The organism is Halobacillus sp. ABA4_118 (assembly GCF_056160205.1).
On record NZ_JBSWWS010000001.1, the window covers coordinates 1,947,672 to 2,063,014 of the forward strand.

Genomic DNA, 115,343 nt, shown 5'->3' on the forward strand with positions numbered 1-115,343 from the left:
CCCATCTTTTCCATCACCGATCATCTCATAGGGGGCCAGGTCCTTTTTAGTGATTTTCCCATTAAATAGATTCTCCATAGGATCATTCCTTATTATTATAGACTTTGATGCTTCTATTAGTTTATGGAGGTTGTTTTCGTCTCGTAACCGGACCAAGTGCTGAAATTTGGGATGATATAGAAGAGAACTGGCGGGGGGTTCATGACATTTGCCAAATGGCTGATCTTATGATTTAATAGGATTACACAATTTAAAACGTAATCGTTACGTTTTGGTTTTGGGCATCCTTTTTAAAGGAGAGATTTCCAAAAAAATTTACTTTAAATTAAATAGTAATGATTACATTTTTGGAAAGGCGAGCATTTCTATAAAAGATTGGAGATATAAACTATGGCGAAAGCATCAAAGATAGCAAAAGAGAAAAAGAGACAGGCGATGGTAGCGAAATACGCAGACTTGCGGAAAGAGTTGAAAGAGAAGGGCGATTATGAAGCCCTTCGAAAACTGCCGCGTGATTCTTCCCCGACACGTTTGAAAGGCCGCTGCGAAATAACCGGCCGGCCCCGGGGGTATATGAGAAAGTTCCATATGTCCCGTATTGCTTTCAGAGACTACGCCCACAAAGGCCAGATCCCTGGTGTGAAAAAAGCCAGCTGGTAATGGAAGATGCATGGTTTTCTCCCGTTTTATTGAAGCGGAAGAAACCATGCGTTTTTTTATGTCCGAATAAAGTATGGACGCATCATTTCGTAGTCCTCATGCTCTAAAATATGGCAGTGCCACACAAACAAACCAGGGTAGGGGCCAAAGCGCATGATCATCCTTGTTACTTCTCCGGGACGGGAACGAACGGTATCCTTCCAGCCTCTTTCATTCAAATCCGGAGCGACACGCGGTCCTGTAAGGATGACCTTTCCTTCCTGTTTAAAAACATCCACATCGAAAGGCTGGCGGTCAAGGATTTGGAAACGGACCAAGTGAAGGTGGATCGGGTGGATCGCTTCTGTTTCATTGACGATGCTCCACACTTCCGTCTGTCCGAGCTTTGGAACTTCAGTAACGGGATCTGACCATAAGTGGTCATCCAACAAGTGAATATTACGTCCGTAGGAATCTTTCCGCATGTTCAGTTTCAGTGTCCGGGTTCTGTCCACATATGTATATCTTGGAACAGGAGCGAGCCACGCAGGAATAGAGCTGTGATCGATGTAGGAAAGACGCTGATTGACTCGGAACTGCATGATCGTTCCTGTCGTTTCTGGATCCGCTTTTTCACCCTTGGTTTCGAAATCATTCTCCAAGATAATGGTTTTTCCATAACAAGTGGAGAAATCAATGATCACATCCGCTCTTTCGGCAGGTGCTAATACGAGAGCAGGTACGCGGACCGGGGTCTCAAGTAGTCCCTGATCGGTGCCGATTTGGATGAAAGGAGCTCCGTTGGAAAGGGATAAGCGGTAGATCCGGGCATTGGATCCGTTCAGAATCCGGAATCTGTATCTTCTAGGTTCGACATTTAAATGGGGCCAGACTTTCCCATTCACTAAAATGGTGTCTCCGTAAAAATCAGGGATGACCGAAGGAGTGGGTGCCGTTTGAGGCTGGGCTGGCCTCGATGGATAGAAAAGGCTGCCATCCTCCCGGAACGAACGGTCCTGGATGATCAATGGGAGATCGAAGGGACCGCAGGGAAGGTTCAATCGGGCTTCATTTTCATCATGGACGATGTACATGCCTGAAAGACCAGCGTAAATGTTGAGACGGGTAATCCCCATGGCATGGTCATGGTACCAAAGGCTGGCAGCGTCTTGATGATTGGGGTAAGTGTACATTCGATGAGAAAAGTAAGGGCCTACTTTGTTAAAGTGACGGGTGAACCACGCTTCTGGGTAGCCATCACTGGTATCCGGCGTCACTCCTCCATGCAGGTGTACGACCGTCCGTACTTCCGGCTGACTTTTTTCTGCTCCATGAACCGTCGTATCAATGGGGAGAAAATGACGTTCAGGAAGTTCATTTTTCCATAAGACGTGGATCGGCTGATGCTTCCAGACGTGGAATGTAGGTCCGGGATACTGCCCGTTATAGCCCCACACTTTTGTAGGTGGGAGGTCTCGGTGCAGCCTCTGGAATGTTTCCTTCATTGTGACTTCAAAATAGGGGTCACCGTGGAGACAGCCTGCCGGACGCATGGTTTTCATGATGGGAAGGGGATCGACGAACTTTTTTAACATACGAATCGCTCCTAAACGTTGCTTGGTTATTCTAGTTTATTGAACGGGGAAGAGAATTACGCCTCTTGTTCAGACAGCGCCTTTCCATTCATCCCTGTATCCCAAATTGATAAAATGTATGACTACTGATAACATTATGGGAAAATGAACAAAAATGAGGGGACGTATATGCCAAGAGTATCAAAACGGCAGAAACTGCTGGAAGCAGCGGCATTGATTGTGAAGGAGCAGGGAAGCGATACATTGACATTGGATGCCGTTGCAAAAAAAGCAGAAGTCAGCAAGGGCGGGCTGTTGTATCACTTTTCAACAAAGGAAGCTCTAGTGAAAGCGCTTGTCCAGCACATGAATGACATCTACAAAGAGAACGTGGAAAGCTTTGTGGACGAAGAAGAGGATGAAGTCGGAAAGTGGGCACGGGCATTTATTAAAGTGCTCCACGATAAAAGTATAGAAAACCAGACGATCAGTGGGGGAATGCTGGCCGCTCAAGGCATCAATCCTCAACTCATGAAGCCTTTACAGGAGACCTATGCTGACTGGCAGTATCATATGGAACATGATGGACTCGATCCTGTCGATGCCACCATTCTGCGTCTTGCTGTAGACGGATTATGGCTGTCTGAAATTTTCGGCCTCGGCGTTCTGCCTCAGACGCTTCGAGAGCAGGTGCTGGAGCGGTTGGAAGAACAAAGCCGGCCTAAATAAAAATCACCAGATCCCAACAAGGGACTGGTGATTTTTTTATGCGTGCGTTTTTTGTTTGTTTTTGCGTTCCTTGAACACCTGTTGAGCCTGCGTCAGCGCATTGATTACAGAGGGGAATCCGACATAAGGAATCAACTGCATCATCGCTTCTACGATTTCTTTTTCAGACAGCCCCGCATTGAGAGCCGTATTGATATGAAGTTCGAGCTGGGGGAGGCTGCCGCTGCCCTGAGTGACAAGACTGGATAAGACTGTAAGTGCACGCCCTTTCTTATCCAGGTGATCCCGGTTGTAAATATCCCCGTAAGCAAACTCAATGATATATTTCCCGAGATCCGGGGAAATATCTTCCAATGCTTTCATCAGTTCAAAGTGATTGGTTCCTTTTTCTTCGTCTGTATATCCTCTTAAAATCTCTAATCCTTGTTCATAACGTGATTTCATCGTATTCCTCCGTTAAGATGCCTTCTTGTTTTCTTTTTCTTCCGCTGCCTGGTCTTCATTAACCATTTTGATAAAGGACCATCCAAGAATCGGCAGGATGACAAGCAGTGGGAAGCCTCCGACAATGCTGATGGTCTGTAGTGTCGTCAATCCACCCATATTCATGAAGATCATTGGAAGGATGGACAATGCCAGAGCCCAGAACAGGCGGTTCCATTTAAGTGGTTCTCCTTCGACCCGTTTTTGGACGACGGAAGCAATGACATACGAACCGGAATCATAGGTTGTCGATAAAAAGATCGTCGCGAGTAAAATAAACACAACGATTGCAAATGTGTCTAATGGCAGCTCGGTTAATGTGCCGATGATGGCTGCAGGTGCCCCTTCATTATTTAACGTTTCAATAACAGGGTACTGCCCGCTCAGCTCCAGGTACATCGAGTAGTTTCCTAGAATCCCGAAAAAGAGAATCGTTCCAAGGCTTCCGAATAAGACCGTTCCAAAAGCGACCTGACGGATGGTCCGTCCTTTGGAAATCCGGGCGATGAATAAGCCGACGAATGGGGCATAAACGATCCACCAGGCCCAATAGAATACGGTCCAGCCTTCCGGGAAACCGGTCCGTGTAAAGGAGCCAAGGTCATTAAAGGGTTCCGACCACATGCTCATGAGGAAGAAGTTATCCATCATGCGGCCGAGGGCGGTGCCGGTCGTTTCTGTGATGAAGGTGGTCGGTCCAACGATGAAAATGAATAGAAGAAGTAGAAAGGCCAGCCATAAGTTGATGTCACTTAATACCCGGATTCCTTTCTGCAGTCCGGAATAGGCGCTGAGTCCGAAGATCAGTGTACAAATCACCAGCACAACGGATTTCGTCATCATCGTATCCGGCAGGCCGACAAGATGGTTGAGTCCGGATGAAATGATTGGAGCAGACAGAGCGAGACCGGTTCCCCCTCCGCCAAGCAGTCCGAACATGAAGAGAATATCCACGAGTCGGCCGACCCATGTGTCTGTATACTTACCTAAAACGGGACGGCAAGCTTCACTGATTTTGAATACATCGGTTTTTTTGACATAAAACATGTAGCCGATAGGAAGGGCGGGTATGGCAAACATTGCCCATGCGATCGGTCCCCAGTGGAAAAAACCATAGGTCGATGCCCACTGGATCGCTTCGCTGGATCCCGCTTCAATTCCGAATGGGGGTCCCTGATAGTAGTAGGCCCACTCAATGACACCCCAGTAGAGAATCCCTGTTCCAATCCCACTCGTGAACAGCATCGCTGCCCAGGAGCCGGTTTTGAATTCTGTTTTGGTATCCGCATCTCCCAGCTTGATATCTCCATAGCGGCTCACCCCTATAAATAAGAGGAAAAGCAGCATGACTAAGCCTACGGATAAGAATAGGAAACCGAGCCGCTGGGTAACAATTTCGTTGGCAGCTAGGACGATTTCCTTTCCTTGTTCCGGAAAGATCAGAAGAGGCAGTGAAACGAACAACAGGAGTGCCAGGGCCCCTCCGAATGTTTTCCAATCCATGATTTGTTTTTTCATATAGAAATCCCCCTTAAGAAAAAGTCCGTTATGAATTTGATAATCCGATGTAAACTTTACAATCCAGACGGTTTTGTTTCAATGGATGGATAGGGCCGTATAAAGGAGAATGTCCGTACATATTCAAGGAATGACGATCTGGGTCCGTTTATTTGATGTTTTTTATTTAGCATATGCTTTGATAATAGTTTTAAAAGTTTATAAAGAAATTTTTGTACGATTGAATCATTGATGCTGAAGGGATGGAAGGGGATTTTTGATTCCTGATGGATAAGGGAATTCTTGAAAGGGATTTGAAACTAAACAGTCCAGATGGTATAGTTTCAACTGGATGATCAAACAAACCAATTCAAAGGAGGACCTTTGGAATGAAAAATAAAGTATTGTTAACCTCTGCGGTCACAGGGGCGGGAGATACGATGAAGAAAAACCCCCACGTCCCTGTGACACCGAAGGAAATTGCAGCATCTGCGATTGAATCAGCTAAAGCGGGAGCTACGGTTGCCCACGTGCATGCACGGGATCCGCAAACGGGAGGCATCAGTCATGATGTGGACCACTATCGTGAAATCGTCGACCGGATTCGTGAATCGGAAACGGATGTCATCATTAATATTACGTCCGGTGGAGGCGGGGATTTCATCCCGAGCTTGAGCACACCTGCCGCGGGCGGAGCCGGTACAGATATCCAGACGCCGACCGAGCGTCATGCGCCTGTCGGTGAACTGCTTCCTGAAATGTGTACGCTCGACTGCGGCAGCACGAATTTCGGAGACATGATCTATATGAGTCCGACAGATTGGCTTCGAGATCAGGCCGAAATGATCCAGAAGAGTGGTGTGAAGCCGGAACTGGAATGTTTTGATACCGGTCATATTCGTTTTGCCAATCAATTGGTGCAAGAAGGGTTGATCGACGGCGATCCGATGTACCAATTCTGTCTTGGAATTCCGTGGGGAGCGGCGGCTGATGCAGAAACGATGATGTATATGAAGAACCGTATTCCGGAGAATGGGCACTGGTCAGCGTTTGGAATCGGGCGCATGCAGATGCCGATGGCTTCTCAATCAGCGATGCTCGGTGGAAACGTCCGTGTCGGCCTGGAAGATAATATTTATCTTTCCAAAGGTGTTCCTGCAACGAATGAACAGCTGGTCGACAAGGCTGTAGGTATGCTCCGCGGCCTGGATCTTGAACCGATGAGCCCGCAGGAAGCGCGTGAATATCTCAATCTAAGAAACCCACATGGAGGGAAATAATGTTGTCTATTAAACAAGCGGCCATTGTCGGAACAGGAGTTATCGGAAACGGCTGGATCGTTCGTATGCTTGCTCAAGGATATGATGTGATCGCAGCAGATCCAGCAGAAGGAGCAGAAGAACGGATGCGCTGGGCTGTTGAGCAGTCCTGGCCTTATGTGGAAGCGCTCGGCCTTGCTGAGGGGGCTTCCAAAGATCGTTTAACATTCGTAAAAGATACAGAGGATGCGGTGAAAAACGCAGACTTCATTCAAGAAAATGTGCCTGAAGTGGAGGAATTGAAGCAGTCTGTGCTGCAGACGATTGACAAACACGCCAAACCGGAGGCGATTATTGGTTCAAGTACGTCGGGCATTATGCCTTCTGAACTTCAAGAGAATCTACAGCATCCGGAACGATTTGTCGTGGCACACCCGTTCCATCCTGTGTATATCCTGCCTCTTGTAGAAGTCGTAGCAGGAAAACAGACAACAGACGAGAATGTAGATAAAGCGAAAGCTTTTTATGAAAGCTTGAATATGAGTGTCCTGCTCGTCCGCCATGAAATTGAAGGTCATATTGCAGACCGCCTGATTGAAGCGATTTGGAGAGAGTCTCTTCATATCGTTAATGAAGGGATTGCGACAACGGAAGAAGTAGACAAAGCCTTCACCCACGGTGCGGGCATGCGCTATGCCCAGTACGGTCCATTCCTGACGTTCCACCTGGCGGGAGGCGAAGGTGGTATGCGTCACATGCTGAAGCAGTTCGGCCCGGCCTTGAAAAAGCCGTGGACGAAGCTTGAGGCACCGGAACTTACGGACGAATTGTATGACAAAGTCGTATCCGGGTGTGAGCATCAGTCCAATGGCATGTCGATGGCTGAACTCGATCAGAACCGCAACGAATTTTTAGTGAAGCTGTATGATCTTGTACAGGAATACTGGCCGGAAGAACAGACCGCTGTCAAACGGTAAAGGAGGGGGATTCATGGAACAATCCTTTCATTATAAAGACCGCGTGCTGCCGGAGTGGGTGGACTATAACGGGCATATGAACGATGCTGAATACAACCGCGCCTTCAGCTTAGCGACAGATGCGTTTATCGATTATATCGGACTGGACGAAACAGCGAGGGGCCACTACGCGTATACGATCTTCACATTGGAAACGCACATCTGCTATCTGAAGGAAATGCATGAGGACGAGCCATTTGAAATCACCGCCCGCGTTCTGGATTATGATGCCAAACGTATTCATTTGTTTCTAACGATGAAGAATCAACATGGTGAAATAACTGCCACGCTTGAAGAAATGCTGATGGGTATGGATCAAAATACAGGCCGCCCATCTGTTTTTCCTGATGAAGTGGAGCAGAGGATTCGTTCCGTGTATCAGATGCATGCGGATCAGGAGCATCCGAAGCAGGCCGGTCGTACGATCGGTATTCGGAGGAAATGAAAAAAGACCCGGTTATTTTTATAACCGGGTCTTTTTGTATGTACTGATTACGAGTAGGGAGCACCCAACCTTCATTTTCTTCTTGCCAACGTTTTGAACCTGTGATTTAATATCAGTACGCCATTAAATAGTAACGGTTACTATTTAATCAGTGGACGGTTTAAGCATAAATGCGAAACAAAGAGTAGCTTAAAAAAATTTACTCTTCAATATATAGTAATCATTACGTTTTGTTCGTAATGCTATTTATATATAGAGGAGAGTTTTAATTTTGGCAAATTAAAGTCAGAAGATGGGCAGCTGTTGTTATTCAACATCAACATCAGCCGTCATGGGGATGAAAAAATCCAGCTGGTAAGCTAAAGGAGATCGATGTTGATGTACAAATGGATCATTATTGGTGGTGGTGTTCAGGGCTGCTGTGTGGCCCGGCGGCTCCTTGAAGAAAAAGCAGGGAATGAGGAATTGTTAATGATTGATCCATTTCCCGGGCCTATGCACGTGTGGCAGACGTTAACGAAAAAGATTGGGATGTCTCATTTAAGATCCCCTTCTGTCCACCACCTGGACACAGATCCATATAGTCTGAGCAAATACTCCAAAGGCCATGACTTTGCCCAGCCTTTCAGAGGGAAGTATGCGCGACCTCAATTGGACCTGTTTAATCAGCACAGCATGGATGTATTTGATGATGTACGCCTTAAAGAATGCTGGAAGCAGGGGATGGTCAATGGTATTTCCAAAGAACACCAACATTGGAATGTGTCTCTGGAAGATGGTTCTCTCGTCCAAGGGGAGAAGGTGGTACTGGCTGTGGGCGTCAATCACTCCCCGCATTATCCTGAATGGGCTCATGAAGACGGGATTTCTGTCAGTCACGTGTTTGATATGCAGACGCCTGTGCCTGACGAAGGCCGCGTTGTCGTTGTTGGAGGAGGGATGACGGCGGCTCACCTGGCTAATGCATTGTCGAACAAAACCTCGATAGCATCTGTTTCTCTAGTGAAGCGTCACCCCTTCCGGGTAGAGGACTTTGACAGCGACCCTGGGTGGCTTGGTCCGAAGTTTTTAAACGACTATGAGAAACTGACCTGCTATGACCAACGCCGGAGGTTCATTCAACAGGCAAGACATAAAGGTTCTATTACAAGAGATCTCCATGTTCAGTTGAAACGGCAGGGGAGTGCCTCCAGATTAAAGATATATACCGGGGAAGTAGAAAAAGCTGTGAAAGGGGAGCATGGTTTCAATCTTCAATTGACAGGTGGGCAGCTTGTGTCAGGTGACTCTATCATTCTGGCTACAGGAGCGGAAGCATGTCTCCCTGGGAAGGAATGGCTGGAGCCTCTCATTGAACAGGTCGGTCTGCCGTGCGCGCCCTGCGGATTCCCTATAGTGTCGACGTCATTGGAATGGAAGGAAGGGTTATATGTTGCAGGGGCTCTTGCGGAACTGGAAATCGGACCGGCCGCGAGGAATATAGCTGGTGCGAGAAAGTCAGCGGAGCGGATTGTAACGTCTGCCTGATATAAAAAGTCACAGCCGTCAGGGGCTGTGACTTTTTGTTATCCGCCAAATTCTAAGTCTTCATAGACGTACGGTTCCGGAGGTGTCTCGATCGGTTTGATCGCTTCCGGTTGAATGAGAGGAAGCTCCCATCCGTTCATCTGTACTTTTTCAAGTGTTCCTGTCACTTCCACCCATGTATCATTTTTGTACTGACCAAGGTTCTCCCCTTGAACAAGAATGCCGTAAATTCCTGCATCAGCTACACAGCAGCTGATTCCGAACCGCCCTACGACGATCTGATCATCCGGAAAGTTGTCATCCCGGAATACGAATCCATGGGTCGTCAGTTTTTTTCCCGCGTAAGGGTCCATATCGTCTTCCATTAATGTAATTGAACCAATGTAGTTGTCGGCAGTCATCTGGAGATGTTCTGTCTCCTGCAGCTCTTTAAATAACTCGGGATATCTTTTCTCAGGCGTCAGAACGGCCGTGTTTTCAGCCTCTCCGCTTGCATCTTCCTGGTTTAAACCCTCTCCTTCGCCAGTATCATTCATAGAAGAAGGATCATTCAGATTGGACTGATCAGAGGCTGCGCGCATTTCATATTTGAATCCTTTATTGGAAGCTGCTGAACTTCCGATCACATGGTCGGAAAACATCATTCCTGTCATCACAGGGATAATGAATAATAAGTAAATAACAGTGGAGCGGAGTCTGGATTTGGAGTAATCATGGTCGTGCCCGCATCCGCAGTCATGATCCTGCTCTTCAAACCCACTTTTAAAGAATTGAATACTCCCAAGAACCCCCAGCACGATTAAGGTGAAATACATGTAAGGCATCATACGGGGCGCAATAAACTTTTGGATATCTCCGGAAATCATAAGCTTCACAAGAAATAATACAAATCCGTATAAAATAATGCTTCTCAGAAATTGATGGGAAGGTCGGTTCATGATCCTCCTCCTTTATATAAAGAATGCGTCATACCACAGGCTCACGGCGTATACGACAACCGTTACGATCACTAAAAAGGCAAGGACAAACCTTTTCTTGAAATAAGCCATCATTAAAATGGTGTTTTTCAAGTCCGTCATTGGTCCATAAACGAGAAAAGCAAGAATAGAGGTCGAAGAAAAGAGTCCTTTAAAAGAAGAAGCCACAAAAGCATCAGCTTCTGAACACAAGGATAGAATGTAGGCCAGTCCCATCATCACCGCTGGTCCGGCCAGTACTCCATTCCCAATATCCATCAATGTTTCCCGTGCAACATAAGTTTGAACGATCCCGGCGAATAAGGCTCCAATAATGAGGAATTTCCCCATATCGAAAAATTCATCACTGGCATGCTGGAATGTTTCGGCAATTTTACCTGATCGATCGTTGTCATGGGTATGCTGGTGCTTCGCAGCTTCTGTTGTTTTTTTATTCAGCTGCCAGCGATTGCCGAAAAATTGATAAATGACAGCTCCCACAAACAAGGAAACGACGAAGGCCAGTCCCATTCTTGCCCAGGCAATACTGAGGTCCGTCTGGAAAGCATAAAACGTCGACAAAAAGACGATGGGATTAAGGACAGGGGCGGAGACAAGGATGACAATCCCTACATGAAGCGGCATCCCTTTTTGAATCAGTCTTCGTACAATCGGAACAATCGCGCATTCACATACCGGAAAGACAGCGCCAATGGCAACAGCAGGGAACAGGGCCAGATAAGGGTTGGCGGGTATGAATTTTTTAAGCGTTTCTTCTTTTAGAAATGTTTGGATTACTGCAGATATAAATACACCAAGAAGTACGAAGGGGATGGCTTCCAACACAATGCTGATGAACATCGTATTTAAATCTAATAAAGAGGCCGGGATGGAAAACATGTTTTCAAAAGGGATGGTATCCCCAAATAAAAAAAGAGCGAAAAAAATCACTAATAAAAAATAAATCATACTGGATGGTGGAGAATGATCCTGATACAAATAAAGTCCTCCTTTACACTCCGCAAATAAATCGTAATGGTTTCGATTATATACCTATATTATTAACCGGAATTTCATAGACTTTGTCAATACTAGATACAAGAAATGTATATGATAGAAACGTGAGGTTCATTCGTATTGATTACAATTTAAGAGGGTGAATGAAGTGTGAAACAAGAAGATTAAGAAGGGGAAACTTTGTTTAGAGCCGTGAAAAGAAACGTCTGCCTGACATCAATATCAATCATAGAATGGAAAACAACTAATTACAGGGGTTGCTGAGCATGATGGAGAGCTTTGGTTACTGTCCTCATAAGTTATTGAGCTGATTTACTTCACTATTGTAAATTAGAAAATCTTAAGAACCACTCAAGAAACCTGAAGAGTACTTGAACACTTCAGGTACCTTATATTGATCTCCAAAAAAGCTGAAGAGAGAGAAGAATGACAATTACCCAGCACAGGGAAGCAGGGAGGCCAGCTTTAAGCAGATCCCGATCGGTGAAGTATCCATAGGAGTAGCTGATCAAATGGACGGGGGATTGAGTGATTAAGAAAAAACCAGGAATCCCTGTTAAGAATGCGGTCATACCTACAGCTAAAGGAGAAAATCCCTCTAAGTTGTAACCAATTTGAACGGCTAGTGGAATGATAATGGTTAAGAATCCCAGAACATTAACAAAAACGATCCGGATGAGCAGGGTGCCTGCCATCAACAGGAAGATAACAGAAAGTCCTGATTGAGAAGACAGGGAGCTGACAATGAAGGAGGCTGTCCATTTCACAGTCCCTGTTTGAATAAGCATTCCTGAGACCATCAGTGTGCTTGCGAAAAAGAGCATCATTTCCCAGTTGATTGATTTCTTTGCCTGGTCCCATTCCCACACACCTATATAAGGGAGGAGGGTGAGAACAGCACCTAAAAGGCCGACGAGTGGAATGGAGAAGCTGTGGTAGCTTGATGATGCCCATAAGACAAGAGTGAGGCTCATGATAAGAATGACCTTTTTCTCGGACATCTTTACCGGTCCCAATTCTGCTAATCTTTCCTCTATCAACTGTCTTAAATGATGTCTCTGTATATTTTCGGGTGGAAACATACAGATCATGATTCCCCATAAGGTCAGCAGAAACAAAAGAATGGGGAAAGAGAAGTAGACGACCCAGGACATATAGTTGATAGAACTCGAAATATCAGTGAACAAACCAAACGTGTAAAGGGTTGAACTGGCACCTGTAGCGACCATGGCACCAGCAATAGCCGTCAAATAGCTGACGCCTATGAATAGTGATTTTCCGAGGTTCTCTATATTATTGATGCCCTTAATGCTCTTTAATAATCGATCAAGCACGGAAGTGATGAGATTTGCTTTTCCTATATTGGAAGGGATGAGAATGGATAGAACCAGCATGAGCCCATAACAAATAAGAATAAGTCCTCTCCCGGATCCTCTGGAAGCAGACATCAGCTTGAGAGAAAGCCGGCTGGCAAGGCCGGTTTCAATAAAGGCATGGGAAATAATAAACGTAGCAAAAAGGAGCCATACAATTTCAGAACTGATATAGGACAGCGTTTCTTCAAAGCTGAAGAAGTGAAAGGATAGGAGCAGGATAAAGAGGAGAGAACTGAATGCTAAAGGGAAGACCCGGCCAATCCACAGCATCTGGATAATGACCAGGGCAGCAACGGCTTGAACTTTTACATCCCAGTCTATGAAAGGCTGGAAAAAAAGAAGGTATATAATGAATGTGGATAGCAGGATGCCTGTTTGTTTTTTCATACCGATACTCCTTACATAGACTGAAAAAGCCACCGTTGGAATAGGTGGCTTTTTCATGAATAGATCCGAAAAATTCAAGAAGATTTATAGACGTTTTCAGGTTCTTCGTTCTGCTTTTCGCTTCTCTTCTTAATCAGCTTCATAATCAAAGGGTAGAAAAGGGACAATATAGTCAGGATGACGAGTGCAACACTTACCCCTGAGGAGAAGAATATACCCAGGCTTCCGTTCGAGGAAAGAACAGCCATACGGAAATTCTGTTCCATATCGGTTCCAACGATGAGGGCAAGAACTAATGGTGCAATGGGAATGTCCATAATTTTCATCATCAGACCGAGCAGTCCGAAAATAAGCAGCAGGAAGAAATCCATGGTTGAGTAACTTAACGTATACGTTCCGATAAACGCCAGCAGGACAATTATGGGGTAAAGGACTTTCGCCGGTGTGTCCAACACTTTGACTAACAATCCTACTAATAAAATGTTAATGACAACCAGGGCGATGTTTCCAAGAAACATGCTGTTGATCAAGGCCCACGCCGTTTCAGGCTGCTGTTCGAATAACAGTGGTCCGGGGCGTAATCCGAGCATGATTAAGGCACCAAGCATGACAGCGGTTGTTCCTGATCCTGGGATTCCCATTGTAAGTAAAGGAATCATCGCGCCGACAGAAGCGGCGTTGTTGGAAGATTCGGGTGCAGCCAATCCCTCGGGAGCTCCCTCGCCGAATTCTTCAGACCGCTTGGAAATCTGTTTTTCTGTTGTATAACTGATCATGGAAGCAATTGAACCTCCAGCACCGGGAAGAACACCAATTAGGAATCCGAGCGGTCCGCTTCGTAAAATCGGCCATTTGGATCGTTTCCACTGGTCTTTGGTGAACCAGACTTTCCCGACTTTTTTCTTATCTTTCTTTTGTTTATCGATATTCAAAAAGTTGTAGAGCACTTCTCCAATGGCATATACTCCGATGATTACAATGAGGAAATCGATGCCTTCACTGAGGTGTGGAACCCCCATAGTAAAGCGATAGACACCTGTCTGAGTATCGATTCCGAAAGTACTGAGACTGAGGCCGATCATCATAGCAAGAAAACCTTTGACCATTTTTCCAATAGATAAAGCTACAATCGCAGATAACGCGAGCAGCATTAATAAGAAGTATTCGGCCGGGCCGAATTCCAAGGCGAAATTCGCTAAAGGCTCTGCAAGGAAAATGAATCCCACTACGGCAATCAGCCCGCCAATGAACGAGGCTACAGCAGATATGGCGAGGGCTTCTCCGGCCTGTCCTTTCTTCGCCATCGGATACCCGTCGAAGGTGGCGGCAATCGCTGATCCATCCCCCGGGGTATTCAGCAGGATCGAACTTCTGGAGCCTCCGTACATGGCTCCGTAATAAATGGAAGCCATTAAAATAATGGCGCTTACCGGGTTCATTCCGAATGTAATAGGGATCAATACGGCTACTGCTGTCGCTGGACCTAAGCCTGGCAGCATACCAACTATAGTCCCTAGTAAACCGCCAATAAGGATCCATAAAAGGTTGGCGGGCTCTACAGCAATAGACAATCCATCTAGAAAACTTCCAACATCCATAGGTACACCTCCTAAGGTAGACTGACTCCGAGTAATTCACTGAATGCATACCAGCTTATAAAAGAAAAGCTTACGGCGACAATTGAGTTCACGAGCCACTTTCTCCAGCCATTGATAAAGAACAGCAGGGCACCTAAAAAGAGGATCGTGGAAGGTAGAAAGCCAAGGGGTATAAACAGCAGGGAGTAGATGATCCCGAGTCCAATCGTTATGCCGATGAGTTTTGGCGTTCTTCCTGACAGCATTTGTATAAGATCGGGATTTTCCTTATGGATATTTTTAAGTTCCTGTATGAGATAAATGATGCTGAAAATGAACATGAGTATACTTATCCCTGCTGGGAAATAGATGGGTCCGTATGGGTTACCCAGGGTGGCTTTCTCTAAGTTGAAGGATGAAATTAATAAAACTATACTAAAAATGGTTGTGAGAATAGGAAGACTGAGTTTCATGATTTTCATTGATGATTCACCTCGCATTAGGGAATACCTGCTGCCAGGATAGGCAGCAGGAAAGGTTTTATTTCATCATGCCGGATTCGTTGACAAGTTCCTGATAAAGTTCATTCTGTTCTTCCATGAAGACTTTTGATTCTTCACTATTCTTATAAAAATCTTCCCAGTCATTGTTCTCGAGGATCTTTTTCCATTGATCGGTTTCGACCATTTCACTTATTTTTTCGTCCCAATAAGCAATTTCTTCTTCTGTCATATCCGGTGGTCCCATAATTCCTCTCCAGTGAGGAAATACCATGTCCACGCCTTCATCCTGCCATGTTGGTACATCTTCAATTCCTTCGACCGGCTTGTCGGAGGATACAGCGAGAATCTTCAATTTACCAGCGATGTGCTGATCTTTCACATCGGACAAGGATGTAGTTACAGCATCTACATGACCGCCAAGCAGGGCGGTTACAATATCACCGCCGCCCTCATAAACAAGGAAATTCAACTCTGAAGGATTGATGCCGTATTCACCTGCCGCCTGTACTAAAGATAAGTGGTCATCGTTCCCTAGTCCCGGACCAACACCGATTTTCACTGAGGTAGAATCTTTTTTCACAGCTTCCAATAATTCTGTAGCTGTTTCATACTTTGAATCCGCTGGAACAGCGAGTACCTGCCACTCGGTGGCAAGGGTAGCAATCGGTGTAAAATCTTTGTAGGACTGTTCACTTTGTCCAAGAAGATTGTTTGTTAAGACAAGGCTGGAGTTTACCGATAACGTATGAGCATCTTTTGACTGTAAATACTTCCAGCCTACTTCACCACCACCCCCGGGCTTGTTGACGACTGTAATATTCTGTTCTACGAGACTTTCATCACTAAGGACTTTTTCAATCGAACGCGCAGTCATATCCCATCCGCCCCCTGGAGAGGCAGGGGCTACAATCTCCATATTCTTGCTGGGAAAACCACCGTTTCCTGAAGCATTACTGGAGCATGCGGCCAGAAGCACTGTAAGGATGAGAATCGAAATTAATCCGAGTTTTCGCATGAAACATACACTCCTTTTGATTTGGGTTATTCACTGAGTTCAACTAAGTGTTATTTAACAGCCTACTCGTGGAGGTGCATTTTTGTAAACGTTTACAAAATATTGTGTTTTTAATACTTAAAAAACATTTTGTTCATTAAATTCACGAAGAAGTTTTAGAATAATATCTACGTTCCGGGCGTCCTACAATTCCATAAACCTGCTCCACCGCCGCTTCTTCCGTTCCTACAAGATATTCCAGGTACCTTCGGGCTGTTGTCCTGGAGGCGCCGATTCTATCACCGGCCTTCTCAGATGTGATTCCAGCCTGTTCCTCTTCTAAAATCGCTTTAATTTTACTTAATGTTCTTCCATCAATACCTGTGGGGAGGGAAGTGGTTTCGGATTTTTTATGTTCTGTTCGAAAGACTTGATGAAGAAGGTTTTCATCCACTTCGTCTATTTCCTTCAACATCTGTTTTTTCTTTTGATATCTGTTCATGGATGTTGTGAATTGCTCAAGCGTGACCGGTTTAATTAGGTAGTCCTGAACCCCATAGTGAATAGCTCTTTCTAGAAAACTTTTCTGCGTAGCAGCTGTAATCATGATGATATCGACAGAAGGCTGGATTTCACGAATCTTATGTAAGAGATCTGTGCCTAGTACATCCGGCATATATACGTCTAATAGAATGAGGTCGACATGGGTTTGATTCAGCAGGGTCAGTGTCTCTTCAGCATTTAAAGCCTTTCCGATCAAAGACATTTCCTCTATTTTATCTATGAAATTCTCGTGGATCTGGGCTACTCGAAAGTCATCTTCAGCAATTAGTACATGTATCATGTGGATGCTCCTTTCATGGTTTTAGGTAAAATGATCGAGATAACGGTCCCTTTATAAGGTTCACTGGTGAGCTCAATAGATCCGCGGAGTTTTTCAAGTTCTTCTTTAACGCTGGCTAAGCCAAGGCCTCGATTCCCCCCTTTAGAGGAGTAGCCTTTTTCAAAGATATGCTCTACTTTTTCTTCAGGTATCCCGCTTCCAGTGTCCTCGATTTCAAAAACAATATCCTTCCCCAAATCTGTAACAAAAAAAGTGACCTGCTTTTCAGGCTCATTGGCTACAGCTTCAAATGCATTGTTTATGATGTTCCCAAGAATCGTAATCATTGGGGACAAAGGGATGTGGGGAGGGAGTACATCCAGGGAGCTTCCTTCTTCAATTTGGAAGTTTATTTTTTTCTCTGATGCCTTCGCAAATTTCCCAAGAAGGATAGCCTGTATCTTTTCGTCTAGAATGTCTTTAAAAAATACGTCGGAGACTTGTTTTTGATCATTAGCTTCTTCTTTAATGAGCTTGATCGCATCTTCGTATTTTTCAAGCTGGATCAGACCCATAATAACGTACAGTCTGCTCGTATATTCATGAGCCTGTGCTCTCAAATCTTCTGAGTATTGACGTACATCAGAGAGGGCATCAACCATTTCCTTAATTTCTGTTTTATCTCTTAAGCTCACCACCGTACCAGTCCGGCGTCCCTCTTCAATGATTGGACTGCTGTTAACGATGACTGTTTTGTTTTTATATTCCAATTCCTCATTGATGAGTCCCTTCTCAGAGCTCAACAGGCGCAGGAGTTCCGGAGACTGAATCATATGCTTGATTGATCGTCCTTTCATTTCCCCCTGTACATTCAGTAAGTTTTTAGCAGATACATTGATCAACGTAATTTTTCCTGCATGGTCAAAGGCAATCAATCCTTCCTTCACCGACTGCACAATTGCATTGCGTTCCCTGAATAACGCAGATATTTCGAACGGTTCGAGGCCGAGAGTGTCTTTACGGATACTTCTGGCCAGTAAAAAACTACCTGCGATTCCTAGTAAAAATACAGAGGCAGAAAGGGATACCATGTTCTTCATATCTGTCTTGATCTCGTTGTAGATGGAATTCATTTGGAACTCTACAGCAACAGCGCCTTCTACTTTTTTGTAGTCCTCATAATCCACCACAATAGGTGCGAAGGCTTTTAGTGTCTGAGTGTCGCCTTGACTAGTAGTTAATAAGTAGCGGCTGCCAAACACGACAGTCTTATAATAGTCTTCCTGTACCACTGTCCTCGTTTCCGTGTTCCCGGCATAGCTGTAAAGACGGCCGTCTCGATCCACGAGTTTAACCGCATCTGCACCTATCTCGTCTTTCATTTGTTCGACTATGTTATTGAGGTTTTCTGACGTTCGATTACGCTTAAATGCTTCTTGAACGACAGGGATAAGAGAAAGCGTCCTGGCTGACTGAAGAGCAAGATCTTCTGCATTCTCCACATCCTCCCGGGATTCCATCGATGTGAATAGGAAAGTGGTTAAACTTAATACCAGGAGAATGAGAACGATAACCAAGCCGAGAATTTTCACTTGCAGGGAAACTCGAAAAAGCTTTTTCATATGTAATCCTCCATATAAAGGGAATATAAGGTCTATTGTAGCAACAATTCAGTGTATTTTAACGAAAGTTTTGAAAATTAAACGGCAACAGTTTTTGTCCATGAAAAAGAATTTTGTGGTAATATCTTACTGTATTAGGAAATGAGGTGTAGCTTTGACCAAACAAAAATGGGGAATCCTATTTGTCGTGGCAAGTGCAGCCACAATGGTAATCAACTTGATCTACTTCAGGTCAGGGAACTATTATGACGTTATCCGTATCCTTTCCTATGCGGTGTTCATCACAGGGACCCTTATGATTCCTACTTATTCGAGAGCTGAAAAAAAGACGGATTCCTAAACAAAAGGGATTCGTTTTTTTGTTATATGTAAACGATCACAACCGTGCGTTCTCCGTAAAGAACTAAACTTTTTATAAATGTTATAAATTTATTATAAATTCTAAAATAGCAACCAATAGTAAAATTTTTCTAAGTATTATATATCCCAGGCGTGCGGGCACATCCAGCGTATAAAAGATTCTATTGTAAACCCTTTCATTTTGCGGGGGATGTTTTAAAAGTTGTGATTCAGAGAAATGTACAGCTAAGATTTCACATTTACCTAATTATAGAAGTTATCAGACTGAAGGAGGGAATAGGAGTATTCGATAGATAATCCATATGGAATGGATTTCATTTTATTCAGGTTCAGACTGTTAGATTAATCGAAATTTTAAGAGAGGATGTTCCAAGCAGATGAAACGAAGTCGGACGTACATTATATTCTTATCTGTGATTGCAGCGTTGGGAGGGCTGCTGTTCGGCTATGATACAGCTGTTATCTCTGGTGCAGAACAGTCTCTGGAAGTCTACTTCATAGATAGTTTAGGATTGAGTAAATTATTTCAAGGGTTGACGGTTTCCAGTGCTTTGATTGGTTGTATTGCTGGTGGATTGATGAGCGGGATGATTTCCGATCGGATTGGACGGAGGAATTCACTGATCGTTGCGGCTGTCCTGTTTTTCTTTTCCGCACTCCTTTCCAGTTCACCGGAGTTTTTATTCTTTACTAAAGGTGAACCGACCATGGGTCTTTTCATTATGTTCAATATTTATAGAATCATTGGTGGTATCGGCGTAGGGCTTGCATCCGGACTGGGGCCGTTGTATATCAGTGAAACGGCACCGGCGAAAATCCGAGGGAAGCTGGTCACTCTGTATAACCTCGCGATTATTTTCGGGATGCTGGTTGTATACATTATTAACTGGAGAATCGTTGCAGGACAAAGTATGAGCTGGATCAATGATATTGGTTGGAGGTATATGTTTGCTTCAGAAGCTATACCGGCTCTGTTGTTCTTCGGATTATTGTTCCTCGTACCGGAGACGCCGCGTTATCTGGTTATGAAAAATAAGGATAAAAAAGCGATGAATATTCTTAAGAAAGTGAACGGCTCTGAAGAAGCGGCTCGGGAGATTTATAAAAATATCAGACAGGCCGTTGACAAGCTTGATAAGACGAAAACGAGCATCTTCTCTTATGGTAAATTGGTCGTCTCTGTAGGACTGCTGCTGGCAATCGCTCAACAATTCGTCGGAATCAACGTTATCCTTTATTACGCGCCGCGTATTTTCGCCAACATGGGTGCATCTTCAGACAGCTCCATGCTGCAGACGATCATGATTGGTGTTGTAAACTTCATCTTCGTCCTGATTGCTCTTATGTTCGTTGAAAAAGTTGGTCGTAAGCGACTGCTTCTTATCGGTTCTGTCGGAATGGCAGTGGGGATGTTCGGCATTGCTGCCCTGTCATTCGCCGGATCGATGGGCATTGGCGCACTGATTTCCATCCTGGTGTTTGTGGCATTTTACAACTTATCTTTCGGTCCGTTGACATGGGTGCTCGCATCAGAACTATTCCCGAACAAAATCCGTGGGCAGGTCATGGCTTTGACCGTTGCGGTGAACTGGGGAAGTAACCTGCTCGTGTCAACGACGTTCCCGACTCTTCTTGAATTGGGTGCAGGCTTCACGTATGGTCTCTACGGCCTGATGTGTGTTCTATCCTTTGCTTTCGTCTGGAAGCTCGTTCCGGAAACGAAAGGGAAGACACTCGAAGAAATCGAGCAGTACTGGCTCAGTAAACAGCAGAAGAAAAAGCAAACCAAAGGAATCGGTGTGAAGAAGCTGAGCGGGAAAAAGGTATCCTGGTAATTTCATAGAAAAAGGACGCTGAACAAACACCTCGGAGGGGCGGTTCAGCGTCCTTTCTTTTGTGGAAAATATCTTGATTCTTCTATTATTGATACTGCGGAACGTGGAGTGAATGACGAACGGATGCCTGAGCTGCTGCCAGCCGGGCGGAAGGGACCCGGAAAGGGGAGCAGCTGACATAATCCATCCCAAGGTTAAAGCAGAACTGGATGGATGTCTTTTCGCCACCGTGTTCTCCGCAGATGCCGGTTTTTAAAGATGGTTTCGTCTGACGGCCCAGCTTCACGCCGCTTTCTACCAATTTCCCGACGCCATCCTGATCCAGTGATACGAATGGATTTTGCGGAAGGACATCGTTTTCGACGTAATGGTGGAGGAATTTCCCTTCTGCGTCATCCCGGCTGAACCCGAATGTGGTCTGGGTCAAGTCGTTCGTTCCAAAGGAGAAAAAGTCGGCTTCCTGTGCGACCTGGTCGGCCGTTAACGCGGCTCTCGGCGTTTCAATCATCGTTCCGATCGAGTATTGAAACGCCTCTCCTTCCTGCTCTTCCACCTGCCGGCTGATGTTCAGGACGAGTCGGCGCATGTCTTTCAGTTCGTTGACATGGGTTACTAAAGGAATCATGATTTCGGGGATGACCGTGATTCCTTTTTTCATAACATTGGCCGCGGCCTGGAAGACAGCTCTGACCTGCATTTCATAGATTTCAGGGTGGATCATGCCAAGACGACAGCCGCGGTGGCCGAGCATTGGATTGGATTCCTCCAGAAGCCGCACTTTACGCAGCATGTTTTTCTTCGTCTGCAGTTCCTCCGCGTCAGGGTTCGTGCAGGAAAGTCTTGTGACATCTACGAGCAGCTCTTCCTTATCAGGGAGGAATTCGTGTAGCGGTGGATCCAACAAGCGGATCGTAATTGGATGTCCCTGCATCACTTCAAAGATTTTCTCGTAATCTTCCTGCTGCATCGGCAGCAGCTTATCCAATGCTTCATTCCGTTCCATGTTCGTTTCAGACAAAATCATATCCTGCACCGTCGGCAGCCGGGAGGCGTCCATGAACATGTGCTCGGTCCGGCACAACCCGATTCCGTCGGCCCCGAACTCCAAGGCTTTGGCAGCATCGACGGGATTGTCGGCGTTGGCCCGCACCCCCATCTGAGCTTCCTCGTCCGCCCATTGGAGGAGAAGCTGGAATTCATCGGATAGTTCCGGCTCAATCATTGGGATATTTCCTGCGAAAATCTCACCAGTGGCTCCGTCGATGGTCATCAGGTCGCCATAATGGATTGTGACAGATCCTGCTGTAAATTGTCCGGCTTCCAAGTCAATTTTGATGGAGTCGCACCCACAGATACAGGCTTTTCCCATCCCTCTGGCGACAACGGCCGCATGACTTGTCATACCGCCGCGGCTCGTTACGACGGCCTGGGCTGCTACGATGCCGTGAATATCATCTGGTGTCGTGTCCGGACGGACGAGGATGACCTTCTTTCCGTTTCCGGCCAGTTCTTCGGCTTCATCGGCATCAAAAACGACCTGTCCGGAGGCAGCGCCCGGGGAAGCCGGCAGTCCTTTGGCAATCTGTGTCTTCCCATGCCCCGGGTCAATCCGGTGGTGGAGAAGCTGGTGGAGCTGATCGGGGTCGACACGTAACAGCGCCTCACGCTTATTCATAATCTTTTCCTCTACCATTTCAACAGCCATTCTAATGGCCGCCTGAGCCGTCCGCTTACCTGTCCGGGTCTGAAGGATGAACAGGTTTCCGCGTTCCACCGTGAATTCGATATCCTGCATATCTTTATAATGATTTTCTAACAGATTACACGTGTCCACCAGCTGTTGATAGACTTCCGGCATGTCGTTGTGCAGACTTGCGATGGGCTGAGGGGTGCGGATGCCGGCGACCACATCCTCGCCCTGAGCGTTGATCAAGTATTCTCCATACAACTCAGATTCTCCGGTGGACGGATTGCGGGTGAACGCTACACCTGTACCGGAATCTTCGCCCGTGTTTCCGAACACCATACTCTGCACATTCACGGCTGTGCCCAGGTGACCTGGAATCTGATGGAGGCGGCGGTATAAAATGGCGCGTTGATTGTTCCAGGAGTCGAAGACAGCACGGATGGTGAGAAACAACTGTTCTTTCGGGTCCTCCGGAAAGAACCGGTCCGTCTGCGTGCGTACGATGGTTTTGAATTCTTCGATCATTCCTTTCCAATCTTCAGCGGTGATTTGTGTATCGGATGTGTATCCTTTTGTAGAACGAACGTTTTCAAGACGCTGCTCAAAATGGTAGTGGTCCACTTTTAACACAACATTACTGAACATTTGAATGAAGCGGCGGTAGGAGTCATAGGCGAAACGAGGGTTGCCGGTCAGTTCGGCCATGCCTTTGACCGTGTCATCATTCATTCCCAGGTTCAAAACAGTGTCCATCATCCCGGGCATTGAATGGACTGCGCCGGAACGGACAGAGACGAGGAGGGGATTCGATGGACTGCCCAACTCCTTACCCGTGGTCTCCTCCAGTTTTTTCAGTGCATCCAGAACCTGATCCTCAACTTCTTCTGGAAGCTGCTGTCCGGAGTCGTAGTAGGAGCGGCATGTATCCGTCGTAATCGTAAACCCGTAGGGCACCGGCAGACCGATCTTCGTCATTTCGGCCAGATTGGCTCCTTTTCCACCCAATAATTCTTTCCCTGCATGTTTAAGCTGATCGAACATGAAAACAAACGTCTTATCCATCACGCAAAACTCCCCCTCTTGTTATAGAGATCTAAAATAATATCAGCGGTTTCTTCGATGGCTTTGTTGGACACATCGATAATGGGACAGCCGATACGTTTCATAATATTTTGAGCGTATTCCAGTTCAGTCAGGATCCGGTTCAGAGACGCATAATTAGCAGGACCGGTAAGGCCGAGGTTTTTCAAGCGTTCTTTACGGATGTCGTTCAACTTCTCAGGAGTAATGATCAGGCCGATGCATTTGATTCCCGGAATTGAAAAAAGTTCCGGTGGTGGCGGAATCTCCGGAATCAGCGGGACATTGGCCGTTTTAATTTTCTTATTGGCTAAATACATCGATAGAGGAGTCTTGGATGTCCGGGAAACACCGACGAGAACAAGGTCTGCCTGGTTCAGGCCTCTGGCTTCCTGCCCGTCATCGTATTTCACAGCGAATTCAATTGCTTCAATTCTTTTGAAATAGTCTTCGTCCAGTTTTCTGATCTGTCCAGGTTCACAGGTGGGTTCCATTTGAAACTTTTGAGAAAACACATCCATGAGCGGATTCATCAAATCGACAACTGTAAGGCCTTCTTCTTCCCCTCGTTGATCCAAGTACTGCTTGAGAGCAGGGGTCACGATCGTGTAGGCGATGATGGAAGGGTTGTATTTGGCTAATGTGATGACATTATTCATTTCCTGATGATCCTGTACATAGGAAAAATGCTTGATGATGATGTCCTGTCCGGTGAATTGGCTCATAATTGTCTTGATCATAAGATCAGCGGATTCACCTGCGGAGTCCGATACGATGTACACAGTCATTTGTTTAGTCACAAGACCTCTCCCTGTTTGTTTTTGTGATGGCCGCAAAACCCGTGGGTGTACGAGTGATTTCGCCGTTCTTTTCGAGAATGCGACTTATTATGACACACTAATTAAGTATTTAGTGTTAATGTGACATACTATTTATGACTAGTATATTATCACCATTCCTACGGAGTTACAATAGGAAGATTCATAAAACGGTCAGACTCCAATAGGATTGAAAGTCATGACAGATGTGTTTTATTTAGTCTTATTCGACTATGTGACTCCAGTCAGCCCTCCGTTTTGATAAAAGGATTTCGTTCTAAACCAACCCCTTCGGCACATAGTGAATGTCGAAGGGGTTTTTCTATAGAAGTTCCTTCTTAACTCAATATTTACTTTCTATATATATTGAGTTAACATATTCTCATTAACTTATAAGTATATACTTATATAACTATTTTAAGGAGGCTGTATATGGTAACTCAAAAACCTTGTGAGGGATATGGGGTGGAATTACAGCAGAGAAGAAAAGGAATGGGCATGAGTGTAGAAGAGTTGGCCTGGGTTCTTGGTACAGATGCTGCTTCTGTTGAACGCCTCGAAAAAGAGGTGCTTTATCCATCATCATCCTTTATCCGGAGAATCGCTGATGGATTGAACATGGATGTCACTGAAGCTGAAGAGCGTATTTGGTGCGATCATCCCGGACAGTGCGGGATGGAAAGATCATGACGATTCCTGTTTATTCCCTCCTGTTTTTATGGTCTGTTCTGATAGTCAGCTATTTGCTGCTGCGCTTTGCCGGCAGGCCCGTCCGGTCGAAATATATGGAGGACATGTGGCACCCATGGAAGCATAATGAAAAGGAGAGGGGTTAATTTTATGTTGCAAATATAAGCATATACTTATACACTGATGGTTGAGGTGATGGTATGGAGAAAACGATAATGACGTTGGAAGAAGCCGCAAAAACGTTGAAGCTTCTTGGAGATAAAACCCGGTTGACGATCGTTGGACTGTTGAAAGATGGCGAATGCTGTGTCTGCGAATTTGTAGATGTACTCGATATGAGCCAGCCCTCTGTCAGTCAGCATCTAAGGAAACTCCGGGACGCGGGCTTGGTGAAGGAACAGCGGAAAGGTCAGTGGATCTTTTATTCCTTGAACACCAGTCATGAGACCTACCCGATTATTGAGGAAGTTTTGAATCAAATACCTGATCAAAAAGAAAAGTTAATCGCATTGGAAAAAGCGGGCAGACGCATCCAGTGTGACTAGTAGGAGGATTGTTCGGATTTGGCATGGATAGCAACGATTATATTTATACTTACCCTGATCTTTGTCATCTGGCAGCCTAAAAATCTGGGGATTGGATGGTCCGCCTGTGCGGGTGCCATACTTGCTCTGATTTTTGGTGTCGTTGATTTTCAGGATGTTCTCGCTGTGACGGATATCGTCTGGAACGCCACCCTTGCGTTCGTGGCAATTATCATCATATCGTTGATTTTGGATGAGATCGGCTTTTTCGAATGGGCGGCGCTCCATATGGCGCGTGCTGCTAAAGGAAATGGCCGGCGCATGTTTATTTATGTCACCCTGCTTGGTGCAGTTGTGGCTGCTTTGTTTGCCAACGACGGGGCGGCGTTGATTTTGACGCCGATTGTCCTGGCAATGGTACGAAATTTGAACTTCAAGGAAGCGATGGTTCTTCCGTTTATTATGGCAAGTGGATTTATTGCAGATACGACTTCACTGCCGCTGATTGTCAGTAACCTCGTCAACATTGTTTCTGCGGACTTTTTCGACATTGGTTTTATTGAATACGCCTCCCGTATGGTTGTACCGAACTTGTTTTCCTTAGCGGCCAGTATCCTCGTTTTATTCTTGTTTTTCCGTAAGAGTATTCCGGGGCAGTATGATCTGGCTCAGCTGAAGAAGCCTGTGGATGCGATCCAGGATCATAAAATGTTCCGCTTATCGTGGGCCGTTCTGGTGGTTCTGTTAGTTGGATACTTCGCGAGTGAGCCGCTCGGTATTCCAGTATCGATTATTGCTGGCATTGTGGCCATTTTCTTCTTGTTAATGGCGCGCAGAAGTGCCGCTGTAAAAACAGGAGAAGTCATCAAAGGAGCCCCATGGGCCATCGTTTTCTTCTCGGTTGGGATGTATGTCGTTGTCTACGGCCTGCGTAACGCCGGCTTGACGGACGTCCTGGCTGATGTGATTCAGGCCACAGCGGACCAAGGCTTGTTTGTCGGTACTGTATCAATGGGATTCATTGCGGCAATCCTGTCATCCATTATGAATAACATGCCGACAGTGATGATTGATGCCCTGGCGATTGCTGAGACGAATACAACGGGAACGATGAGAGAAGCCTTGATCTATGCCAACGTCATCGGTTCCGACCTTGGACCGAAGATAACCCCGATCGGCTCCCTGGCCACCTTATTATGGCTTCACGTCCTTTCAACAAAAGGTGTGAAAATCTCATGGGGCTATTACTTTAAGATCGGAATCATCCTTACCGTTCCCACCTTATTCATTACATTAGCCGGTCTCTATGTATGGCTGCTCATCTTATAACGACCATTTAAAAAAGGAGAAATGCTTTATGTCTAACAAACCAGTCATTTACTTTCTATGCACAGGAAATTCCTGCCGCAGTCAAATGGCGGAAGGATTCGGAAAAGAATACCTGGGAGAGGAATTTGATGTCCGCTCAGCTGGTATCGAAGCTCATGGCTTGAACCCGAATGCTGTGAAAGCGATGAATGAAGTGGATATTGATATCAGTGGCCAAGAGTCTGAAATCATTGATAACGATGTCCTTACTAACGCAGCTTATGCAATCACCCTCTGTGGTGATGCCAATGATAAATGTCCGATGACACCTCCTCACGTCACACGTTTCCACTGGGGCTTCGATGACCCGGCGAAAGCGGAAGGGACAGAGGAAGAAAAATGGGCGGTATTCCAGCGTGTCCGTGATGAGATTGCTGACCGCATCAAGACATTTGCCGAAGAGAAAAAATAAGAACGAGAAAAGCCGGGACTTCTTTTGAGTCCCGGCTTTTTTATATCCTTTGTTCCAGGTATCGATCGATTACGGCGAGAGCTTCCTGCGGGCCGCCGCAGTGATCAAAACTTTCCTTAATCTTCCGGATGCCTTCCTGGTAGGTTCCATCATTCACGACTTGATCCACTCCTTGGTGCAGGGTTTCTTCCGATACGTCTCCAGGGAAAATCGGATAACCGGCATGCAGCTCCGCAAGCCTCGCTGCCACCATGGGCTGATCTTTATCACGAGGAAGAACAACCATCGGAACTTCCTTATCAATGGCTTCATTCACGCTGTTCATCCCACCATGGGTTAAAAAGACATCCGTGTGTTCCAGCACGTCAAGCTGAGGAACGTAGGACCGGATGATAAAATTTTCCGGAGCCGCATTGATTTTATTAAAATCTGCAAAAGATCCGGCCGCAATGACTACTTTTCCATCAAAGTCGGCAAAAGCGTCGATGCATTGGTTGAAAAACTCTTCCACTTGATCGAGAACGGTCCCCATCGAGATGTACAGCACTTTTTCATTTTTTAAATCTTGTAGAGGGAAGTCATGGGTGCCCTTCCGTTCAGGAAAACTTGGCCCGATAAAGTGGTTTTCCTTACCAAATTCGTCTAATTGAGGCTGAAAGTAAGCACTGGTGTAGACCATCGTCCGCTCTCCTTGATTATGCATGAATTGAAGCATGGGCGATGGCGCTACTCCGAATTCCTGTTTCATTGTTTCCATCAGCTGCCTGTTTTTATCGCTGTACTCCATTGTACCGGTGTTCTCCGGATGAAGAGGAAGACGTTTGCGGTAATCTTCAGGAATCAGGAATGAGGCGGATGATGAGAAGCCTGGAATGTGCAGGTAGTCTCTGACGAGTTCGCCCGCTCCGAAAGAATCATAGTAAACAAAATCGAAGGAGATCTCTTCCGCAAGCTGCTTCGTTATCGATAAAATATCGAGAGACGTCTGCAGCATGATGTTCATGAAAAATTGGATCCCTTCTTCTGAAGTAGGATCAACACCGCCGATGAGCAGGTGGTCCTCATGTAGATAGACGTTAGCCCCTACACCTTCAAGCCGGGATTTATATTTTTCAGTAGTTATGTAGTGGACGTTGTCCCCACGGTCGGCAAAGGCCTTCGCAACACCTAGGCTCGGGTTTACGTGCCCCTCTGCGGGAACATTGATCATCAGGATATCAGCCATTGTTCGTCACCTCTTTATGAATTGTGAGTCAACACTCACGTTTCATGATAAAGGGATGTGAAGCTTTGGGGAACCATCTTGTTTATAAATGGGAGGAAAGTGGGAGAGGGATCCGTGGAGTGAAAATGATTCTTTTTATCAGTAGGGTGGAAAAAAAGAGCAGCCGTGAAGGCCACTGGGAATGGAGAGACCGTTACGCTTCTTTTGCTTCAAATGTCCGGCAGTCGGTTTCTTCCTGAGAGGAAGCGGTACGTCCGGATTCGCTGACGATGGAGATGGCAGGAGCTCCGCATTTTTCCCCACCTTCATTATGGATGCAGTTGTTCACTTCACAAAGGACTTCCAAAGCCATTCGTTTTCACCTCCCTGTAAGTTATAAATCTATACCCTCATTTCTTAACGAGTACACAACATCTTGTCCATAATAGATTTATATGATAGAAAACGACCTCTATGACACAGGAGGCCGCTTTTGATAAACCATAAAGGTTTTTTGTCACGTTTGTTTATGGAGGAAGGCTTCCAGGAGCGTATTGAATCTTCCCGGGTGTTCCCAGAACATCAGGTGACCTCCGAGTACATCAATCCCTGCTTCCGGAGCCAGCTTGTTTAAGTAAGGGCGGGCCGTGGCGCTCCAGTGTTCAGCAATGACATACAAGGTCGGAATCTGTTGACTTCCTGAAGCAGCTTCCTCCCGATAGTCTGAAAACAGGCCGGATGAAAACAGGTTGGCTGCGATGTAATAGGGGGTGGTGAGGGACTGCTCCACCAGCCACGACAGCTCCTCCTCTGTTAAATCTCTCTGGACCATCACCCCGTTCGCATAGGCGGAAATGAAATCCCGCTGTCCCTTAGGGTTATGGAGATAGTTGGTATAGGCAGCCGCCATATCATCAAGTTTTCCTTCCACCCAGTCCTGATTTTCATGGAGAGATAAGGATTTTGGCGGCATATCAATAAAAACCTGCCCTTTTATTCCTTCTGCGCCGAACTGGCGGATGTATTCCCATACGGTGAGACATCCGAACGACCAGCCGATCAACGTGGGGTTCTCGATTTTTAACGCTTGTAAGACTTTCTTCAGGTCGGTTCCATGCGTGACGTAGTCGTTGCCATGAACCGTCATTGTCGAGCGCCCATGACTTCTCGGATCGATGACAATCGTCCGGTGCGTTTTTGAAAAATGATCCACCTGCCTGGAGAAAACCTCTGTCGTAAAAGTAAATCCCGGTATAAAAACGAGGACGTCTCCCGCTCCGTGATCTTCAACATACAACTCGACACCCGGCTCCACTTCAATATACGTTTTCATGCTCCACCTCCGAAGGTTGTTAACTTATTCTATTCATATCAACCGATTCCCATTTCTTTGAACCGTCCTACTAAAAAACGACAGGCTGAACGCCTGTCGTCGGATTTTAGAGTAAAAGTGTTTCTCATCTAATGGAGCTGCGATGGTCACGTTTCGCTAATCGGTGAATGCTTGCCGCGGGCACGGCCGCAGCTCCTGAAGGCACTGGGAAAACATCGGGTTTCCCTGCCGCATGAGAACCAGTGGAAGGGCTTATTATAGGAAGAAGAAAACAACAAGCTGTAGATACAGCTGAACCATTAAATAAAAGACAATGGCGTATTTGTAGTTGAACATCAGTCCGTTTTTGACAATGCTTAATTTATTCACAGAGCTTAAGATAATCGACGGGAGGATCAGTGGTGACACCATGATGGAAATCACGCTTCCTGAGGTGATGCCGAGCACGACGATTTCCGGTGGATATGGAAGTTCCACTCCTTGAAGAATCCCGGATACAAGAACAATCACGGTCAGTGGTCCCAAACCGATGAATCCGAGGATGATGACGACGAACGGCAGCACCCATAGGAAATTCAGGAACGGTACAGCGTCTGTAATATAAAACAGTCCATCGATAATGTATTCTCCATATCCTGACTGGTTGACCGCATTGATTAAAAAGCCGGCCGCCAATAGAATGGAAAACTGCTGGGCTTTATTAGGAATGCTTTCCTTCAGATAAACTTTTCCGTTCTCTACAATTGCCCCTGTTCGACCGCGGACGATGAAGTAAAGGATGACCCAGGCGGTAATGACGATCGGAATAATCAACAGCAGGTCGACAGCCCATACAGCGTTCAGGATGAAAATCGATCCAAACAACGTCACAAATAATACAGCAAACTCGACAGCATCTTTATTGCCGCGGGTGTCCTGTTTTTTCTGCTCGGCAATTTCAGCAAGCTGCTCCTGTATGCCTGCGGTCAAATCCACTCCGTAGTGCCGCTCCTGATATTTGGAAAAGAGAACAGACAGAAGGATGCCGGCAAAGGATATAAAAAATCCCTGCAGAATTGATAGACCGAGTGATGCTCCTAGCGCATCGACGGCGAAAATGAAACTTGGAATGCTGACGACCCACATCGTCGTTAAACTGAAAGCACGAAGGAGGGCGGTCCCTTTATAGTTTTCCCATGCTTCGCCTTTCTGTTTGTTGAGAAAATCGTTGATCATCCCGTATACCATCGGAATCGATCCGAACAACAGGAAATAGGAGATGATCTGGGTGATGACCATCATTCCGAAATAAAATTTCCGGCTCGTATTCAAAAGCCTCTGTGCAAAGTTAATGACCGATTCGATGTACGGTTTTTCCTCAAGCACCCAGCTGATCGCAGGGACGATCAGCAGGAGCGCAATCAAACCATTCATTACGGTGAAGCCCTCCACCACGCCCTGAGTGAGGGATGTGCCCGCAATGAGGTGGACAAAGAGGGCAATGATTAACAGGAGTAATGAAATCCATGCCTGTTTTACCGGAAGCAGAACATATCCGATGATGAAGGCGGCCAGACCAAACAACGACATAGCGGTGGACAAGGTCTCTCCGCCTGCAAAGGAAACGATAAAATAAATAAGGACATAAAGGCTGATCAATAAAGTGTAGCCCCGTTTAGCCATTGCTTTCATGTTGAATGCTCCAATCTCTTGCTTTGTATTGACTCACATATCGTATCATAAGGCGCCTCAATTATCTTAGGATGTGCACAGAAGCATAGGTTCTACCATTTTTTTTAGTATGATAATGAAGAAGGAATACTTATACATAAAGGGGGAACGTAAGATGAGACGCGTCATTATCGATACAGATACAGCCGGTGACGATACAATCGCCCTGTTAACGACGCTTCATCATTTCAAGGTGGAGGGGGTTACCATTACCGGGGGAAATGTGGCTTTCGATCAGGAAGTTGAAAACGCGCTTTATACGATTCAGGTCGCAGCCCCGGAGGAGAAAGTGCCGGTATACAAAGGGGTGGAGCGTCCGTTGAATGCAGTGGGGATGACGGCTCACCGTACCGTTGAAGACGTTCATGGAAAGGATGGCATGGGCGGTGCCTTTTTTGATCCAGCCACCCAGCGTCCGGAAACGACACATGCGGTAGACTTTATGATTGATACGATCAGGAATAATCCTGGGGAAATTGAACTGCTGGCTATCGCTCCGCTGACCAACATTGCGATGGCTTTCCAAAAGGACCCGGGTATTATTCCGCTGATTCCGCATGTGTATGTCATGGGAGGAACGAATAACTCGCTTGGCAATATTACAGCCGCGGCTGAGTACAATTTCTGGGTCGATCCGGAGGCTGCCAATATCGTCCTCCAGTCAGGCGTTCCTGTCACAATGGTCGGATGGGAGATGTGCGTCGCTTATTCGGTGATGGATGAGGAGGACCACCGGGAAATCGAAGGCCTGAATACCACCGGCTCCCGATTTTTCACAGCGGTCAACAAGGTGGTAAGGCAGTTCAATAAAGAAGTACACCGTCTGCCCGGAACCACCCATCCGGACACACTGCTTGCTGCGATAGCCGCGGATGCATCCATCATGACTGCATCTCATTCCTATTACGTCGAAGTCGAGACCCAGGGGAGACTGACCCGCGGGTACAGTATGGTGGACATCAATAACCGGAGTGGGTGTAAAGCCAATGTCCGCGTCTGTGAAGCGGTCGACCGTGAAAAATTCAAGCAGACGCTCATCCGTGTTTTATCTTCTATTGAATAGGTGGATGCTAATTTTCATGAAAAAGACGAGTAAGAACGATCCATCATGGTAATGGAACATAGAGAAGGAACTTATAGGTCCGGTTTCATTTGGTAGGTCTTCATTCTGGATGTATAGTAGATGTATAGAGAATCGTAAAGGAGTGATGGATATGAAAACCATCGGCATTGATCTGGGCGGCACCAACCTGCGCGCAGGTGTCGTAGATGAAAAGGGAAGCATTCTTGTTGAGAAAAGCATCCGCACCGAAACGGATAAAGAGCCGGCTTATGTGATTCAGCAGATGAACGACATAATCAAGGAACTGATGGACAGCCATGACATTGCATCCATCGGAATTGGATCTCCAGGTCCTCTCAATCCTCACCAAGGAAGAATTCTCAGCCCTCCAAATTTACCGGGTTGGGATGACATTCCACTTGTTGATGAGGTGCAGGCAGCCGTCGATATTCCGGTGTACCTCGACAACGACGCTAACGCAGCTGCACTCGCTGAAGCGAAATTCGGCGCAGGGCGTGGTCATAGCTCCAGTTACTACATAACGATCAGCACCGGAATCGGCGGTGGTTACGTCCTTGACGGAAAAATCGTTCAAGGGGCCCAGGGGTATGCCGGGGAAATCGGTAATATGATTTTAAAACCGGACGGCCCGAGCTGGTCCAATCTGAATGCTGGTTCCTTCGAATCCCTGGCTTCTGGTACGTCTATCGGGAGAGAAGGAAAAGCGCGCCTTGGTGTAGACGGCGGTGCGGAAGAGGTTTTCCGGAAGGTGAAGGAAGGGCACGAAGCAGCAGCCCTCATCATTGATGATACGATTACCTATTTAGCCATGGGCATTGCCAACCTTACTCACATTGTAAATCCGTCTGTGTTTGTGCTTGGAGGAGGAGTGATGCAGTCGGAGGATCTGCTGCTTGTCCCTCTGCGGGAACGGTTGAATAATTATTTGTATCCGCAATTGAGGAATCAGGTGAAACTTGAGCCGGCGGAGCTGGGCACGAAAGCTGGATTGATTGGTGCAGCACTGCTTGGTCGGACAGAAGCGCTCTGATAGGGGCATCTGTGTTAGGCCCTTCTCCTTTTATGACGTAGATTTCTGGTGAAATACTCTTCCATTTCCCCTTGCTTTCCAAACCGTCTCATAGTACTCTTGTGGTCTATTGAAGGGAGTGGAAGACCATGGAAAAGGTGGTCATCTTAGCCGAAAAACCCTCGCAGGCAAAAGCCTATGCCGAGGCCTTTACCGCTCAAAATAAAACGAAAACCTATATACAATTGAAACCTGACCATACGTTCCCGGACGGAGCAGTCATTACGTGGGGTGTCGGCCATTTAGTGGAGCTGAAGGAACCACACGATTATAAACCCGAATGGAAAAAGTGGAAGCTGGATCAACTGCCGATCGTTCCGGACCGGTACCTTGAAAAAGTGTCCAAAGGCAAGTGGGAACAGTTTCAAGCTGTTAAAAAACTGTTCCAAAGTGCTGATGTCATCATCAATGCTGCGGACGTCGACCGGGAAGGCTCCAACATTTTCTACAGCATCCTCCGCCTGACTGGTGTAAAAAACAAGCCTGTCAAAAGGCTTTGGATCAACTCCCTCGAGCGGGATGAAGTGCGCAAAGGATTTCAGAACCTGCAGGCCAATGATAAAGACCTGCGTATGTTCGAGGAAGCCAAAGCCCGCCAGATCAGCGACTGGCTTGTCGGTATCAACGCCAGTCGTCTGTTTACTCTGCTGCTGCAGAAAAAAGGGTTTGGCAGCTACTTATCGATTGGACGCGTCCAGTCGCCCACGGTGTATTTAATCTATCAGCGTCATAAAGAAATCGAAACCTTCGTCTCTGAACCTTTTTATCAGATCGAAGGACAGTTCCAAGCAGAGAAAGGGTCTTACAAAGGCCTGGCCAAAATCAAGGAAAAGGATAAGGCAAAAGTACAAGCCTTGATGGATGAATACGGTTTAAAAGAAAATGAACCGCTGGCCGGTATTGTGGGGAACGTCGATAAGAAGACAAAGTACATCAAATCACCGAAGCTTCATTCGCTTTCCACACTACAGAGTGTCGCAAACAGGCGTTGGAAGTACACGCCGTCCCAAGTGTTGAGAACGATGCAGAAGCTGTATGAGAAAAAACTCGTTACCTATCCACGGACGGACTGTAACTTTATAACGGAAAGTGAATTTTCCTACCTTGTGAAAAATCTGGATGGGTACCAGAAAACGCTGAACGTGTCGTTTACACCGGTTTCCACGAAGCCGAAGAAGCGCTACGTGGACAGCAGCAAAGTGCAGGAGCACTATGCCATCATACCGACAAAATCCGTACCGACAGAGAAAAAGCTGAGCGGGCTGAGCCGTGATGAGCAGAACATTTATAATGAAGTACTCGCTACGACGCTTGCGATGTTCCATACCGACTACATTTATGAAGAAACGACCCTGCACACCCATGTCAAGGAGCTGCCGTTTAAGACAACCGGTAAGCGCGACGTCAGTCAAGGGTGGAAGGAGCTGTTTCCGAAGCCCGCTAAAGCGAAGGAAAAGGAACCTCTGCTTCCTGAAGTCCATCAGGGAGAGGAAGTGGGCGCGAAGCTTCATATTAAAGAAAGCATGACGCAGCCTCCGAAGCCGTACACCGAAGGCCAGCTGATCAACATGATGAAGACGTGCGGGAAATGGATGGATGATGAAGAAGACGTTGAGATTCTGAAAGAAGTTGAAGGTCTTGGTACGGAAGCGACGCGCTCAAGCATCATTGAAACCATCAAAGCACAGAATTATATTGAAGTGAAGAAGAATAACGTCTATGTGACGGAAAAAGGGATGATGCTCTGCGAAGCCATCGAAGGCACGCTGCTGTCGAGTCCATCCCTCACGGCTAAGTGGGAGACGTATTTGAAGAAGATCGGCAGCGGAGAAGGATCCCGTCAGGTGTTTCTGAAGCAGACCGGACAGTTTATCGAAAAGCTCATTCAGGAAACGCCGGGCGCTCTGCAGCAGGTGGAAGTCCGGAGCACCGGAGAAAAGACATCATGGGGAAGCAGCAAAGAACCGATTGCCACATGTCCCTCCTGTCAGACAGGGGAGATCATGGATCGTTATAAGTTTTACGGCTGCTCCAATTATAAGGAAGGCTGTAAGGTGACTTTTCCGAAGAAGCTTGCCGGCAAGACTCTGACAAGAAATATGATCAAGACGCTTTGTGAGAAAAAGAAGACGAGAGTCCTCAAAGGCTTTAAGGGCAAGAAGCCGTTCAGCACCGCCTTGAAGCTGGATGAGAACTACAGCATCAAGTTTGATTTTGAAAGTAGAAATAAGCAGACCACATAAAAAAAGAGTCCTGCGCCAGGACTCTTTTTTTATGGTATTGTGGAAACTCAACCCTCAAATGTCCCTCCTGCATAGGTTTTCGTTTCAATGGTTGTGGTCATGATTTACGTATACCTTTGAGCTGGAGTATATTTGTTGAACTTTTGTAAAATAAACAGGAGAATGATGAGTAGGGATTTCTCGATGCAGTGATGGGGAAGAAAGAGAATCGGGAAGCTTAAGGACGAAACAGCGAAGCATCACACCGGCATTTCCAAGTGCCGGGGACGGATTCCTAGTGGAAAGTGAGTGGTCATGATGAAAAGATTCGGTGTATTAACAAGTGGAGCAGATGCTCCGGGAATGAATGCAGCCATCCGGGCTGTTGTCCGTTCCGGTATTTACTACGATGTGGAAATGATAGGAATACAATATGGTTTCCAGGGCCTTATAGATGGAAAAATGGATCAGATGGATGCTGCATCTGTCGGATCGATCATGCAGCGGGGCGGAACGATTTTACAGTCCTCCCCTTCCGATGTAATTCTTACTGAAGAAGGTAAAGGAAAGGCTCTTCAAAGGATCAAGGAGCATGGAATCGATTCCCTTATCGTCATCGGCGGGAAAGAATCGCTGCAGGCGGCGGCTGTCCTGGAAGAAGCGGGCGTACCCACTGCTGCGATTCCGGCGACGATTGATTCTGATATCCCTGGTGTTTCTGAAGTCATTGGTTTTGATACGGCTCTGAATACGGTAATGGACTACATTGACCGGATCCGGGATACGGCTTCCTCCCATGAAAAGTCTTCCATTATTGAAGTGATGGGCCGGGACACCGGTAATCTTGCTCTTTGGTCCGGACTCGCCGGCGGTGCGGAAAACATTTTGATCCCTGAGAAAAAAGAGGACCTGGACTCCATTGTTGAGCAGATCAAGCAGGGGCCGTCGCGCAGCAAACGCTACAGTATCGTTGTTGTTGCAGAGGGAACCGTGAGTGGGATCGATCTCAACGAACGACTGAAGCAGGAGGCAGGCATCGAGTCACGTGTGACGGTTCTCGGCCATACCCAGCGCGGAGGTGCCCCGACAGCGGCAGACCGGATTCTCGCCAGCCGCCTTGGTGCCTATGCGGTCGATCTGTTGATCAAGGATCAATCAGGTGTGATCGTCACGATAAAGGATCATCAGCCTGAAGCCCTTACCTATGGATTTGTCCATACGAAAACAGTACAAGTGGACGAAGACGTGTACAACCTATCCTCTCGTTTATCCATATAAAAAACTTCCCATCTTCAGGGTGGGACGTTTCAGCTTGTAGAGAAACCTCTGTTTCTTTACAAGCTTTTTTCTTTCTTACCGCCAGGAGCGAAAGGGGCACCGCTCCTTGGGAGTTTTTTAACATCGACAATGACTCTCCTTCACCCCGCTCACCCTTGCTGGATGACAATCTTTTTCATATTCCGGCAGGCAGCGGTCATCAGCGCCAGTTCTTTCCCTATTTTTCCACGCAAACGGCAATAACGCAGCCCATGCCGTTCTTTTGAATCTGCGAACCTGCTTCGTACACATTCTCTCTCCTCTATATTCTAACGTCGGAATGAGGAGCGTTCGGTGGTGATGCCCGCGGATTCCATCCACCGATAAGAGGAATGTGACCCTTCCCACGACAAATGGCTAACTCTACCTGGTTTACACAGGCTTTTTCGTAGATGGAGAAGTCCTCGGTTTCCATATGAAATAATGGAAACGGGAGGGGCGGAAGGGATACAATAGGAATAACCGGACTTCTATACAGGTATGATAATCGGTTCAATTTACTTTTTAAGGAGTTAATGATGAAACAAGTTGTGAAGGTTCTGCTGATCATTGTCGGAAGCGTTTCGCTTGGTCTGGGTATTCTGGGCATCATCCTGCCGTTGATTCCGACGACTCCGTTTCTACTATTAACAGCCGCTTGCTACGTACGGAGTTCTGATCGTCTGTACAACTGGCTGATGACGAATAAATGGTTTGGCAGTTATATACAAAATTATAAATCAGGCCGGGGGCTCCCCCTGAAAGCGAAAATATCGATCCTTGTAATGATTTGGTCTTCATTTTTATTCTCGGCTTTTTATATTGCACCAAATCTTCTTATGAAAGCCGGATTCATCTTCGGCGGGTGCTTTTTCACAGTGGTCATCTATCTGACGAAAACGTACAGGCCGGAAGAAGATCATTCCTGATTTTTTCTATTCAGCCTTATAGAATACGGAGAAACGTGGTAGGATGAGGACTGGTGTGAAAAAGCGGGAAAAGAACGTACAACAGGAGGTTGTGTAATGGATAATAACGATATATTGATTCGTCTGCGTTATGCTCTTGATTTGAGGGACAGCGAAATGAAGGAAATCTTTGAGCTCGGCGGCGAGGATCTGGCTGTGGAAGAGGTCAAGCTGGTGCTGACGAAAATAGAGGAAGACGATGAGGAAGCCGTAGACGGCATGGATTATATCAAGTGTACGAACAGTATGCTGGAATCTTTCCTGAATGGATTCATCATTTATAAGCGCGGTCCTCAGAAAACGAAGGACGGCGAGCCCGTCAAGCCTGACCGCTCCATCAAAAACCGTTCCAGTGTGAACAATGTTATGATGAAGAAGGTGAAAATCGCCCTGCAGCTGAAAAATGAGGATGTGATTGATATCCTTGATGAAGCGGGCGTAGCTATCAGCAAAGGCGAACTTAGTGCGATCCTAAGAAAAGAAGGGCATAAAAACTATAAGCCCTGCCTGGATAAGTTTGCCCGGAACTTCCTGAAAGGTCTGGCCATTAAGTATCGTACTTGAATTGAAAAAAAGCGTCCGGATCAAACGAGGCCACTGAAACCTCCTTCCTATCAAGAGAAGGGGGTAAAGGTGGTTGTTGCTTTTCACGAATCGCTTGTCGATGGATGCTTGCTGCGGGCACGGCCTCAGCTGACTTGGTCAAGAAAATCATTGGACCAAGTCGATCTTCGGCTCGCGCTGTTCCCGCAGGCGTCACCATCGAACGCTCATCGTGGAATCAACGGTAAGAACATCACTCTTTTTTTGTACAATGAAAAGAATACATAAAGACACGGATATGGGGCTGCCTCATCTTCGGTCTCGAAGGCATGCGCCTTCAAGGTGCCATCGCGCTCTTTACAGCGAATGTGAAACGAATCGGGACATGAATGAAGGAATAGAAAGGATAAGCCCCCCTGAAAATAGAAAAAAGCGGATGGCATGAAATATTTCATGCCATCCGCTTTTTTTAACTTGATCCTTCATTCAGTGGCCTCGATCAAACCGGATGTTTTTTTATATGGAAGACACGTGGACGGGGTCAATAGTGCTTGTGAGCGGATATTTCACCCGGAATTTACGATTGACAGCATGGATCAGCGCTTGTTTAGCTTCCTCAGATTTTATGGCACCTTCCTCAATATCCTCATGTTCCATCCTCACCTCAAAATCAATCTGATGATGTTTGTATTGGATTTTCCCTGAAACGATCATAGGAAAGAACCCCTCCTTATGCAGATCTTTTTAAGGAGAAGTTCCCTCCAGGCCTATTGGTAAAACTTTCTTATCAAAAGCCTAAAAATCGTTTAAGGGGAATCTGGCTCATCAGGTTGACGTTCGCTTCTTTGCTTTCTGTTTTCACTTTTTTCACGAACGATTTCATGAATTCTTCCCAGATATCTAAATACATCTGCTTATCCTGCTCATTTTCTTTTACGCCTTCAACAGATAAGGAAAGGGCGGTGTTTAAGTGCTGCATGGACTGCTTCAATTCCTGGACGACTTCCTTCTGTTTATCTGAAATATCAAGGTTGGAGGCTTTCGATTCTTCAGTCAATCTTCATACACCTCGCATTCAATTGTGTCCATGTTGTCCATCGCTCGTTTCATCCGCTCAAATTTCACATCATCGACCATGTCCTGCATACGCTCACCTGAACTGACGAGCAGAAACTTCATTTCATGCGATACTTCCCTCATGATCGGTCTGATGGTTCGTTTGATCACTGGAAAGACAGCGGATCCGGCAATGAGAACGACAGATCCTACTGCTGCTGTCTGAATTAATCGTAAGAACATCGGTTGCACCTCCGTAATGATCGGTCTTGTCTTAAGGTTTGCCCCTGGGTGTCAGCTTTATACCAGGGGATTATCCGGCAAAGGCCTGTACTGCGGCTTTTCGTGCTGGGCTGGAGCCGGGGGCACGATGGAATAAGGCATACACAGGTCCCGCAGCTAGCGCGGACCCGCAGGCCGCTGCAAGGACGAGCGCCCAGCTGCTGAAGGATAAGGGGGCTGTATGGAACATCCCGGCAAGCGGTGGAACATAAATAGCTGCCAGAAGGGCCAGTGTGGACCCTCCGATAGCTCCGAGCAGGAACTTATCCTGTTTCCAGTTGATGGATCGTTCTTTTGCGTGCTGTTTACTCCAAGTGAACGTCTGGATGAGCTGTCCGGCTACAAGCGTAGCAAAAGCGGTCGTCTGTGCCTGCACGAGAGAAGCTCCAGCTCCCAGGCTTATTCCAAACAGGGCAAGGGTTCCGGCTCCAAGGAGGATGCCGCGGGTGATCACCTGGGTGTATAACGGCTTATCGGCAATCCGCTCCCGGTAAGGCTCCTCTTTCTGCTCTCCTGGATTAATGGCGAATACCATAGCCGGAAGCGCATCGGTCAATAGATTCATCAATAGGATTTGAATCGGTACAATCGGAAGCGGCATACCCGCCAGAACAGCGGTGGATGTGACTAAGATTTCTGCAATGTTCCCGGATAATAAACAACCGAGGGCCCTGCGGATGTTGCCGATGATGGAACGGCCTTCTTTCACGGCATCAAGAATCGTCTGGAAACCATCTTCTGTGAGGACGATATCGGCCGATTCTTTCGTGACAGCCGTGCCTGTCTGTCCCATGGCAATGCCGACGTCTGCCTTCTTAATGGCAGGAGAGTCATTGACACCGTCACCGGACATGGCAACGACGTGACCCAGTCGTTGATAAGCTTCGACAATGCGAAGCTTATGATCAGGGGTGACGCGTGCAAAAATGTGGACATCCCGTACTTTTTCCTCGAGTTCTTCCTCTGTCATCTGATCGATGTCTGTACCCGTTAAGACCTGTTCCGGTCCGCTGTTCAGACCGATCTGTCCTCCGATAGCTGCGGCGGTTTTTGGATGGTCTCCTGTGATCATGACCGTTTGTATACCCAGCCGTCTGCTTTCTTGGATGCTTTGCTGGATTTCCGGTTTCGGCGGATCCATCATGCCGACGATGCCGACAAAAATCAAATGGTTTTCCACTTCTTCTACCGTGTCGGATTCCGGTTCATCGGTAATGGGAGCATAAGCAAAGGCCAGGACACGCAGGGCTTGGTCGGCGAATCGGGTGTTCTTCTCCAGCCACTTCTTCTTGAAAGACGCCGTTATTTTTTTCTTTGTGCCATTCATTTGGTAATGCGTACAGCGGTCGAGAACTTTTTCGAGCGATCCTTTCGTCATCACATAGCATTGCTTGTCCTGAACAGATTCGCGGCAGACGACAGACATCATCCCTCTATGGGAATCGAACGGAATTTCATGGGTGCGGTGCCAGTGGGCAAAGCTGCCTTCCGTCAATCCGTACTTTCTTCCGAGCGTCAAAATGGCCGCTTCGGTCGGGTCGCCTTTGACTTTCCATTCTTCTTCATGCTGGTGAAGCTCTGTATTATGACAAAGCCAACCGATGCGGAGCAGGTCTTGGAAGTCCTGATTGTTTTCTGGACCGTGGATCGCTCCTGACGGGTGATAGCCGGTGCCTTCAACTTTAAAGGAGGCAGAAGGTGTGGCGGCATTCGTCACAGTCATTTCGTTCTTCGTCAGCGTACCGGTTTTATCCGTGCAGATCACAGTAACGCGCCCCATCGCTTCGAGAGCACTCAGTTTACGTGTGACGGTTTTTTTCTTGGACAAGCGAAGGACGCCGGCACTTAAGGCTATCGTAATGGTAACAGGCAGTCCTTCCGGGATGGCTGAAGCAGCAAGGGCGACAGATGTGGTAAGCATCTGGCTGATGGTGCTCCCGCGTAGAAGGCCCGTAATAAATACGAGTGATCCAGTAACGAGAGCGACTTTTAAAAACATGCGGCTCACTTTGTCCACTTGCTGCTGGAGCATCGTTTTTTCATTCGGTTCCTCTGTCAATAATGTGACGAGGTGTCCCATTTCTGTGTGAAGGCCGGTACCAACGACAACGGCTTTCGCCCGGCCGCGGGTGACATCGGTTCCCATGAACAGCATATTGCTGCGGTCGTTGATGGACGTCTGCGCCTGAATCGTAAGGGTTGATTTGGCGACAGGGAGAGATTCTCCTGTGAGCGCCGATTCGTTCACCTCCAGGTTGTTGGCCTGCAGCAGCTTCAAATCAGCCGGCACTCGTTCGCCTGCATCGATTTCTACAATATCGCCCGGGACGAGAAGATCGGCCTCCAACTCTGTTCGGCGGCCGTTCCGTATAACTGTACAGGCCGGCGCCTGAAACTCACTCACACTATTGAGAAGGTTGGCTGCTTTCTGCTCCTGATAGGCGCCGATCCCTGCATTGGCCAGCAGAATGGCCCCCATGACGATGCCTTCAAACAGGGCCCCTTGGAAGGCGCTGATGACAGCTGTTCCTGCCAGAATCAGCGTGGTGAATTCCTTCAACTGATTGAAGTAGACCGTAATCCAATGTGGGCGGGCCTTCACCTGCCACTCATTCTTCCCATACTGCAGCCGCTTCTTTTTGACTTGAAGGGAGGAAAGCCCTTCGGCAGGATGGGTCTTCAATTGCTCGACAATGTCCTCATTGGCAAGAGAATGCCAGTTGGAAAAGGACTGCTGTTGTTCAAGCGCAGCCGCCAGCTCCAGCTTCTGTTTTTCTGCAGGCTTTTGAACTGCCTTTGTGTTGTATTTCTGCTTTTCAATGGAGGAGAGAAAGAGCAGAAGCAGGGTATCTGCCATCAAATTAATGACAGGCGGGCTGTATCGTCCCATAAAGGCAAGGGCGGTTCCGGCAGCATTCCACGTACCGGAAATGCCGAGCTGCCATCGGTTTTTCCTGCGAAGTTTCAGAGCCGTTTGTAATGTTTCGGTTATCCCTGATAATTCACTGGAAGTGATAGAAGGATAGTGGCTGAAACTCGAAGGAGCACCAGCTTCCTCAACGACTAGAACATTTCTGGAATCAGCGGGCCACTCGCTCGTACCCTGAATGACCATCAAATGAGGGAACTGGTGGTGAATCAGTTCAGCAGTCTCCCCGGATCCTTCCACATGAATGTTGGTCTGTTCCGGGAGGGCAGCTAAAAAGGCCATCGCATCTTCTGTCAGCGACCGGTCATTTTCCATCAAGCGGTCAGGGTGGTTCAAGATAACGGTATCCAGTGCGGCGAGTTGGAACAACGAACCTTTATCGGGGAGCACGGCTCCGCTTTCCTTCGAATCAAGTTCGGCTTTTTTCCATGTGATTTCAGCAGCGACTCGTGCCGGCCGCGGGTTGGCAGCGAGCAGAATACCGATCGTAGACACCACATTTCTGGTCAGCAGGAGGTTGGCACCTGCAGCAAGGAATCCGAGGCGTCCTGTCTGTTTTGCATACGACTCTACTTCAGGCAGAACATAGGACCCTTCCAGATAACTGTCTGTATCAAAGGCTTTTTGGCGCTGCCAGTTTAAAGCTGTGAGAATCGTTAGTCCGGCGAGAACGACGACATTTTCCCGGATGAGGGCAAGAGCCAGGGAGGCGGTCCCCAGCAGCCAGTCGATCTTCCATTCCGGAAAACGCTTGTTCACCTGCTGAATCCCCCGTTTAAAGTAAGGGTAGCCGGTCATGATGGCTATGCCTGCCCCCATATAAAAAGGAAGAGGATGGGACGCCAGAGCGGATGGACCCCGGATCCAGCGTTTCAGGCTGAGCACGAGCAGACCTCCTGCGCTCACCAGCCAGGCGAAGGGCAGAGAGCGGAGGTGTTTTTTCATTTTCGGGATGAGAGAAAGGTCTGGAGATCCTGGACAGGACACGGCTGCGGCCGCCTCCTGAACCATTTCAGGGCTTTCACAGCATCTGTGCTTCTGCTTATAATACGCTTGCTCAAACTCGGCGATCAGCTTCGTCAACTGCTTCAACTGAATGCGCGTTTCTTCAAATAAAAGAAGGACGTTTCCTGTCGTCGTGCTGGCTTTTACTTTAGTGACGCCTGGGATCGACTGGAAAATCCGTTCGAATTTCTGCTGAATCTCTGGATTTCTTTCAAGGTCATACAATTCAAAGCGAAGCTTTCCGGAGGATGCGTGAAACGCTCGCGTCCGTAGCTCTAAACTTTCATACATGCCCATCTTCCTTTACTGCCGATTTGTAAAATTCCTGTTAAATAACATAGTCGTTATTGTAAACTTCACAGCGTTATTTATTCATGAACAGAAGGATCTTTGATGAATGAAAGCGGGCGGGGCTGGAAACAATGAAAAGATAGAAGGAGGGTATTGCCATGTGGAAAAAAGTATTGGGCTTGAATAATCCCCTCGGCTGGGTCGTAGCAGGGGCAACCGTGCTCGTTTTTTCGGAGGACGCAAGAAAAGGTACACGTAAGGCCGTCGTTAAAAGCGTTGGTGCCGCCATGTATTTGGGAGATCGGGTAAAAGGTTTTGCTGTCGGTAACGGATTCGGCATCCAGCACCTCCTTGAGGATGCCCGCAAGGAGAAACAGCAGATGCGTTTGTCGGACGGAGGACTGACCCATTCCGTCAAAGAAGGGGTAAGCCAGGCAGCGGATGCGACGATGGATACGTACTCTAAAACGAAAGAGAAAATTGGACAGCTTTTCGATCAGCCGCACGAGCAGACACAGCCGGCTTTCGCAGCGAATGTCATGAATGATGAAGCCATGCAGGCAAAGCTCAGTGAAATAGCTGAGGAATTCCATATGAAACCGCCGAATGATCAATAAAGGCGTGAAAAGCCGGCAGGGAACCCGGCTTTTTTTATGGGCTGGAGGGTTCCTAGGTTTCTTTTTCTTGAAAAAGGGATACATATAAGGGAGATACTTATCGATGAAAGGATGGATTTTTCCATGAAGGTACTTGTCGTAGGAGCCAATGGTCAGGTAGGAAAACACCTTGTACAAAACATACAAAACCATGATGATATAGAAGCCGTAGCTATGATCCGTAAAGAGGAGCAGGCCTCCTATTTCAAAGATCTTGGCGCAGAAACCGTCATTGTTGATCTTGAGGATGAGACCGAAAAAATGGCGGAAGCCTTTGAAGGCGTGGATGCTGTCGTGTTTACGGCGGGGTCAGGTCCGAACACAGGACCGGATAAAACGGTAATGATCGACCTTGATGGAGCTGTGAAAACGATGGAGGCCGCCAAACAAAAAGGGGTCAGCCGCTATGTGATGGTCAGTTCCTTTGATACGACACGTGAGGCGATTCAGGGAGCCCCGGCGTCTTTCGCTCCGTATGTCATTGCGAAGCATTATGCCGATGACTGGCTCCGTCGTACGAACTTGAATTATACGATCGTCCATCCAGGTATTCTGACAAATGAAAATGGGACCGGTCAGGTAGAGGCAGCGGAGACCGTTGAACGGGGAGAGATTTCCCGGGAAGATGTTGCAGGTGTTCTGCTTTCGGTGCTTGAAAACGAATCAACGATTGGAAAAGAGTTTCAAGTCGTTGGTGGATCCACCTCCATCAAAGATGCTGTGAACAAACTCTAAGCTTTCGAACAGGGACAGCCTGCTGATTCAGCAGGTTGTTTTTTTATGTTTTCAGGTGCTGCTTCTTCTTTGATTACGTGGGTGTTACAGAATTAAAAGAACATAACAGATTATTTAAAACAAGGGGTTTTTCTTTAAAATATGTTATGATCAGTTTTGTCGTAGAAAAAAACGGCACCCATGATGCAGCGAATGTGCTGTCGGTATTTCAATTGATTTAGGTTTAATAAAACGGAGGTTATTTCATGATTTCTAAATGGAAAGCTAAATTGGGAGACCCCGCCAATAAGAAGAAAGTAATGATTTATGGAGCGGTGATGGCTGTCTTCTGGCTGAAGATGTATATCATCCAGAGCGGCATTTTCAACCTTGACGTTGAAAACTTCAATGAAGCCTTAATTCTGGCCTTCAACCCACTCAGCAGTATTTTTCTTCTATTTGGTGTAGGGATTCTGCTTGCCGGCCGTAAAGGTATGCTGGCCATGTATATTGTCGGATCGCTTTTATTATATTTTAACGTCTTATTTTACAGAGAATACTCTGATTTCTTGACCATTCCTATGCTTGGGCAGGCCGCAAACCTTGCCGGGCTCGGAGGGAGTATTACAGATATCCTTTCTTGGACAGACATTTTCTTGTTTGTCGATATTTTTGCAGCGGCCTTTCTTTTGTTCTATTTGAACGGGAAGCGCCTGACGTCTTTCCAGCCGAAGCGTAAAGAAGGTTTCATCCTTGCGGCGCTGGCCATCCCCTTGTTCATCGTGAATATCGGATGGGCGCAGACGGAACGTACTGAACTATTGCAGCGGGCCTTTGACCGCAATATGCTGGTGAAATATATCGGCGTTCTGAACTTCCACGCTTATGACGTCGTGCTTCAAGGACAGACCGAAGCGAAGAAAACGTTCGCAGACAGCAACGAACTCGTTCCGGTTCTCAATTATTTGAACGAAACGAAGTCCGGTGCAGGTGAAGAAATGGAAGGGGCAGCGGAAGGAAAGAACGTCATCCTACTTTCGCTTGAGAGTACGCAGACGTTTGTTGTGGATAACACATTGAACGGGGAAGAACTGACTCCTTATTTCAATGACTTGAAAGAAGAGGGAGCTTATTTCAGTAACTTCTACCATCAAGTGAAACAGGGACGTACGTCCGATTCTGAGTTTCTGCTCGATAACTCTCTCTATGGACTGAACCGTGGAGCAGCTTTCTTTACCCATTCAGGTAATGAGTATGAGGCCACTCCGGAAGTTCTTGATCAGGAAGGCTATACGTCATCAGTCATGCACGCTAATGATGCGACTTTCTGGAACCGGAACGTCATGTACGATTCTCTCGGGTATGATCGTTTCTATTCGAAGAAAGACTATGATGTAACGGAAGAGAAGTCCCACAGCTGGGGTTACTTGGATGAATATTTCTTTGAAGATTCCTTAGCGAAAATGGAAGAGATGGAAGAGCCGTTCTACAACAAGATGATCACGCTCACCAACCACCATCCCTTTACTCTTCCAGAAGATAAACAGCTGATTGAAAAAGGAGAAACATCCAGTCAGACGCTGAACAACTACTTCCAGACGATCCGATACCAGGATGAGGCATTGAAGCAGTTTGTGGAGGAATTCAAGCAGTCAGACCTCTATGACGACACGGTACTCGTCATATACGGGGACCACTTCGGGATTTCTGAAAACCACCAGCAGGCGATGGGGGAATATCTCGATAAAGATATTAACGATTACGAGCAGTTCCAACTTCAGCGAGTGCCGCTTCTAATGATTGGAGAAGGCATTGAAGGTAAGGAATATGACACCGTAGGCGGACAGATTGACCTGCGTCCGACCTTGATGAATATGCTCGGTGTAGAAGATGACAACCCGATCCAGTTCGGTCAGGACCTGTTCAACGAGGACCGTCAGGAGCTGATGGTCACACGTGACGGAAACTTCGCCAACGAAGAATATGTCGGCGTCAACGGCACCTGCTATGACCGGGAAACGGGTGAAGAGGTCGAAGACGCGGCCTGCGGAGAAGGCTTTGAACAGGCAGAAGAAGAACTGGCCTTGTCTGATTCCGTTGTATACGGAGACCTGCTTCGTTATCTGGATGAAACAGAGATGATTGAAGAAGAAGAGACGACTGATCAATAAAAATAGAGAAAAAAGAGTCTGCATATATGTGCAGGCTCTTTTTTTAGTGCTGTGTTTTTCTTGATGGTCCCTTTACGAATATGCCTCAATACGCTTGAAGCTCTGCCAGAAGGGTATCGTACAATAGGTTGCGTTATACAAAAGTACGTAAAAGGAAGGGGCACAGAATCATGTCTTCCGTTATTAAAACAGAAGTGATCGTCATCGGTGCTGGTCCTACCGGTTTGATGGCGGCCAATGAACTGAAAAAACAGGGCATCGACTTCATCTGTCTGGAGAAACGCGAGGCACCATCCGATCTCTCCAAGGCACTCGGCATTCAAGCGCGGACGATGGAAATGTTCGAGCTTCTTGGTGTGCACAAGGAATTTCTCGAAAAAGGTTATCCAGGCCCCGGGGCTAAGCTTCATCTTGGTGGAGAGAATGCCTCCGTTGTGGAACTGTACCATATTGAAAGCCGTTATCCTTACCTCTTAATCCTCCCTCAGAGTGAAACAGAAAAAATCCTGGAAAACCATCTCGCCTCGCTCGGTGGTACAGTCGAACGGGAGCACGAGGTGATGGATGTTCATCAGGATGAAACGGGCGTATACGTCAAGGCTTCCTGTAACGGGAAAGTGAAGGAATATAAAGCGGACTATTTAATTGCAGCAGATGGCGCACACAGTAAAGTCCGTGAGGCGCTGCACATCGATTTTGAAGGCGAAGATGAAGGGTACACCTTTTTCCTTGGTGATGTCGATGTTCCGGGTCTTGAAGAAATTTTTATTCATATGCACTTGAATGACCGCGGGGCAGTCGCCTTCTTTCCATACAAAGACGGCAGTTACCGGGTGGTCGGTTTTGACCGCGCCAGGCAGGGGCTTCCTCACAAAGATGAGTTGACGATGGAAGAACTGCAGGATAGCGTCAATACGGTTCTGAAATATTCCTACCGCCTTGAAAACCCGACATGGCTCTCCTATTTTGGTACTGCTCACCGTCAGGTCCCCGATTATCGGAAGAACCGGGTGTTTTTTGTTGGAGATGCGGCTCATATCCACAACCCGTTCGGAGGCCAGGGAATGAATCTCGGCCTGCAGGACGCTTCCAATCTGGGTTGGAAGCTGGCTTCAGTATTGAAAGGCTATGCTGCAGATTCGTTCCTGGATAGTTATCAGGATGAACGCTTTCCTATTGGGAAGGATGTTTTGAAAGAAACGTCCCGGATGTTGAAAGTCGTAAATCTGGAGGGAACTCAGGGAAAAGTCCGCAACTGGGCTGGAAAAGCAGCGCTGACTCAGGACTGGGTGCAGCAGAAAATCGCCAATCATCTATCCAATATCCATAACGAATATGAAAAGGTGAAACGGAATAAAGAGCTGAAGGATTCCACCCTGCCGCGTAAAGCGATCCAGGCCGGCCATCGTGTACCTGATCATCTTTTGTTTTTCGATGGGGCGAAGGATGAGAGGCTGTATCCGTTCATCTGCGAATATGGATTTGTCTGTCTGATCTATATTGATGCCCAACATCAGGATGTCATAGATTATGCCTACACATTTGCGCAAAAAGTGAATGACCAGTACCAAGGGCTGATGAAGATATTCCTTGTGGCTAAAGGTGGGACTGTCCATACGGATGGTGATGATTTACCGATCATTTATGATGTCCACCGGCACATGGAACGGAAGCTCGGCATGGAAAAAGGAAGTGCGCTTTTGATCCGGCCCGATGGCCATGTCGCCTTTCATGACACATCGATGGATGAAGAGAGGACGCTTGAGAAACTGCACCAGCTTTTTCAATAAACGAGAGAGGAAACCCGCTTCTATTAGAAGCGGGTTTCCTCTCGTGGAATCACCTTTTCATAATGAACGAAAATTCATTTTTGTCCTCTGCTGTGTGGATTGGTGAGGCTTACATGGAGCTGCCACCCTTTTCACTTTTAAAACATTCCTATATAATTTCTTCTCGTAGATAAAACTAACGTAAACTCATGTACTCCCATTCAAAACCATGACGAACGTATAGGAGCATCTGAAATGAAGAACATATGGAAAATATTCAGCAGAGATTGGAAAAACACGGCAACGAACTGGGTAGCGTTAATCCTGATTCTTGGACTCGCTGTCCTCCCTTCCCTGTATGCCTGGTTCAATATTAAAGCATCGTGGGACCCTTACAGTCAGACGGACCAGCTGCCTGTGGCCGTAGTCAATGAAGACCAAGGGGCTGTTGTCCGGGATAAGGATATCGATGTCGGTCAGGAATTGGTGGATAACTTAAAGGATGAAGACAGTTTCGACTGGCAGTTTACCGATCGCGGTGAGGCGATGGATAAACTGGAGTACGGAGACTACTATGCCGTCATTGTCATTCCAGAGACTTTTTCTGAACACTTAGGAACGGTCGTAGAAGGGAATCCGGAAAAGTCGGAAGTGCAGTACTATGTAAACGAAAAGATTAATGCCATTGCCCCTAAAATTACTGAAAAAGGAGCCACGGTGCTGGTCGATCAAATTACCAGTCAGTTCATCTCGGAAGTGAACGGTACCGTTGCCGATCTGTTCAACGATCTTGGACTTGAACTGGAAAACGATCTGCCGGATATCAAGCGCTTTGAAGAATATATTTTCAAGCTGGAAGAGAATCTGCCAGAAATTTATCAATTGATTTCCGATGCGTATGATGATTCCCAGAATGCTTCCTCCATCATCAACGATGTGCAGGGGTTAATTCCGCAGGCTGAGCAGGCGGCAGGGGATGGATTAAACACAATTGATGAAACGACGGCGTTTATTGATGATGCCGAGCAGCGGTTGAACGAACTCTCTCCGCAGGTAAAGGAAGATTTGAACGCAGCCCAACAGACGGCTGAGGACGTGAACGCCTTCTTGAAGGATGTCCAGTCGGTCGATGTCAATGTGGAATCGATTGGTGAAATCCGTAGTCAAATCAATGATCAGACAAGTCAGTCCTTGGAAGAAATTGCGGCGGTCGAGCAGCTTCTCCAACAAGTGAAGGAACAGCAGCAAGCCAATCAAGGGAATGAAGAAAATCAGGAAGACAATGGGGAAGAGAGCAGTGAAGAAAATAGTGAAGAAAGCACGCCGCAGCCATCCCCACAGATTCCTGAGGAAACCATTGATCAGGCGATTGCTGATGTCCAGGCAATAGAAGAAGCGCTCACGTCCATCCAGGAGGACAGCAGTCAGATTGGTGATCGATTGTCAGAAGCCCAGCAGAACATCGATCAAACCCTTTCCTCCCTTGAAGAAAAGTCAGGGGAAACGGCGGATCAGATTGATGCGTTCCTGCAAGAATACAACGAAAACATTGAGCCGCAGGTCCTGTCCGAAATCGACAAAGCTCAAAGCACGCTGGCGGACGCCCGATCCATTTTGGTGGATGTCCAATCGACCCTTCCTGAAGTCGAGCGGATTTTGAACAGTACGGAAGGCAATATTGCAGAAGGTCAGGATATCCTGGAATATATGATGAACGAATATCCGTACGTCAATCAAAAAGTGAATGAAATGGCGGAGCGGATACGTGAGATCCAGGGAGAAACAGATATCAATGAAATCATCGATCTTCTGAAAAATGACCCGGCCGCAGAGGAAAACTTTTTTGAAGAACCGGTCACCTTAAGTAAGAACGCCCTGTTCCCGATTGAAAACTATGGAACAGGTATGACGCCTTTCTATACGGTCCTGTCCCTGTGGGTCGGTGCACTGCTTCTGGTGTCGTTACTGTCTACGGACCCGGTCAACCTCCAGGAATACCGGAGCTATGAGCAGTACTTCGGGAAACTTGCGACGTTTGTAAGTATCGGCTTCCTGCAGACACTTGTCGTCACGCTCGGAAACGTATTCCTTCTTGATATCGGTGTGGCTGAAGTTGTTCCATTTGTCTTGTTCGGTCTGCTGATCAGCTTTGTCTTTATGACGGTTGTCTTTACTCTTGTATCTGTTCTGGGGGACGTCGGAAAAGCCGGAGCGATTGTCATGCTCGTCCTGCAGATTGCCGGGTCGGGAGGAACATATCCTGTTGCGCTTCTTCCGGAGTTTTTCCAGACGATTCATCCATTCCTTCCGTTTTCCTACGCCATCGATCTGATGCGGGAAGCCGTCGGAGGTATTGTGCCGGAACGAGTGGAAACAGACTTGGTGTTTCTCAGTTTATTCGGCGGGGTATTTCTGTTAATCGGCGTCTTCCTGAAAGGACCGCTGCATAAGCGGACAAGACAGGTGAAGGCTAAATCCAGGGAATCCGGACTGTTCCATTAACACAAAAGGAGAGATTGTATGAAACTTGTAGATATCTACCGAGTGAAAACATATGTGATTCCTGAGTATGTCGATAGTGTCATTCAAAGTGTGTTGAATGTGGATGATCTGCAGGTCGGTCAGTATAAGAATGTGATGTGGCAGACGAAAGATGGGATGGAGCAGTTTGTTCCCTCCGGCACAGCAGTCCCTGCAGAAGGGAAAAAAGGAGAAAAAGAACGGGTGACCTCGTTTCGAATTGAATTTTCCATACCGAGAGATGAAGATCTGCTCACCAAAGTGATTGAGCAGGGCATTTACGCCGCTCACCCATGGGATGAGCCGGTCGTGCAGGTAACGGAAGAACGAGAAGCCAGAAAACACGAATCATGATTGAAAAAGCCGCTTACGTCATCAGACGTAAGCGGCTTTCCGTTTGTAAACAAGTCCAGTGTTTTTCTAGTACCTGCACCGTTGCTGGGTAGAGGGTAAACTTTTTTATCTTCTTATAATCAGCTGTCATCAGCGTTTGTTTCGGACCATTGTCATTTCCACGCGAACGACAATTACGCCGTAAGTGCAGCTCTTTTGAATCTGCGAAGCTAAGCTCAAATTGTCCTTCTCTCATAAGATACCCATTTTCCTTCGTATGTGCTGTACTTTTGGCGCGAGGAGCGTGCGGTGGTGACGCCTGCGGGAAAAGTGCGAGCCGAAGATCCACCTGGGCAGGTGGTTTTCCTGCCCAAGTTAGCTGAGGCCGTGCCCGCGGCAAGCATCCACCGATAAGCGGAACGTGACCACTACCCGGACATACAGACAACTCTACTGGATGACATGTATGATTTCTACAGCGTGAAAGCCGCTCACGTTATGGAACGTAAGCGGCTTTTTTAATCGAAATGGGAAAGGCCATGGAGGATGAAATGATTGACCATAACCGCCATTTCCTCGGGCGGCTGGTCCATGTCGTTCTGGATCCAGTCTTTAATCACGTGGATGACGCCGCTGATGACAAACGTACTGACGTACTCGGATTCCTGTTTGGAAATGACTTTATCAGACGTTAAGTTATCCAGCATGAACCCTCTGGTCAGGTTCATCATCCGTTTTTCAAAGGATGGCGCCGCTTCCCCCTTCAGCAGAGTCTGAAAGATCAGCTTATTTTCAAGCACGTACGATAGAATTTTCTCCGTCATCTGAATCGATTCTTCTTCAAGCTCATGATCATATTGACTGAGATAGGTGTTCATATCCGCTGTAATTTCCTCTTCAATCCGCCCGAGCAGGTCATACTGATCGGAATAGTGGGTGTAGAACGTGGAACGATTGATGTCTGCCCGCGCACAGATCTCTTTTACGGTAATGTCAGCGATGGGCTTCTCATTCAGCAGGTGGATCAGACTTTCCTTCAGTACATGGCGGGTATACTTTTTGCGACGGTCCATTTTTTCACTCATAGCGGGGCTCCTTTTTTTACATTTTTATGACAATCCAACATTTGCGTACCGGTATGTTGGATAAATGACGAAAATTACAAAACTGTTTGTTGAATATCCAACACGGTGTCAATAAAATAGTATAGTGTACGAATGGGAGATGCAAGAGAGGGTGACGTTTTATCGGATGGACAGCACGAATCATAAAGCATAAAAAGAGTATTGTTCTTATCTTTGTCATACTTACGCTGTTAAGTGCGGCGGCTCAGTTCGCCGTGTCCGTCAACTACAATATGATTGACTACCTGCCGGAGGACGCCCCTTCGATTGAAGCGGTGGACATCATGGAGCAGGAATTCGATGAACCGGTGGAAAACGCCCGGGTCATGATTGAAGGTGTTTCGATCACTGAAGCACTCAGCTATAAACAGCAGCTGGAGGACGTGGATGGAGTCGGAAGTGTCACATGGCTCGATGATATCATCGATGTGAAAGTACCGTTGGAGATGGCTTCTGCGGATACAGTTGAATCCTATTACCAGGATGAAAAAGCGCTCTATTCCCTTCACATTGAAGAAGGGGAAGAAGTCGCAGCCACAGATTCAATTTATGAATTGATTGGAGAAGAAAACGCGGTGGCTGGTGAAGCCGTCAACACAGCTGTGTCTCAGAAAATGACAGGCAGCGAGTCGATGTATGCAGCCGCACTGCTCGTTCCGATCATCATTTTGATTTTAATTTTATCAACGACATCATGGATGGAACCGGTCTTCTTCTTGGTGGCCATAGGTGTATCTGTCCTGATTAATTTAGGCACGAACATTTTCATTGGAGAAATATCCTTTGTCACGCAGTCGGTCGCTCCGATTTTACAGCTGGCCGTTTCGCTCGACTATGCGATATTCCTTCTCCACAGCTTTTCGGATTACCGCAGGGAAGTCGAAGATCCGAAGGAAGCGATGCAGCTGGCGATGAAGCGTTCTTTTCCGGCGATTGTCGCAAGTGCTTCCACAACTTTCTTTGGGTTTACCGCTTTAACCTTTATGGACTTTGGTATCGGGGCCGATCTCGGATTGAACCTGCTGAAAGGGATTCTTCTCAGCTTTATCAGTGTCATGGTCTTCCTGCCGGCGCTGACGATGATGTTTTATCACTGGATTGATAAAACCAAGCACCGTCCGTTTGTTCCTGATTTCAAAGGGATCGGCCGTCACGTCATGAAGCTGCGGCTGCCGAGCTTTATCCTGTTGTTAATCATCATTGTGCCTGCTTTTCTGGCTCAAAATGAAACGAGCTTTATTTACGGAACAGGAGAGCAGCCGGAAAACACAAGGGCCGGCCAGGATGTAGCCGCCATCCAGGATTCTTTTGGCAAAAACATCCCGATGGTTCTCCTCGTACCTGAAGGAGACCGGGCGAAAGAGGAAGAATTGGTGCAGGATCTGGAGCAGCTTACAGATGTCTCCAGCGTTGTTTCTTATGTCAACATCGTCAGTCCCGCGATTCCGCCTGAATACTTGGAAAAATCGGTGACCGAGACGTTTTATTCAGAACACTACGCTAGAATTACGCTCTATACGGAGACCGATGCGGAGGGGGAAAGAGCCTTTTCCCTTATTGAAGAAGTGAGGGAAACTGCAGATGGGTACTATGATGAGACACACCTGCTGGGGGAAAGTGTCACGTTGTATGATATGAAAAATATTGTGCAGAAGGATAATACCCTTGTGAACTGGCTGACAATCGCTGCGGTTGCGGCGGTATTGATTCTGACGTTCCGGTCGGTTTCCATCCCGGTGGTCCTGCTCATTACGATTCAGGCCTCGGTATGGGTGAACCTCGCTTTTCCATATTTCATGGATACGCCGCTCGTCTACGTGGGGTATCTATTGATCAGCACGATTCAATTGGCAGCAACCGTCGACTATGCCATTTTATTTACGGAGAATTACAATCATCTCCGTAAAGATATGTCAGCTCTTGAGGCGATTAAGAAAACGATTGATGATAAGGTCTTCGCTATTTTTGTATCGGCTTCGATTTTGTCCAGTGTCGGCTTTATTTTATGGATGACCTCCACGAACCCCATTGTTTCGTCGATTGGTCTGCTGCTGGGGAGAGGAGCGCTGCTTGCGTTTCTGATGGTCGTCCTCGTCCTGCCTGCACTGCTTGTGATTTTGGACCGTGTGATTGAAAAAACGACATGGAAAGCAAACTTTTATAAGGGGAAATGATAATGATAGGGAAACGTTCATCTCTGCTGATCATGGCTTTTCTTCTTGCCGTGCCAGCCGCTCCTGCTTCTGCTGAAGAAGATGGAAAAGCGGAGGAAGGCCGTTACTCTGAAAAGCGTGAAGTCGTCTATGCCACCTTGAATGCTGACGGCAGCCAGAAGGATATGTATGTGGTCAATAACTTTGATATCGAAGAGCCGGGAACGATTGTTGATTTCGGCCCCTACTCAAGCGTAGAAAACTTAACGAATACGAATGAAGTCACACAGAGAAATTCGCGGATTGAAGTGAAAGCCGGAGAAGAGGAATTTTATTACCAGGGAAATCTTGAAGATCAAAATCTTCCTTGGAATATCAACTTTTCCTATAAGCTGGACGGAAAAGAAATCAATCCGGAGGAACTCCTTGGAAAAGATGGACAACTGGAAATCGGTATCGAGACGTCAGAAAAAGAAGGGACCGATCCTGTCTTTTTCAACAACTATACCCTGCAGATTACGGTTCCTCTAGATGCAGAAATCTTCGAGAATATTGAGGCATCTGAGGGGACGGTTGCCAGTTCCGGGAAAGACAGACAGGTCACGTTCACAGTTCTTCCTGAGAAAGAAGAAAGCTACAAGGTGACAGCTGATGCAGAGAATATTGAAATGGACAGCATTGAAATTGCTGCGGTTCCTGCCTCCATATCTATGGAAGAGCCTGATATTGATGGCGTCAAGAATGATATGAGTTCACTCGCGGATGCGACAGCCGCCATCCATGATGGAGCTTCCGGGCTAGCCGACGGGATCGCTGAACTAAATAACGGAACAGCTCAGGTTTATAGTGGTTCAGAACAGTATCTGAGCGGCATCCAGGAGTTGAACAGTGGTTCGGGTTCCCTGGTTGAAGGATCCGCATCGATCAAAAGTGCGCTTGCGGAAATGAGCCGTCTGGCTTCACAGGGACCTGGAGAATTGAACCTTGGGGACCTGTCGCAGATGCAGACGAACTTGAGAGAGCTCTCTTCCGGTCTTCAGAAAGCGGAAGACGGCCTTGAGGATTTGAGAAGCCAATATACCAATGCCCACGATCAACTGGATGAGGCGATGGCTTCCATTCCCGGGTATGAAGTGACCGAGGAGGATATCCAGGCGCTTCGTGAGTCAGGAGTCGATCAGGAAGTGGTCGATCATCTGATTGAAACGTATCACGCAGCCCAGGAGGCTAAGGCGGTTTACGGAGATGCAGAAGGCGCATTTGATGCAGCCGGGCCTGCCCTTGATCAGGCAGTGGCTTCATTGAGTGAGATCAACGGCCAGCTCGCAGCGGCGGCTGATACAATTGAAACAAATCTCGGGAGTGTGAATGTGGATGAATCCATCAAGGAGCTGCAGCAGGGGATTCAGAATTTCTCCTCGCAGTATAATGACTTTCATGCCGGACTTGTCGAGTATACGGACGGCGTGGGACAGCTGGCCGGTTCGTACGAGGAAGTGCATTCCGGGATCGGCGGGCTGACAAGCGGGACAGCCGGCTTGGAATCCGGTGCTTCTGATCTTCAGAACGGAACGGCAGAACTCGCTGCCTCTACCAGCGATCTGCCGGACGAAATGCAGTCGGAAATCGATCAATTGATGAGTGAGTATGACTATTCCGATTTCGAACCGGTGTCCTTTGTTTCCGAAGAAAATGAGAACGTTGAATCGGTTCAGTTCGTTATAAAAACAGAAAGTATCAAAAAAGCAGAACAGGAAGAAGAGCAGGAGGAGCAGGACGAGAAAAGTCTCTGGGACCGCTTTTTGGATTTGTTCCGCTAGATGAAAAAGCCTTCTCCCTTTCATGCGGGAGAAGGCTTTTTTTGTATGAAGTTAATTAGTTTCGAAACTCGAAATGGTATAGTATACTCTTTATTGGAATAACACAGTGATGTAAACTCAAAATAAAAATGGTGTAAATGTTTATCAAGATGAAAAGTAAAACATAGGCTCCATTTGAATTCTTACGTACGGGAGAGATCAAGATGAGCATGAAGCTGTTTACGCTTAACTCCAACGAACCGTTGGCAGAGGAAATCTCAGAGATATTGGATGTTCCTTTAGGAGAGAGTTCTGTAGTGAGGTTCAGTGACGGTGAAATTCAAATTACGATCGAAGAAAGTGTCCGTGGAGACGACATTTACTTGATTCAATCGACGGCTCAGCCGGTCAATGAACATTTAATGGAGCTTTTGATTATGGTGGATGCTTTGAAGAGAGCTTCCGCCAAGACCATTAACGTGGTCATTCCTTATTATGGGTATGCCCGTCAGGATCGGAAAGCACGTCCGCGTGAACCGATCACGGCTAAATTGATTGCCAACCTGTTGGAAAAAGCAGGCGTATCAAGAGTCGTCGCTCTTGATCTGCATGCGCCGCAGATTCAGGGATTCTTCAATATCCCGGTCGATCAGCTGCTCGGCATTCCGATTATTGCTCAGTATTACAAGGAGAAAAACATCGAGGATGTTGTCGTGGTAGCTCCTGATACAAGCGGTCTGCGCCGGGCGCGCCGCATGGCAGATATTCTGGATGCGCCTATAGCATTTGTGGATAGACGCCGCCCCGAACCGCACATGGAGGAAGATTTGAATGTGGTCGGTAATATTGAAGGAAAGAACGTCATTATCGTGGATGATATGATTGATACTGCCGGAACGATCGATCAAGCAGCTGCTGCACTCCTCGAGAATGGAGCCAATGAAATTTATGCGTGCGGCACCCATGCCGTGTTGTCCGATCCTTCCGTGAAGATCATCGAGGATTCACCGGTCAAGGAATTGGTCGTGACGAATTCTGTTTATCTTCCTGAGGAAAAGCGGATTGATAAGATCGTATCGCTATCTGTTGCCCCGTTGTTTGCAGATGCGTTGACACGTGTACAGAAAGAGCAGTCCGTCAGTGTCCTGTTCGATTAATAAGGAAAACCCCCGCTTTTCAAAAGCGGGGGTTTTCTACTTACAGAGCACGTGTTCTTTTACCTCTTCGCCTGAATCGTGTGGGGGCCACGGTCCGCTTATCGGTGGGTGCTTGCCGCGGGCACGGCCTCAGCTAACTTGGTCAACAAAACCACTTGACCAAGTGGATCTTCGGCTCGTGCTGTTCCCGCAGGCGTCACCACCGAACGCTTCCCGTGTCCACACCCTGTCATGGTTGAAAAGGTGGCTGGTTTGCTAAAGAGAGCATCATTTTTTGACACTTCACTTATAGGATCGTCTGGATGAAGGAGAGTCTTTTCCGGCACCGGAGGGAGCACAAACCATTTCACTCCTGCGGAAAAACGGGCGGTCAAGACCCCGGAGGGCGGTTTTCCCGAGGAGGCTTGGACGTTCGTCCGCGGAAAGGGAATGGTTTGTGCTCCTGAAGGCTGGTGAATAAATGGTTTCTCTACACAAAGAAAACCTCCGCTTGAATCAGCGGAGGTTTTTGTCTGTTTATTTATTTACGGAAGCGTCATAAATGGAGCTTACGGAATGATTCAGGGACTGGTCGAATTCTTCCTGCGACTGGTCGACATGAAGATCGCCGACAAGGGCTCTGGAGAAGCTTGCGATCAGACCTTCATTATCCTTCAGTTTTTCGTTGGCTTCTTCACGGGAGTATCCACCGGAAAGAGCGACAACGCGGACGACACGTGGGTGGTTGATGATTTCCTGATAAGCATTCGGCTTCGTAGGAATCGTCAGTTTCAGCATCACGTTTTGATCTTCATGCAGCTGATTGAGCTGATTGAGGATCTCACCGCGCAGGATATCCTCACATTTCTCTTTTTCCTCACTGTTGATGTCGACTTCCGGCTCTATGATTGGGACGAGACCGGCTGCAAGGATTTTTTTAGCGACTTCAAACTGTTGGTCTACAACAGCTTTGATGCCATCGTAATTCGCTTCATGAATGACAGAACGCATTTTCGTACCAAAGATGTTTCGTTCGTTGGCACGGCGCAGCATATCATCCAGATCAGGGATCGGCTTCATCATCTGTACGCCGTTTTCCTGTTCGGCAAGTCCCTTGTCAACTTTAAGAAAAGGGACGATACCTTTGGAAGAAAGGTAGTCTGCTGTAAATTTCCCTTCCACTTCGCGGTCCATCGTCTGTTCAAACAAGATGGCGCCAAGAATCTGCTCAGCATTGAAGGAAGGGGAGGTGAGAATTCTCGTTCTCATCTCATGGACCTGGTTGAACATTTCCTCCTCATTGGCATAAGCGTCTTCGTGTACGCCGTATGCGGCAAGCGCCTTAGGTGTGCTGCCTCCGCTCTGGTCGAGTGCAGCAATAAAACCTTCTTCGTTTTTCATTCGTTCAAAATGACGGGTGTTCATGATATCCGCTCCTTTTACGAAATTTAAAAACTCCATGGATCCTTTTCCCTCTCTCACCTATTCTTTAACATCCAACAAACTCCTTCTATATTTTTTAGTTTTCCCCATTTTTCAACAGGGGAGGAAGATACTCTTCCATATCGGTTCAAATATGAGGAACGAGGAGAAGCGTCCATACTCCGCCTTAGAGCGCAGTTTTTGTTGACCCTCCAGTTACTGGAGGGTTTAGCATGGAAAGAAGAATGAAAGGACCCGTGTAGCAATTGATCGAAAATTATGTTGATAATGATAATCGTTATCATTATAATGGGGTGTATAAGGAAGGAAAGAAAGAGGGGAGGTCCAGCCTTTTTAATTGAGAATGATTATCTTTGTCGTGTTGGAGATTGAAGCATTCCATTAAGAAGTACGTGTATGAGAGTTTTATACTTAGCCATCACTTTAATCGTTTTATCCATAGCATCTATTTTCATCGGCGTATCGGAGCTCTCTGTGATGGATATTGGCGGGTTGACCTCCCAGCAGCAGGAAATTCTGCTTGTCAGCCGGATCCCGAGACTGCTTAGTATTCTGATCGCCGGGATGAGCATGAGTGTCATCGGCTTTATTATGCAGCAGCTGAGCCGGAATAAATTCGTGTCGCCGACAACGGCCGGGACGATGGACTCTGCAAGACTCGGCATTCTTGCGGCACTCATTCTTTTCCCGACAGCTAGTATGCTGATGAAGGTTTCCATCGCTTTTGTGTTTGCTCTGGCCGGGACGTTTCTATTCATGAAGATTCTCGACCGGATCAAATTCAAAGATACGATTTTCATCCCGCTTGTTGGTCTGATGTTCGGGAATATCGTTGGATCTCTGACGACGTTCATCGCCTACCGTTTTGATATGATCCAGAGCATCGGCTCCTGGCTGCAGGGAGATTTCTCGATGATATTAAAAGGAAGGTACGAGCTGTTGTATTTGAGTATTCCGGCTTTGATTCTGGCTTACTTCTATGCCAACCGTTTTACCATCGCCGGGATGGGAAAGGATTTTGCGAGCAACCTGGGCCTTCAGTACAAACAAATTGTAAACATCGGTCTTGTCATTGTCGCGTTCGTTTCGTCCATTGTACTGTTGACGGTCGGTTCTCTGCCGTTCCTCGGCTTGATCATTCCGAACATCGTATCGATTTACCAGGGGGACCATCTGCAGAAGAACCTGCTCCATACAGCTCTTCTGGGCGCTCTGTTTGTGCTCGTATGTGACATGCTCGGCCGGGTGTTGATCTTCCCTTATGAAATATCCATTGGTTTGACGGTCGGCGTTCTTGGAAGCGGCATCTTCCTGTTTCTGCTGTTGAGGAGGAATGCTTATGCTTCTTAAAAGAAAAATGCTCCTGCTCGGTCTGCTGGCCACCGCGTTTTCGGTTCTCTTTTTGTTCTGGGATATCGGAACAGCTTTTGGTTATGTGTTTCCGCGCAGGCTGATGAAAGTCGCCGCTATTGTTTTGACAGGAAGCTGTATCGCTTTCTCTACGGTCATTTTTCAAACGATCACGAACAACCGGATTTTGACGCCGAGCTTAATCGGACTCGATTCTCTGTACATGCTGATCCAGACGGCCATCGTATTTGTTTTCGGAGGTCAGCAGCTGGCGATGATGGAGAATCGCTTCCACTTTGTATTGTCTGTAGGTTTAATGGTGCTGTTCGCTCTGCTTCTGTTCAGGCTTGTATTCAGAATGGAGCAGCGCAATATTTACTTCCTTCTGTTGATTGGAATTATATGCGGGACCTTTTTCAGCAGCATCTCTTCCTTCATGCAGATGCTGATTGACCCGAATGAATTTACGATTGTTCAGGATTCCATGTTTGCCAGTTTTAACAATGTCAATGATGACCTGCTTGGTATTTCCGTTATCATTATTATCCTGGCCGGGGTTTATGCGTTTCCGATGTTGAAATATTTGAATGTCATGGCCCTCGGACAGGATCAGGCCGTGAACCTCGGGATTCCTTATAACAAAATTGTCCGGCGCTGGCTGATCATTATTGCTGTCCTTGTTTCTGTATCGACAGCATTGGTGGGTCCGATTACATTCCTCGGACTGCTCGTCGCCAACGTCGCTCATCAGTTGTTTCAAACCTACCGCCACAGCTATTTGATTATTGGAGCCGTTTTGATCAGCATCATCACACTTGCGGGTGGACAGTTTATCGTCGAGCATCTGTTCACATTCTCAATTCCAATCAGTGTCATCGTAAACTTTGTCGGCGGTGTTTACTTTCTTTACTTATTGTTGAAGGAGAATCGTTCATGGTAGAAGTGAAACACGTATCAAAAACGTATGGTTCGAAAAAAGTCATAGAAAATTTATCCGTGGACATTCAGCCCGGAAAGATCACATCATTCATAGGATCGAATGGGGCGGGGAAAAGCACCCTGCTTTCCATGCTCAGCCGGCTGATTTCCAAGGATGAGGGCCAGGTGCTTCTGCACGGCCGGGACATTCATTCAATTAAACCGAACGATCTGGCTAAAGAGCTTTCCATCCTGAAACAGTCCAATCATATAGATCTGAGAATCCAGGTCCGTGATTTGATCAGTTTTGGACGCTTCCCTTACTCACAGGGGCGGTTAACAAAAGAGGACTGGGAGGAAATCAACAAAGCCATTCATTACATGGAGCTTGAGGAGATCCAGGAGCGTTATATCGATGAATTGAGTGGTGGTCAGCTCCAGCGTGCTTACATTGCCATGATTATTGCGCAGGATACGGACTACGTCATGCTCGATGAACCTTTGAACAACCTGGATATGAAGCATTCCGTACAAATTATGAAATCGTTGAGGAAAATGGTTGAGGAAATGGGGAAAACGGTGGTCATCGTGATTCACGACATCAACTTTGCCTCGTGCTATTCCGACCGGATTGTTGCCTTGAAGGATGGGGAGATTGCCCGGGAAGGCCCGACGGAGGAAATGATCAACAGTGAGATGCTGAAGGAAGTCTACGACATGGATATTCCTGTGCAGCTCATTAACGGTGAACGAATTTGTCTACATTTTAAATAATAGAAAAAAGGATGAGTCGATGATGAAAAAAGTATGGTTGTTTGGTTTGTTTATTGCTGCTGTTATGTTTTTGGCGGCCTGTTCTTCTCAAGGAGAAGGGAACAGTGCGGAAGCTGAAACAAATAATGAATCTGAAGAAACGAAAGAGACTTTTACTATTGAACATGAACTAGGTACAACAGAAGTGCCGGAAAATCCTGAGAAAGTAGCTGTTTTCAACTATGGTACACTATCTGCGCTGGATCAGCTTGGAGTTGAAGCGTCAGGTGTGGCAAAATCAAGTAACATCCCTTCGTACCTTTCCAAGTATGAAGGAGAAGACTATACGAATCTCGGGAGTTTGAAAGAGCCGGATTTTGAAACGATTTATGAAATGCAGCCGGATCTGATCATTATTGCCGGACGCCAGGGTGAAGCTTACGAGGAACTGAAGGACATTGCTCCAACGTTGTATTTATCGGCTGATCCTGCTGATTTTATGGCATCCTATAAAGAAGGTATGGAAACACTGGGGCAGATTTTCGATAAAGAAGATGAAGTGCAGACCAAGCTTGATGAACTAGATGAAACGGTCGCTGCTATGAAAGAAACAGCAGAAAGCAATGGACAGGATGGTCTTGTTGTTCTGTCCAACGGTGGAAAAGTGAGTGCTTATGGACCGGGATCACGCTTCGGCATGCTTCATGATGTGTTTGGTGTACAGCCAACGGCCGATGATATCGAATCTTCAACGCACGGCATGGATATTTCTTTTGAGTATATTGCTGAAAAAGATCCCTCCTACCTGTTCGTTGTCGACCGCGACCAAGTGGTAAATGGAGAGTCCGCCGCTGCTGAAACGTTGAACAACGATTTGGTAAACGGTACGACGGCAGCTCAAAATGACCAGATTGTTTACCTGGATCCTGAACTGTGGTATCTATCCAGTGGACTTCCTCCGATCGACCTTATGGCTGATGAAGTGAAACGTGCTCTGGAGGAATAAACAACAGGTAGAAGCGAGGGGGAAAGATGAAGAGAACGTTTACGATCGGCCAAATGGCCAAACTGAATAACATTCCGGTCAAAACCCTTCGTTATTATGATGATATCGGCTTGTTCGTCCCCTATGAAGTGGATCCGCAGACAGGGTACCGGTATTATGCGATTGAACAGTTCAAGAAGTTGGACATGATCACTTTTTTGAAAAATATGGGTGTGCCGCTCCGGGAAATCAAAAGGAAAGTCGAGCACAGTACAGTCGATGAATTCATGGAAGTGCTGGCGGAGTACAAACAGAAAAACGAAGATCTCATTGAAGATCTGACCCGTATGAACCGCCTGTTGCATCAAAAGATATCGGAACTCGAATCCTCCAAGGATCATCGCATCAGAAATCAGACGAATATAGACTTCTTTCCGGAACGTTCGATCATTGAAGTGCGGGGACACTTTGGCAAGCTGGATGATGTGGAAGAAGTTCTCCGTGCGTTGAAAAAACAGGTGAGTGCCAAATCCCCAATCATGGTCGGGACGGTCGGGATGGTTGTCGAACAGGCGGAGGTTTTCAAAACGGAGGCCGTTGATTACAGGGCTGTTTTCATTACCGTGGATGAAAAACAGGAAGAATCGCATGATAAGCGGAAGATTCTCGAAGAGGGCTTCTATGCGACAACTTATGTGAAAGCGCAGGAAAGCCGCAGCCCTGCCGTTTACCAGAACATTCTGGAGAACATAACGAACGCGGGTTGGCAGACTGATGGTCCGTTTTTCGTCCGTACCATCGTAGAATCGTTCATTTCCCATAAAGAAGAAGAGCATACGCGGGAAATTCAAATCAAAGTGAAACAGTAAAAGACTGTCAGGGGATTCCCGGCAGTCTTTTTTTTGTGTTTGACCCTCCAGTGGGTGGACCCCGTACAATAGCCGGGTATGCATAAAGGAGGAACGAATGGATGAATCACACAGAAGTTTATCAGGAAAGGGCGGGTAGACGAAGTCCCGTTGCTGTATTTATATTTATTTTAGGATCATTAAGTGCTTTCGGTCCATTGACCATAGATATGTATCTTCCAGCGCTCCCCACAATTGCGGATGAGCTTGGAACAACTACATCGATGACCCAGCTCAGTTTGACGGCCTGCTTGATCGGTCTTGCTGTCGGTCAGCTGGTTATGGGACCGTTGAGTGATGTCAGAGGCCGTAAAAAGCCGTTGATCATTGCGCTCGGAGTTTATATGCTGGCATCATTTTTGTGTTTGTTTACAGGTTCCATCTGGAGCTTTGTGGCATTGCGGCTCCTGCAGGGATTGTCCGGTGCGGCCGGGCTGGTCATTTCAAGGGCAACTGCCAGAGATTTGTTTTCAGGAGCTGAGCTCACAAAGTTTTTTGCACTGCTCATGCTTGTGAACGGACTTGCGCCGATTCTTGCTCCAGTAGCGGGAGGGCAGCTGCTGCAGGTGATGCCGTGGCGTGGTATTTTTGGAGTGCTTACGGGTCTCGGCCTTCTCATGCTTCTTGCATCAGCCATGTTTTTAGAAGAAACACTTCCGGAGAAGAATCGTAAAACAGGCGGGCTGAAGGAGACCATTGAGACGTTTGGTTCATTAGTCAAAGACCGGACCTTTATGGGCTATGTATTAAGTAAAGGATTCATTATGAGTGGGATGTTCGCTTATATTTCCGGTTCGACCTTTGTCCTTCAGGAAGTCTATGCCTTATCCGCCCAGCAGTTCAGTCTGGTATTTGCGGTGAATGGTCTCGGACTTGTGGCAGCCACCCAGGTGACCGGCTTGCTCAGCCGGAAGATCAGCGGGACCGCTTTGTTCCGTTATGGATTGATTCAGGCGTTTACCGGGGGGGTGCTGCTCGTTGGTGCGGCTCTGGCAGAAGCCCATGTGGTGCTGTTATGTTTCACGCTCTTCCTTGCTGTTACGAGTGTAGGAATCGTCAATACGACCGTTTTCTCTCTGGCTATGGAAGATCAGGCCGAGCAGGCAGGGAGCGCCTCAGCGCTGCTTGGTCTGCTGCCTTTCCTGCTCGGTGCCATCGTTTCACCGCTTGTCGGTCTTGGCGGTGGTGCCCTTCCGATGGCACTCGTAATGGCTGTGTGTTCCACGTCGGCAGTGGTCTTTTACATCCTCTTGAACCGTCCGGGGAGCACATGATTCATGCTGGGAATCCCGGACAGGCATGGGGGTGTCTGCATAGAATGATAGAAGGCATAAGTGCCGGAAATCAGCGGTTCTATTCGTTCAGATAAACCGCGTGGAGGTAGAGAAGAGTTGAATCAAGATCATGCTGTAATTGTTACGGATTTCACCGGCAGCGACTCACAGAAAGTGCAGCAGGCGATTGATCATGCGGCAATCAATGGAAATCCAAGTGTTGTGTATGTCCCGGATGGAGATTATGTGATCAATGAGACGCTGGTACTTCGTGAAGGAGTGAACCTTGTTTTTGCTTATGACGCCCGCTTTGTTGTATATGGCAATCAGGATGTGCTGCATATTGAGAAGGACGCGGGGATAACAGGCGCCTATATAGCGATAGACGACAGCCGTTTTAGTCGTAGAATTCTTGTTTTTGATGGGAAGTACAAGTATTACAACTCCTGGAACCGCTCCAGGTTTCAACAGATTAACATGGTGAACTGGTCGGGATCTCATAAGGGCACAGGAATCCACCTGTCTTCCAGTCAGCCTTCAGATGAAATATCCTTTTTGCAGTTTGATGATATTAAAGCGGTGGGACTTCATACAGCTTTAGAAGTAAGGGTAACGAAACCTTCCTCCGGTTACAGCTGGGTGAATGCCAATAATTTCATGAACGTGACGATCGATGACTGTGTCAGGGGGATATGGATGAATTCTTCCAAGACTATCCCTAACGAAGCAAGCGGCAATAACTTTACGAATCTGCAGATCCAGCTCTCCAGTATAAGCAGGAGTGCTGTCCGTGTAACAGGGGATTATAATTACCTGCGGGGAATGATCTGGGATGCTGATCTCGCTTCCCAGATGGGATCTCTTGTGCATCTGACCTCCAACAGCAGTCATACGGAGTGCAGACTCCGTGGAAATCACAGCGTCCTTGACCAAGGAACCGATAATACCTACTAAGGTCGCACCTAATGAAGAAAGACCATCCTGCACTCAGGATGGTCTTTGGCTGTAGAAAAAGCCTGGGTTAGCCAGTTAGAGTTGTCCGCATCTCGTGTTGAGAGGGCACGTTCCGCTTATCGGCGGATGCTTGCCGCGGGCACGGCCTCAGCTGACTTGGTCAAAAAACCATTTGACCAAGTGGATCTTCGGCTCGTGCTGTTCCCGCAGGCGTCACCACCGAACGCTCTTCGTGCCGGTGCCTGTGTAAAACTACGCTGCGATAAAATGAAAGAACGTGGATATACCGTATGAGAAAAGAGAAAGTCGAGCGTAGCTTCGCAGATTCAAAAGAACGGCATAGGCTGCGCGATTGAAGATTGCGTGTAAAAGAAAAAGGGAAAGAACTGGTGCTGATGACGGCTGCCTGCCGGAATATGACAAAGACTCTCCTCCATCCAGCAAAGGTGAGCTGGGTGAAGGAGAGTCTTTGTCGATGTTAAAGAAATCCCAAGGAGCGGTGCCCCTTCCACTCCTGTGGAAGAACGAGTGGGCCGAGATCGCCGAGCGTGGGTGTTGCGAGGAAGCTCGGGCGCTCGTCCGCGGAAAGGGAAGGGGCTTTTGCTCCTGGTGGTAAGAAAAAAAGCTTGTAAAGAAACAGGGGTTTCTCTACAAGCTGAGACCATCCTTAGTGCAGGATCGTCTTTTCCTTATTTTCCGAGAAGGCTGGAAGTAACCATGGCGGTCTGCTTCAAACCGGTTGGATCGGCAGAGGTTTTCAACTTCGTGAATTCCTCAGACCATTCCGAAGTTCTCATGCGGAGAGGAAGGGTGTCTTTCTCTAATTCCACCATCATGCGCTCTGCAATTTCTTCAGGCGTCTGGAACACTCCTGAATTATGATTTCCCCGCTGTCCCATAAAGTCATTGAGGACCTGTTCATACTCGTCCTTTGGAAATCCACCTGTCTTTTCAATGTCTGCAAGAACGGAATTGGCAAATTCGGATTCAATACCACCGGGTTCGACAATCATAAATTCAACGCCGAAATAAGGGGTTACATAGGTGGCAAGACTTTCATAATACCCCTCCAGTGCAAATTTAGACGCACAGTAGATTTCATGCATGGGTTGTCCGACGAGCCCGCCGACCGAAGAGATGGATACGATACGCCCTGTTTTCTGTGCTCTCATGTGAGGGAGTATGGCTTTTGTGCAGCGGATGGGTCCATATGTGTTGATATCAAAGATCCGTGTGTAATCCTCTTCTGAGGATTGTTCGGTGCTTCGGATGTAGCCTATGCCTGCATTGTTAATAAATAAGTCAATGCGGCCTTCTTCGTCAATGACGGTTTGGACAGCCTGATCGACAGACACTTGTGACTGTACGTCCAGCTGGAGAAGTTCGATATCCAGTCCGTTCTGCTGCAGTTCCTTCACCGGTGCTCCTTTATCGAGGTTCCGCATCGTTGCATAAACCTTCCAACCTGCTTCTGCTAAGACTTTACTAATCCCAAGGCCAAGACCTGAGGAAGTTCCCGTAACAACGGCAATACTTTTGTTCATTGTCATCCCATCCTTTAATGTTTTGATTTTCTCTATCCATGTGGCATCGTTTTATCATCATCAATCCGGATTGTTCAACGTAACTATAATGGTTGGAGTGCACTCTAATGCAAGAGGGAAATATAAAATCGTTTGGGTTTAATTTTCTGGTTGGTATGGAAATGTTTTATTCCGGGGTCAAAAGGAATAATAATGAAACATGAATGTTTTATAAAAGGGGTGTTTATTATGGGGAAATTCCTGATGAATCTGGCTGCGTTCTTTCTCGTCGTAGTAGTGAACGGGCTGGCGAATGCCTTGCCGTTGAATGGTCAGACAACAGGGGAAATATCGAACAGGCTGGATGTGCTGTTCACGCCAGCCGGCTATGTGTTCAGCATTTGGGGACTTATCTATTTATTACTCGGCATCTGGGTGCTCAGCATGTTCCCGGAAAGTCGCAGAAATCTTCCTGTTTACCAGAATACGAGCGGTCTGTTTGTATTGAGCTCGCTGTTGAACAGTTTATGGATTTTTATGTGGCATTACGAGTTCTTCGGGCTGTCCGTCCTTGTTATGCTTTCGCTTCTGCTCACGCTCATCCGCCTTTATCTTAAGCTTCAGGAAGCAGGAGCTTCGTTTTGGGAACGGCTTCCTTTTTCCGTTTACTTAGGCTGGATCAGTGTCGCGACGATTGCCAATATCAGTTATTTCTTGACCTATATCGGATGGGACGGCTTTGGGATTTCTGCCTCTGCCTGGACGATCCTTCTCCTGATCGTCGGCTTTCTGCTTGCTCTAGTCTTTATGACCAGCCAGAACGACTGGATTTATCCACTTGTTTTTGTCTGGGCGTTTATTGGAATCGCTGTAAAAAATGAAGATGCAGGAGTTCCGGGCGTAGTGTATACAGCCTATATCCTTGCCGGTTTATTATTGGTTCTTACCGTTTTTTATGCCCTGCGTCAGCGAAAGACATAAATGGCTGATGGAAAGACGTCTCTTTGAGGCGTCTTTTTGTATGGTCACTTTTTTGATCCGGGGCTCTTTCAAGTAGAGCAGAGATAAAACCAGGCCCGCTGAAATGATGCGGACCTGGTTTTATTCTTTTCTTCAGGAAAGCTGGACAGGGAGAGACTGAAGGCCCCTGAGCAGGAAGACGGGACGCCATTCCGGACGCTCACGTTCGGGGGCCAGGTGGATATCTGGAAAGGTATGCAGCAGTTTTTCGACAGCGGCTTTTCCTTCCATGCGGGCAAGTGGAGCACCAAGACAGAAGTGAATGCCGAAACCAAAAGCCACGTGGGCATTTTTCTGCCGGGTGATATCAAAACAATCGGCGTTGGTGAATTTCTCTTCATCCCGGTTCGCTGAGCTGATCGAGGCCATGATGAAGTCCCCTTTTCTAATCGTTTCTCCGTGAAAATCCATATCCTCCGCGGCCCATCGTGCTGTGGAGAAATCGACGGGACTATAGAAACGCAGGCCTTCCTCCATGGTTTGGGGCACGAGCGATAGGTCCTTTTTTACCTGCTCGAGTTGATCGGGATGTTCAAAGAGCGCATACATCGTATTGCCGATCAAATTGACGGTGGTTTCATGCCCGGCAATGATGAGCAGGACGACCATGGAATACAACTCATTCTTACTCAGCTGATCGCCCTCATCCTCCGTTTGAAGCAGATAGGAAATCAAGTCTTCCCTGGGATGAGCTCGGCGTTTCTCAAAAAGATCGGTTAAGTAAAGAGTGAATGCTTCGACATCCTCTACGAAATCACCAGCCATGTTATCAGAGGCGGCTACGATGGTGTTGGACCATTTGCGGAACTTCTCACGATCTTCGACAGGCACACCAAGCATTTCACTGATCACAATAATCGGAAGCGGAAAAGCGAAATCATCAATTAAATCGACCGGCGCTGTCTTGCTTTCCATTTCAGCGAGCAGTTCATCCGTAATCTCATGAATACGTGGTTCTAAAAGTTTGATTGTCTTTGGATTGAAATAAGGCTGGACGAGCTTTCGCAGCCTTGTATGATCAGGAGGGTCAGCATCAAGCATCATATTTTCGAAAATATTCAACCCTTCCTCCGGGGAGGGTTTGTCTCTGGTGGCGTATAGGCGGCTTTGATCTTTAATGAAGCTCGATGATTTCAAGAGTTCTTTGACATCATCGTATTTCGTCACAAGCCAGGAAGTATACCCGTTGTCTTCTGACATCGGGAAGACGGGCTTTGATGTTCGTTTATCCTCATAAAACGGATAAGCCCCTGTTTTAAACTGTGAGGAATACAATGTTTCCATTTCTCCCATTACCAAATTCCTCCTTCTAATCCTTATATATGAAGTATAAAGGATGAGAAGACGCCTCACAAACGAACCGTTTGACGCATATCAGGAAATCAGCGGCGTACATTGTAATCAAACGCTGTGAGAAGAGGAGTGGGGGCACTGAAGACAGCTGTTCCGGTAAAAGATCTCATTTGTTTGGTTGAAAAACAGCTGGACCATTTGTTCTTATACGATGTCAAAAGGGAAAGAAACCTCCTGGCATCTGCTGTAGGGAAAGCGATTGGAAAAACGGCCGTGAACTTTTCCCGCAGCCGGAACAAGTACTATAGAAAAGATGGCGAGGTATACTTCAACCCTTTTCATTCAGGACAGTATACGGTCTTTCTTTATTATTTATCAAGAGTCCTACGTGAATATGAGGCGTTTTCACTGGCGGAACGCATCTATTATTTGAATAAGGTTTTGAATGCCGTCGATCTTTATTATGAGGTGGAGCTGCCGGACTACTTTTTCCTTGATCATCCAGTAGGCACTGTTCTTGGAAAGGCGGTGTATGCCGACGATTTCGTGTTTTCCCAGCACATTACGGTTGGAAATAACCATAATATTTTCCCGGTGTTCGAGGAAAGGGTGTCTCTGCTCGCGGGAGCGGTCGTCATTGGAAACTGCCGGATCGGAAGGAACACGATCGTTAGTGCCGGCTCCTATATTAAGGATGAAGATATTCCGGCCAATAGTCTTGTGTTCGGGAGGTCTCCGCAGCTGGTTATTAAAACAAAGCCCAGCAGTTATTTCGATGATTACTTCCATGCGAAATTTTATTAAGGTTTTTACGTAGAGGGACAAGTATAAAAATGGCGTTCATCGACGACAATGATGGTAATTGACTCATTGGAGTGGATAAACGATGTACTTACTGCTTGTCATTATCGTCTGGGTTTTGTTTGCGTGGAGGTTCATTGACTGGACTCAGTGGCGGCGGCAGTACCCGACGGTGTTATTCTTTATGCTTTCTAACTTTCTCTATAACTATTTTTACTACAATCATACGCTGTGGGCTTTCCGGGGGATTACACTGGAGTGGCTGAACCATTCGATCATCAACGCTGCATTCACGTTCATCATCTGCCCGGCTGGTCTTGTCATTTTTCTGCAGCGGATGCCGGATTCGAAGACCGCCCGCGTCTATTACTTTGCCGTCTGGATTGGTTTTTACACAGCGCTGGAGTGGCTGTTTTCCATGAAAGGGATGTATGTTTATGATCATGGGTGGAACAACTGGCTTAATATCCCGCTGAATACTCTGTTATTCCTCATCCTTGCGGTTCATTACAAACGCCCGTCTCTCGCTATGATTCTGACTGTTCCGATTGCTGTGTTGTTTTACGTATGCTTCCCGTTTCCTCTGGACAGTTTAAAATAAAAAGGGGATGGGATCTATGGTCATCCGGGATCTTTTGTCCGTGCCGCTGTTTCTGATTCTTCTTTTCCTTACCTATGGATCGATGTGGATGTACATCGGCAGACATACCATCAACAAAAGGAAATAGATGTAGGGAGGCTGTTGAGTTCATTCTCAGCAGCCTTTTTTGTGTGCATCCACGCACGTGACACCACGGCGGAATATAGTAGGAAAAAAGGCAGAGGAGTTTCACGTGTTGGACATGGAGATGAAGGAAATCAGTTTCAGAGATGTTCTGCCCTTGAAAGAAGCATTTGAAAAGGAGTCTTTGAAATTAAGGAAGACAAGAGCGACGACCTGGCTCGGAGCCTACTGTGAAGGAAAACTCGCCGGCGTATGTGCTTTCCGTCGGACTAAATACGGGATCAAATGTAAAAGCGATCTCGTTCTGGAAGAGTTCCGCGGGCGTGGCGTGTACCGCCGTCTTTTTGAAGAGCGGCTGAAGCGTGTCCGCTCCTTGCAAGCGGAAAAACTGTATGCATACTGCAATACAAACAGCCGGCCCATGTATGAAACGTATGGATTCAAGCGGAAAGGAAGGCTGAAAAGGTACACCTATATGGAAATGAAACACCCCTGATCAAATCAGGGGTGTTTCATTTGATCGTATAAAAAACGAGCGTATCCGATGGGATTGGTATGTTTGGCCTTCCATTCCTCCAGGCGTTTTCCTTTATAGCGGATGTTTCCGTAACGGCCGCGGAAGTTGCATTCGATGAAATACACCCGCCCGGAAGTATCCAGAGCCAGATCGAAAGCGATATCTGCAATGTGCTTGGCATACCTGTCGATGTGGCGGGCCAGCTGGACAGCCTTTTGTTCAATACCATCTCTTGTTGGAATCAGTGGGAAGTCAGGATGGTGGGTGAACACTTCTTCAAAGCTGAGCGACTGCCCTCCTTGACTAAGATTCGTGATGAATTGATCCTTACTCGGTGACACCTTGCATAAAATACCGGCGACCACCCAGTTTCCGGTGTGATTGCGCTGGACAACGACGCGCAGGTCGAAGGGCCTTCCTTCACAGGCAGCAAGCTGAATCTTTTCCTGAATGAGATAAGGCCTGGCATCGAAGGCTTTCAAGATCACTTCAGGCATTTCCTCCTGGAACGTTTCAAGTTTCCACTGCTTTCGTTTCACCTGGTATTCCAACCGCCAGCTGTTCTTTGAGATCTTCTCTATATGCATAATTCCAGCACCCAGGCTGCCGTTGACAGGCTTCAAGAGGACAGAATCATAAGAGGCCATCATGGTTTTTAAAACGGCTGGGTCTGCTTTTGCTGTCCGCGGCAGACAGTGGCGGAGCTCAGGGTCTTTTTTGATCATCGTATGCATCCGATATTTATCGTGTTTAAAGCCTTTGTGATTGTAGAAGATGATGCCTGATTTAGTTAGGAACCTCTGCTGCTTCCTGGACAAAAAGCCACGGGAATACAAGATCTGTGGAAGAGGAATCGTCCGCTGTTCATATCGATGTTCACTGCTGATCCATGCTTTTACTGTCGACCTGCCGGGTTGGACATCTTTCACCTTGAAAAAGGCGGCCGTCAACTTGAACTGGTCCGCCGCCTCCTGATATGCACGGACATTGATTTGACTTCCCTCCTCTGCCAGCCGGTCGCAGGTGCTGTCAGGCAGGATGATGCCGATGGTCTCTTTTTTTACGATATGTCTCACCTCCCGGGTTTCCATTTATCCTATGTATACAGAAGGAAGAAAAGATATGTTCTTTCCTGTTGTTCATACATATAAAAGAAGACGGAAAATGAACAGGGGGGACACGTATGTATCACGTGAATAAAGGAGAGGGGATGGGAACAGTCATCACGCTTCACCCATCATCCGCCTTGAAAGAGGGGCTGGAGGACGGCCGGGTATACACCTGGGAGTTCGGACTTCAGTCCTGTCAGGGGGTGCTGCAGACATCCGAACGGATAGACCCAGGTCAGATGGTTTTGTCAGAGGATGCGCTCGGTATCCTGATGATTCCCACGCAGCCCCATTATGAAGTGAAATGTGAAGGAAACACCATTCATATTGGACCTATTATAGGAATCGTTGCCTCCAGCCGCCTGGAAGGTTTGCAGGATATGCTGCACAAGCTGCGTCGTTATGTGAAGAACTACGAATCCTTTGGTGGAGCTGTCATTGCGTTTTCCAATGAAGCGGTGGACGTGGATAAACGGCTGGTGGCTGGGTATCTCTTTGATCCTGTGAAAAGGGAATGGACGGCAGGAATCTATCCGTTTCCACAGGTCATTTTCAAGCGTGTTCCACTAAAGAAGAAATGGCAGAAGCAATTTCACCAATTCATCGGAGACCGTATTTTTCACTCCGGAACGTTTACCAAGTGGGAAATGTATACGTGGTTTCAGTCCTCCTCGTTTTTGAAGCCGTACCTTCCCGAAACGAAGATTTTCCAGCATTCAGTAGATTTTCTTGAGATGTTGGAGGCTCATTCTTGTGTTTATATAAAGCCTGTAAAAGGGATGCAGGGAAAACGTGTGGCGAAGGTGCTGCGTACAGAGAAAGGGATAAGGGTGATCTATATTCATTCCGAAGATAAAAAAGAGTTTTTATTCCCTCGATCTGAAGACGGGCTGACTTTCTTAAAGGACGTCTTTGCGGGCAGTGAGGTGATCGTTCAGCAGGGCCTCGACCTTCAATATGAGGGGAGGGTCAATGATTTCCGGGCGGTTATGGTGAAAAACGGGGAAGGAATCTGGGAGAACTTTGCTCTGATGGGAAGGACCAGCCAGGAAGGTCAGATTGTCAGTAACCGTCATCAAGGGGGGAAGATTGAACCTGCGGGCGTCCTGCTGGAGAGGATGTTTAAGGATAAGGAAAAAGTGTCTTCTCTAATCCGTGAGATCGAGGAGCTGGCTCTAAGAGCATCGGAGGTCATCGAGAACTGCGGTTTCCACTATTGTAAATTGGGCATCGATATCGGTGTGGATCGACACGGGTGTGTGTGGTTGATCGAAATCAATCATCGGAATCCGAATGATTTTGTTGCTTCTTTTACGGGAGACAAAGAACTTGCCAACCGTATTCGTACAGCCAATATGCTGTATGCGAAACGAGTGGCGGGCTTTCAATAAGAGCAGCAAAGGAAAAAGGGGCCCTTCCATGAATGGAAGGGCTGATCAGCTTGTAGAGAGACCCCTGTTTCTTTACGAGATTTTTTCTTTCTTGCCGCCAGGAGCGAAGGCCCCTTCCCTTTCCGCGGACGAGCGCCCGAGCTTCCTCGCAAAAACCACGCTCGGTGATCTCGGACCACTCGTTCTTCCGCAGGAGTGGAAGGGGCACCGCTCCTTGGGAGTTCTTTAACATTGAAAAAGACTCTCCTTCACCCAACTCACCTTTGCTGGATGGAGGACAATCTTTTTCATATTCCGGCAGGCAGCCTTCATCAGCGCCTGTTCCTCCCCTTTTTCTTTTCCACGCAAGCAGCAATAGCGCAGCCCATGCCGTTCTTTTGAATCTGCGAACCTGCTTAGGGCAACATCTCTCTCCTCTATATTCTAATGTCGGCACGAGGAGCGTTCGGTGGTGATGCCTGCGGGAACAGCACGGGCCGAAGATCCACTTGGGCAGGCGACCTTCCTGACCAAGTTAGCTGAGGGCGTGCCCGCGGCATTCATCCACCGATAAGCGGAAAGTGACCCTTCACACGACAAATGAACAACTCTAACTTGTTAACACAGGCTTTTTCTACAGCCAAAGCAGCCCTTCCATAAAGGGAAGGGCTGCTTTTTTAGGTTTCGTCTTTGAGGACGCGGATGAAATGACTATAGGAGTCCCGCATCGATGTTTTAATTAAACACACGGTCTGGTCATCTGCAAATTTTTGAATCAGCTCAAGCGCTCGTTCTGGTGTGCCGCACATATATACGTGACGCGCTCTCATCCCGCATTTCACAGCTTCTCTGGCCATGACGGCCGCTCGTTCTCCGATGGTAATGAGCCGTCCGGGCTGGTTGTTGTAAATGAGGCGTCCGATTTTCTTATGCTCCTGAATTTCTTCAGGGCCCAGCTCATTGATCTGTCCGAGCACAGCTACACTGTTTTTTCCGCGTGCTTTTTCCTGTAATACGGCAAGGGCAGCTTCGATGGAACCGGAGTTGGAGTTCCAGGAGTCATCAATTAATATGGATCCGTTCAGGCCGTTGGTGATTTCCAAATGGCGTTTCAAAGGTGGAAAGGTTCGAAGCCGCTGCAGCAGGGTTTCGATATCCACCCCGAAGGTATGGGCGGCAGCTATGGCGCCGAGGGCATTGCGGACCATATGAAGTCCAAAAGCAGGCACGAAGGCTTCATAGTTTTCTTCAGCATGGGTGAGGGTGAACGTCATTCCTTCCTCCGAATATCTGATGTGGGATCCTCTGAAATCCGCCTGTTCACCGGTCCCGAACCAGATGATCTGCCCGGGAGGAAGGGATCGAGCGAAGCGTTTGGAATGGTCACATTCTGAATTCAGGAAAATAGGTTGATCCACTCCCGCACCTTTGAGTAGTTCAGCTTTTTCCTCAGCATACAGGTGCTGTGATCCATAGCGTTCAATATGATCCGTTCCGATCCCGGTTATCAACACGGAAAAGGGGCTGAAACAGCGGACACATTTCTCCAGATGCCCTTTCTTTCCAACGCCGAATTCGAAGATGCCGAAATCGGTATGCTCGTTCATCCTTGTGAAAACCCCGGCGTTCGAACGGAAGAGATTGTAGTTTCCTTTCGTTGCTTTTACGTGGTGATGCTCTGATAACAGATACTTGACCATCTCTTTCGTCGTCGTTTTTCCATAACTGCCGGTGATGGCAAGGAGAGGAATGGAAAGGAGGCGGCGGTACCAGGCGAGGAAGCGATGGTAGGCTTCCCTTGTTTTTTTCACTTGAATAACCGTAATATTCCCGCGGAGGGCTGGAAGTCTTTTCGGGCGGCTTGTGATTATCACACACGATGGCAGCTGCTCTGTCTCCTGGGCCGCCGGTGCTTTTGCATCCAGGCAGAAGTATAGGCAGCCTGGCTTTACTTTCTTCACACGGGTGACGACACTTTTTACAACGGACAGGGAGCCCTCACGTACAACCACACCATCCAATTCTTTCACAAGGTCACGTACTGATAGTTTTCTCACAGGATTCTCCTTTGCACAGGAGCCGGAATTCTACCATTTCGGCTCCACGATAATGTCCCGTTTCAGTAAATCGATATTCAAACAGGAGAGGGAGGAAATAGATTGAACAGGCCGGGTTATCAGACAATCCGTCCTCTTTAAGGCATAGATTTCTTCCATCCATCCTGCAGGTTCCCCGTAAATCGTAAAAGGCTGAAGAAGGGATAGAAGGACGTTTTTTTCTTGTTTATCAATGGCTTCAATGCGGAAACACCACGTTTGAAACGTTTCTCCACGCGTGGTTCCCTCTGCGGAGAACGGGATGGAGGAGTGCTGTCCATAGAAGCAGAAGGGGATGGTGTCGATACGCATGAGTTTAGCCAGGAGTGGGCTGCATGGATCTGAGGGATCTCCCTGAAGTTCCCGCTGCTGTTGATAAAGTATTTCAAAGCTTTTCAATAGACTCGTATGATCCTTCAACCTTTCCATCCCCTTTCGATCAGCTTTCAGCTCTTATACTGCTGAGCCATGTAACAAGCATAAGGAATCATATGCCGGGCAATGGAAAACTCCCTGTGACGGCTTCCAGGGCGCCAGTTCACTTCATAAACCCACAGCTTATGATGGCGGTCAACGGCTGCATCAATCCCGAGTTCATCGAAAGAACGTCCGGGGTATAACGTTTCGAAATGCGTGGCGAACTGCACGGCAAAGTACTCAAGGAGCTGTTTGATATTGTAATATTCACGGCCGAATTCTTCCTTTAGGAAGGGCACAAGCTCTCCACGGTAGCCGCCACGGCTGACATTGCTTGTTAATCGCTTGGTTCCACTGATTCGTGGATAGATTAAGGCCGTCTGCCACCGGCCTTCTTCATTTTTATGGACATGCAGGCGGAAGTCATAGCTGAATCCCGCATTCGTCCGACTGTCGATATACGGCTGAATCAAATATTTTTTGTTTTGAAGAAGGTCGGTGACTTTCTTTTCCCAAACCTCCCGCGGACAGGTCTGCTTCTCTAATCCGGTCTGCCAGGTCACCGATCCATCCTCAAGCTTTGTAATGAAGTGGATGGATTCTCCTTTCCGGCCTGAGTGAGGCTTGATGACGGCCTCCGGGTGAGCTTGAAGAAACAAATGGACATCTTCCGTTGATTGAAGCGGGTGGCTGGGAACCAGGTGGCCCGCAAACGTCTTTCCTCGTTTGATTTTGTTATAGACAGTCAGCTTGCTGCCAATCGATCGGCTGATAAACGGGATCTGTCTGCGGAGAGCACGGCTGACGGCCTTGTGCTTTGAGGATCTGGGCGCACTGATATTGATGATGACTTCAGGGAAGGGGAGATCCTTTTCGTGCCAGGATCCTTCCTGGTAAATCCACCCTTTGATGCGTCTGTGGTCAAAATCAATCCCTGAATAAGAGAAGTAGAAAAAATCTGATCCATACATTTTTGCGGCAGCTGCATAAGCAAAAGCTTTCGTGACGTGATGCGGTTTTTGGCGGTAATGAAGCATTCCGATCCGTGTCATATTCCACACCCTATATCGGTTCTAAATGAAATTTGATTTTCTCCGCTGCTGATTTTGCTGCGCTGACAGCTTCGTCCTGGTCCGGTGAAGCAGCGATGACATACGCATAACGGTGTCCCATGGATACGGGAGCGGACAAAATCGATCCTCTGCGCGGCTTTACGTAGACTTTTTTTATAGACTCCATCGTTTTGGCTTTCTGTTTTCCCGTCACTTTCATCAACTTTCCCCTGCCTTGGATGGTGATGAAGTGAGCATAGGCGGAGAGCTGTTTCTTCGGGGTGCAGTCAATCCTGTCTCCCAGGTTCAACTTCAACGTTTCCTTTACTAAAGAAATGCCGGTGGATTCATAAATGAGCTGGTTGACAGCACTCCCGGATATCCGGGGGTTGATTTCAATCAGTTTCCACCCGGAGGGCGTCTTCCTCATTTCCGCGTGGCATGTGCCATGCGTGAGCCCCAGATGGTGAACGATACTTTCGATGGTCGTCTGCAGTTCTTCGGTACATGAATCAGAGAGCGGCGCCGGCATAAGATAGCCGGTGATGATGAAGCGGGCTTCTTTTGAGATGATCTGTTCAATGACAGCGGCCAGCTGAACCGTTCCATGGTCGACAATGATCTCGATCAGATACTGGGGACCTTCCACATATTCTTCTAGAAGGAGGGAGGACAGACCGGACTGCCTTTTGAAATAGGTGCAGGCATCCAGAAAAGCCTCCTGGTCTTTGATTAAGAGAACGTCTTTGGAGCCATTGGAAACCGGGGACTTCAAAATAAAGGGCAGTTGATCGGCGTAAGTATGAAACGATGGATCAGCATCTTTCTCCAAAGGTAGAACCGCATGCTTCGGAGCCGCGGGGTGTCCGTTTAAAATTTCCCTGAACCTTGTTTTATCTTCCATATGATACAACGCGGAAACAGACAGGGAAGTTAAACCAAGTTCAGCTGCCATTTCTGCAGCCAGACGAACAAAAGGGTCGACGAAACTAACGAAGGCTTTGATATGTTTTTCTTGTTTATTTATAATCGCCAGCTGCTCGTAAATGACGTTTTTATCCTGTAAATCTTTGACGAAAATCATTTGATGCACATCGGGATACTCTTCGCGCTGGTACATCTTCTTCAGCTGCTGAGTGAGGAGGATGGTGAAATACCCCATCTGCACGGCTGCCTCGATGGCATCTCTGCTGGATCCGGATTTGTGTGTTTCTAAAAAGACGATGCAGTCCATAACCTTCCATGTCCCTTTCTTTACCGGGGGCCCGGGAGATGTTCCTGTGGAAAACCACACATACCTTTCAATGCATCTACGTAGGATTTTTGTATGTGCCAATACAACGCATGATCTCCTGCATAAAGGGGGAGCCGGTCATCCACATACCGGTGATTCATTTCAATCAGCCAGATCTTTCTTTTTTGATCCAAAGCAATATCCACACCAAAATAGCCAAAAGCGGTGCCGGACTCCTGCTCTAAGCGTTCAGCTGCCCGGCAGCACACGGAAAAGATCTCTTCACGGAGATGGTCGATCTCTTCTTTGGAAAGGGAAAAGCAAGACCTCACCACATCCTCTGCGGAAGAGACATGACCACCGCCGGCGTGATTGCTGATGATGCTTTGTGGAGCACCTGTTTTAGCGACCCATCCAGCAGCTTTCCACTGAGCCTGCCTATCCTTATGCAGGTAGACCCGGTAATCGATCACTTGGTGATTGAACGCAATGTCCAGACATTTCTGTGCAAGGTAGGGTTTTCGACCGATGATTTTATCCAGATGGTTGGCTGCTTCTTCCGGAGGCAGGCATTTCTCCAAGTTCATTCCATTTTCCCTCGTCCGTACATGCCATGTCCGGCTCCCGGCAGAAGGGGAAATGTGAATGGTTTTACGGCCGAATGACCCTTTGACAGGTTTTAAAAATAAGGATCCCCACTGATTCATCCAATCGACGGCCTCGGGACCTCCTGTATAAAGAGCGGTAGGAGGCAGGTGCGAAAGGAGGATTGGATCTTTCTTTAAGTACTGATAGACCTGCCATTTCGAATAAACCGCTTGATTGAAGACGGCACCGCTTACGTGACGTTCGAAGCTCAACTTCAGCTCTTTCTTCAACGACATGCGCTTATACACAACATCGGGGTAGGGGAGAAGTCTTTTCTCCCAGCTTTCATCAAGGGGGTTATACATGTATCCGCTCAACTGCGTGTGCCTGGATTGAATACTGTCCATAGAAAAAATGGTGAGGATGCCGTTTTGGAGCGGATCATTCTGCAGCACATGGTTGAACCGTTTTCTTTTACCGGGCAGGTATTTTTCCCTGCCTGCCGCTAATATTCCTAAATGAGGACCGATCCTGAGATGACCCTCATCATGACGCAGTTGAAAACGTCCCTGGTCAGGGAAAAGCAGTTCATCGGCAATCCGTGAGAAAAGGCGTGCGTGTCGTTCCTTCGTTCCTTTTATCGTGACAGCCGCAGCTTTTGAACCGAACTCGACGATCATCGGAGTTTCCTCCTGAATAGACAGCTGTTGAAGGATGGGGTGTGGGAGGTGGAACTCCCGCCCTTCCCCATGTTCTTTTTGAATGTGAATGGCGCCGTGCATCCTGTATCCCCTCTCATTGGATTGAGGTACAGCATATGGTATTCGTGGACAATAGAAGCGTGTGACTAACTTTTACTACGATGGTTTTTACAAGTTGGAGGGAGCCCTTTGTTTATAAAAAAGAATGCAGAGCTGAGCCGGGCGTCCGTTGCTTTCCATCCTTCTATGAAAGAAGTGCTGGGCCGGGAGGGGGGGACTTCTTTGGATGTTCACCTTGGTCTTTGGAAGCGGAGCACCTCTGTCTTTTACCACAACCATGTGAACGAAGATGTGGTGGAGTTTTCCCATGACCTGCTTCATGGTCTGACCATTCCTGAGGATATTGACTTTGAATGGATGTCTGAAAAAGATGGCTTTCATCTTGGTCCGGTCCTTGGGATTTTAAGAGGGGCTTCTCTGGAAAACATCCGTCCGAGTGTCTTAAGGATTATGCGCCGCTGGGTGGTGGATTACAAAAACTTAAAAGGCCTTGTCATTGTTTTTCCGAGGAATGGAGTTCGATCGAAGGGGGAGTCGGTGACCGGATATGGCTTTGCCGGTGTGGAAAACGGCTTCTGTATGGGGACTTTTCCTTTTCCAAGTGCTGTGTTCAGCCGTCCGAGTGCCGGTGGAGAGCGGACCTATCGACTGTTGGATGACTTGACCGCCGGACGTTTTTTTAATCGAAGAGGTGCCGGAAAGTGGGGGTTTTACTGTGCGCTCAAACAGGACCCGGCGACAGAAAAGCTTGTACCCCATACAGAAAAATATTCCACAGACGAACGGCTGATGATGTTGATGGATCAATATTCCATCGTTTATTGGAAACGGAAGTTCGGTGCCAAAGGGTATGGCATGATTCAAATGAAAAAGAAAGACAACCGCTATATCGTCACAAGGGTTCTGAAAGGAGAACAGAAGCAGGAGGTATTTTCCAGCGGAGAGCAGTTGAAAGCGTATCTCTCGGATATTCCTGACAGGAAAAGAGGACTGATTCAACAAGGAGTTCCTTATGCAATGGATGGAAAACAAGTGGACTTCAGAGCCTATGTCCAAAAAGATCCTGATTCTTCGTGGAAGATGCGCGGATTTGTGGGACGAATCGCCCGTACGGGAAGTGTCATCACCAATTTGAGGTATACCGAAAAAGTAATGAAAGGGACGGACGCTCTCCAACAGTTTTACGGAATTGGAAAAAAAGAACGCACACGACTGGAGAAAAAAGTGGAAGCCGCCTGTCTGCTGGCTGCCGCCCGTCTGGATGAGTCCGTCGGTCACTTTGGGGATATCGCCCTCGATTTCATCATTAGTGACAAGGGAGATCTTTATTTTCTCGAAGTGAATGCCAACTATGGCCACGCCAGCCTTGTGAGGATCGGGGATGAATCTTTGAAGCACAGCATCTACCGTTCCCCGCTCGCCTACGCCAAATCGTTGACCGGATTTTCGGGTAAAGCTTAACCCTTTTTGTAGGAACGGATCGTCTTATAGGCAGTAAGGTCCGGTAAATTTCTGAACATCCCAATATCCGGTTTCGTATTGGCTTCAATGATCCATAAATGACCGTCCTTATCTATGGCTATATCGAGACCGAAAAGCCGGTGCTCCACATAATAAGGAGCGATGTGGTGGGCAGCATGTAAACCGAGCTGATCCATCCGCTTCATAAGGTCCACGGCCGCTGCTTTTCCAATGACCGCAGATGCGGCTTGTTCCGCAGGCAGCATTTGTTTTGTATAGTTGGTGGCGATAAAAGGGGCGGCTGCGACCCTGGCGAGCTTTCCTGTTACATGCCAGTCGGTCTGCGCTGATTTCCTCTGGACCATAACCCGGAAATCGAACGGACATCCGTCGATTTCAGCGAGGGAGATTTTCTGCTGGATCAAGTAACGTCCGGTGCTGTACGTGTTGGTAAAATGCTCATAAAGTCCGGATAAACGGGAGGACCGGATTTTTTTATGATTCACGTGCCATTCAAAGGAATCGTTCCCTAAATCGGACAGCTGGATGACCCCCCGGCCTTTATATCCGCGCGCAGGCTTTAAAATGACCTGTTTATGTCTCTTCACCATATCCACCATTGTATCGGGGGTGAGTCGTTTCGTTTCCGGCAGAAAAGGGCGGAGGTCATCGGACTGCTTCATCCATTGATATTTTCTCCACTTGCTCGTCTTCATGTGATACGTTCCTTTCCTGGATCCGCATGATAAAAAAACCCCTGAAACTCAGGGGATGGGTCCAAACTGTTGGTTTATGACAGTGGACAGTAGAGGTTGTTGTAGGCAGCGAACAGGCTGATGGCTTCTTCATAGCTTTCTGTTTCAACAGCTTCCTGGAAAATCGCAATGACTTCATCTTCGGTAAGTGGATAGTTCACGAGTGGATGTGCGGCATTAAGAAGAGCGGCCGTTCCTTCCAGAGCCAGTTCCTGTGTCGGGGTGGAAGGGATGGGAAGATTGAGAGCGAATAAAAGGTTGAGGTTATCTTTGTAAATGCAGACATCGAAAACGGTATTCACACGGTCGCATATGGAATAGGCTTCCGGCCATTGAGGGATATTTTGAAGTGCCCCCCAGAATTCTGCGCTGCATCCTGTATTGACCCCCATGATCAACACCTCCTTATTTTTCTACTATATGTGAAGGAAAGGGAAGTGTCTGTGTGGGGGGAGAATTCATGAAGAAAGCCTGAAGGGGATACCTTCAGGCTTTCTTTGTTTTAAAATCGCTGATAGCTTTTTTCCTGATCGTTGTATTCAGGTAAAGGCTCACGGAATGCGGCGGCATCCTCAGGGCGTGCGAATTCTGAAGGGGCTTTAGGAGCGGATGATTTATACCGGATATGAAACTCCTCTTCATACTCTGCAGCGGATATTCCTGCTTTCGGCTGCCTCATTCCGATGATCCACGTTTCGAAATTGTACATGCCGCGGTCGATGATGACACCAAGATCTTCCAGAGACTGGGTCAATTCATTCAGACAGTCCAGGCCATTTCTTAAGATAATCCCGCGTTCCTTAGCTTTGTCCACCGAATGTTCCAGTCTGTACACTTCTCCTTGGTAGGAAAACTCAATAAAACAGCTGTTCCGATCCCAGTTGAAATGAAAATCTTCAATTTTCAAGCGCTTGATCGCCTTGACGAGTTTACGCTCGCAAACACTCTGTTCCTTATGCGGCATCCATTGGAATAGAATATTCTTGAATATACGATTCTTGAACAAACCATCCACCATCCTTTTTATAAGCCTAATCAATGAGAGCAGTGACAGTCAAAGTATTATAGTTTACTATTTCTCCAAAAAAAGTAAAAATCCTCTAAAAAGATGAGAAAAATAGGAAAAGAACTTTATTCCGACACGATGATTTTATTATAATCCTTAAAAACGGCTGAAAGAATAGTTCCAATGGATGGATTCAATCAAAGTCCCCGGAGGAGCTGTTCGTTCTGCCGGCGGAGCTGATCGTACGCCTCCTTCAATGACTCAGGCACGAGCGTCCGTCCGTAATCCCAGGCGTTCGTTTCAATCGTCGCTTTCAATGCGGCAATTTCTTCGTCTTCCCCGTACATGAGTGTGCGGAGGTCGTGCTTATGCTTTTTGAACGTAAGGTAATACCCCAGTTCATGACAAACCATCAGCTGTACATAAGCTTCCTTTGCGATGCCCAGATGGGCTTTGCTCATGAAGCCGTTCACCTCAAGGTAATTAAAGGTCAGTGTATTGTTGGAGACGTTAAAGCTCATCGGAGCCTTCAATTGATTGTCCGCGGCCCAGTTGATATCGAGCTGATGGTCGCTGATCGTCTGCTGGATGATTTCTTCGATTTTCCATATGTATAACATCAATAGCTTCCTATCCTTTCTTTCTGTACTTCCTCTAAGTATAAAAGAAAAGATCAGGAGGTTTGAAGCTAAAACTACATTCTTCTCCTTAAAAAGAGGCAGAGTCCGCCGGAAGACGGACTTTTTGACTAAAGTGGCCGGTCGTCACATTAATGGACCGGTCCGGGAGGAAACCCCGTTTCTTTTTTAAAGGCTTTGTTATTGCTTGGTCTTGTTATTTAACATGTGAGCTCCAATCACCCCTTTCTCTCATGGGGTTTGTATGAGGCGGCCTTGGGAATGACTCCCTTTCCGTGGGGTACCGTGAGCCTCCTCAGGCTGCGCCTTCCGGGGTCTCACGATGTACCTTCATTCCACAGGAGTCTCGCCATTCCCAAGGCCGCCTCTTCAAAGAAGGGTAGTTAGAAAGGATATAACCGAAGTCCGTTACACCACTACGAAAGGGATGGCAGGGAAAACAGGTAGACTCCTGCGGGAAAAAGGAACAAGGTGAGACCCCGGAGAACGAAGTTCGAGGAGGCTCATCGTTCCCCGCGGAAAGCGGACGGTTTTCCCTGCCATCCCATGCTCTGAGTTAAACAACGGACCGGACCCTAATTCCAGACGGAGACGATTTAGTAATCATTTAAATTAACAACAACAGACTTTAACAGAGCTTTTTTAAAAGGAAATGTTCATGATAACCAGCTTAAAGTGGTGGATGCGGTTAAGCGGTGAATGTAAAACCTGTCCCCGGGTCAAATGTTCAACACCGGACAGGTCTTACATGATATGGAACACTTGTTTAAATCCATGGATGAGTTATTTGTTTCTGCTGTCGATTTCCGGGAGGATGGTTTTCGCTACTTTTTCATCTAAGGCTTCGTAGTCATAATAATCAATGGTTTCATAGAGTTCCTGTCTCGTCTGCATATCCTGAAGCTTCTCCTCCTGCGTACCTTTTTCCATAATTTCAGAGAAGACCCGTTCATAGGCTTTCGCTGCCGCGCGCAGGGAAGTAACTGGATAAATGACCATGTCCGCACCGAAGGAGGCAAACTGCTCATCTGTGTAGTAGGGGGTCCGTCCGAACTCCGTCATATTGGCGAGAATAGGAGCATTCAGATTAGAAGAGGCCCGTTTGAAATCCTCTTCGCTTATGAAAGCTTCCGGGAAGATGGCGTCTGCTCCGGCTTCTATATAAGACTGGGCCCGGTTGATTGCTTGATCGATTCCTTCGACCGCTTTGGCATCCGTCCTGGCCACAACAATTAAATCGGGAGCGGCTTCTTTGATGGCCTGGATTTTCTGCATCATTTCTTCCTGGGGGATCAATTGCTTTCCGTTTAGGTGGCCGCACTTTTTAGGCATGAGCTGATCTTCAATCTGGACAGCGGCGGCTCCAGATTCCACCATCTCCTTCGCTGCTCTTGCCACGTTCAGCACGCCTCCATACCCCGTATCGATATCAACAAGAAGTGGAAGGTCGGAAGCCCGGACGATTTCCCGGGCTTTCTCAGCCATTTCATTGGAATAAATAAGACCGAGATCCGGAAGCGCCTGACTGGCTGTATAAGCGGCTCCGGATAAGTAGAGGGCCTGGAAACCAAGGTCCTTCGCGATTTTGGCACTCATTCCATCATGGGCGCCGGGGATTTTCAACAGGTTCCCGCTTTTCATTAAATGTTTAAATACTTGAGCACGTTCTTTCTGTGTTGAGGCGGTCTGTACGAGCCATGTCATCGGTCATTCCTCCTTCATCACAATTGGAATTCGTCCATAAACTGCGGGACCGTCGTCCTGGTCAGAGCTTCGTAATCTTCGCACAGGTTCAATATTTTATTCGTCTGTTTGAATGAAAAACGGGTTTTTACATTGTTTTGAAACTTGTTCAATAATAATGGAAGGCCTTCGTCCCGGCGTCTGCGGTGACCTATCGGGTATTCCACAGCAACCGGGTCTGTGGAAGTCCCATCTGAGAAAAATACTTGGACGGCATTGGCGATGGAACGTTTGTCAGGATCAAGGTAGTCCCGGGTATAGGCCTCCTCCTCGATGGTTTCCATCAAATCTCTCAGTTTATCGATCGCCGGGTTCCGGGCGGTCTCATCTTCGTAATGATCGGCGTTCAATTCGCCGTACAGGAGTCCGATGGCGGTAATGTACTGGAGGCAGTGATCCCGGTCCGCCGGATTGTGGAGCGGCCCCTTTTTATCAATGATCCGGATGGCTGACTCATGGGTGGTAATTGTAATTTTTTCTATTTCGTCCAGTTTATCCTTTACCTGACTGTGCAGATGGATCGCGGCTTCCGCTGCCGTCTGAGCGTGAAATTCAGCAGGGAAGGAGATTTTAAATAGGATATTCTCCATAACGTAAGAACCGAAGGAACGTGAAAGAGTCAATTCTTTTCCGCTGAACAGAACGTCTTGAAATCCCCATCCGTCAGCAGAAAGGGCGGTAGGATAACCCATTTCACCTTTCATCGTCATCAATGCCAGGCGCACACCGCGGCTTGTGGCGTCTCCGGCGGCCCATGATTTTCTTGACCCGGTGTTCGGGGCATGCCGGTAAGTACGTAAACTGGAGTTATCAATCCACGCCTGGGATACAGCGTTTGTAACGTCTTCCTTTTTTCCGCCGAGCATAGCGGTCACGACAGCTGTTGTCGCTACTTTTACGAAGAGCACATGGTCAAGCCCCTCCCGGTTCAGGCTGTTATCGAGGGCAAGAATTCCCTGAATTTCATGCGCCTTCACGATGTATTCGAGGACTTCATGCATCGTCATCGGTTCCTGTCCCGAACGGAGGCGTGTCCGGCTGATATAATCGGCCGCAGCAAGGATGCCTCCGATGTTATCGGAAGGGTGTCCCCATTCTGCTGCAAGCCATGTGTCGTTGTAGTCGAGCCACCGGATCATGCAGCCGATGTTAAACGCGGCATGGACAGGGTCGAGGACATAGGATGTCCCCGGAACCCGTGCCCCGTCAGGCACAATCGTTCCAGGAACGATCGGTCCCAGATGTTTCGTGCATTCCGGATAACGGAGCGCTAAAAATCCGCACCCGAGCGTATCCATTAAAACGTATTGAGCCGTTTCCATCGCCTCTTCACTTGTAATTTCCCCGTGCACCGCATAGGAAGCAATTTCTCTTAGCACTGGATCGGCCCCAGTCTGCTGCACTTGCGTTTCATTCATCTTCCATCTCCACCTTTGCTTGAAATATTTGATGAGGGAGGGGGCTGCTCTTTAAGGGTGCAGTCCCCGTGGTCCTGTGTAATGAACCCGTGGGCGGAACAATTTGTTATCCGTATATTGTTCGGCCACGTGAGCACAAATGCCGAGCGTGCGTGCGGAAAAGAAAATCGGTGTATACAAATCAATCGGGATGCCGAGCAGATAATAGACAGGAGCGGCATAATAATCCAGATTCGGATACAATCCTTTTTCTTCCTTCATTAACTCTTCTCCTGCTTCACAGCACTCAAGCAGGTCTTCTCTGTTTTTTACAGCTGCCAGCTTCCGCAGAGCTTCTTTCATCAAGGAGGCGCGGGGATCCATTTTCTTCATATACACCCGGTGGCCGAAGCCCATCACTTTCTCCTTGCGGGCGAGCTTTTCCAACAGCAGCCGCCGAAAACCTTCGACAGATCCACCTTCAATCAGCATGTGCATGACGGCTTCATTGGCTCCGCCGTGAAGGTTCCCCTTAAGAGAAGCGACAGCTCCTGTGAGGGCTCCATATACATCCGAATTGGTGGAAGCAATGACACGGGCGGTGAACGTGGAATTCGGCATTTCATGTTCGCTGTACACCATTAAGGATTGGTCGAAAATCGACGCTTCCTGCTCATCCGGAACTCGGCCAGTCAGCATATACAAAAAGTTCGCACTGTAGGAAAGGTCCGGGTCAGGTTCCAGGATGCTTTTCTCCTGTAGGAGGCGGTAGCTGCCGGCTGTCATCACTGGAATTTTCGCCAGCAGACGCAGGATCGTCTGTTCCAGGTATTTTCGCTCACCGAGGTTTTTATCGTACCCGGCCAGAGCTGAGATTCCGGTCCGTAAGGCGTCCATAGGATGAGTGTCTTTAGGGAGCTTAGCTAATAGTTGAACCAAACTGCCGGAAAGAGGGGCTTCTAATTTTAAGGTTTTCTCAAGTTCCTGCTGTTCCGGTCGGGCAGGGAGACGGCCTTTCAGAAGAAGTTGAATCAAGTCGATGTACTGCTGTTTTTCAGCCAGCTCAATCAGATCATAGCCGCGGATGACGATTTCCTCCGCTTCTACATCCAGGTAGGAAAGTTTCGTTTCCGCAGCAATCACCCCGTTCAATCCGGGTTGAAACGTCGTCGTTTTATCCATGTGGTTCCTCCTTTAATTGAGTAAACGCTTACAAAAAACATGAGATCAGCCGGTCATTTCCTGAAGTACCTGTTGGTAAGCTTCCTCCAAATGCACAAGATCGTTGTCCTTATCCGTCAGTCCATCCTGAAGAGCTTCATACATATCCTCCAGTGTGTGTGGCGTGCCACTACAAACATAAAGCATGATACCGGATCTCAAGTGGTTCAAAAATTCTTCTTTTAGCGACGCCAACAGGCATGCACCTCATCCCTTACAAAATATTGACCATAAAAAAACAACTTCTTTTTAGAAGTTGTTAAGTATACGTATTGAAAAGTAAACAAACAGGCAGAAAACTGCCCATATGGAAACCATCTGACCGCACTTAACACCTCCTATCCTCGTAGGTTTTGATGTCTGCTGATACAGGCAGGTCTCCTGGCTTATGGTCATCGCAGTCCGAAACCTTCCCATCTTCGTTTGTGAAGACAGTGGTATGTACGGAACACTCCCATTTACAGTTGCGGGACAGCACCGGATTTTCACCGGTTTCCCTATTAATCCTCTTCTGTGAAAGAAAAGGAACCTGTATCTACAACGCTATTCAATTTTCTCTTTCAATATAGCAAACATTTGGAAAATAAACAATTTTATTTAAAATTCAGGAAAAAGTTATTCAAGACAGCATGGGCGCACATATCAAACAGAATGGGATGTGCGGCGTATACTATCAGGACTGAATGAATAAGGAGTGAAAACGATGAGTTATGATTATGAAAGCTCAAGTTACAGTTATGACCATAAACATAAGGACCCCTGTGGAAAATCCAAAAAAATGAAGCATTACAAAAACTGTGTGGAAGATGTACTGGAGGCGATTGTTTACGCTCAGGACAGAGTGGAAGATGACAGCTGCCACACGTCATGCCAACAGTCCATTGATTCTCTGCTCGGGGATCATAAAGTAAAGAAAAAGAATACCGTGCCGGTCATTCTTTACTGCGGCTGTGATCCCTTCAAGGGAACAGGCGTGGCAACGTATTCGTGTCATGCAAAAAAAGAAACCTTCAAGTGTGTCCATACGTACCTCTTCAAAGTGAAAGATGTCCATGATGGGTGTGCGGTCCTGGAACTGCTTGTATTTAAGTCGGATTGGAAGAATGATTCAAAACAGAAACACTCGGCATGCAGCCAGATTGATGGAAAAGAAGTTCGTGATCTGGCAGGTACGGGCATCTGCATCACTGTGGATTTATCCTGCTTTTGTGCGGTGACCTGTCTCCCGGCTGTCCGCCTTCATTAAGCTGAAAAAAAGATTCCTACAGAGTGTCGCTTTGAATCGACTCCATCAAAAAAGCCGGCCGCAGCCGGCTTTTCTGATTCAGCCTCCGAAAGCTTCCAACATGTCTTCGATTTCTTTTTGATCGATGAAAGCAGAACCAGCAAGGGGCGGGACGCTTGTTATGCTTGATGCGCCGGATGGGAAGGCGCCTTTGGTGAGCATTTCTTTGATGGTGCGGAGCTCTTCGAGTACAGGGTCTCCTCCAGAGGTGCGTCCTGCTGCCGGTGAGGATAAGTACTGGTGCAGGGCAGAAAGAAGGAAGTGCTGGAGTGTATTGTTTTCCGCGTGGTAGGCCAGTTCTTTCATCACATCCGCGTCGACAGCCTGCGCGTGTCCGGTCCTGACGTCTATATATTTCTCAGGTATGGTGACAACGGTTTCGTTGAAGTAATCACGGTAGGTGTGTGGCATCGTTTCACCTTCTCGCCCTTATGACCTGTCAGCGGTCTGTTTTTTACTGAAGAGCTGCATTTTAGCAAGAATCATCAGCCCCCGTACGTTCAATTTGGCCATTTCCTCCGGGAATGTCAATTCGATCGGACGTCCTTTTTCACTCCAGGACACAGCAGCTTCACGAATCTGACGCTCGGCAATCTGCGCTGCGCCTCCGACGGCGATGTAGCGGGCCGCTCCCTTGATTTCGTGTGAACTTGAACGGACGCGGTCGAAATGCTCCAAGTATTTTCCAGCCATCAATCGCAGCTGCGGGAGAATGTAGCGGCTGATATCCTTTTTCACGCCTGCAAAAGGTTCTACATACCATTCAGACTGGCCGCGTGCCAGTTTTTCTTCCAGTTCTGATCTGGAGTTGAAGCTGTACAGCTCATTCTGGCTTACTTTTTGTATGATGGTATCGAGAAAAGGGTTGATGCCGAACGGCTCCCCCTCCACAGAAGCTACCGGTTTATTATGTTTGATACCGACAAAGTCGACGGAATCTCCTCCGAGGTCTCCAATGATGACGCCCCGCTCCGATTCTTTCACGAGCGATTCATCGGAGACGGCGAGCGTTTCGGGATCGCGGGTAAGAGCCAGATAGGCGAGAGCGCCTTCCGCGCCGACGATGACATCCTCAATATGAAGGGTTACCACGGCTTCTTTCGGTTCGCGGATCCCGGGCACTTTATGGAAAATGATTGTATGCGTACCGGTGAGGCGGTTTTTCAACGTATCTTTCCGCCGCTTGTACTGGGTGGTCGGCAGGGAAACCGCCAGTTGATCGATCGTGTACTCGACATCCTTTTCTGAACCACTGCCGAGCAGGGCGTGGTAAGCAGCAGCAGCAAAAAGAAGAATGTACGTCCGTTCTTCATCAACCTTTTGATTGTTAAAAGAAGTCAGGCTGACATTTCTCTGTTTCACCGCTGACTTGCCGATGTAGTAAATGTTCCGTCGGTCCTGGATAGCCGGGCTCTTGATTTCCACAATCATGTTTTCTTCATAATCCACATCTTCCTCGTCATACGGCATTTCATAAAACTCTTCATCAAACAAAGCGACGGCGTTCGGGATTTGATAATCCATGAAACCACCGTCATCTGATGCGAGAATCTTATACCAGCTGTTCCCGATATCTACAGAGAAAATATGCTCGTTTTTCATTTTCTACCTCCTGACGTTAAAGCATATGCGCAGCTTTCCAGGCTGTGCCAGTACTCCCCCAGGTGCCTCTGGTAGATTTGGGCGGACCATTTCTGTAAATCTTTTACAGGAACTTGTCTAAAAAGTTCCACGTTTATACTAATGCAAGTGACCATGCCTTCGAAATCATAGAGCATAGACTACAGTGAGGTTACTATAAAGGAGGAAAACATCATGAGAAAAAATGACCGTCACTGTGTCAACCTGAATGAATCAGCTTCTATTGAACAGTGTACAAATTCAAGTGCGGATACTGCGATCACTCCAAGCGGAGAGCGTATCGTCCGAATTCCGGTTGAACTGGGAGCCTACAATGTTACGACTAACCTCGTCGCTAACATTTCCTTCCCACACCCGGTACTTGAAATCAAAGATATTAAAAAGCGTGTCATCATTACCCAGTGCCGTCTGCTTACGCGTACGTCCGCAGGAGATGATGATCAGTTTTCGGCAGGTCCGTTCCCATTGTTCCTGAAAGGGTATGTCCGTAAAAACATTCAATACGCGACCCCTTGTCATGATACAGAGGGTGAATGTGTATCATCTGAAATCAAATCCCTTACTGTGAAAGTGCCGTTTGAGTGCATGACTACCATCGAATTGGATTCACCAGCTCAACTGCCTGTTCGCAACCGTAGAGACGAATATGACTTCTTCAGAGCGCAAGACCTTGGTAAAGGATATCCGGAAAAAGACCAGTATCTGTCCAGTGACCTTTCCCAGTTCCATCAGGAAAGTTTCCAAGGTTACAACCAGCTGCCATTCTGTGAGCTTGTTTCCAGTCAGATTCTTGAGTGGGACGAAGCAACAGATCGTGGATCGTTTGGCGACAGCCCGGTTGATGAAGCGTACTTCCGCCATATTGTAGAAAAAATGCAGGTGCGATTCACCATTAAAGTGCTTCAAAACCAACAGGTGCGCGTAGACGCTCTATAATTGAAAAAGATGACAGTCCATCAGGGCTGTCATCTTTTTTTGCTGTGCCGCCAATGTCTTGAAACCAGGATAAGAGCCCAGACACAGGAAGGGCAGCTACATACGATGTGGGTATATTTTGATTAGGGGGCAGACAAATGACAGGTGTGTTTAACGAAGAGGACGGATTGGAGCTTCACTGTGAAAGGAAACCGCATGTAAGTATCGGCAAGATTGTGACGAAGGTTCCTGTCGTACTCGCAGAACTGAAGCTTCAGATTCATGTCAGTGAAACCATCACTTTTCCAGAGCCGGTGCTTGAGATCAAAGATATTAAGAAGCGCGTGCACTTAACCCAATGCCGCCTGCTGCTTCCATCTAAAAAACTGTTTATTAAAGGATTCGTACGAAAAAATATCCAATATGCCAGCCCGTGCAGTGAAATTGAAATGCCGACGGATAAGAGTGTTGCTTCCGACCTTCATTCTTTTACAGTGGATGTTCCGTTCGAACAGGTGACGGAAATTCACGAATTTCTTTCCATGCCGGTGATGCCGAAGAACAATACACGGGAGGAATTTGATTTTGTCCGCTCAAAGTCTTTACCGGAGGGATTTCCGGAAAAAGACCAGCATATCAGCAGTGATATCTCCCAGTATCATCAGGAAAGCAGTCAATTTTATAATGAACTGCCTTACTGTGAACTGTTGTCGAGCCGGATTGTGGAGTGGGATGAAGCAGTGGACCGCATGCCTCTTCCAGGGAAAGCCCCTTTTCATGAAGGATATTTCACAAAGATAGAGGAGAAGATGGTGCTGGATATCTGCGTGAACGTCCTGCAGAAACAGCAGATTCGGGTCGCATCGACAAGCAACGATGATTGATTCATAGGAACAGAGGGAGGAAGGGAGGCGTCCATTCATATCTATGAAACGTGATGTCATTACTTTTCAACAGACACACTGGGTCAATCCTAAGGATCGTGGAAGTTTCCTGGGCGGTCATCTGTCGGAGTGGGAAGAGGAAACGAGGGACGGCGGCCCGTTGTTTCTGCCTTCCTCTGCCATTGAAGAGGAGGAAATGGCCTTGTTTAAACCGGAGGAAGAGGAGAAGGCTGTGGAAAACAATACCCGCACACCGATGAATGAAGGCGAAATAAGAAAACGAAAGTCGTCCCTTGCCGCTGAAATTTCTTCGATGCTTGATGAATCCAGCGGAGGGTTCTTTGATGATAGGCCAGAGCCGGTAGAGGAGGAAGGTGTGCTTTCTGAAATAGCTGCGCTTCTGGAAGAGTCGGAGGATTCTGCAGAAGCGTCCTTCGTTTCTAAAACCGATGATGACTACCCCATTCTCGGAGATATTGCCTCTGCCATGGCTGAATCCTCCAATGAGTTCAAGAGTCATTACTTTTCTCAAAAAGCCATGTCGCAGCTCACAGAATCTTCTGATGCCGATGAAAGGGAGAAGGCAGTAGAACGGCGTTCTGCGGAAGACCACCGTTCTGGTTCCTCTGTTATAGAGGACGAAAGCTGCGAAGATCCCTTTTCAGGCAGTGGGATCGATGATTTATTTGACTGTGAATCCTCTTCCAGTTCTTCTTCATCCTCTTCTTCAAGCTGTCCAGTCTGTCATGATGGTTCGTCGGATTCATGGAAAGACCAGAGCATAGAAAAAACGGTGAAAATGCCTGTTCTTCTTGCTCATGTCCCATTGGAATGGGAAATCCGGGAACGTGTTCCTGTTCCTTGCCATCCCGGGGACATTATAAAGACGGAATGGTCCGTCCATGATATGCGCATCTCAGTTCCTATGTACCCGTTTCTCTTTTTGCGCGGGTGTTTTACTGTATCCGTGGATTATCAGGAACAGGGGGATTTGAAGCGGATCTGTAAGCGGATTCCCTTTGAGGAAACGGTGGAAGTGGGGGGGATGATCACTCCTGAACTCCCTTCCCATTCGGAAAAGGAATACACAGCGAAAAGCGCGGAAATGCATAAGGAAATCTATCAAACGTATCCATCTCCGGTGGAAAAGGAGCTGGAGAACGTATCCTTCCTGGTTCACCAGGAAGATTCAGGAAAAGGTGACCTTCACGTGCAAGGGATTTTTCATGGGGGGCTGTTTCTTTACCAGCAGCAGTTCAAACGTCTGGATGTCTGGGAATATTGACTGGATAAACAAAAAGAAAAAGGGTTCCGCAGGAAGGAACCCTCTTTTCAATGGTCACGTTCAAGGTGCTCTCTACAATGATGGAAGGTGGAGGAATGACGCCTGTTCGTATCGAACGGTGGTGGGGAAATGTCCGGGATTCAGGCCGCCGCCCTGGAGGAAATTTCTCTCTGATACCAAGGCATATGTCATCTTTGAGAGTCCGAGTCAAAAGGGGTGTCTATGAGACAGGTTCTTCTGACTCCCTACTACTATATGTCCTCCAGGGATGGTTCGCATGGACAGATGCCGGCAGACTAAAAAAATAGGTTAGCAGCGGTCAGGGAAAAGTAGATTGCTATACTGATATAGAACGTTCTTTTCCAACGGCCTGTACATATACTAGAGAACAATGGATGGAAGGGGGCGGAGCTGTTGGAGGGGACGCTGATGATTATGATCCTGTCAGCTATGGCTACGGGAGCGGGAGCCCTCCCGGTCCTGCTGATCCGCCGGGTATCCCACCGGAAAATGGACAGCATTCTCGCCTATACCGCTGGTGTGATGATGGCAGCATCCACCTATGGCCTTATTCCGGCCTCTTTGAAGCTGACCAATGTAACGGTGCTTTGTATTGGTGTACTCGGAGGCGCGCTCATATTGAACCTGCTTGAGTATCTACTTCCACATGTAGATATGGATCATACGAGAAAATCTCCCGGGCTGCCGCACCAGTCACTGATGCTTGTCGCGGCGATGACTCTCCATAACATTCCGGAAGGCTTGTCGGTCGGTGCCAGCCTGGCCAGTCAAGTCGAGCATCTCGGAATGGTCGTCGCTTTTTCCATGGGCCTGCAGAACGCACCGGAGGGTTTCCTTGTGGCTTTGTTTCTGCTTCATCAACACGTTCCCAAAAGAACAGCCATCTTCATGGCGCTCCTTACTGGTGGGATCGAATGCATCTCCAGTTTTATCGGGTTTTACGTGGTTCATATCTCTTTGTTCCTCGTTCCTTACGGGCTCGCCTTTGCTGCTGGTGCGATGTTGTTCATCGTTTATAAGGAGTTGATTCCGGAAACCCACGGTCATGGTTATGAGCGTCTAGCTACATTCTCATTTCTCCTTGGACTGCTCAGCATGATCGGAATTGTGGAATGGTTCCGCTGAAGCCTGCCGGATGATCCGGCGGGTCTTTTTTTTCTTCCATACCTATCCTGTAAACGGAACAGCGAAGAAAGAAAAGGGGAATGATTCGTTGGAAATATTTTATTAGAAAAATATCGTTATAATTCGTTTTTCAGCGGGTATGCAGAAATTGGGAGGAGATAGCATGAATAAAAACATGATTGATTACAAAATATTCATTCCATCACTTTTGCTGATGGCCGCCATCAGTATCCCTTTCGCTCTGTATGAATCACAGTCGTTGGAACTTATGAATACGGTCTTTGATTCGATTGTGGCATCATTCAGCTGGGGATACTTATGGTATGGCATTTTACTGATCGCCGCAGGTCTTTACCTGGCATTTTCCAAATACGGAAAAGTGGTTCTTGGGAATCCGGAGGAGAAGCCGAGGTTCACCCTTTTTGAGTACGCGTCCATTCTGGTCGCGATGGGTGTCGGATCGACGATCATGCGGACGGGGATGCTCCAGTGGACGTCTGTCGCCAACGACCCGCCGGCCGGAGTAGAGGCTGGTTCTGCGGAAGCCCTGCTGTGGGGGAACGCCTACAGTATGTTTTTATGGGGGTTTCAAGTGTTCGCTATTTTTGTCATGATAGCACCAGCCATGGGATACATACTGCACGTAAAAAAACGTCCGCTGATGAGAATTTCAGAGGCCTGCCGGATTTTGTTCGGAGATAAGTTCACAGACGGCATCGGAGGCCGGCTGCTGGATGTGTTGTTTTTAATCAGTATTCTTTCCGGAGCAGCTGTCACGCTTGGACTGGGGGCGCCGATCATTACGCAGAACCTTTCTCATCTGCTCGGCATCCAGGTGAATTTCACGCTGACGATCATCGTTACCATCGTCTGGGTCTTTTTATTTTCCCTCAGTGCGTATCTCGGCATCGAAAAAGGGATCAAACGGTTAAGTACATGGAACATGTATATTGCCGGGTTCTTAGCCCTGTTTATTCTCGTCGGGGGCCCCGGTGTTTTCATCCTGAACTACTTCACAGATAGTGTATCGATGCTCTTGAGCAACTACCTGGACTTTTCCTTGAACACGGAATCGGTCTATCAGGGGGAAACCTCGCATATTCAAAGCAACACGATTTTCTGGTTCGCCTACAGTGCGACCTGGGCCATGCTGCACAGTGTGTTTGCAGCAAAAATTTCACAGGGTCGGACGATCAAGGAGATGATTCTCACGTACCTGCTCGCTCCAACGCTGCTTTCCTGGCTGGCGACAGGGGTGCTTGGCGGTCTTGGTGTCCACCGCTACCTGACTGGAAATCTTGATATTTTGAACTTCGTGGAAGAAGAAGCACGTATGGCAGCGATACCGGAGATTTTAAATACGCTTCCTTTCGGGGAAATCGCCATTGTCATCTTTATGATTGTTGCTTTGATTTTCTTGACGACGACCCTCGATTCCACGACTTATACGATTGCCGCCTATACAAGTACGCGGGATATGAGCCGTTTTGAGCCGCCGAAGATGCTTCGTATTATCATTGCGGCTGTGATTACTGCTTTTGCCCTGATTCTAATGAGGATCGGCGGTCTGGCCCCATTGAATGTCGTATCAGGCCTTATGGGTCTGCCGATTATCGTCATCCAGTTCATTCTGATTTACGCAGCGAAGAAAATGATCGACGCCGATCAAGCCTGGCTGACCAACGTCCGTCAGAAAGATAAGCCTATAGAAGCTTATGAAGCGAAGCGTAAAGTGGAATAGTCTGGTCGATTGGATTACACTGATATCAGAGTAACTTTTGAAAGGGGACCTGTACATGTATGAATCACTGCACCACGTATCTGTCATTGTGTCGGATATAGAACAAGCCAAACAATTTTATGGCGGAGTGCTCGGATTTGAAGAAAGCCCCGACCGTCCCGATTTCGATTTTCCAGGCGCGTGGTATCAGGTAGGAGCGACACAGATTCACTTGATTGCTTATGAAGAAGGGAAAACGCTCCGTGGTACAACAGAGATTGATTCCAGAGACGGACATTTTGCGGTCAGAGTCCGTGATGTTGAGGCGTTTATCGAAAGAATGGAAAAGCACGGAGTGGAGATGCTGAACAAGCCGGTCAATAAAACGGAATGGCATCAAGTGTACATCACGGATCCCGATGGAAACATCATTGAATTTAATAGGTGAAGCTGGAGACGATCGATTCAATCGGTCGTCTTTTTTTGTTTTTTTCTTCCTTTTTTTTGAAACGATGGCACGCCTGGGTTGTCAGCGCTTACTTTACATTAACATGTTAGTTTTTCTAACATGAGGTGTTGATTCCGCGCCGATATTTGTTGTATTATTCAGCATATTAAGAATATTGGAGGAAAAATATGCTTCCCACTTACGCTGGTTATTCGTTGTTGCTCGTTTTTGGATTGTTTTTCACTGTCGTTACGCTTGTGATGCAGCACAGAAAAAAACAGAAAATGACCGCTGAACAGTTCAGTACTGCTGGCAGAAGCATTGGTGTCGGTCTGGCAAGTGCGTCTATCATTGCTGCCTGGACATGGGCGGCTACGTTAATGATGTCCTCGGCTACAGGGTTTCAGTACGGTATCAGCGGACCGTACTGGTATGCCGCTGGTGCCTGTATCCAGGTGCTTCTTTTCGCGATTGTGGCTATCAACTTGAAGAAGCGGGCTCCGAAAGCTCATACCTTTCTTGAATTCATTGCTCAGCGCTTTGATAAGAAAAATCACCGTTTAATTATGGGGTTTGCGTTGATGACCAACATACTCGTGACAGCGATGGTCGTCCTTGGTGGAGCCATTGCCTTGAACTCGCTGACAGGCATGAATATTTATGCCGCCGCCTTCCTCATTCCTCTCACATTCACGATTTACACCATGATTGGTGGATTGAAAGCTTCCTTCATCGCTGATTATTTCAACACCGTTATGATTTTTGCCATCTTGGCTGTCTTCGCTGCTGCCATCTATGTGAAGTTCGGTATTGATCCGATTTATGAAGGGTTGCAGAGCATGCCTTCCTCCACCTCGATGCTGACGATGGCTTCCATACCGGGTCTTTTGTTCGGAATGGTTAATATTATCGGTAATTTTGGAGCGGTCTTTGTAGACCAGGCGTACTGGCAGCGTGCGATTGCGAGTAAGGATAGTGCCGCTTCCAAAGCTTACATATACGGAGGGCTTGCCTGGTTTTCCATTCCATTTGCGATTGCGACTTTTCTTGGTGTCAGTGCCGCCGGCCTTGGGGTGGCGGTATCGACACCGGATGCAGCGGCTCCGGAAATGGCGGCCTACCTTCTGGGTGGTATCGGTTCGATTTTATTTTTAGCCATGCTGTTTATGGCGGTTATGTCTACAGGAGCCGCCGAGCTGACAGCTATTACGAATATCATTGTCACGGATATTTACCGGACGTCAATCCGCCCGGGTGCTTCGAGTGACCAGTTATTAGCGATGTCGAGGAAAGTGACCCTTGGATTCGGATTGATGATGGGCGTCCTTTCGATTCTGTTGTTTAAGGTTGGTATCAGTCTAAGCTTTGTATATATGGCAATGGGGATTTTCGTCAGCGGTGCTGTCATCCCGGTTACCCTCGGTCTGCTTTGGAAAAAGGCGACCAATGCCGGGACCTTTTACGGTGCGTCCTCCGGGCTTGTGCTTGGTGTTACAGCATGGCTGGTTTCAGCCTCCACTATCTATGGTGAAATCACCGTGCAGTCGCTTGGGGAACTGGAGCCGATGTTCTTCGGTAATATCACAGTTTTCTTAGTGAGTGGAGCCATATCCATTGGTCATGCTCTTTATGCGAATCAATCGTTTGATTTTGACTCCTTGAAAGATAAGTTCCACAGCTTCGATGAAGAAGCAAATCCCATAGAGGAGGGTTCTTATGAGCGAAAACGAGCGTCAGCTGAGTAAAGATGCCGTTATTTGTACGAGATGGGCTTTATCCTTAACGGCCGTGTTCATCGTTATTTTTCCAGGCATTATGTTTTTAACGGGGTATCAGTACAGCCTTGAATTTTTTAAAGGGTGGACGTACTTGTCCTTTGGATGGCTGATCATCGCAGGACTGATGATTACGCTGAGGCCTGTCATTGAACTTGTCAGGGACCGGAAAGCTGGGTAGGACAAAGAGATTGGGGAGGAAACTATGAAACTGACGTCGCGGGAAAGAGAAAAGTTGATGATCGTGCTTGCTGCTGATCTGGCCCGAAGAAGACAGGAGCGCGGTTTGAAGCTGAATTATCCTGAAGCGGTATCGATTATTACTTATGAAGTGGTGGAAGGTGCGAGAGATGGAAGGACGGTGGCGGATCTGATGCAGTATGGTGCCGCTGTTTTGAGCCGGGAGGATGTGATGGAGGGGGTTCCTGAAATGATTCCCGATATCCAGGTGGAAGCAACATTTCCCGACGGGGTCAAGCTGGTCACTGTTCATGAGCCGATTCGATGAGGAGGAGATGAAGTGAAACCAGGTGAGTTTATCCTGAGGTCAGAAACGATCCGCTGTAATGAAGGGAAGGAAGTAGTTGAAGTCACCGTGTTAAATAGAGGTGACCGGCCGGTCCAGATCGGCTCCCACTTTCACTTTTTTGAAGTGAACCCGTTTCTGCAATTTGATCGTGAAGAAGCCAGGGGGCGTCATTTGAATATTCCGGCCGGGACAGCTGTCCGGTTTGAGCCGGGAGATGAAAAAACAGTTCCTCTCGTTGCTTTTTCCGGGGAGAGAAAAGTGTATGGATTGAATCAACTTGTCAATGGGAGGCTGGATGATGAGCTTTGAGATGCCGCGGCGCCAGTATGCCGATATGTTTGGACCGACAAAAGGGGATGCGGTCCGGCTAGCTGATACGGACCTTTTTATTGAAGTGGAAAAAGACTATACGACGTATGGAGATGAAGTGAAATTCGGAGGAGGCAAGGTCATCCGTGACGGGATGGGGCAGCACCCTCTTGCATTAAGGAATGAAGCAGTTGACCTTGTCATTACCAATGCGGTCATACTGGATCACTCCGGAATTATCAAAGCTGATATCGGGATTAAGGGTGGGTGGATTCAAACGATTGGAAAAGCAGGAAACCCGCTGTTGATGGATGGCGTGGATATCGTGATCGGGGCCTCTACAGAGGTCATTGCCGCTGAAGGAATGATTGTAACGGCAGGTGGGATTGATGCCCATGTTCATTTCATTTCCCCCCAGCAGATGGAAACGGCTTTATCTTCCGGTGTAACAACCATGATTGGAGGGGGGACCGGCCCGGCCACGGGTACAAAGGCAACCACGTGCACCCCTGGGGCGTGGAATATTGAGAGGATGCTGGAGGCAGCAGAAGAGTTTCCGATGAATCTCGGATTCTTAGGAAAAGGAAATACCACAAGTGCAGAAGCCATTCAGGAGCAGGTTGAAGCTGGAGCCGTGGGGCTGAAGCTTCACGAAGACTGGGGGACGACAGCGGCGACGATTGATACATGCCTGCGGGTCGCTGATCAATTTGACGTTCAAGTGGCCATTCATACAGATACGCTGAACGAAGGTGGATTCGTAGAACATACGCTCGAAGCTATCGGGGGACGGGTCATTCATACCTATCATACAGAGGGGGCCGGCGGTGGTCATGCGCCTGATATTATTGAGGCGGCCGGATATTCGAATATTCTTCCATCCTCCACAAACCCGACCCGTCCCTACACCGTGAACACGCTGGAAGAGCATCTGGATATGCTGATGGTTTGTCACCACCTGGATCCAAGTGTTCCGGAGGATATCGCTTTTGCGGACTCGCGGATTCGTAAAGAAACGATTGCCGCTGAGGATATTATGCATGACCTTGGAGTGTTCAGCATGATTTCCTCTGATTCCCAGGCGATGGGGAGGGTCGGAGAAGTAATTATCCGGACGTGGCAGACGGCCGATAAAATGAAAAAGCAGCGGGGGCCTTTAGAGGGAGACCGTGAGCACAGTGACAACTTCCGGGCGAAGCGCTACGTCGCGAAATATACGATAAACCCGGCGATAACGCATGGCATATCCGACTATGTCGGCTCTGTAGAGGAAGGCAAGTTTGCTGATTTAGTGATCTGGGATCCGGCATTTTTTGGAGTGAAGCCTGAGCTGATTTTAAAGGGCGGCTTGATTGCTCATAGTTTAATGGGCGATCCGAATGCAAGCATACCGACACCACAGCCGGTGCTGTACAGGGAGATGTTCGGTTCCCTCGGGAAAGCGAAAGCCTCTACAGCTATGACATTCGTATCTCAATCCGCCTATCAAAAAGGTGTTCATCGAACACTCAGGTTGGAAAAAATCGTCCGGCCAATTTCAGGAGTCCGGAACTTAACGAAAAAATCGATGATTCATAACGGCGAAACGCCGTCTATTGAAGTAGACCCGCAGACCTATGTTGTCAAAGTGGATGGAAAAGTAATCCACTGTGAACCGGCAGAGACGGTAGCTATGGGGCAGCGGTATTTCTTATTTTGAGGTGATTGGATGATTATTGAAAAGGTAGCAGGTAATATTTCAGAAACGAATAATCGGGCTCCGCACGTCGAATACGTAAAGCTGGAGAGTGAGCAGCTTCTCAAACGAGTCCAGCGAGTGACGACGGACCATGGACGTGAAATCGGTATCCGGCTCGGAAAAAACAAAGAGCTTTCGGACGGGGACATCTTACATATCGATGAGAAGAACATGATTGTCGTAAGCGTTCATAAGGATGATGTGCTTGTCATACGTCCGAAAAACATCCGCGAAATGGGAGACATTGCTCATCAGCTCGGCAACCGGCACGTGCCTGCGCAGTTTGAAGGGGAAGAAATGCTTGTTCAGTATGACTACCTCATTGAAGAACTGTTGGAGAATGAAGGCCTGGACTATTCCAGGGAAGAACGGAAGGTGCCTGAGCCCTTCCGGTATATCGGCCACAACCATGATGATTAATTGGATGCCACTGCTGCAGCTCAGCGATTCTCAATTTCCATCCGGGGCTTTCTCGCATTCGTTTGGGTTTGAAACGTATATTCAGCAGGATGTCATCACAGATGCAAAGAGCTTCAAGGAGGCCCTGACCGCTTTTTTGGACCGGCAGCTGGCATACAATGACGGCCTGGCTTTCTGGCTGGCTTTTCAGGAAGTTAAAAATGATGGAGTGGATCTCATCCTCGAACTGGATCATCTTCTTTATGCGTCTACACCAGCAAGAGAAACACGGGAGGGGAATCAGCGGGTGGGAAAGCGGCTGGCAAAGCTGTGTATGGATTTGTACCCTTCCCACCCATTGGAACAGTATCATAAGTGGCTGATGGAAAAAGAGGGTTACGGCCACCCGGCCCTTGTATTTGCTGTCGTTTACGGGGCGATGGAGGTATCCGGGTCCGCGGCGTTGGAAACATTTTTATTCACCTCATTGAGCTCAATGGTGCAGAACGCAGTCCGGGGCATACCTATCGGCCAGACGGATGGGCAGAAAATCCTCGTCGCTCTGCAGCCTCAAGTGCAAAAAACAGCCCGGGTTATCCAGGAAGCTTCGATCGAGGAACTGGGAGCTGGAAGCCCGGGACTGGAAATCGCCCAGATGGTGCACGAGCGCCTGCACGTACGGTTGTTTATGTCTTAAAAAAAGATTGGGAGGAATGGAATGATGGAACCAATTTGTATTGGAGTGGGAGGCCCTGTCGGGGCGGGAAAAACGATGCTTGTCGAACGGCTCACACGGGAGCTGAAGGATGAATTGAATATGGCTGTCATCACGAACGATATTTATACAAAAGAGGATGCGCAGTTTTTACTTAAGAATGGAGTGCTTCCTGGTGACCGCGTCATTGGAGTGGAAACCGGAGGGTGTCCTCATACGGCAATACGTGAGGATGCTTCGATGAACTTTGCGGCTATTGATGAGCTGAAGGAGCGTCATCATGATCTGGATTTAATTTTTGTCGAGAGCGGAGGGGATAATCTGGCTGCGACGTTCAGTCCTGAACTGGTGGACTTCTCTATCTATATCATTGACGTGGCTCAAGGGGAGAAGATTCCTAGAAAGAGCGGGCAGGGGATGATTAAATCCGATCTGTTCGTCATTAATAAAACCGACCTTGCTCCACATGTAGGAGCGGACCTTGATGTGATGAAACAGGATACGATTGCAGCGCGTGGCCAGAAGCCCTTCGTGTTTACCAACTTAAAAACGAAAGAGGGTCTTTCGGAGGTCATTGAATGGATTCATGAGCATGCCTTTCTTAAAGGGCTGCAGGCATGACACACACCGGCGTCCTCCACCTGAAAGGAGAAAAACGCCGTAATCGGACGATCCTGTCTGGTTTTTATGAGGGTGCTTTCAAATTCACCCGTCCCGTTTACCTGGATGAGGAAACGTTGTCCGTTTATATGATTCATATCGGCGGAGGCTATGTGGATGGGGATTCCTATGTGAATGAAGTGACACTGGAAGAAGGAGCGGAATTGTGTGTAACGAGCCAGGCTGCATCCAAAGTGTACAAAACGATATCAAAGCCGGTGGAGCAGGTGACAAAGATTCATCTCGCTGCCGGCAGTTCCCTCGATTATTGTATGGATCCTCTTATCATGTATGAAGGAGCGCGGTTCAATCAAACGACGATCGTGGACATCGATGAAACGTCCTCTTTTTTCTACAACGATATTGTAACACCAGGGTGGTCCCGTGATGGAGAGCCATTCCGGTATGACTGGTACCGGAACAAATTGAAGGTGACCTCCGGGGGCAGCCTTTTTCTATATGATCACTTGCTGCTTGATCCTGGAAAAGGAGTGGAAGGGGTACTGGAACTTGAGGGGCATTCACATGTTGGATCGGTCGTTCTTTTTCATCCGGAGGCAGGACTGGATTTTGTCGAAAAGCTTTCTGACCACCTTGAACAGCAGTTTCCTGGTGTCCGTTTCGGTCTTTCTTCTATGGATAAGGGAGGCGTTGTCATGCGGATGCTGGGAGATAACACCCAGCAGCTTGAGTCGGTGACAGCTGTTGTTCACAGTTTTTATCGAAAAACGTTATTACAGAAAAAAGAAGTTATCTGGCGGAAGTATTAAGGGGGATTAACAATGGAGGATATGAGTTTGTTAGCCGTTTTAGGACTGGGACTGGCGCTTGGAATTAAGCACGCGCTCGAACCGGATCATGTGATTGCGGTATCTACATCCGCGGCAAAAAGCAGGAAGGTGCTTCAATCGGCGATGACCGGGGTCTTTTGGGGAATTGGACATACCCTTACCATGTTTGTCTTTGGTATGGCGGTTATCCTCATGCAGAAACAGATTCCTGAATTGTGGGCACAATCACTCGAAGCTCTTGTTGGAGTGATGTTGATTATAGTAGGAGCAACGACGTTTCTTTCTTATAAAAAGTCTTCTTTAAACCAAGAAGGGCGCAGTTATAAGACATCTGTTTTTATGGGGATCATCCATGGGCTGGCGGGAAGTGCCGCCCTTGTACTATTAACGCTGAGCTCTGTGGAAAGCGCAGCTGAGGGAGCCGCATTCATTTTTATTTTTGGAGCTGGAACGATTATCGGAATGCTTTTGTTCACGACTGTCATTGGGCTTCCTTTTGTACTTACTACTAAAAAGTGGACGATGAATAAAGGATTGACACAGGCTGCGGGCGTTATCAGTGCTGTATATGGCGTTTATTATTTATCAAGCATCTATCTTGGATAAGACCGTACATAAGGTTCAAACGTCCATTTCCTTTCTTCACGAAATTGAACGTTCATTTGAGCCAATGAACGTTTGCGAAGGACCATCGCTGCAAATCTATGAAAAGCGTGTTATCTATTTACTGACTTTAACTGAATGAAGAAGTTTGGGGATTCGCTCCAATGAGTCAAGGGAGTCTTTGAAAAACAGATTATCTCATTCTTTAAAATGATTATTCGGTGACGCCTGCGGGAACAGCACGAGCTGAAGATCCACTTGGTCAAGTGCTCTTCTTGCCCAAGTTAGCTGAGGCCGTGCCCGCGGCAAGCATCCACCGATAGGCGGAGCGTGACCGTAAACCCTTCATGCAGAAAGTGCAATAGACGCCAGATACGTTTTCGGCAGTGAAACGCCCGGTATATACCGGGCGTTTTTCTTTTTCCAAGGCTTGTCTCTGGTATAATAAGAATTAGAAAAATTTGTCTGATTACAGAAAAATAAGGGGAGATTTGATGAAGAAATGGATGATCCTGTTCGTCCTCCTGATCACGGCCGCGCTTTCTGCCTGCAGCAGTCAGCCGGAGCCGCAGGATACGTTTTCCGCGTACATGGACGCATGGGAAAAGAAAGAGTATGAGACGATGTACAGTCACTTAAGTGAATCATCGAAGGAATCCATCACGAAAGAGGATTTTATCAGCCGGTATGAGGAGATTTATGATGGGATCGGCGCTGAAGAGGTATCGATGACATACGATCTTCCGGAGGAGGAAGAAAGTTATGATCAAGAGGATACACCTGCCTATGAATATACAGCTTCGGTAGATTCAAGAGCTGGTGCGATTGAATTCAGCCATCAGGCGGGACTTGTCTATGAGGAAAACGACGAGGAAGATCGCTGGGCGGTGGAATGGCAGCCGGACCTTATTTTCCCTCAGATGGTGGAAGGCGATACAGTGAGGATCACCCGGCTGGATTCTGAACGCGGAGAGATTTTCGACCGCGACGGACAGGGTCTGGCTGTCAAAGGTCCGGTGAAGGAAGTTGGTATCGTACCAGGGAAGATGGAAGAGGAAGAAGAGTTGAAGGAAGGGCTTGCGGACATTCTCAAACTCTCCGTTGAACAAATCGATCAGAAACTGGAGCAGTCATGGGTGAAGGACGATGTATTCGTGCCGCTTGCGATGATTCCGGAAGATGATGAGGAGAGGCTGACAGCATTTGAAGATCTGCCAGCTGGCTACATGATCAATGATGGAAAAGAAGCACGTGTTTATCCTTTAGGGGAAGCGGCCGCGCATTTGACCGGCTATATGGGTAGTATCACGGCTGAAGAGCTTGAAGAGCGCGAAGGAAAAGGCTACAGTACGAGCGATAACATCGGGAAATCCGGTTTAGAGCTTGTCATGGAGGAGCAGCTTCGGGGCGAACCGGGCTGGCGTGTGTATATTGCCGATGAGGAAAATGAAACAAAAGAAGTGCTCGCAGAACAGAAAGCGAAGGACGGGGAAGACGTCACGCTGACCATTTCATCGGATGTCCAGACGGAAGTATATGAACAATTGAAAGACGAATCCGGAACAGCGGCCGCGATTCATCCTGAGACCGGAAGTGTGGAGGCCCTTGTCAGTACGCCTTCCTACAACCCGACAGCTCTTTCTTTAGGGCTTGGAGGGGAAGAAGTGACCTTGAACAAGTTTTCGAGAACGTATTCTCCGGGATCCACATTTAAGCCGATCACCGCAGCGGTTGGATTGGAAACAGGAACGATTAATCCGGAAGAGGAGCTGTCGATATCTGGAGAAACGTATGAGGCGGATGCCGGCTATTCCGTTACCCGTGTACCCGGGGCAGCAGCAGACAGTCAGGTGAATCTCCGCGATGCACTGATGCGGTCGGATAACATTTATTTCGCCCGTCAGATCGTGGATATCGGCGGAGATTCTTTCCTGGAGGAAGCAGCAGGATTTGGTTTTGGTGAGGATCTGCCGTTTGCGTATCCGATAGAAGCTTCCCAGTTGATGAACGAAGATACATTTGAAAGTGAATCGCTGCTTGCGGCGACCGCCTATGGGCAGGGGCAGGTGCAGATGAGCGCTGTCCACCTGGCTGCTGCCTACACGCCGTTCATTACCGATGGGACACTGATCAAACCGCAGCTTCTGGTGAATGAGGAAGAATCTGAGGTCTGGAAAGAAGAGGTCATCAGCGGAGAAACAGCGGCTTTGATCCGTGATGATCTGACAGCGGTCGTACAGAACGAAAACGGAACAGCCTACGAGCCGGTTGTGGAAGGAATCTCCCTCGCAGGGAAAACAGGATCAGCGGAATTAAAGAAATCCCAGGATGAAGAGGGACCTGTGAATGGATGGTTCGTCGCCTGGGATACCCAGGATCAGGATCTGCTTGTGGCGATGATGATGGAAGATACAGAAGAAGGCAGTCACGATGTGGTGCCTAAAGTGAAAGATGTCTTCGGAAATTTGAAATAGAACATGCACTTCCAGCAGACATGGTGTGTAGAATCACGTTCTGTTTATCAGTGGCTGCCTGTCAGGGGACGGTTTTGGCCCCGCAGGTGTCACCAATGAACATGCTGCGCACCCCCATCTAATGAGGAATTGAAAAAAGGGACGATCTTCTGCTAAACAGAAGATCGTCCCTTCCTATGACAAGCGGAAAACCACGTCTGACCGGAAGACGTGGTTTATTTTGTTCCTGTTGTATTGGAAGGCTTCGATTCTGTACCTTCTTCATTGACGGTCGTTACGTAGTAGGAGTAATCGGATGCTTCGGGATCGGTATAGGATTTCCGTTCATGCTTGGAGATACTGGCGACCTTTTCGAATGTTTCCCCGTCCTTGCTGCGGTAAACACGGTACCCTGCCACATAATCTTCGCGTACCGCATGCCAGGTAACCATCGTACCCTGGATCTGCACGTTGGAAGGGGGCTGGATATCCTCCTGATTCTGTGTTGGTTCCTTCAGTTTTGAATACACAACGAGACGATCAGCGTGACCGCCGATACTGCTGAGAAATTCACCTGTACATGTGATAAGGTTGAGACGCTTTTCATCAGAAGATCCGAAAATCGTTTCAATGGGGGAATCATCCATCGGATAACTTTCAAGCTTTTCGACTACATAGGTCTTTTCTTCCCCGTTTTCATCAGAGACGGTAATTTCGTCTCCTTTTTCCAGTTGATCCAAATCATAAAAAACAGCAGGTCCTGTCCGGCTGTCCACGTGTCCGGCGATGACAGAATTTCCTGTGCTGCCGGGCTCTGTACCTGGTTCAAACCAACCGGCTTTCTGCGGATCCTCCGGTACACCCATCTGTCCATTATCCAGAATGCCGACTGATTCTACAGGTGCTTCTACGTCAATGGCAGGGATGGAAATGGTGGCAGGAGTGATCCCTGTTTCTTCCTGCTTTTGGTTTTTCACAACGTCAGCGGACCTCATATTTCCGTTTTTATTAATCACTGTAAATTCGCCGTCCAAAATCTCTTCTTTTTGCTCCTCCGGCACATCCGCCTCTTGGTAGGACGCCTGTGTAGCATTTTCAATCCGGACAACATCCGAATCGTCCTTCCAAAAAGTGAACGCATTGAATTCATAGGCGACCATAACGAGCGCGGTCAGGCCAAGTATTGTGAAATACATTTTCCAATCGAGCTTCATGGACTGTCACCTCTCTATCATAAGGAAAGAAGAAGAGCAGAAGCTCTTCTTCCATGTTAAGCATTACTGTTTGGCTTTGCGGATGGAGATGAAGCCGGCAGAAGCTGCGGCGATGACTCCGAAGGCGACCCACATCCATGTGTTGATCCCTTGATCACTTGTTCCACCAAAGCCTGTTTTAGGCATTTCTTCCGGCATAACTTCTCCGCCGAATTGATCCGGCATCTGTGTCACAACAGCGCTGCTTAGTGTTTCGCCAATTCCGAACATGAAGGCATATCCTTCACGGAAAGAGTCATAAGTGGCTGCATAATCTTCATTCACGTAATGATCGAAGGTCTGAAGGATATCTTCCTCGTGAGTCCAGACCGCTTCAACAGCATCCTCCTGTGGAAGGTTTCCTTCAGTTGCTGTACCAAGGAAGGCACCGAAGTCCTCAGAGAAGGCCATCAGGCTTTGTTCAGCCATTTTTCTTGCTTCTTCATCTTCTTCAAGAGCTGCTGTAATCACATCAGACTGCGCGTTGATATGATCCTGCTGCCATACCTTTTCAAACTGGGCTGCACCTTCTTCACCATAAATAGAACCGATAGCAGCTTTGAAATCAGCGGTGTGCTGGTTCTCAGCCCAAGTTACGAAATCGTAGTCTTCCGCCTGGTCATAGCCTTTCTGCATTTCAAGAACGGCTAAAGCGAAGTGTTCAGAAGCAAGAGCATTCATGTTGGAACGCAGATCTGCTGCTGGTGTATCTGCTTTGGTTCCATTAAAGGAATCCGGCATCTGCGTTACAATGGCAGAAGAAAGGGCCTTACTGATGTCGAACATACGGTTGAAGCCCTCGCGGAAAGCCGTATAGGATTTCTGATACTCTTCGTTTACATAGTGGTCAAAAACATTCAAAACATCTTGTTCGTGCGCGTTCAGGACTTCTTTGGCTGTTTCTTTGGAAAGGTTTCCTTCAGTTGCAGATGCAAGGAACGTACTGAATTCTTCCGTGAATTCTTCAACTTCCTCTTCGGCCATCTTACGGGCTTCTGGATCATCGTTTTTCGCAGCTTTTACAAAACCATCGGAATAATCGTTATGTCCGCGGAAGATTTCTTCAAACTGTGCAGCTGCTTCATCTCCATAAATGGATGCGATCGCCGGGGTCATATCCTGTGCGTTCTGATCAAGCTTGTTCCATACTTCATCAGTGTCTGGTGCGTCTTCATACGATTTCATCATAAACGTTGTAGCAAGGACGAAGTGCTCGGACAATAGTTGATCAAGCGTCGACCTTAGATCGGCCGCCTCCGTCTGTGCTGATTTGTGGTGATCGGCCATAGCTACGGATGGGACAAGGAGCATCAAAGCCATTAATGTGATCAAGATTCTTTTCATTTGTTTCATGTGTACACTCTCCTTTAATTGATTTCTTACACAGCTAACGAAGGAGGGTGGACATTGGATCACAATTTCCCGGAAAAAATATAGAAATTCGTGAAAGGAGTCTGTAAAGAATCAGCTGAGTTGTCATTTTTTTTGCCCTGACGCTGGGGCGGAACTTCGTATTTTCTTCCGTGCATGAGGGGATGAGGCGTGTTCGAAAAAGGAAGAAAAGATGAAAATTGTGTTGACGTAAGCGCTTTCTGAGTATATAGTCTAGTTAAGGTAAACGATTACGTAAACGATTACTTGCCCGCGGGGAGAAGGAGTCAGCCATGGTTTCGATTAAAGATGTAGCCAGTAAAGCAAAGGTTTCTACAGCGACTGTATCCCATGTGATCAATGAGACACGGTATGTCGCAGAAGCAACAAAGCAGAAAGTATATGCAGCTATGAAGGATTTAAACTATCAGCCAAACCGGATTGCGCGCAGCTTAAGAAGTCAAAAGTCCAGTACGATCGGACTTCTTGTTCCTCTGGTGGCAGAGGATACGTCAAACTTTTTCTTCATGTCTGTAGCCAATGGTATTGAGCAGGTTTTAAAGGAAAACGGCTATAATCTTATTCTTAGTAATTCTAATGAACAGGCGGAAACGGAAAGAGATCAGATTCGGGTTTTCAATACCCAGTTGATTGATGGGCTTGTCATTGCCCCGGTCAACGGCAGGGAGTATGACTACAAGGAGGAATTCTCCGGTAACTATCCTGTCGTTTTTATTGATCGTCATCCAAGTACAGGTGAAGGAGACAGGGTTCTCGTAAACAACCGTCGTGGAGCGTATGAAGCCGTAACGGCTTTAATTGAAAAAGGTCACGAAAGAATTGGATTTGTGACAGGAAGTCTTGGTATTACGACGAGTGATGAGCGTCTGGAAGGATATAAAGAGGCACTGCGGGAGCGGGGGCTGACTATTGAAGAAGGGTATATGCAGGAAGGTCCTGCTACATTCAAGGAAGGGTATTCGCTGGCCGGGAAGCTTCACCGCGCTGGTGTAACGGCTTTGTTTATCGCCAACAACGTGATGACGATGGGGGCGGTCTCTTACCTTCAGGAGCAGAACATAGCTATTCCTGATGACATGGCGGTCATTGGCTATGATGACTACGATTGGATGAAAGTGACTTCTCCACCACTGTCCGTGGTCAGACAGCCGGCTTTTGAATTAGGGAAGACTGCCGTAGAGCAGTTGTTAAAAAGAATTGATGGATATAAAGGAGAGCACCAGGAAATCATCTTGGACTCAGAGTTGGTACAGAGAGGTTCTTATTAAGAGCCTTCTCTTTTTCACCATAAAGTAAACGATTACGTAAACGTTTGCGAAGGCATTTAATCTTTTAGGGAGGAATGTTGGGATGAAAAGGTTCGGATACGTAGTTTTTGGGCTGATCCTGTTGTTTATGGCCGCATGTTCAAGTGACAGCACAGCGAATAGTGAGGGGGACGGCGGAGCAGGTTCTGGTGAAAATGCATCCAGTGATACAGTCGAAACCGGTTCTGTTGAAACGACTGTCGAAGCGTCGGGTGACGAAGATGTCGTGATGGACTTCTGGATTCACCAGACCGGGGAGGAAGAAACGAAAGCGTATATCGATTTGATTGATGGCTTTAATGAGGCACACGAAGATATTCACGTAAACGCAGAGGTGATCATTGATGATGGAGCCAGTGCGTACAGCGACAGTATAAACGCAGCCCTCGTAGCCGGAAATCTTCCGGATGTGATGGCTGTGGACGGTCCATATGTCGCAAGTTTTGCGGATGCGGGCGTTATTCAGCCGATTGATGATTACATCGATGAGGAAACGAAGAACCAATATGTAGATTCAATCATCCAGCAGGGGACGTACGATGACCAGCTATATTCTCTTGGAGCCATGGAAGCGTCCGTTATGCTCTACTACAACAAAGACCTTTTAGAGGAAGCCGGGATTGAGCCGGCGGAATCGCTTGAAGAAGCATGGACGTGGGATGAATTGATGGATCATGCGAAGACGTTGACGAACGATGATCAATACGGGTTGAATCTGTTCATGAATTATGGAGTCGGGGAGTGGCTGACATTTATGGGGGCTCCTTTAGCCTGGTCCAACGGAGGTGCCTTGATTTCTGAAGATGGCACAGAAGTGGATGGTTACTTGAATAGTCCCGAAACCCTTGAATCGCTTCAATACGTGAAGTCGTTGTTTGAAGAAGGCGTTGTGACGGAAAGTCCTGGTGAAATGCAGTTTGAAGAAGGGAAGGCTGCCCTTGCTCTCGGTGGTCCGTGGATTGCTGTATCTGCAGAGGACGCCGGCTTGAACTGGGGAATGATGCCTTATCCGTATAAAGATGAAAGGGTTTCCCCATCGGGAAGTATGGCTTACGCGGTTACGAACAATACAGAACATCCTGAGCAGGCGGCTGAACTTATGAAGTGGATGACTAATGAAGAAGCGGCGATCAAGATTTCCGAAGCAACCGGTATGCCTCCTGCGCAAAAATCCGCTTTCGAAAGTATGGATAAATTTAATGAGAGGCCATGGAGTGTGATGAAAGAGCAGGTCATTGAAACCGCTCATGCCCGACCATCGACACCGGCGTATCCGGTTCTTACCGATGCTTTTGCCCAGTCTTTCCATGCCGCTGCCCTCGGTGAGGACGTAGAAAGCGTTGTGGAACAACAGGTCCAGCGTGTAAAGCGGGAATTGAAACGTTTTGAAGAATAACCCTCATATTCAGAGCCTGATCAGGCTCTGAATCCTTTTTAATCGAGTTTCAGCTTTTATTAAGAAAGGAGAACCATCCATGAGTGGGAACAGTTCCTCAGCGAAATCCCTGACCAGTGATCGTACGACGTCTCACACCCGCAGGCCATTGCAGAAAGTACCATCCCCGAAGAAACAGAAACGAAGGAAGTCTCAAGCTTTTCAGGAAGCCGTTACAGGATATTTCTTTCTTGCTCCGGCTTTGATCCTTCTGGGCGTCTTTCTCCTGTACCCGATGGGGGCAGCCTTTTATTACAGCTTCACAGACTTTTATATTTTAAAGCCGGACGATATCTCGTGGATCGGCCTGGAAAATTTCACATACATTCTGCAGGATGCAGAGTTCAGGCAGGCCTTTTGGAATACAGTCTATTTTTCGGTGATTGTTGTACCGGTTCAACTGGCCGTAGCGCTGGGCCTTGCGCTGCTGATTAACAAAAAAATCCGTTTCCGGGTATTTTTTCGAACCGCTTTTTTCTCACCAGTCGTCATGTCTTTAGTTGTTGTATCGATTTTGTGGACCTTTATGTACAACCCGAATGAAGGGCTGATCAACCAGCTCCTTGGTTTAGTCGGAATCCAGCCGCAGCCATTCCTAACCAGTCCGGATCAAGCGATGAATTCGATTATTGTCATGTCTGTGTGGCAGGGCGCTGGTTTTCAAATGATGATTTTTCTGGCCGGCCTTCAAAATATCCCCAATCATTTGTATGAAGCAGCTGATATTGACGGAGCAAGCAGCTGGCAGAAGTTTCTGCATGTGACCCTGCCCGGTCTGAAAAAC

105 protein-coding genes, 1 pseudogene and 1 riboswitch (2 of these 107 cut by a window edge) are annotated in these 115,343 nt (G+C 47.5%); of the genes and pseudogenes, 61 read left to right on the top strand and 45 right to left on the bottom strand.

All coding sequences use genetic code 11. The annotated features are described in order from the left end of the window. Positions 1 to 78, bottom strand: partial view of an RIO2 family protein gene (locus tag ACXAGL_RS09760; protein WP_474967276.1) — the 5' end (the start) only. It extends 471 nt beyond the left edge of the window; only the first 78 of its 549 coding nucleotides appear in the window; it begins with the start codon at positions 76 to 78; the stop codon falls past the left edge of the window. 312 nt (positions 79 to 390) lie between these two features. Between ACXAGL_RS09760 and rpsN the strand changes: the two genes are divergently transcribed. After that, positions 391 to 660, top strand: a complete 270-nt coding sequence (rpsN, locus tag ACXAGL_RS09765; RefSeq protein WP_474967277.1) for a 30S ribosomal protein S14 — start codon at positions 391 to 393, stop codon at positions 658 to 660. A gap of 56 nt (positions 661 to 716) precedes the next feature. Here rpsN and ACXAGL_RS09770 read toward each other — a convergent pair whose 3' ends face one another. Continuing rightward, a complete protein-coding gene (locus ACXAGL_RS09770; protein WP_474972136.1) occupies positions 717 to 2,234 on the bottom strand; it encodes a multicopper oxidase family protein in 1,518 nt (505 codons plus the stop codon). 168 nt (positions 2,235 to 2,402) lie between these two features. On the opposite strand from ACXAGL_RS09770, the gene ACXAGL_RS09775 reads away from it, so the two are divergent. Next, positions 2,403 to 2,942: a TetR/AcrR family transcriptional regulator gene (locus tag ACXAGL_RS09775; protein WP_474990979.1), complete on the top strand. Its 540-nt coding sequence runs from the start codon at positions 2,403 to 2,405 to the stop codon at positions 2,940 to 2,942. Positions 2,943 to 2,978: 36 nt separating this feature from the next. On the opposite strand, the gene ACXAGL_RS09780 is transcribed toward ACXAGL_RS09775, so the two are convergent. Then, entirely contained in the window at positions 2,979 to 3,386 is a 408-nt protein-coding gene (locus tag ACXAGL_RS09780) for a carboxymuconolactone decarboxylase family protein (RefSeq protein WP_474967280.1), read from the bottom strand. A 12-nt stretch (positions 3,387 to 3,398) separates the two neighbouring features. Then, a complete protein-coding gene (locus ACXAGL_RS09785) occupies positions 3,399 to 4,943 on the bottom strand; it encodes a BCCT family transporter (protein WP_474990981.1) in 1,545 nt (514 codons plus the stop codon). 368 nt (positions 4,944 to 5,311) lie between these two features. Between ACXAGL_RS09785 and ACXAGL_RS09790 the strand changes: the two genes are divergently transcribed. The 4 genes from ACXAGL_RS09790 to ACXAGL_RS09805 all read left to right on the top strand — a co-directional run bounded on the left by ACXAGL_RS09790 (position 5,312) and on the right by ACXAGL_RS09805 (position 9,169). After that, on the top strand, positions 5,312 to 6,202 hold the full coding sequence (locus ACXAGL_RS09790) for a beta-keto acid cleavage family enzyme (RefSeq protein WP_474972133.1): 891 nt from the start codon (positions 5,312 to 5,314) through the stop codon (positions 6,200 to 6,202). Between the two features lie 8 nt (positions 6,203 to 6,210). Further along, complete coding sequence (locus ACXAGL_RS09795) at positions 6,211 to 7,158, top strand: 3-hydroxyacyl-CoA dehydrogenase NAD-binding domain-containing protein (protein ID WP_474972335.1); 948 nt, start codon at positions 6,211 to 6,213, stop codon at positions 7,156 to 7,158. A gap of 13 nt (positions 7,159 to 7,171) precedes the next feature. Next, complete coding sequence (locus ACXAGL_RS09800; RefSeq protein WP_474972132.1) at positions 7,172 to 7,642, top strand: thioesterase family protein; 471 nt, start codon at positions 7,172 to 7,174, stop codon at positions 7,640 to 7,642. Between the two features lie 378 nt (positions 7,643 to 8,020). Then, a complete protein-coding gene (locus ACXAGL_RS09805; protein WP_474990983.1) occupies positions 8,021 to 9,169 on the top strand; it encodes an FAD/NAD(P)-binding protein in 1,149 nt (382 codons plus the stop codon). Between the two features lie 38 nt (positions 9,170 to 9,207). On the opposite strand, the gene ACXAGL_RS09810 is transcribed toward ACXAGL_RS09805, so the two are convergent. The 8 genes from ACXAGL_RS09810 to ACXAGL_RS09845 all read right to left on the bottom strand — a co-directional run bounded on the left by ACXAGL_RS09810 (position 9,208) and on the right by ACXAGL_RS09845 (position 18,424). Next, positions 9,208 to 10,107: a TIGR03943 family putative permease subunit gene (locus ACXAGL_RS09810; RefSeq protein ID WP_474990985.1), complete on the bottom strand. Its 900-nt coding sequence runs from the start codon at positions 10,105 to 10,107 to the stop codon at positions 9,208 to 9,210. Positions 10,108 to 10,119: 12 nt separating this feature from the next. Continuing rightward, entirely contained in the window at positions 10,120 to 11,094 is a 975-nt protein-coding gene (locus ACXAGL_RS09815) for a permease (RefSeq protein ID WP_474992355.1), read from the bottom strand. 437 nt (positions 11,095 to 11,531) lie between these two features. Further along, positions 11,532 to 12,905: an SLC13 family permease gene (locus ACXAGL_RS09820; protein ID WP_474967285.1), complete on the bottom strand. Its 1,374-nt coding sequence runs from the start codon at positions 12,903 to 12,905 to the stop codon at positions 11,532 to 11,534. A gap of 74 nt (positions 12,906 to 12,979) precedes the next feature. Continuing rightward, a complete protein-coding gene (locus tag ACXAGL_RS09825) occupies positions 12,980 to 14,503 on the bottom strand; it encodes a tripartite tricarboxylate transporter permease (RefSeq protein WP_474990987.1) in 1,524 nt (507 codons plus the stop codon). Between the two features lie 11 nt (positions 14,504 to 14,514). After that, the gene (locus tag ACXAGL_RS09830) at positions 14,515 to 14,964 is read right to left on the bottom strand and encodes a tripartite tricarboxylate transporter TctB family protein (RefSeq protein ID WP_474967287.1); all 450 of its coding nucleotides are present in this window, start codon (positions 14,962 to 14,964) and stop codon (positions 14,515 to 14,517) included. A 58-nt stretch (positions 14,965 to 15,022) separates the two neighbouring features. Beyond that, on the bottom strand, positions 15,023 to 16,000 hold the full coding sequence (locus ACXAGL_RS09835; protein WP_474967288.1) for a tripartite tricarboxylate transporter substrate binding protein: 978 nt from the start codon (positions 15,998 to 16,000) through the stop codon (positions 15,023 to 15,025). Positions 16,001 to 16,142: 142 nt separating this feature from the next. After that, positions 16,143 to 16,823, bottom strand: a complete 681-nt coding sequence (locus ACXAGL_RS09840; protein WP_474967289.1) for a response regulator — start codon at positions 16,821 to 16,823, stop codon at positions 16,143 to 16,145. Next, the gene (locus ACXAGL_RS09845; RefSeq protein ID WP_474967290.1) at positions 16,820 to 18,424 is read right to left on the bottom strand and encodes a sensor histidine kinase; all 1,605 of its coding nucleotides are present in this window, start codon (positions 18,422 to 18,424) and stop codon (positions 16,820 to 16,822) included. Before ACXAGL_RS09845 ends, ACXAGL_RS09840 begins: the two co-directional genes overlap by 4 nt. 154 nt (positions 18,425 to 18,578) lie before the next feature. On the opposite strand from ACXAGL_RS09845, the gene ACXAGL_RS09850 reads away from it, so the two are divergent. Together ACXAGL_RS09850 and xylE are read left to right on the top strand one after the other, a co-directional pair. After that, positions 18,579 to 18,764 carry a hypothetical protein gene (locus ACXAGL_RS09850; RefSeq protein ID WP_474967291.1) on the top strand — a complete coding sequence of 62 codons (186 nt, stop codon included), beginning with the start codon at positions 18,579 to 18,581 and terminating at the stop codon, positions 18,762 to 18,764. Between the two features lie 397 nt (positions 18,765 to 19,161). Continuing rightward, positions 19,162 to 20,619, top strand: coding sequence for a D-xylose transporter XylE (xylE, locus tag ACXAGL_RS09855; RefSeq protein WP_474990989.1), 1,458 nt, complete (start codon positions 19,162 to 19,164; stop codon positions 20,617 to 20,619). A gap of 85 nt (positions 20,620 to 20,704) precedes the next feature. On the opposite strand, the gene ppdK is transcribed toward xylE, so the two are convergent. Both ppdK and ACXAGL_RS09865 read right to left on the bottom strand, forming a co-directional pair. Next, a complete protein-coding gene (ppdK, locus tag ACXAGL_RS09860) occupies positions 20,705 to 23,368 on the bottom strand; it encodes a pyruvate, phosphate dikinase (protein WP_474990991.1) in 2,664 nt (887 codons plus the stop codon). Next, positions 23,368 to 24,186, bottom strand: coding sequence for a pyruvate, water dikinase regulatory protein (locus ACXAGL_RS09865; RefSeq protein ID WP_474967293.1), 819 nt, complete (start codon positions 24,184 to 24,186; stop codon positions 23,368 to 23,370). The genes ppdK and ACXAGL_RS09865 overlap by 1 nt, the downstream gene beginning before the upstream one ends. Positions 24,187 to 24,636: 450 nt before the next feature. Between ACXAGL_RS09865 and ACXAGL_RS09870 the strand changes: the two genes are divergently transcribed. The 4 genes from ACXAGL_RS09870 (at position 24,637) to arsC (ending at position 27,198) form a co-directional block, all read left to right on the top strand. After that, a complete protein-coding gene (locus ACXAGL_RS09870) occupies positions 24,637 to 24,894 on the top strand; it encodes a helix-turn-helix domain-containing protein (protein WP_474990993.1) in 258 nt (85 codons plus the stop codon). Positions 24,895 to 25,094: 200 nt separating this feature from the next. After that, positions 25,095 to 25,439 (top strand): ArsR/SmtB family transcription factor, encoded by a 345-nt coding sequence (locus ACXAGL_RS09875; RefSeq protein WP_474990995.1) that lies wholly within the window; start codon positions 25,095 to 25,097, stop codon positions 25,437 to 25,439. Between the two features lie 18 nt (positions 25,440 to 25,457). Continuing rightward, positions 25,458 to 26,747 carry an arsenic transporter gene (locus ACXAGL_RS09880; protein ID WP_474990997.1) on the top strand — a complete coding sequence of 430 codons (1,290 nt, stop codon included), beginning with the start codon at positions 25,458 to 25,460 and terminating at the stop codon, positions 26,745 to 26,747. 28 nt (positions 26,748 to 26,775) lie between these two features. Further along, a complete protein-coding gene (gene arsC, locus ACXAGL_RS09885; protein WP_474967297.1) occupies positions 26,776 to 27,198 on the top strand; it encodes an arsenate reductase (thioredoxin) in 423 nt (140 codons plus the stop codon). A gap of 40 nt (positions 27,199 to 27,238) precedes the next feature. Here the strand turns inward: arsC and ACXAGL_RS09890 are convergent, their stop codons facing one another. From ACXAGL_RS09890 to ACXAGL_RS09905, 4 genes are all read right to left on the bottom strand, one after another. After that, a complete protein-coding gene (locus ACXAGL_RS09890; protein ID WP_474967298.1) occupies positions 27,239 to 28,423 on the bottom strand; it encodes a macrolide family glycosyltransferase in 1,185 nt (394 codons plus the stop codon). A gap of 193 nt (positions 28,424 to 28,616) precedes the next feature. Beyond that, positions 28,617 to 28,775, bottom strand: coding sequence for a DUF1540 domain-containing protein (locus ACXAGL_RS09895; RefSeq protein ID WP_160839461.1), 159 nt, complete (start codon positions 28,773 to 28,775; stop codon positions 28,617 to 28,619). A gap of 144 nt (positions 28,776 to 28,919) precedes the next feature. Then, entirely contained in the window at positions 28,920 to 29,735 is an 816-nt protein-coding gene (locus ACXAGL_RS09900; RefSeq protein WP_474967299.1) for an alpha/beta fold hydrolase, read from the bottom strand. A 255-nt stretch (positions 29,736 to 29,990) separates the two neighbouring features. Beyond that, on the bottom strand, positions 29,991 to 31,406 hold the full coding sequence (locus tag ACXAGL_RS09905) for a hypothetical protein (RefSeq protein WP_474990999.1): 1,416 nt from the start codon (positions 31,404 to 31,406) through the stop codon (positions 29,991 to 29,993). Between the two features lie 154 nt (positions 31,407 to 31,560). Between ACXAGL_RS09905 and ACXAGL_RS09910 the strand changes: the two genes are divergently transcribed. The 6 genes from ACXAGL_RS09910 (at position 31,561) to ACXAGL_RS09935 (ending at position 38,648) form a co-directional block, all read left to right on the top strand. Next, positions 31,561 to 32,508 carry a nucleoside hydrolase gene (locus ACXAGL_RS09910; RefSeq protein ID WP_474991001.1) on the top strand — a complete coding sequence of 316 codons (948 nt, stop codon included), beginning with the start codon at positions 31,561 to 31,563 and terminating at the stop codon, positions 32,506 to 32,508. Positions 32,509 to 32,659: 151 nt separating this feature from the next. After that, on the top strand, positions 32,660 to 33,559 hold the full coding sequence (locus tag ACXAGL_RS09915; RefSeq protein ID WP_474991003.1) for an ROK family protein: 900 nt from the start codon (positions 32,660 to 32,662) through the stop codon (positions 33,557 to 33,559). 128 nt (positions 33,560 to 33,687) lie between these two features. Further along, a complete protein-coding gene (locus ACXAGL_RS09920; RefSeq protein WP_474991005.1) occupies positions 33,688 to 35,841 on the top strand; it encodes a type IA DNA topoisomerase in 2,154 nt (717 codons plus the stop codon). A gap of 297 nt (positions 35,842 to 36,138) precedes the next feature. Next, positions 36,139 to 37,098, top strand: coding sequence for an ATP-dependent 6-phosphofructokinase (locus ACXAGL_RS09925; RefSeq protein ID WP_474970337.1), 960 nt, complete (start codon positions 36,139 to 36,141; stop codon positions 37,096 to 37,098). A 557-nt stretch (positions 37,099 to 37,655) separates the two neighbouring features. After that, the gene (locus ACXAGL_RS09930; protein WP_474991007.1) at positions 37,656 to 38,045 is read left to right on the top strand and encodes a YbaN family protein; all 390 of its coding nucleotides are present in this window, start codon (positions 37,656 to 37,658) and stop codon (positions 38,043 to 38,045) included. 96 nt (positions 38,046 to 38,141) lie between these two features. Next, the gene (locus ACXAGL_RS09935) at positions 38,142 to 38,648 is read left to right on the top strand and encodes a YehS family protein (RefSeq protein WP_474972113.1); all 507 of its coding nucleotides are present in this window, start codon (positions 38,142 to 38,144) and stop codon (positions 38,646 to 38,648) included. 495 nt (positions 38,649 to 39,143) lie between these two features. On the opposite strand, the gene ACXAGL_RS09940 is transcribed toward ACXAGL_RS09935, so the two are convergent. The 4 genes from ACXAGL_RS09940 to ACXAGL_RS09955 form a co-directional block, all read right to left on the bottom strand. Then, positions 39,144 to 39,341 (bottom strand): hypothetical protein, encoded by a 198-nt coding sequence (locus tag ACXAGL_RS09940; protein WP_474967315.1) that lies wholly within the window; start codon positions 39,339 to 39,341, stop codon positions 39,144 to 39,146. 73 nt (positions 39,342 to 39,414) lie between these two features. After that, a complete protein-coding gene (locus tag ACXAGL_RS09945; protein WP_474967316.1) occupies positions 39,415 to 39,684 on the bottom strand; it encodes a hypothetical protein in 270 nt (89 codons plus the stop codon). Then, on the bottom strand, positions 39,681 to 39,926 hold the full coding sequence (locus ACXAGL_RS09950; RefSeq protein ID WP_474967317.1) for a hypothetical protein: 246 nt from the start codon (positions 39,924 to 39,926) through the stop codon (positions 39,681 to 39,683). Before ACXAGL_RS09950 ends, ACXAGL_RS09945 begins: the two co-directional genes overlap by 4 nt. 70 nt (positions 39,927 to 39,996) lie before the next feature. Further along, on the bottom strand, positions 39,997 to 44,190 hold the full coding sequence (locus tag ACXAGL_RS09955) for a cation-translocating P-type ATPase (RefSeq protein ID WP_474991009.1): 4,194 nt from the start codon (positions 44,188 to 44,190) through the stop codon (positions 39,997 to 39,999). Positions 44,191 to 44,348: 158 nt separating this feature from the next. Here ACXAGL_RS09955 and ACXAGL_RS09960 point away from each other — a divergent pair, with 158 nt between their 5' ends. The 6 genes from ACXAGL_RS09960 to ACXAGL_RS09985 all read left to right on the top strand — a co-directional run bounded on the left by ACXAGL_RS09960 (position 44,349) and on the right by ACXAGL_RS09985 (position 52,374). Beyond that, positions 44,349 to 44,807, top strand: a complete 459-nt coding sequence (locus ACXAGL_RS09960; RefSeq protein ID WP_474972108.1) for a hypothetical protein — start codon at positions 44,349 to 44,351, stop codon at positions 44,805 to 44,807. A 123-nt stretch (positions 44,808 to 44,930) separates the two neighbouring features. Next, positions 44,931 to 45,581 carry an SDR family oxidoreductase gene (locus ACXAGL_RS09965; RefSeq protein ID WP_474967320.1) on the top strand — a complete coding sequence of 217 codons (651 nt, stop codon included), beginning with the start codon at positions 44,931 to 44,933 and terminating at the stop codon, positions 45,579 to 45,581. A gap of 245 nt (positions 45,582 to 45,826) precedes the next feature. Next, positions 45,827 to 47,731, top strand: coding sequence for an LTA synthase family protein (locus ACXAGL_RS09970; RefSeq protein WP_474991012.1), 1,905 nt, complete (start codon positions 45,827 to 45,829; stop codon positions 47,729 to 47,731). 170 nt (positions 47,732 to 47,901) lie between these two features. After that, positions 47,902 to 49,521, top strand: coding sequence for an FAD-dependent monooxygenase (locus ACXAGL_RS09975; RefSeq protein ID WP_474991014.1), 1,620 nt, complete (start codon positions 47,902 to 47,904; stop codon positions 49,519 to 49,521). A 234-nt stretch (positions 49,522 to 49,755) separates the two neighbouring features. Next, a complete protein-coding gene (locus ACXAGL_RS09980) occupies positions 49,756 to 52,002 on the top strand; it encodes a YhgE/Pip domain-containing protein (RefSeq protein WP_474991016.1) in 2,247 nt (748 codons plus the stop codon). An 18-nt stretch (positions 52,003 to 52,020) separates the two neighbouring features. Beyond that, positions 52,021 to 52,374, top strand: coding sequence for a hypothetical protein (locus ACXAGL_RS09985; protein ID WP_474967324.1), 354 nt, complete (start codon positions 52,021 to 52,023; stop codon positions 52,372 to 52,374). Positions 52,375 to 52,871: 497 nt separating this feature from the next. Here ACXAGL_RS09985 and ACXAGL_RS09990 read toward each other — a convergent pair whose 3' ends face one another. Then, the gene (locus ACXAGL_RS09990) at positions 52,872 to 53,438 is read right to left on the bottom strand and encodes a TetR/AcrR family transcriptional regulator (protein ID WP_027955635.1); all 567 of its coding nucleotides are present in this window, start codon (positions 53,436 to 53,438) and stop codon (positions 52,872 to 52,874) included. A gap of 272 nt (positions 53,439 to 53,710) precedes the next feature. Here ACXAGL_RS09990 and ACXAGL_RS09995 point away from each other — a divergent pair, with 272 nt between their 5' ends. The 3 genes from ACXAGL_RS09995 to ACXAGL_RS10005 all read left to right on the top strand — a co-directional run bounded on the left by ACXAGL_RS09995 (position 53,711) and on the right by ACXAGL_RS10005 (position 58,586). Beyond that, complete coding sequence (locus tag ACXAGL_RS09995) at positions 53,711 to 55,651, top strand: efflux RND transporter permease subunit (protein WP_474970338.1); 1,941 nt, start codon at positions 53,711 to 53,713, stop codon at positions 55,649 to 55,651. 2 nt (positions 55,652 to 55,653) lie between these two features. After that, positions 55,654 to 57,450, top strand: a complete 1,797-nt coding sequence (locus ACXAGL_RS10000) for an AAA family ATPase (RefSeq protein WP_474991018.1) — start codon at positions 55,654 to 55,656, stop codon at positions 57,448 to 57,450. Positions 57,451 to 57,653: 203 nt separating this feature from the next. Further along, positions 57,654 to 58,586, top strand: coding sequence for a ribose-phosphate diphosphokinase (locus ACXAGL_RS10005; RefSeq protein ID WP_474967327.1), 933 nt, complete (start codon positions 57,654 to 57,656; stop codon positions 58,584 to 58,586). 516 nt (positions 58,587 to 59,102) lie between these two features. On the opposite strand, the gene ACXAGL_RS10010 is transcribed toward ACXAGL_RS10005, so the two are convergent. Further along, on the bottom strand, positions 59,103 to 59,990 hold the full coding sequence (locus ACXAGL_RS10010; RefSeq protein WP_474991021.1) for a fructose bisphosphate aldolase: 888 nt from the start codon (positions 59,988 to 59,990) through the stop codon (positions 59,103 to 59,105). A gap of 414 nt (positions 59,991 to 60,404) precedes the next feature. On the opposite strand from ACXAGL_RS10010, the gene ACXAGL_RS10015 reads away from it, so the two are divergent. The 7 genes from ACXAGL_RS10015 to ACXAGL_RS10045 all read left to right on the top strand — a co-directional run bounded on the left by ACXAGL_RS10015 (position 60,405) and on the right by ACXAGL_RS10045 (position 67,150). Then, positions 60,405 to 61,358 carry an ABC transporter permease gene (locus ACXAGL_RS10015; RefSeq protein WP_474967329.1) on the top strand — a complete coding sequence of 318 codons (954 nt, stop codon included), beginning with the start codon at positions 60,405 to 60,407 and terminating at the stop codon, positions 61,356 to 61,358. Beyond that, positions 61,348 to 62,298 (top strand): iron chelate uptake ABC transporter family permease subunit, encoded by a 951-nt coding sequence (locus ACXAGL_RS10020; RefSeq protein ID WP_474991023.1) that lies wholly within the window; start codon positions 61,348 to 61,350, stop codon positions 62,296 to 62,298. The genes ACXAGL_RS10015 and ACXAGL_RS10020 overlap by 11 nt, the downstream gene beginning before the upstream one ends. Beyond that, positions 62,292 to 63,050, top strand: a complete 759-nt coding sequence (locus ACXAGL_RS10025; RefSeq protein WP_474967331.1) for an iron ABC transporter ATP-binding protein — start codon at positions 62,292 to 62,294, stop codon at positions 63,048 to 63,050. Before ACXAGL_RS10020 ends, ACXAGL_RS10025 begins: the two co-directional genes overlap by 7 nt. A gap of 22 nt (positions 63,051 to 63,072) precedes the next feature. After that, entirely contained in the window at positions 63,073 to 64,035 is a 963-nt protein-coding gene (locus tag ACXAGL_RS10030; protein ID WP_474972102.1) for a siderophore ABC transporter substrate-binding protein, read from the top strand. Positions 64,036 to 64,061: 26 nt separating this feature from the next. Continuing rightward, the gene (locus ACXAGL_RS10035; RefSeq protein WP_474967333.1) at positions 64,062 to 64,883 is read left to right on the top strand and encodes a MerR family transcriptional regulator; all 822 of its coding nucleotides are present in this window, start codon (positions 64,062 to 64,064) and stop codon (positions 64,881 to 64,883) included. A 101-nt stretch (positions 64,884 to 64,984) separates the two neighbouring features. Next, positions 64,985 to 66,196, top strand: a complete 1,212-nt coding sequence (locus tag ACXAGL_RS10040) for a multidrug effflux MFS transporter (protein WP_474972100.1) — start codon at positions 64,985 to 64,987, stop codon at positions 66,194 to 66,196. A gap of 117 nt (positions 66,197 to 66,313) precedes the next feature. Further along, positions 66,314 to 67,150 (top strand): glycosyl hydrolase family 28-related protein, encoded by an 837-nt coding sequence (locus ACXAGL_RS10045; protein WP_474972099.1) that lies wholly within the window; start codon positions 66,314 to 66,316, stop codon positions 67,148 to 67,150. A gap of 689 nt (positions 67,151 to 67,839) precedes the next feature. Here the strand turns inward: ACXAGL_RS10045 and ACXAGL_RS10050 are convergent. Beyond that, positions 67,840 to 68,694 (bottom strand): SDR family oxidoreductase, encoded by an 855-nt coding sequence (locus ACXAGL_RS10050; RefSeq protein ID WP_474991025.1) that lies wholly within the window; start codon positions 68,692 to 68,694, stop codon positions 67,840 to 67,842. A gap of 228 nt (positions 68,695 to 68,922) precedes the next feature. On the opposite strand from ACXAGL_RS10050, the gene ACXAGL_RS10055 reads away from it, so the two are divergent. Further along, positions 68,923 to 69,654 (top strand): tryptophan-rich sensory protein, encoded by a 732-nt coding sequence (locus ACXAGL_RS10055; protein ID WP_474991027.1) that lies wholly within the window; start codon positions 68,923 to 68,925, stop codon positions 69,652 to 69,654. Positions 69,655 to 69,786: 132 nt separating this feature from the next. On the opposite strand, the gene ACXAGL_RS10060 is transcribed toward ACXAGL_RS10055, so the two are convergent. Then, positions 69,787 to 70,986: a cytochrome P450 family protein gene (locus tag ACXAGL_RS10060; protein WP_474991029.1), complete on the bottom strand. Its 1,200-nt coding sequence runs from the start codon at positions 70,984 to 70,986 to the stop codon at positions 69,787 to 69,789. A gap of 129 nt (positions 70,987 to 71,115) precedes the next feature. Here ACXAGL_RS10060 and ACXAGL_RS10065 point away from each other — a divergent pair, with 129 nt between their 5' ends. The 3 genes from ACXAGL_RS10065 (at position 71,116) to ACXAGL_RS10075 (ending at position 73,007) form a co-directional block, all read left to right on the top strand. Then, the gene (locus tag ACXAGL_RS10065; protein WP_474991031.1) at positions 71,116 to 71,790 is read left to right on the top strand and encodes an LbetaH domain-containing protein; all 675 of its coding nucleotides are present in this window, start codon (positions 71,116 to 71,118) and stop codon (positions 71,788 to 71,790) included. An 82-nt stretch (positions 71,791 to 71,872) separates the two neighbouring features. Then, entirely contained in the window at positions 71,873 to 72,388 is a 516-nt protein-coding gene (locus ACXAGL_RS10070; RefSeq protein ID WP_474991033.1) for a CBO0543 family protein, read from the top strand. Between the two features lie 241 nt (positions 72,389 to 72,629). After that, the gene (locus ACXAGL_RS10075; RefSeq protein ID WP_474972332.1) at positions 72,630 to 73,007 is read left to right on the top strand and encodes a GNAT family N-acetyltransferase; all 378 of its coding nucleotides are present in this window, start codon (positions 72,630 to 72,632) and stop codon (positions 73,005 to 73,007) included. 5 nt (positions 73,008 to 73,012) lie between these two features. On the opposite strand, the gene ACXAGL_RS10080 is transcribed toward ACXAGL_RS10075, so the two are convergent. Then, the gene (locus ACXAGL_RS10080; RefSeq protein ID WP_474991036.1) at positions 73,013 to 74,104 is read right to left on the bottom strand and encodes a YheC/YheD family endospore coat-associated protein; all 1,092 of its coding nucleotides are present in this window, start codon (positions 74,102 to 74,104) and stop codon (positions 73,013 to 73,015) included. A 107-nt stretch (positions 74,105 to 74,211) separates the two neighbouring features. On the opposite strand from ACXAGL_RS10080, the gene ACXAGL_RS10085 reads away from it, so the two are divergent. Then, on the top strand, positions 74,212 to 75,528 hold the full coding sequence (locus ACXAGL_RS10085; protein WP_474991038.1) for a YheC/YheD family endospore coat-associated protein: 1,317 nt from the start codon (positions 74,212 to 74,214) through the stop codon (positions 75,526 to 75,528). A 225-nt stretch (positions 75,529 to 75,753) separates the two neighbouring features. On the opposite strand, the pseudogene ACXAGL_RS10090 reads toward ACXAGL_RS10085, so the two are convergent. From ACXAGL_RS10090 to ACXAGL_RS10115, 6 genes and pseudogenes are all read right to left on the bottom strand, one after another. After that, positions 75,754 to 75,918: pseudogene (locus tag ACXAGL_RS10090) on the bottom strand (IS5/IS1182 family transposase); the annotation flags it as partial. Positions 75,919 to 76,184: 266 nt separating this feature from the next. After that, on the bottom strand, positions 76,185 to 77,564 hold the full coding sequence (locus ACXAGL_RS10095; RefSeq protein WP_474991040.1) for a UDP-N-acetylmuramoyl-tripeptide--D-alanyl-D-alanine ligase: 1,380 nt from the start codon (positions 77,562 to 77,564) through the stop codon (positions 76,185 to 76,187). Positions 77,565 to 77,594: 30 nt separating this feature from the next. Next, positions 77,595 to 78,023, bottom strand: a complete 429-nt coding sequence (locus ACXAGL_RS10100; protein WP_474967344.1) for a hypothetical protein — start codon at positions 78,021 to 78,023, stop codon at positions 77,595 to 77,597. A gap of 26 nt (positions 78,024 to 78,049) precedes the next feature. Then, entirely contained in the window at positions 78,050 to 79,072 is a 1,023-nt protein-coding gene (locus tag ACXAGL_RS10105) for a YheC/YheD family protein (RefSeq protein WP_474991042.1), read from the bottom strand. A gap of 10 nt (positions 79,073 to 79,082) precedes the next feature. Continuing rightward, a complete protein-coding gene (locus ACXAGL_RS10110) occupies positions 79,083 to 80,306 on the bottom strand; it encodes an ATP-grasp domain-containing protein (RefSeq protein ID WP_474967346.1) in 1,224 nt (407 codons plus the stop codon). 20 nt (positions 80,307 to 80,326) lie between these two features. After that, positions 80,327 to 81,676, bottom strand: coding sequence for a YheC/YheD family endospore coat-associated protein (locus tag ACXAGL_RS10115; protein ID WP_474967347.1), 1,350 nt, complete (start codon positions 81,674 to 81,676; stop codon positions 80,327 to 80,329). A gap of 108 nt (positions 81,677 to 81,784) precedes the next feature. Between ACXAGL_RS10115 and ACXAGL_RS10120 the strand changes: the two genes are divergently transcribed. Further along, positions 81,785 to 83,116: a YheC/YheD family protein gene (locus ACXAGL_RS10120; protein ID WP_474991044.1), complete on the top strand. Its 1,332-nt coding sequence runs from the start codon at positions 81,785 to 81,787 to the stop codon at positions 83,114 to 83,116. On the opposite strand, the gene ACXAGL_RS10125 is transcribed toward ACXAGL_RS10120, so the two are convergent. From ACXAGL_RS10125 to ACXAGL_RS10160, 8 genes are all read right to left on the bottom strand, one after another. Then, a complete protein-coding gene (locus tag ACXAGL_RS10125) occupies positions 83,113 to 83,832 on the bottom strand; it encodes a YheC/YheD family protein (protein WP_474972088.1) in 720 nt (239 codons plus the stop codon). The two genes, ACXAGL_RS10120 and ACXAGL_RS10125, sit on opposite strands and share 4 nt — an antisense overlap. 74 nt (positions 83,833 to 83,906) lie before the next feature. Beyond that, the gene (locus ACXAGL_RS10130; RefSeq protein WP_474967350.1) at positions 83,907 to 84,263 is read right to left on the bottom strand and encodes a hypothetical protein; all 357 of its coding nucleotides are present in this window, start codon (positions 84,261 to 84,263) and stop codon (positions 83,907 to 83,909) included. Between the two features lie 110 nt (positions 84,264 to 84,373). Then, positions 84,374 to 84,877: a hypothetical protein gene (locus ACXAGL_RS10135; protein WP_027955665.1), complete on the bottom strand. Its 504-nt coding sequence runs from the start codon at positions 84,875 to 84,877 to the stop codon at positions 84,374 to 84,376. Between the two features lie 197 nt (positions 84,878 to 85,074). Further along, on the bottom strand, positions 85,075 to 85,497 hold the full coding sequence (locus tag ACXAGL_RS10140) for a hypothetical protein (RefSeq protein WP_474991046.1): 423 nt from the start codon (positions 85,495 to 85,497) through the stop codon (positions 85,075 to 85,077). An 801-nt stretch (positions 85,498 to 86,298) separates the two neighbouring features. Then, a complete protein-coding gene (gene prpB / locus ACXAGL_RS10145) occupies positions 86,299 to 87,219 on the bottom strand; it encodes a methylisocitrate lyase (protein ID WP_474967352.1) in 921 nt (306 codons plus the stop codon). A gap of 17 nt (positions 87,220 to 87,236) precedes the next feature. After that, on the bottom strand, positions 87,237 to 88,676 hold the full coding sequence (locus ACXAGL_RS10150) for a bifunctional 2-methylcitrate dehydratase/aconitate hydratase (protein WP_474967353.1): 1,440 nt from the start codon (positions 88,674 to 88,676) through the stop codon (positions 87,237 to 87,239). Between the two features lie 51 nt (positions 88,677 to 88,727). Continuing rightward, on the bottom strand, positions 88,728 to 89,837 hold the full coding sequence (mmgD, locus tag ACXAGL_RS10155; RefSeq protein ID WP_474991048.1) for a citrate synthase: 1,110 nt from the start codon (positions 89,835 to 89,837) through the stop codon (positions 88,728 to 88,730). Positions 89,838 to 89,882: 45 nt separating this feature from the next. Then, the gene (locus ACXAGL_RS10160) at positions 89,883 to 90,071 is read right to left on the bottom strand and encodes a hypothetical protein (protein ID WP_474972085.1); all 189 of its coding nucleotides are present in this window, start codon (positions 90,069 to 90,071) and stop codon (positions 89,883 to 89,885) included. A 159-nt stretch (positions 90,072 to 90,230) separates the two neighbouring features. After that, positions 90,231 to 90,424, bottom strand: a riboswitch (cobalamin riboswitch). A gap of 155 nt (positions 90,425 to 90,579) precedes the next feature. Here ACXAGL_RS10160 and ACXAGL_RS10165 point away from each other — a divergent pair. Further along, positions 90,580 to 91,122, top strand: coding sequence for a CotY/CotZ family spore coat protein (locus tag ACXAGL_RS10165; protein WP_474991050.1), 543 nt, complete (start codon positions 90,580 to 90,582; stop codon positions 91,120 to 91,122). Between the two features lie 78 nt (positions 91,123 to 91,200). Here ACXAGL_RS10165 and ACXAGL_RS10170 read toward each other — a convergent pair whose 3' ends face one another. Both ACXAGL_RS10170 and ACXAGL_RS10175 read right to left on the bottom strand, forming a co-directional pair. After that, on the bottom strand, positions 91,201 to 91,572 hold the full coding sequence (locus tag ACXAGL_RS10170; RefSeq protein WP_474991052.1) for a hypothetical protein: 372 nt from the start codon (positions 91,570 to 91,572) through the stop codon (positions 91,201 to 91,203). 18 nt (positions 91,573 to 91,590) lie between these two features. Then, the gene (locus tag ACXAGL_RS10175; RefSeq protein ID WP_027955674.1) at positions 91,591 to 92,763 is read right to left on the bottom strand and encodes a ParM/StbA family protein; all 1,173 of its coding nucleotides are present in this window, start codon (positions 92,761 to 92,763) and stop codon (positions 91,591 to 91,593) included. A gap of 213 nt (positions 92,764 to 92,976) precedes the next feature. On the opposite strand from ACXAGL_RS10175, the gene ACXAGL_RS10180 reads away from it, so the two are divergent. From ACXAGL_RS10180 to ACXAGL_RS10260, 17 genes are all read left to right on the top strand, one after another. Beyond that, positions 92,977 to 93,738, top strand: coding sequence for a CsxC family protein (locus ACXAGL_RS10180; protein WP_474967358.1), 762 nt, complete (start codon positions 92,977 to 92,979; stop codon positions 93,736 to 93,738). Between the two features lie 137 nt (positions 93,739 to 93,875). Beyond that, entirely contained in the window at positions 93,876 to 94,601 is a 726-nt protein-coding gene (locus ACXAGL_RS10185) for a CsxC family protein (protein ID WP_474967359.1), read from the top strand. 43 nt (positions 94,602 to 94,644) lie between these two features. Next, positions 94,645 to 95,886 carry a hypothetical protein gene (locus ACXAGL_RS10190; protein WP_474991054.1) on the top strand — a complete coding sequence of 414 codons (1,242 nt, stop codon included), beginning with the start codon at positions 94,645 to 94,647 and terminating at the stop codon, positions 95,884 to 95,886. Between the two features lie 429 nt (positions 95,887 to 96,315). Next, entirely contained in the window at positions 96,316 to 97,032 is a 717-nt protein-coding gene (locus tag ACXAGL_RS10195) for a ZIP family metal transporter (protein WP_474972081.1), read from the top strand. A gap of 163 nt (positions 97,033 to 97,195) precedes the next feature. Next, a complete protein-coding gene (locus tag ACXAGL_RS10200) occupies positions 97,196 to 98,773 on the top strand; it encodes a BCCT family transporter (protein WP_474991056.1) in 1,578 nt (525 codons plus the stop codon). Between the two features lie 55 nt (positions 98,774 to 98,828). Further along, positions 98,829 to 99,200, top strand: a complete 372-nt coding sequence (locus tag ACXAGL_RS10205; protein ID WP_474991058.1) for a VOC family protein — start codon at positions 98,829 to 98,831, stop codon at positions 99,198 to 99,200. 188 nt (positions 99,201 to 99,388) lie between these two features. Next, the gene (locus ACXAGL_RS10210) at positions 99,389 to 100,945 is read left to right on the top strand and encodes a sodium:solute symporter family protein (protein WP_474991060.1); all 1,557 of its coding nucleotides are present in this window, start codon (positions 99,389 to 99,391) and stop codon (positions 100,943 to 100,945) included. Then, positions 100,917 to 101,156 (top strand): hypothetical protein, encoded by a 240-nt coding sequence (locus ACXAGL_RS10215; RefSeq protein ID WP_474991062.1) that lies wholly within the window; start codon positions 100,917 to 100,919, stop codon positions 101,154 to 101,156. Before ACXAGL_RS10210 ends, ACXAGL_RS10215 begins: the two co-directional genes overlap by 29 nt. Positions 101,157 to 101,180: 24 nt before the next feature. Continuing rightward, positions 101,181 to 101,483 carry an urease subunit gamma gene (locus tag ACXAGL_RS10220; RefSeq protein ID WP_474991064.1) on the top strand — a complete coding sequence of 101 codons (303 nt, stop codon included), beginning with the start codon at positions 101,181 to 101,183 and terminating at the stop codon, positions 101,481 to 101,483. A gap of 12 nt (positions 101,484 to 101,495) precedes the next feature. Then, the gene (locus tag ACXAGL_RS10225) at positions 101,496 to 101,813 is read left to right on the top strand and encodes an urease subunit beta (RefSeq protein ID WP_027955685.1); all 318 of its coding nucleotides are present in this window, start codon (positions 101,496 to 101,498) and stop codon (positions 101,811 to 101,813) included. Continuing rightward, on the top strand, positions 101,803 to 103,512 hold the full coding sequence (ureC, locus tag ACXAGL_RS10230; protein ID WP_474991066.1) for an urease subunit alpha: 1,710 nt from the start codon (positions 101,803 to 101,805) through the stop codon (positions 103,510 to 103,512). Before ACXAGL_RS10225 ends, ureC begins: the two co-directional genes overlap by 11 nt. 9 nt (positions 103,513 to 103,521) lie before the next feature. Beyond that, positions 103,522 to 103,971 (top strand): urease accessory protein UreE, encoded by a 450-nt coding sequence (locus tag ACXAGL_RS10235; RefSeq protein WP_474991067.1) that lies wholly within the window; start codon positions 103,522 to 103,524, stop codon positions 103,969 to 103,971. Positions 103,972 to 103,975: 4 nt separating this feature from the next. Continuing rightward, on the top strand, positions 103,976 to 104,647 hold the full coding sequence (locus ACXAGL_RS10240) for an urease accessory protein UreF (protein ID WP_474991068.1): 672 nt from the start codon (positions 103,976 to 103,978) through the stop codon (positions 104,645 to 104,647). 24 nt (positions 104,648 to 104,671) lie between these two features. Next, the gene (ureG, locus tag ACXAGL_RS10245; protein WP_474992357.1) at positions 104,672 to 105,286 is read left to right on the top strand and encodes an urease accessory protein UreG; all 615 of its coding nucleotides are present in this window, start codon (positions 104,672 to 104,674) and stop codon (positions 105,284 to 105,286) included. Then, complete coding sequence (locus tag ACXAGL_RS10250; protein WP_474991070.1) at positions 105,283 to 106,095, top strand: urease accessory protein UreD; 813 nt, start codon at positions 105,283 to 105,285, stop codon at positions 106,093 to 106,095. The genes ureG and ACXAGL_RS10250 overlap by 4 nt, the downstream gene beginning before the upstream one ends. Positions 106,096 to 106,107: 12 nt before the next feature. Further along, positions 106,108 to 106,722, top strand: a complete 615-nt coding sequence (locus tag ACXAGL_RS10255) for an urease accessory protein UreH domain-containing protein (protein ID WP_474991072.1) — start codon at positions 106,108 to 106,110, stop codon at positions 106,720 to 106,722. Positions 106,723 to 107,213: 491 nt separating this feature from the next. Next, on the top strand, positions 107,214 to 109,193 hold the full coding sequence (locus tag ACXAGL_RS10260; RefSeq protein WP_474991074.1) for a penicillin-binding transpeptidase domain-containing protein: 1,980 nt from the start codon (positions 107,214 to 107,216) through the stop codon (positions 109,191 to 109,193). Between the two features lie 215 nt (positions 109,194 to 109,408). Here the strand turns inward: ACXAGL_RS10260 and ACXAGL_RS10265 are convergent, their stop codons facing one another. Further along, a complete protein-coding gene (locus ACXAGL_RS10265) occupies positions 109,409 to 110,386 on the bottom strand; it encodes a class F sortase (protein WP_474967365.1) in 978 nt (325 codons plus the stop codon). A gap of 63 nt (positions 110,387 to 110,449) precedes the next feature. After that, the gene (locus tag ACXAGL_RS10270; protein WP_474967366.1) at positions 110,450 to 111,778 is read right to left on the bottom strand and encodes a copper amine oxidase; all 1,329 of its coding nucleotides are present in this window, start codon (positions 111,776 to 111,778) and stop codon (positions 110,450 to 110,452) included. A 311-nt stretch (positions 111,779 to 112,089) separates the two neighbouring features. On the opposite strand from ACXAGL_RS10270, the gene ACXAGL_RS10275 reads away from it, so the two are divergent. The 3 genes from ACXAGL_RS10275 to ACXAGL_RS10285 all read left to right on the top strand — a co-directional run. Further along, positions 112,090 to 113,085, top strand: a complete 996-nt coding sequence (locus tag ACXAGL_RS10275) for a LacI family DNA-binding transcriptional regulator (RefSeq protein ID WP_474967367.1) — start codon at positions 112,090 to 112,092, stop codon at positions 113,083 to 113,085. Positions 113,086 to 113,167: 82 nt separating this feature from the next. Beyond that, a complete protein-coding gene (locus ACXAGL_RS10280) occupies positions 113,168 to 114,520 on the top strand; it encodes an ABC transporter substrate-binding protein (RefSeq protein WP_474967368.1) in 1,353 nt (450 codons plus the stop codon). Between the two features lie 79 nt (positions 114,521 to 114,599). Then, positions 114,600 to 115,343 carry the 5' portion of a carbohydrate ABC transporter permease gene (locus tag ACXAGL_RS10285; RefSeq protein WP_474991076.1) on the top strand. Its footprint extends 240 nt past the window's final position, so 744 of the gene's 984 nt are visible here — the first part of the coding sequence; its start codon is at positions 114,600 to 114,602; its stop codon lies beyond the right edge, outside the window.

Coding starts and splice junctions, on each gene's coding strand:
- ACXAGL_RS09780 (WP_474967280.1), bottom strand. CDS start 3,386: ATGAAATCACGTTATGAACAAGGATTAGAGATTTTAAGAGGATATACA.
- ACXAGL_RS09825 (WP_474990987.1), bottom strand. CDS start 14,503: ATGGATGTTGGAAGTTTTCTAGATGGATTGTCTATTGCTGTAGAGCCC.
- ACXAGL_RS10140 (WP_474991046.1), bottom strand. CDS start 85,497: ATGTTATACATATGGAAAATCGAAGAAATCATCCAGCAGACGATCAGC.
- ACXAGL_RS10180 (WP_474967358.1), top strand. CDS start 92,977: ATGAGAAAAAATGACCGTCACTGTGTCAACCTGAATGAATCAGCTTCT.
- ACXAGL_RS10130 (WP_474967350.1), bottom strand. CDS start 84,263: ATGGGGGTCAATACAGGATGCAGCGCAGAATTCTGGGGGGCACTTCAA.
- ACXAGL_RS09815 (WP_474992355.1), bottom strand. CDS start 11,094: ATGATTTATTTTTTATTAGTGATTTTTTTCGCTCTTTTTTTATTTGGG.
- mmgD (WP_474991048.1), bottom strand. CDS start 89,837: ATGGATAAAACGACGACGTTTCAACCCGGATTGAACGGGGTGATTGCT.
- ACXAGL_RS09835 (WP_474967288.1), bottom strand. CDS start 16,000: ATGCGAAAACTCGGATTAATTTCGATTCTCATCCTTACAGTGCTTCTG.
- ACXAGL_RS09925 (WP_474970337.1), top strand. CDS start 36,139: ATGAAAAGATTCGGTGTATTAACAAGTGGAGCAGATGCTCCGGGAATG.
- ACXAGL_RS09805 (WP_474990983.1), top strand. CDS start 8,021: ATGTACAAATGGATCATTATTGGTGGTGGTGTTCAGGGCTGCTGTGTG.
- ACXAGL_RS09975 (WP_474991014.1), top strand. CDS start 47,902: ATGTCTTCCGTTATTAAAACAGAAGTGATCGTCATCGGTGCTGGTCCT.
- ACXAGL_RS10110 (WP_474967346.1), bottom strand. CDS start 80,306: ATGGACTGCATCGTCTTTTTAGAAACACACAAATCCGGATCCAGCAGA.
- ACXAGL_RS09910 (WP_474991001.1), top strand. CDS start 31,561: ATGAGACGCGTCATTATCGATACAGATACAGCCGGTGACGATACAATC.
- ACXAGL_RS10000 (WP_474991018.1), top strand. CDS start 55,654: ATGATAGGGAAACGTTCATCTCTGCTGATCATGGCTTTTCTTCTTGCC.
- arsC (WP_474967297.1), top strand. CDS start 26,776: ATGTCTAACAAACCAGTCATTTACTTTCTATGCACAGGAAATTCCTGC.
- ACXAGL_RS10250 (WP_474991070.1), top strand. CDS start 105,283: ATGACACACACCGGCGTCCTCCACCTGAAAGGAGAAAAACGCCGTAAT.
- ACXAGL_RS09905 (WP_474990999.1), bottom strand. CDS start 31,406: ATGAAAGCAATGGCTAAACGGGGCTACACTTTATTGATCAGCCTTTAT.
- ACXAGL_RS09900 (WP_474967299.1), bottom strand. CDS start 29,735: ATGAAAACGTATATTGAAGTGGAGCCGGGTGTCGAGTTGTATGTTGAA.
- ACXAGL_RS10185 (WP_474967359.1), top strand. CDS start 93,876: ATGACAGGTGTGTTTAACGAAGAGGACGGATTGGAGCTTCACTGTGAA.
- ACXAGL_RS09980 (WP_474991016.1), top strand. CDS start 49,756: ATGAAGAACATATGGAAAATATTCAGCAGAGATTGGAAAAACACGGCA.
- ACXAGL_RS10040 (WP_474972100.1), top strand. CDS start 64,985: ATGAATCACACAGAAGTTTATCAGGAAAGGGCGGGTAGACGAAGTCCC.
- ACXAGL_RS09995 (WP_474970338.1), top strand. CDS start 53,711: ATGATTGACTACCTGCCGGAGGACGCCCCTTCGATTGAAGCGGTGGAC.
- ACXAGL_RS09820 (WP_474967285.1), bottom strand. CDS start 12,905: ATGAAAAAACAAACAGGCATCCTGCTATCCACATTCATTATATACCTT.
- ACXAGL_RS10175 (WP_027955674.1), bottom strand. CDS start 92,763: ATGAAAAACGAGCATATTTTCTCTGTAGATATCGGGAACAGCTGGTAT.
- rpsN (WP_474967277.1), top strand. CDS start 391: ATGGCGAAAGCATCAAAGATAGCAAAAGAGAAAAAGAGACAGGCGATG.
- ACXAGL_RS10025 (WP_474967331.1), top strand. CDS start 62,292: ATGGTAGAAGTGAAACACGTATCAAAAACGTATGGTTCGAAAAAAGTC.
- ACXAGL_RS10085 (WP_474991038.1), top strand. CDS start 74,212: ATGTATCACGTGAATAAAGGAGAGGGGATGGGAACAGTCATCACGCTT.
- ACXAGL_RS09870 (WP_474990993.1), top strand. CDS start 24,637: ATGGTAACTCAAAAACCTTGTGAGGGATATGGGGTGGAATTACAGCAG.
- ACXAGL_RS10200 (WP_474991056.1), top strand. CDS start 97,196: ATGAATAAAAACATGATTGATTACAAAATATTCATTCCATCACTTTTG.
- ACXAGL_RS10125 (WP_474972088.1), bottom strand. CDS start 83,832: ATGAAGACGAGCAAGTGGAGAAAATATCAATGGATGAAGCAGTCCGAT.
- ACXAGL_RS09965 (WP_474967320.1), top strand. CDS start 44,931: ATGAAGGTACTTGTCGTAGGAGCCAATGGTCAGGTAGGAAAACACCTT.
- ACXAGL_RS09940 (WP_474967315.1), bottom strand. CDS start 39,341: ATGATCGTTTCAGGGAAAATCCAATACAAACATCATCAGATTGATTTT.
- ACXAGL_RS09890 (WP_474967298.1), bottom strand. CDS start 28,423: ATGGCTGATATCCTGATGATCAATGTTCCCGCAGAGGGGCACGTAAAC.
- ACXAGL_RS09930 (WP_474991007.1), top strand. CDS start 37,656: ATGAAACAAGTTGTGAAGGTTCTGCTGATCATTGTCGGAAGCGTTTCG.
- ACXAGL_RS10070 (WP_474991033.1), top strand. CDS start 71,873: ATGTACTTACTGCTTGTCATTATCGTCTGGGTTTTGTTTGCGTGGAGG.
- ACXAGL_RS10255 (WP_474991072.1), top strand. CDS start 106,108: ATGGAGGATATGAGTTTGTTAGCCGTTTTAGGACTGGGACTGGCGCTT.
- ACXAGL_RS09840 (WP_474967289.1), bottom strand. CDS start 16,823: ATGATACATGTACTAATTGCTGAAGATGACTTTCGAGTAGCCCAGATC.
- ACXAGL_RS09790 (WP_474972133.1), top strand. CDS start 5,312: ATGAAAAATAAAGTATTGTTAACCTCTGCGGTCACAGGGGCGGGAGAT.
- ACXAGL_RS09875 (WP_474990995.1), top strand. CDS start 25,095: ATGGAGAAAACGATAATGACGTTGGAAGAAGCCGCAAAAACGTTGAAG.
- ACXAGL_RS10170 (WP_474991052.1), bottom strand. CDS start 91,572: ATGCCACACACCTACCGTGATTACTTCAACGAAACCGTTGTCACCATA.
- ACXAGL_RS10115 (WP_474967347.1), bottom strand. CDS start 81,676: ATGCACGGCGCCATTCACATTCAAAAAGAACATGGGGAAGGGCGGGAG.
- ACXAGL_RS10220 (WP_474991064.1), top strand. CDS start 101,181: ATGAAACTGACGTCGCGGGAAAGAGAAAAGTTGATGATCGTGCTTGCT.
- ACXAGL_RS10205 (WP_474991058.1), top strand. CDS start 98,829: ATGTATGAATCACTGCACCACGTATCTGTCATTGTGTCGGATATAGAA.
- ACXAGL_RS09775 (WP_474990979.1), top strand. CDS start 2,403: ATGCCAAGAGTATCAAAACGGCAGAAACTGCTGGAAGCAGCGGCATTG.
- ureC (WP_474991066.1), top strand. CDS start 101,803: ATGAGCTTTGAGATGCCGCGGCGCCAGTATGCCGATATGTTTGGACCG.
- ACXAGL_RS10015 (WP_474967329.1), top strand. CDS start 60,405: ATGAGAGTTTTATACTTAGCCATCACTTTAATCGTTTTATCCATAGCA.
- ACXAGL_RS10060 (WP_474991029.1), bottom strand. CDS start 70,986: ATGGGAGAAATGGAAACATTGTATTCCTCACAGTTTAAAACAGGGGCT.
- ACXAGL_RS10075 (WP_474972332.1), top strand. CDS start 72,630: ATGGAGATGAAGGAAATCAGTTTCAGAGATGTTCTGCCCTTGAAAGAA.
- ppdK (WP_474990991.1), bottom strand. CDS start 23,368: ATGGATAAGACGTTTGTTTTCATGTTCGATCAGCTTAAACATGCAGGG.
- ACXAGL_RS09915 (WP_474991003.1), top strand. CDS start 32,660: ATGAAAACCATCGGCATTGATCTGGGCGGCACCAACCTGCGCGCAGGT.
- ACXAGL_RS09970 (WP_474991012.1), top strand. CDS start 45,827: ATGATTTCTAAATGGAAAGCTAAATTGGGAGACCCCGCCAATAAGAAG.
- ACXAGL_RS09955 (WP_474991009.1), bottom strand. CDS start 44,190: ATGTATGAAAGTTTAGAGCTACGGACGCGAGCGTTTCACGCATCCTCC.
- ACXAGL_RS09800 (WP_474972132.1), top strand. CDS start 7,172: ATGGAACAATCCTTTCATTATAAAGACCGCGTGCTGCCGGAGTGGGTG.
- ACXAGL_RS10010 (WP_474991021.1), bottom strand. CDS start 59,990: ATGAACACCCGTCATTTTGAACGAATGAAAAACGAAGAAGGTTTTATT.
- ACXAGL_RS09830 (WP_474967287.1), bottom strand. CDS start 14,964: ATGAAAATCATGAAACTCAGTCTTCCTATTCTCACAACCATTTTTAGT.
- ACXAGL_RS09895 (WP_160839461.1), bottom strand. CDS start 28,775: ATGGCTTTGGAAGTCCTTTGTGAAGTGAACAACTGCATCCATAATGAA.
- prpB (WP_474967352.1), bottom strand. CDS start 87,219: ATGACATGGCTCGTACAGACCGCCTCAACACAGAAAGAACGTGCTCAA.
- ACXAGL_RS10020 (WP_474991023.1), top strand. CDS start 61,348: ATGCTTCTTAAAAGAAAAATGCTCCTGCTCGGTCTGCTGGCCACCGCG.
- ACXAGL_RS09845 (WP_474967290.1), bottom strand. CDS start 18,424: ATGAAAAAGCTTTTTCGAGTTTCCCTGCAAGTGAAAATTCTCGGCTTG.
- ACXAGL_RS10270 (WP_474967366.1), bottom strand. CDS start 111,778: ATGAAACAAATGAAAAGAATCTTGATCACATTAATGGCTTTGATGCTC.
- ACXAGL_RS10215 (WP_474991062.1), top strand. CDS start 100,917: ATGAGCGAAAACGAGCGTCAGCTGAGTAAAGATGCCGTTATTTGTACG.
- ACXAGL_RS10035 (WP_474967333.1), top strand. CDS start 64,062: ATGAAGAGAACGTTTACGATCGGCCAAATGGCCAAACTGAATAACATT.
- ACXAGL_RS10030 (WP_474972102.1), top strand. CDS start 63,073: ATGAAAAAAGTATGGTTGTTTGGTTTGTTTATTGCTGCTGTTATGTTT.
- ureG (WP_474992357.1), top strand. CDS start 104,672: ATGGAACCAATTTGTATTGGAGTGGGAGGCCCTGTCGGGGCGGGAAAA.
- ACXAGL_RS10165 (WP_474991050.1), top strand. CDS start 90,580: ATGAGTTATGATTATGAAAGCTCAAGTTACAGTTATGACCATAAACAT.
- ACXAGL_RS10195 (WP_474972081.1), top strand. CDS start 96,316: ATGATTATGATCCTGTCAGCTATGGCTACGGGAGCGGGAGCCCTCCCG.
- ACXAGL_RS09990 (WP_027955635.1), bottom strand. CDS start 53,438: ATGAGTGAAAAAATGGACCGTCGCAAAAAGTATACCCGCCATGTACTG.
- ACXAGL_RS10235 (WP_474991067.1), top strand. CDS start 103,522: ATGATTATTGAAAAGGTAGCAGGTAATATTTCAGAAACGAATAATCGG.
- ACXAGL_RS10005 (WP_474967327.1), top strand. CDS start 57,654: ATGAGCATGAAGCTGTTTACGCTTAACTCCAACGAACCGTTGGCAGAG.
- ACXAGL_RS10275 (WP_474967367.1), top strand. CDS start 112,090: ATGGTTTCGATTAAAGATGTAGCCAGTAAAGCAAAGGTTTCTACAGCG.
- ACXAGL_RS10050 (WP_474991025.1), bottom strand. CDS start 68,694: ATGAACAAAAGTATTGCCGTTGTTACGGGAACTTCCTCAGGTCTTGGC.
- ACXAGL_RS10265 (WP_474967365.1), bottom strand. CDS start 110,386: ATGAAGCTCGATTGGAAAATGTATTTCACAATACTTGGCCTGACCGCG.
- ACXAGL_RS10240 (WP_474991068.1), top strand. CDS start 103,976: ATGCCACTGCTGCAGCTCAGCGATTCTCAATTTCCATCCGGGGCTTTC.
- ACXAGL_RS09950 (WP_474967317.1), bottom strand. CDS start 39,926: ATGTTCTTACGATTAATTCAGACAGCAGCAGTAGGATCTGTCGTTCTC.
- ACXAGL_RS09985 (WP_474967324.1), top strand. CDS start 52,021: ATGAAACTTGTAGATATCTACCGAGTGAAAACATATGTGATTCCTGAG.
- xylE (WP_474990989.1), top strand. CDS start 19,162: ATGAAACGAAGTCGGACGTACATTATATTCTTATCTGTGATTGCAGCG.
- ACXAGL_RS09770 (WP_474972136.1), bottom strand. CDS start 2,234: ATGTTAAAAAAGTTCGTCGATCCCCTTCCCATCATGAAAACCATGCGT.
- ACXAGL_RS09920 (WP_474991005.1), top strand. CDS start 33,688: ATGGAAAAGGTGGTCATCTTAGCCGAAAAACCCTCGCAGGCAAAAGCC.
- ACXAGL_RS10150 (WP_474967353.1), bottom strand. CDS start 88,676: ATGAATGAAACGCAAGTGCAGCAGACTGGGGCCGATCCAGTGCTAAGA.
- ACXAGL_RS10260 (WP_474991074.1), top strand. CDS start 107,214: ATGAAGAAATGGATGATCCTGTTCGTCCTCCTGATCACGGCCGCGCTT.
- ACXAGL_RS10210 (WP_474991060.1), top strand. CDS start 99,389: ATGCTTCCCACTTACGCTGGTTATTCGTTGTTGCTCGTTTTTGGATTG.
- ACXAGL_RS10105 (WP_474991042.1), bottom strand. CDS start 79,072: ATGACACGGATCGGAATGCTTCATTACCGCCAAAAACCGCATCACGTC.
- ACXAGL_RS09810 (WP_474990985.1), bottom strand. CDS start 10,107: ATGAACCGACCTTCCCATCAATTTCTGAGAAGCATTATTTTATACGGA.
- ACXAGL_RS09785 (WP_474990981.1), bottom strand. CDS start 4,943: ATGAAAAAACAAATCATGGATTGGAAAACATTCGGAGGGGCCCTGGCA.
- ACXAGL_RS10055 (WP_474991027.1), top strand. CDS start 68,923: ATGGGGAAATTCCTGATGAATCTGGCTGCGTTCTTTCTCGTCGTAGTA.
- ACXAGL_RS10280 (WP_474967368.1), top strand. CDS start 113,168: ATGAAAAGGTTCGGATACGTAGTTTTTGGGCTGATCCTGTTGTTTATG.
- ACXAGL_RS10190 (WP_474991054.1), top strand. CDS start 94,645: ATGAAACGTGATGTCATTACTTTTCAACAGACACACTGGGTCAATCCT.
- ACXAGL_RS09960 (WP_474972108.1), top strand. CDS start 44,349: ATGTGGAAAAAAGTATTGGGCTTGAATAATCCCCTCGGCTGGGTCGTA.
- ACXAGL_RS09935 (WP_474972113.1), top strand. CDS start 38,142: ATGGATAATAACGATATATTGATTCGTCTGCGTTATGCTCTTGATTTG.